Raw genomic sequence first — 112,945 nt, forward strand, 5'->3', positions numbered from 1 at the left:
TCCGGTGGAGCGCAACACGCGGTACGAGGTGATCCGCGAGTATCCGGGTCCCGACGCGGGGCTGCGCGAGACCCCGCAGGCCATGCGCGTCTGACACCACCCCGCCCCCGGGCGACCGCGCCGCCGCGGGCGGTACGTGACGCGCGGACGGCCCGCCGGGCCGCGGGGCGGGTGAGTACCCTCGTACGTATGGACCAGCTGGACGAGAGCCCGTCGTACTGCCCCGCCCCGGCGGCCCCGGCCGGGCGGGTGGCGGGGCCGCCGTACGCGGACTGCCTGGAGTGCGGCAAGCCCACCGAGTACGGGGTCGCGACCCCGGGCGTGGTGCTGTGCCCGGTGTGCGAGTGGCAGGACGCGCAGCGCACGGCCTGCTCTGGCTGAGCCGCCGCGCTCACTTGCCGATCAGCTCGGAGACCTTCACGAACCGGTAGCCGCGCCTGCGCAGCTCGGGGACGATCTTCTGGATCGCCTCCTCGGTGACCGGGGCGGCGCTGCGCGTGCAGTGCATGACCACCACGGAGCCGGGCTTCACCCCGGCGAGCACCTGCTCGGCCACCGCGTCCGGGTCCTTCGCGAACGCGTCCCCGCTGACCACGTCCCACTGGACGGCCGTGACCTTCGCCGGGGACAGCGCCCGCAGCGCCTGGTCGTCGTAGCAGCCGCCGGGGAAGCGGAAGTAGGGGACGGTGTTCACCGCGCCCGCCTTCCGGAAGGCGGCGAAGGCCCGGTCCACGTCGGCCCGGGCGGCCTCGCCGTCGAGGGCGGGCAGTCCGTAGCAGGGGGACTTGAAGGCGTGGTGGCTGTAGGAGTGGTTCGCGATCTCGAAGTTCGGGTCGGTGCCGATGGACTTCGCCTGGTCCGGGTACTCCTCGGCCCAGCGGCCCGTCATGAAGATCGTCGAGGGCACCTTGAGCGCCCGCAGGGTCGCGATCAGCTGCGGGTTGTCGAACTGCTCCCCGGCCGCGGCGCGCGGCCCCTGATCGGACGTCATGTCGGCGTCGAAGGTCAGCGCCACGGTCTTGTCGCCGGTCTGCTTCGCCCGTTCGAAGACCGGGGTCAGGCCGTTGGGGCCGGGCGCCATCGTCGGGGCCTTGCCCGGTGCGCCCGGCAGCGGGCTGACCGGGGCGTTCGGCTCCGGAGCGGCGCCGGGGGAACCGGGGGAGGCCGGGGCGGAAGCGGAGGGAGCGGTCCCGGGGGAGTCACCCAGCCGGGCCTCACGGCCGCCCTCCGAAGTGCCGTTGCCGCCCCCGCATCCGGCGAGGGCGGTACCGAGGGCGGCACTGAGAGCGGCCACGGCCGCTACTTTGCGCACAGAGATGGTCACGTACGCAAAATATATGACTATGTGGAAAGAAGACGGATGCGGCACTCCTCCACGTCGAAGTCCGCCTTCGGATACTGCGGCGCGAGGGCTTCCAGGTGCTCCAGCAGCAGCTGGGCGATGGCCCAGTTGCGGTACCACTTGCGGTCCGCGGGGACGACGTACCAGGGTGCGGCCTCGGTGGAGCAGCGTTCCAGCGCCAGTTCGTACGCGTGCCGGTACTCGGGCCACAGGGTGCGTTCCTCGATGTCGCCCGCGTCGAACTTCCAGTGCTTGTCGGGGTTGTCGAGCCGTTCCAGCAGCCGCTTGCGCTGTTCCTCGTAGCTGATGTGGAGGAAGACCTTCACCACGGTCGCGCCGTCGTCCGCGAGGGCCTGCTCGAACCGGTTGATCTGGGCGTACCGGCGGCCCAGCTGACTGCGCGGCACCAGCTCGCGGACCCGGGCGATCAGGACGTCCTCGTAGTGCGAACGGTCGAAGATGCCGATCTCGCCCGGCAGGGGGAGCGCCTGCTCCACGCGCCAGAGGAAGGGGTGGCTCCGTTCCTCGGGGGTGGGCTCCTTGAAGGCCCTGATCCGGCATCCGGAAGGGTTGAACATGCCGATCACGTGCTTGAGCGTGCCGCCCTTGCCGCTGGTGTCCATGCCCTGGAGGACGAGCAGGAGGCGGCGGCGGTCGCCGGCCGTGCTCGCCGCGTAGAGCCGTTCCTGGAGGGAGGCGAGCCGCTGCCCCGTCGGGACGGCCGCCGCGAGGGCGGCCGCCTTGTCGCGGGGGCCCGAGGGGAGGGCGCGGGGGTCGAAGCGGCGGAGGTCGAGGCGCCGGCCCGCCGGGACGCGCAGCACCTCCCGCAGCCCGGCGGGCTCGGGCCGTTTCCCGCTCTGCTTCCTCGCCATCGCTGTCCACCCCAATCCCGTCGGTTCGTTCGATCCTGCAGGAGATCGAACGGGGCCGCGACGTGACGGGGGCCGGTACGCGGGGCACCGGCGGGGGTCAGTGCCAGGGGCCGGTCACCGCGAAGGTGGTCCCCGGGGCGTAGGCGTTGACGTACATCGTCCGCCCGTCGGGCGAGAAGGTGACACCGGCGAACTCCCCCCACTCCGGGGCCCCCGGCCGCCCGATGTCCTCGGCGTTGCGGGCCATCGCGTAGACCTCGCCGCCCGGCGTCACCCCGAAGACGTACTGCGCGCCCCCGCCGTCCTCACAGACCATCAGCCCGCCGTCCGGCGCCAGGCAGATGTTGTCGGGGGAGTCCCCGGGCAGCTGGACGCCGGCGGCCGGGCCGAAGCGCACGTCCAGCCGGAGCCTGGCGCGGCGCGGGTCGTAGGACCACACCTGCCCGTGGTGGTCGGCGGCCGCGCCCTCGCTGCTGCGGGCGTAGCTGGAGACGAAGTGCACGCGGCCCTCGCCCCAGTAGCAGCCCTCCAGCTTCTGGGCGTGGGTGATCCCGCCCGGCCCGAAGTCCTGGAGCCGGATCGGGGTCCCGGCCGCCGAGGGGTCCGGTACGGGCACCCACTCGGCCGGGAACTCGGCCCCCGGCTCGTCCACCGCCGCCAGGTCCGCCACCCCGGGCACGCGCAGGGCCTCCAGGGCGCCGCCCGCCCGCAGCGAGCCCGGCCCGCCGAGCGGGCGCCGCGGCAGGAACCGGTAGAACAGCCCGAAGGGCTCGACGAAGGCGTCCTCGGTCTCGTAGACGACCCCGCTGTACGGGTCGACGGCGACGGCCTCGTGCGCGAAGCGGCCCAGGGCGGTGAGCGGGACGGCGCCGGAGCGGTGCGGATGCGCGGGGTGCACCTCGAAGACGTAGCCGTGGTCCAGCGCGTAGCCGGAGGTACCCGCGCGGTCCTCGGTCTCCTCGCAGCTCAGCCAGGTGTTCCAGGGGGTCCGGCCGCCCGCGCAGTTGACGGCGGTGCCGGCGAGGGCGACGCGCTCGCCGGTGACGCGGCCGTCCGGGCCGAGGTCGAGGACCGTGCAGCCGCCGAGGGCCTCGGGGTCGTACGTCAGTCCCGCGACGGCGGGGACGCGCAGCGCGGCGGTGGTGCGGTTCTCGTGGTTGCGGACCAGGCGCACCCTGCCTCCGCCGGCGCCGAAGGCGGCCATGCCGTCGCAGTTGGCCGGGACGGTTCCCTCGCCGGAGCGGAGCCGGTCGCCCGCCCGCGAGAGCACCCGGTAGGAGAACCCGGCCGGCAGATCGAGCAGCCCGCGCGGATCGGGAAGGAGCGGCCCGTACCCCCGGGTCGGCCGGGCGGCACCGGCGCTGCCGGCGAAGAGGGCGCCGAGCGCCCCGCTGAAGGAGATCGCACCGGCGGCGAGCAGGCTGCGTCGGGTCACGGGCACCGGCCCGTGGTACCACGCCGGGCCGCCCGCGACGGGCGTCACACGCCGGAGGGTCGCACCGCCGGCCCCTGCCGGGGTTCGGGACAGCGGCCTGCCGGCCGCTCCGGGGCGCCGCCCCGGACCCCGCTCCTCAAACGCCGGAGGGGCTGGGTTCGGTGCGGCGTTCGAGGCGCGGCGTCACGGGGCGGCGCCCCGGATCCCTGGGCGCAGCGGGAGGGTCAGACGAGCTTGGCGTCCAGGGTGATCGTCGTGCCGGTGAGGGCCTGGCTGACCGGGCAGTTCGCCTTGGCGTCCTCGGCCGCGGCGACGAAGGCGTCGCTGTCCAGGCCGGGCACCTCGCCCTCGGTGGTGAGGTGGATGCCGGTGATGCCCTTGCCGGGTACGAAGGTCACGGCGGCCGAGGTGGTCAGCTTGGCCGGCGGGTTGCCCGCCTTCGCCAGGACGTTCGAGAAGGCCATGTTGAAGCAGCTGGAGTGCGCCGCGGCGATGAGCTCTTCCGGGCTGGTCCGCCCGTTCGCCGCCTCGTCGGTCCGCGCGGGCCAGGAGACGGGGTAACTGCCGAGCCCGGACGAGTCGAGGGTGACGACGCCCTTGCCCTCGAGCAGATCGCCTTCCCAGACGGCGTGTGCGTTGCGTGTGGCAGCCATGGTGGATCCCTTCGCAGAAGTGGATACGGCCGGGCGCCAGCAGGAGCCCGGCCGTGCCAAACCTACTGGGAGACCAGGGGCTTCGCGTCCCGTGCCAGGGCGGTGAGCCGCGATATGGCTCGGAAGTACTTCTTCCGGTAGCCGCCGTTCAGCATCTCGTCGCTGAACAGCTTGTCGAAGGGCACTCCGGAGGCCAGTACCGGGATCTCGCGGTCGTACAGTCGGTCGGCCAGCACCACCAGCCGCAGCGCCGTGGACTGGTCCGGCACCGGGCCGACGTCGGTCAGGCAGACCGCCGCTATCCCGTCGGTCAGCGCGCCGTAGCGGCTCGGGTGCACCCGGGCCAGGTGCTCCAGCAGGCCGGGGAAGTCGTCCAGGCTCGCGCCCTCGGTCGCGTACGCGGCCTTGGCCACCTGCTCGTCGGAGAAGGGGGCCGGCGCCTCGGGCAGGCCGCGGTGGCGGTAGTCCTGGCCGTCGATCCGCAGCGGCCGGAACTGCGCCGAGAGCCCCTGGATCTCGCGCAGGAAGTCGGCGGCGGCGAAGCGGCCCTCGCCGAGCTTGCCGGGCAGCGTGTTGGAGGTGGCGGCCAGCGCCACGCCCTGCTCCACGAGGCGGCTGAGCAGGCTGGAGACCAGCACGGTGTCGCCCGGGTCGTCCAGCTCGAACTCGTCGATGCACAGCAGCCGGTGCCCGCCGAGGGTCTGCACGGTCTGCTGGAAGCCCAGCGCGCCGACCAGGTTGGTCAGCTCGACGAAGGTGCCGAAGGCCTTGAGCGCGGGCTCGGCCGGCGTGGCGTGCCACAGGGAGGCGAGCAGGTGGGTCTTGCCGACGCCGTAGCCGCCGTCGAGGTAGACCCCGCGGGGGCCGGAGGGCGCGGTGTTCTTCGGGGCCCTGGCGAACCAGCGGCGCTTGCCGGCGCCGCTCGCGTGCGCCCCGCCGAGCCCGGCGGCGAAACCGCTCAGCACGGTGACGGCCTCGGCCTGGCTCGGCTGGGTCGGGTCCGGGTCGTACGTGTCGAAGCGCACCGAGTCGAAGCGCGGCGGCGGCACCATCTCTGCCACCAGCCGTTCGGCGGGCACACGCGGCTCGCGGGCGCACAGGGCCTGGGGGCCCGCGTCGGCTATCGGGGGCCGGCCGGGGGCGGCACCGGGGGCGGAGAGTGATGTTGACACAGCTCTTAACTCTACGGGGCGTGGCACACTGCACCGATGCGACGCCTGTTCCCTGTGACCGATCAGACATCAGCAGCCCAGGCCGACCGGGAGTGGTCGCTGGACGAGCTGGCCGAGGCCTACGCCTATCCCGTGCTGGACGACGGCGCCTCCTGGCTGCGGGCGAACATGGTCTCCACCCTGGACGGCGCGGCCCAGCACGACGGCCGCTCGCAGCCGATCTCCGGCGAGACGGACATGCGGATCTTCGGCACCCTGCGGGCGCTGGCCGATGTGGTCGTCGTCGGCGCGGAAACGGTTCGCCAGGAGGGCTACCGCCCGGCCCGCGCCCGCGAGGCCTTCGCGGCCCGCCGCGCGGCCGCCGGACAGGGTCCCGCCCCCGCCGTCGCGGTGGTCACCGCGAGCCTGGACCTGGACTTCACGCTGCCCCTGTTCACCTCCCCCCTGGTGCCCACCCTGGTGGTCACCGGCGCCACCGCGCCCTCCGACCGGGTGGCCGAGGCGCTCAAGGCCGGCGCCGAGGTCGTGGTGGCGGGCGACGGCGCGGCCGTGGACCCGGCCCGCGCGGTACGGGAGCTGGCCGGGCGGGGGCTGCGCCGCCAGCTCACCGAGGGCGGACCACGGCTGCTGGGCCAGTTCGTGGCCGCCGACGCGCTGGACGAGCTGTGCCTGACGCTGTCGCCGATGCTCACGGCAGGTGACGCCCAGCGGATCGCCGGCGGGCCCTCCGTCGCCGTTCCGCACCGGCTGAGGCCCGCCTGCGTACTGGAAGAGGCCGGGTTCCTCTTCACGAGCTACCGTCGGATCTGACAAGGGGCGGAATTTCTCGTTCCGCTTAGCTTCCGCTGGGCACATATACCTGCGCAGGCCCCGTGCGACAGCGGGGCAGGATGGTTTCCGCAGGGGTCGGCCAGCCGGCCTCGGCCCATGAAGGAGAGGGCGTCCGTGTTCACGAGCGTTTTGATGATCGAGCAGCCGCTGACCCCGGTGGACGTGGACTTCGTCACCACCCTGCACGGGGACGACGCGGTCTCCTTCATCGTCCTCATGCAACCCCGGGGCGACCAGGACCGCCTGCTGCGCGCCATCGACGACGTCGCGCTCGGCGAGCTCCCCGAGGCGATCCGCGAGGGCGACGAACCCGAGGGCGAAGCCGCCCGCGGCCCCGCGGAGCACGCGCTCGCGCACTCCCTGGAGGCCCTGCGCAAGAAGGGCGCCACGGCCGTCGGGCAGATCGTCGAGGACCACCCCCTCGACAAACTGAAGGCGGTGGTCGACGAGACCGGGGCCGACGAAGTGATCGTCCTGACCGCCCCGCACTTCGTGGAGGAGTTCTTCCACCGGGACTGGGCCTCCCGCGCCCGCCACAAGGTAGGGGTTCCGGTGCTCAAGCTCTTCGCCCACAACGAATAGGCTTGGGCCGTCAGAGCTCGAAAGCGCACAAGCACAGCACTCGATCCTGGAGCGACCTGAATGAAGCCCGGCCTGCCGACCGCCATGGAACGGCCCCACTTCATCGGCATCGGCGGCGCCGGCATGTCCGGCATCGCGAAGATCCTCGCCCAGCGCGGCGCGCAGGTGGCCGGCAGCGACACCCGCGGTGACTCCGAGACCGCCCAGGCGCTGCGCGCCCACGGCGCCACGGTCCACGGCGGGCACGCCGCCGGCAACCTCGCCCCCGACACCACCTGCGTGGTCGTCTCCAGCGCCATCCGCGCCGACAACCCGGAGCTGGCCCGCGCGGCCGAGCTGGGCATCCCCGTCGTGCACCGCTCCGACGCCCTCGCCCGCCTGATGGACGGCCTGCGCCCCATCGCCGTCGCCGGTACGCACGGCAAGACCACCACCACCTCGATGCTGGCGGTCTCCCTCTCGGCGCTGGGCCTGGACCCCTCGTACGCCATCGGCGGCGACCTGGACGCCCCCGGCTCCAACGCCCACCACGGCGAGGGCGACATCTTCGTGGCCGAGGCGGACGAGAGCGACCGCACCTTCCACAAGTACGCCCCGCAGGTCGCGATCATCCTCAACGCGGAACTCGACCACCACGCGAACTACGCGTCGATCGAGGAGATCTACGAGTCCTTCGAGACCTTCGTCTCCAAGGTCGTGCCCGGCGGCACCCTCGTCGTCGCCCACGGCCAGGCCGGCGCGGCCGAGATCGCCGCCCGGGTCAGCGGCAACCCCGGCCTCCAGATCGTCACGTACGGCGAGGAGGACACCGCCGACGTCCAGATCGTCAAGATCGTCCCGCGCGGCCTGACCAGCGAGGTCACCGTCGTCCTGGGCGGCCGGATGCTCACCTTCACCGTCTCCGTGCCCGGCCGCCACTACGCGCACAACGCGGTGGCCGCCCTCGCCGCCGGTGTCGCCCTCGGCATCCCGGCGCACAACCTGGCCTCCGCCCTCGGCAAGTACACCGGCGTCAAGCGCCGCCTCCAGCTCAAGGGCGAGGCGGCCGGCGTCCAGGTCATCGACTCCTACGCGCACCACCCCACCGAGATGACCGCCGACCTGGAGGCCATCCGCGGCGCCGCCGGGGACTCCCGCATCCTGGTCGTCTTCCAGCCGCACCTCTTCTCCCGCACCCAGGAACTGGGCAAGGAGATGGGCCAGGCCCTGGCCCTCGCCGACGCCTCCGTGGTCCTGGACATCTACCCGGCCCGCGAGGACCCGATCCCCGGGATCACCAGCGAGCTGATCATCGCCGCCGCCCGGGCGGCGGGCGCCGACGTCACCGCCGAGCACTCCAAGGAGGCCGTCGCCGACGTCGTCGCGGGAATGGCCAAGCCGGGTGATCTCGTTCTCACCATGGGCGCGGGCGACGTCACGGACCTCGGTCCGGCCATCCTCGCCCGCCTGGCGAACTAGGGAGCGGAAGAGCGATGTCGTACGAGGTCGAGAAGACGGACGAGCAGTGGCAGGCGGAACTGACACCGTCCGAGTACCAGGTGCTGCGGCTCGCGGGCACCGAGCCGGCCTTCCGGGGTGAGTACACCGACACCAAGACGGAGGGCGTCTACTCCTGCCGCGGCTGCGGGGCCGAGCTGTTCCGCTCGTCGGAGAAGTTCGAGTCGCACTGCGGCTGGCCGTCCTTCTTCGACCCGAAGGACACCGAGGCCGTCGAGCTGATCGCCGACACCTCGCACGGCATGGTCCGCACCGAGGTCCGCTGCGCGAAGTGCGGCTCCCATCTGGGGCACGTCTTCGAGGGCGAGGGTTACCCCACGCCGACCGACCAGCGGTACTGCATCAACTCGATCTCCCTGCGGCTGACCCCGGCCTCCGACGAGGGCTGACCTCGCGCGCTCCCTGGCGGGCCCTCTTCGACCTCGTGCCGGTCGGGAGGGCCCGTCCTGGTGTCCGGAACGTCGCGGTTGGGTTCCGATCGGGTCTCCCACCCGCGGTGATCCGCCGCCATTAGCATGCTTTGGCCGCAGAAGACACCTGTCCGTTTCCCCGGGATGGCTGGTTATGATCGGCACCCTCAGATACCGCCGCAGTCGGACCGGTTGAACCCGGTCCGTCCGCCCTGCTGCCCCCGCCGCCCCCGTACCCGAGGTCCGATGTCTCCCATAGAACCCGAAGGCGTACCAGGGCAGTCGAAGCCCCGTCGGCGGCGCACCGTGCGCCTGCGCACCATGCTCATCTGGCTGGCCGTGCTCCCCACCGCCGCGATGGGCGCCCAAGTGGCGGTGACCGCCGAGCGGTTGCTGGCCCAGTCGGAGCACCTGCGGGCCGATGTCGCGGCCTCCGAGCGGATCGGCGCCCCGCTGTACACGCTCATGGTCGGCATGCAGGCCGAGCGGACGATGACCGCCGCCCTGTGGGCGGGCGCCGCCGGGGCCGAGGAGGAGCTGCGGGGCCGGCGCGAGGCCACGGACAAGGGCGTGGCCACCTTCCGTGGGCTGGCGGCCGGTTCGGACGCGTTCGCCGAAGTGAACCGGCGACTCGACGGCCTGGCCGCGTACCGCCAGCGCGCGGACGCCCGTACCGGCGGCGCCGACAGCACGCTCGCCTACTACACCGGGGTGATCGACGCGGTCATTCAGACGTACCAGCAGGAATTCAGCCACGCGGAGGACGCCGAACTCGTCCAGGAGAGCCGGCCCGTGGTGTCGATGCTCTCCGCCGGCGAGATGGTGGCGCGCGAGGACACGATCCTGGCCCTGGCCGGGCCGTCCAGGCAACTGAGCGCGGCCGGCTTCGAGCAGTTCACCGATGCCGTGGGAGCCCAGCGGTACCTGCACGAGACATGGATCGTGCCGCATCTGTCCGAGCGGGACCGGCGGTTCTACGAGCGGATCGTCGCCTCCCCGGACTGGCAGGCGAAGGTCCGTATCGAGAACGCGGTCGTCTCCGAGCACACGGACGTCGATTCCGGCGTCAAGCTGCCCGCCGACGTCGCCGGCTGGCGGTCCGCGCACGCGAACTTCTCGGTGCAGATGGCCACGCTCAACGTCGACCGGGCGCGCCAGGTGCTCACGCGCGGCGAGGCCAAGGCCGCAGAGCTGGAGACCGAGGTCGCCTGGCTCATCGGGGGAAGCGGCGGCGGGCTGCTGGCCGTCGTGGTCGTGGTCGTGTTCACCACGCGGTCGGTGCTCCGCCGCCTGCACGACCTGCACGAACGCACGGTGACCGTCGCCGAGGAAACCCTCCCCGACGTCGTCGCCCGGCTCCAGCGCGGGCAGACCGTCGACGCCGAAGTGCTGCCGGCGGTGCGCGGCGACCGTGACGAGGTCGGACGCATCAGCGATGCCTTCGCCCGGGCCGTCGCCGTATCCGTCGACGGGCACCGGCAGCTCGCGGCCGAGCGCCACGGCTTCGGTCTGTTCGCCACGGGCATCGCCTCGCGCACCGGAAACCTGGTCAGCCGCCAGCTGAGCCTCACCGAGGACCTCCAGGACACCTTCGGCCACGACGAAGCGCTGCTCGCCCAGTTGATGCGTGCCGACCAGTTGACGGTGGGCATGCGGCGCCAGATCGAGAATCTCCTCATCCTGGCGGGCGGCGAGGTCCCCGACCCGCACACCGAGCCCATGCGCATCGCCGACCTGCTCCGCGAAGCCGCCGCGGAGGTCGAGGACTTCCGGCGCATCGAGCGGCAGGCGATGGACGAGACCAGCGTGGAACCCCGTGCGATCAGCCAGATCAGCCACCTGCTCGCGGAGCTGCTGGACAACGCCACCCGGTTCTCCCCGCCGCGGTCGAAGGTGGTCATCCGCGCCGAACTGGTGGCGGACGGGCTGTCGGTCGAGATCGAGGACCGCGGGCCGCGCGTCACCCCCGAGCGGTACGAGGAGATGAACGAGCGCCTGCACTCGGCCCCGCCGTACTCCGTCCTGGCGGAGAACGCGCACCGGCTGGGACTCTTCGTCGTCGGCCACCTCGCCGACCAGCTCGGGGCGAGCGTCATCCTGCGCCGCTCGGTGTACGGGGGGACCGCCGCCGTGGTGATCCTCCCCGGGGACCTGCTGGTGGCGACCGAAGGGGAAGCACCGCGCGGGATCGAGCCCGCACCCGCGGCCCTGGAGCTGCCCGCCGCCGTCCCGGCGCCGCGCCCTTCCGTGGAACGGGGGCCCGAGCCGGCCCGGCACACGGCCGCCGGGCTGCCGAGCCGCCCCGCGAAGCTGCTGGCGCGTGCGCCTGGAGCGGCGTCCGCGCCCGGGCCCGAGCCCGAGGTCCGGCCGGCCCTGGCGGCCGCCCCCACCCGGCCGGCGCTGCCCGAGCGCGTCCCGCAGACCCACATCGCCGAACAGCTACGTGCGCCCCGTGCCCCGGAACCAGCCCTCCGGCCGGACACGGAGACACCTGAAGAGGTGGCCGACGCCTGGGCGGACTACGAACACGGGACCCAGACAGTGGAAGAAGAGCTCCGACGGGATCGGCCATGACTACCTCATCGAACACAGCGGCATTCAACGAAGCCATCTACAGCGTCCTGGACAACAACCTGAACCGGATCGCCGGCATCCAGGGAGCGGTGTTGCTGTCCAACGACGGCATCAAGCTCAGCGCCTACCTGCTGGACGAGCCCCAGGCCGAGCGCATGGCGGCCGCGGCCTCCGGCATCGCGGCCACGATGAAGGCGATATCCCGGGAGATCGACGGCGGCCGGGTCATCCGCCAGCTCGTCGAGATGGACGACCGCTACCTCTGCGTCGTCGGGTGCGGGGAGGGCAGCACGCTCATCGTGGTGACCTCCCGCAAGGCCCGCCTCGGGGAGCTGGGCGGCGAGGCCGTACGGACCGCCCAGGCCCTCGGCGAGTGGCTGGGCACCCCGGAGCGCGGCCAGGTGCCGACCGAGTAATGCCGCAGGACGAGCCACAGCCCGCGCCGAGCCGCCGCCGTACCCGGCTGTACGCCCTGACCGACGGACGTACGGCCGCTCCGCACACCGTCCTCACCATGGACACCACGATCACGGCGGCGGTTCCCGAGGACGCCCAGGGCGGCCTGCCCACCGAGTGGCGGGCCATCCTCGCCATGTGCGCGCCCCCGGGCGGCCGGGCTGTCGCCGAGATAGCGGCGCGGATGCACATCCGCCTCACCCCGATGACGCTGCTCCTGGGCGAACTCGCGGACCGCGGGCTGATCCACCACCGGTCGCCCCTGGAAGGGGCCGAGACCACCAATGTCCACCTGCTCATGAGAATCAGGGACAACCTTGCCCGGATATGACATTCCCGCCCCGCGGGAAGCGCCCGTCAAGATCCTCATCGCCGGGGGATTCGGAGTCGGCAAGACGACCCTGGTCGAGTCGATCTCCGAGATCGAGCCCCTGCGGACGGAGGAGCGGCTGACGGCCGCCGGTGTCGGCGTCGACGACCTCGACGGCATCGAGTCCAAGACGGTGACCACCGTGGCGATGGACTTCGGCCGCCTCACCCTCACCGACGCCGGAGTCGTCCTCTACCTGTTCGGCACGCCGGGCCAGGAGCGCTTCTGGTTCATGTGGGACGACCTGCTCAACGGGGCGCTCGGGGCGATCGTGCTGGTCGACACGCGACGCCTGGACCGCAGCTTCCCCGCGGTCGACTTCTTCGAGAGCCGCGGACTGCCCTTCGTGGTCGGCGCGAACTGCTTCCACGGCGAGCAGCCCTACACCGCCGAGGAGATCGGGGCGGCGCTGCACCTGCGCGATCCGAACACCCCCGTCCTCATGCTGGACGCCCGCTCCCGCCAGGACGTCCGCGCCTGCCTGCTCTCGCTCCTGGACCGGCTCATCGCCGGCGCGGGAGCCGTGGCGGCGGTCTGACGCGCCCGCTCCGGTCGCCTCAGGCCACCGAAGCCAGGTAGTCCTCCAGGGTGCGGCGCGGGGTCCAGCCCTGGGAGCGGGACCGGGTCAGGTCCAGGACCACCGGGTGCGCCAGCTGGTCCACCGCGTAGCGGCTCAGGGCCGGTTCGGTGCCCGTGAGGCGGGCCAGGGTCTCGGCCGCGCGGGCGGCCGTGGCGGCCAGCGGCAGCGGCAGGTGCCGGACGCGGGCCCGGACCCCGTGGGCGAGCAGGACCCGTCCGACGGCCGCGTCGCGGCCGTACGGCTCGGCGTCGGCCACGTTGTACGCGCCCGGAGGCCAGCCCGCCGCCGCGAGACAGGCGTCGGCGAGGTTCTCCACCGCCGTCAGGCTGAGCCGGACGTCCGGCCCGGGCAGCGCCAGCGTCCCGGCCCGGACCCGGGAGAGCAGCCGGGGCAGGAGCTGGGTGTCGCCCGGCCCGTAGACCGCGCGCGGCCGCAGCACCACCGCGCCCCCGGCCAGCGCCAGGGCCTCGCCCTCGGCCTTGGTCCGCCCGTAGGCGTTGAGGTGGCCGGCGCGGGGGTGGTCCTCGCCGACCAGGCTCCGGTCCAGGCGCGGGTCGTAGACGCTCGCGCTGCTCACCCAGACCACCGGCCGGCCGGCCGCCGCCCAGAGCAGCCGTCGTGTGCCGTCGACGTTGACCGCGCGCATCCCCGCCCCGGCCGCCGAGCCGGGCGCCGGGTCGCCGACCGCCGCCGCGCAGTGCACGACGAGGTCCACTCCCGAGAGGTCCGGTTCCCCGTGCGCCGCGTCCCAGAAGCGGTGTTCCCCCACCGGGCCCGGCCTGCGGCCCACGCACACCACCTGCGCCCCGCGCGCGGCGGCCGTCCGGGCCACCTGGCCTCCGCAGAAGCCACTGGCCCCGGTGACCGCGACGCGCGTACGGGCGCTCACGACCCCGCCCTCACCGTCAGCGAACGCCAGCCCGGCAGCGCGGCCGCGCGGTCCACCCGCGCCCGCGTCACGACCGGCCGGTACGGGGCCAGCGCCGCCAGGACGTCGGCCAGCTGTACGCGGGCCAGCCGGGCCCCGGGACAGCTGTGCGGTCCGGCGCCGAACACCAGGTGGGCGAGGTCCGGGCCGGCGGGCGCCCGGGCGTCCGGGTCCCGGCGGTGCGCCTGGGCCGCGTGCCGGGCCACCAGCAGCAGCCGGTCTCCGCCCCGCACCGGGCAGCCGCCGACGGTCCCGTCCCCGGCGGCCACCCGGGGCAGCAGCGGCGAGGCCGCGGTGACCCGCAGCAGCTCGTCGGCCAGCGCCGGCCGCAGTGCCTCGTCGGCGGCCTGGTCCCACAGGCCCGCGTCGGCGCACCAGGCCACGGCCCGGGGCAGCGCGGCGACCGTGGTGTTGACGGCGGCCACCGCCACCATCGCGGCCAGGCCTTCCTCAGCGAAGCCGGAGCCCGGGCCGGAGCCGGAGCCGGAGCCCGTGTCCGAGCCGGGGCTGTGGCCAGGGCGCGGGCCGGGGACCGAACCCCTGTCGGTGCCCAGGAGCAGGCGCAGGCGGTCCGCCGCCCGGGACGCGGCGGCCTCGGCGCCTGGGCGGCGCGGGCCCGGCAGGTGGCTGCGTACGGAGGCGGCCGCGGCCTCGGCGGCGGCTTCCGCCACGGCCCGCGGGTCGGCGTGCGAGCCCAGCAGGGCGCACACCACCGACCCGGACAGCTCCCGGGCCAGCTCGACCAGGTCCACCTCGCCGCCTTGTGCCAGCGGCGCGAGGCCTCGTACGAGCAACGGCCGCCACACCGTGCGTAGTTCCTCCACCCCGGCCGCGCCGAGCCCGGCCGCGAGCCCGCGCCGATCCGCCCGGTGGGCCCCGCCCTCCTGGTCGAACAGCACGCCGCCGGCGCCGCCCGGCAGGGCGGCTCGCGCGGCGGCGCCCGTCGTCCCGGCCGCCGTACGGTCGAGCGGCAGCCGGGTCAGCGCCTCCCGGTAGGCCTCCGCCCCGTGCACCAGCAGGGTGCCGCCGAGCCGGCGGACGGGCCGGCCGCGCGTCGCGGCGAGCAGTCCGAACAGCACGGGATGGCTGCCCAGGTAGACCCGGCGGTCGCGCCGCCGGGCCCGGGCGTGGGACGTGTGGCTCATCGGGTACGTACCTTCGTGAGGATCGGGACTACGGGAACCGGACGCGGATGGGGCCGCCCGGGCTGGCCTGCCGGGCGGGCCGGGAGCGTTCCGGGGCGGGGTCAGGCCGTCGGGCCGAGGCGTTGTGCCGCCAGGGCGGAGGTGGCCGCCCGGTCCGGCTTGCGCGAGCGCCCCGTCAGGGGGATGCGGGCGAAGAGGAGGGCGTCGGGGCGTGCCGCGCCCATCCGGTGGAGCGGGCCCGACAGGGCGCTGCGCAGGGCGGGTTCGTCCACACCGCGATCCGGCTGTACGACGGCCACCAGCCGTTCGTCGCCCTCGCCCGCCGGAACCCCGACGAGCAGGGCCAGCTCCACGCCCGGTACGTGCAGGGCGGGTTCGTACAGGCCCGGGTAGATGTTCTCGGCCCGGCGCAGCACCATGTCCTTGCAGCGGCCCTCCAGGACGATCCGCCCCGCCGGGTCCAGCCGCGCCCGGTCACCCGTACGCACCCACGGGTCGGGTTCCTCCCCGAGGTAGCGGTGGCGGGCCGCCTCCCCGGCGAGCAGGAGCTCGCCGTCCGCGCCGGGCTTGGCGACGACGCCCGGCAGCGGGGCGCCGACCAGGTCCCCGGGGCCCTCGAAGGCGGCCTTCTCACGGGCTTCGACGGCGGCCGCCGGGAACAGCTCGGTGAGCGCGTAGACCCCCCAGGCCTGGTCCGCGCCGGCCTCCCGGACCCGTTCCAGCAGCGCGGCGCTTGCGGGGGCGGAGCCCGTCCACACCCGGCCGTGGAAGCGGGCGCCCGCGCCGAGAGCGTCCCGCAGCTGGGGCGGGGTCAGGTAGGTGTCCTGCGGGCGCAGCCGGTGCAGCTGCCGGGCCAGCACCCGGGGGGTGCGGGCCGGGAGGGCGACCGGGGCGCCGCCGGTGAGCGCGGGGACCAGGACGAAGAAGGTGCCGCCGAGCACCGGTCGGCCCGGCTGCGCGTCGAAGAGGGCGGCGACGGTGGCCATCCCGGCGGCCAGGCCGGCCCGGCTGTGGACCACGGCGCGCGGCCGGGAGGTGGTCCCGGAGGTGAAGACGATCACCGCGTCCCCGGCCCCGTCGTCGTCCCTGTGTACGGGAACCCCCGCCCGGGACGCCGCCAGGTCCAGCGCCGGCGCACAGCCCGGCAGCCGCGGCCCGACGGTGGCCACCGGTCCCAGCTCGGCCAGGTCCGGCAGGGCGAGCCGGGCCCGCCGGGCCAGCGGCCGGGCCCAGCCCGCCACCGCCTGGGCGGTGGCGTCGGCGAGGACCAGCGAGGGCCGGGCCAGGGCGAGGCGGGCGCGCAGGACGTCGGGCCCCGCGCCGGGGTCGAGCACGGCCCCGCGCAGCCCGAGCCGCCACAGGGCGAGCAGTACGGCCAGCGCCCGCGGGCCCGGGCGTACGGCGACGCCGACGGTGTCCCCGGCGCGCAGTCCGCGCGCGTGCAGGGCGGCGGCGAACGCGTCGCCCAGCTCGGCGAGTTCGCCGCGGGTGGCGCGGACCCGGGGTGCGCCGCTGCGGGCGGCGGTGAGGACGGCGGGCCGCTCGGGGCGGCTGCGCAGCGCGTGGTCGAGGCGGTCGAGCATCAGCGGGGGTCCGTTCCGTGGCGGCCGCTGCCCTGGTCCAGGTACCAGCGGGCGGTGCCCGCGATGCCGTAGGCCCGCAGGCGCCGCGTCGAGTTCTCCACGACCATCTCCCGGCAGTGCGTGATGCGGTCGGTGTGGCGGCGTACGGCGTTGAGGAAGAGCCGGTCGGTGGGGGAGGGCCGCCGGGGCATGCCGCCGACGGCCAGGTACAGCTCGGCGGTGATGGCCATGTTGTTCCCGGCGTGCATGCGGTACGGGGCCCGGTAGCCGTTGCGCCGGGCGTGTTCGGGCCGCAGCCGTCCGAAGAGCGCGGCGAGGGCCACGAGGACGCCGAACCCGGCCCGGCCGAGGGGGCCGTGCTCGTCGCGCCGGGCGGTGATCCGTCCGCAGATCAGCCCCGGACTGCGGGTGAGGGCGGTCCGGGCGGCGCGGGTCCAGCCCGGCCGGGGCAGGCAGTCGGCGTCGGTGCGGGCGAGCAGGGCGGCGCCCCGGTCGATGGCGTACCGGAAGCCGGTGTCCACGGCGGACCCCACGCCCTTCTGCGGCTCCTCGATCACCTCGACGGGGAAGGGCGCCCACGCCGCGAACGCGCGGGCGATCGCGCCGGTGGCGTCCCGCGAGGCGTTGTCGACGACCAGCAGCGTGAAGTCCCGGTCCCGCTGCGCGGCGAGCGCCCGCAGGGTGTCGGCCAGCCGGGCCTCCTCCTCGTGCGCGGGGACGACCACCCACAGGCCGGTGCTCATGACTTCTCCCAGACCATGGTCATGATGCTGATCCCGCCGCCGAGGCCCACGAACAGCACCCGCTCGCCCGGGGCCAGCTCCCCGTACACCCGGTCCAGCTGCACCCCGATGCTCGCGCTCGCGATGTTGCCGAGCTCGGGCACGGTCACCACCAGCTTCCCGGCGGGCACCCCGGTCAGCTCCGCGAACCGCTCCAGGTACGGCACGGTCACCTGGTGCACCAGCACCTTGGCGAAGCCGTCCCAGTCCATGCCCGTGCGGTGCAGCGTCCGCTCGATGACGGCGGTGCCCACCTTCTCGAAGACGCCCCGCAGCTCGTGTCCGTCGCCGCGGAAGTAGGTGTACGCGTCCCCGCGCGGGTGCCGGGACCCGCCGCCGGGGATGCCGCCGACCTCCCAGTGCTCCGAGTGGGTCTCGGTGTCCACGTGGAGGATGCCGCCACGCTGCACGGCCTCCACGACGACGGCCGCCCCCGCGTCCCCGAAGGTGTAGCCCGCGAAGCCGCGCCGGAACTCCGCGAAGTCGGCGGGGTCCTTGCACACGGCCCGGCTCGGGGTCTCCCCGGTGACCACCAGGGCCCGCCGGGCCCGCCCGGCCAGGACCATGGACCGGGCGAGGTCGATCCCGTTGACGAAGCTGTTGCAGGCGTTGGTGACGTCCAGGGCGTGGGCCCGCGAGCCCAGCTCCTCCTGCACGATGTGCGCGGTGGCGGGTTCGACCATGTCCCGGGAGGCGGAGGCGAAGACCAGCAGGTCGATGTCGAGCGGGTCCAGTCCGGCGGAGTCCAGGGCCCGGCGGGCGGCGCCCACGGCGAGCGTGGAGGCGTACACCCCCTCGTCGGCGACCCGGCGGGAGACGATCCCGGTGGCCTGTTTCAGCAGGGTCGGGGGCAGGGTCAGGCCACTGCGCCGGGCCACCTCCAGCTGGAGGTTCTCCGAGGACAGGACCTGCTCGGGCAGCAGGCTGCCGACGGCGGTTATCCCGGCGCGCGGCGGCGGGGCAGATGGCTGAAAGAGCATGTCCACACGATGACAAGCCGGGCCCGCCCGGTCCTGAGTACGGATGCTCATATCGCGGTGCGGCCCGGTTGAGTACGCGGGACGGGAACCGGTCATCGTGCAAAGAGTGTGCTGCCGGGGCCTGTTGTGCGCAGGGCGTTGCCCTTACCCTCCCTCCAGCCGGCGCCGACGGCAGGTCCGCGCGGCTCCGGAGGGCTTTCGTTCGCCAGGTGTACGGCGCGGTGTCACGAACTGATCCCCGTCCGGTACCCCGGGACCGCTGTCCTTGGGGCGCCCCCGACTCCCCCCATCACTCCCAGAGGTCGTCACCCATGACAGAGCTGAACCGTCGCAGGTTCCTCCAGATCGCCGGAGGCACCGCGGCCGTCGCGATGCTGAACGAGAGCATCGCGCGGGCCGCGGCCATCCCGGCGCAGGGCAGCACCGGAACGATCCAGGACATCGAGCACGTCGTCGTCCTGATGCAGGAGAACCGTTCCTTCGACCACTACTTCGGGGCGATGAAGGGCGTACGCGGCTTCGGCGACCCCCGCCCCGTGCTCCAGGACAACGGCAAGTCCGTCTTCCACCAGTCCAACGGGACGAAGGACATCCTGCCCTTCAACCCGCAGGTGGAAGACCTCGGGATGCAGTTCCTCACGGGTCTGAACCACGACTGGGCCGGCGGACAGCAGGCCTACAACAAGGGCAAGTACGACAAATGGGTGCCGGCCAAGACGGCCACGACCATGTCGTACATGACGCGGAACGACATCCCGTTCCACTACGCCCTCGCCGACGCCTTCACCGTCTGCGACGCCTACCACTGCTCCTTCATCGGAGCCACCGACCCCAACCGCTACTACCTGTGGAGCGGTTACACGGGCAACGACGGCACCGGCGGCGGCCCCGTCCTCGGCAACCAGGAGCTGGGGTACGGCTGGAAGACCTACCCCGAGCGGCTGGAGTCCGCCGGCGTCTCGTGGAAGGTCTACCAGGACATCGGCGACGGCCTGAACGCGGCCGGCCACTGGGGCTGGATCGACGACGCCTTCCGCGGCAACTACGGCGACAACTCGCTGCTGTACTTCAACACCTACCGCAACGCCCAGCCCGGCAGCGCCCTGTACGAGAAGGCGCGCACGGGCACGAACGTCAAGGCGGGCGACGGGTACTTCGACCGGCTGCGCGCGGACGTGGTGAACGGCACCCTCCCGCAGGTCTCCTGGATCGCCGCCCCCGAGGCCTTCAGCGAGCACTCGAACTGGCCGACGAACTTCGGCGCCTGGTACATCTCGCAGGTCCTGGACGCGCTCACCGCGAACCCGGCCGTGTGGGCGAAGACCGCCCTGTTCATCACCTACGACGAGAACGACGGCTTCTTCGACCACGTGGTCCCGCCGTACCCGCCGGCCTCCTCGGCCTGGGGCCTGTCCACGGCCGACGTCACGGGCGACCTGTACGCGGGCGGCGGCGGGTACGCGGCCGGACCGTACGGGCTCGGGCCGCGCGTGCCGATGATCGTGGTCTCCCCCTGGAGCAAGGGCGGTTACGTCTGCTCCGAGACCTTCGACCACACCTCCGTGATCCGCTTCCTGGAGAAGCGCTTCGGGGTGCAGGAGCCCAACATCTCGCCGTGGCGCCGCGCCGTGTGCGGGGACCTGACCTCGGCCTTCGACTTCACCCGGGCGGACGCGGCGCCCGCCGCGCTCCCCTCCACGGCCGGCTACGTCCCGCCGGACAAGGACCGCCACCCGTCCTACTACCCGACCGTGCCGGCCACGGGCACCCTCCCGAAGCAGGAGGCCGGCTCCAAGCCGACCCGCGCCCTGGGCTACAGCCCGTACGTGGACGGCAAGGCCGCCGTGTCCACCGGCAAGTTCACCCTGACCTTCGCCAGCGGCCCCACCCTCGGCGCCCATTTCCACAGCACCTCCGGCAACCGGACGGACGGCCCCTGGCCCTACACCGTCGAGGCGGGCAAGACCCTCTCGGACACCTGGAGCACCAGCGCCTCCACCGGCAACCAGATCAACCTGACGGTCTGGGGCCCGAACGGCTTCCTGCGCACTTGGAAGGGCCCGGCGAAGAAGGCCGGCCCCGAGGTCACGGCCCGCCACGTGGCGGCCACCGGCAACCTGACCCTGAGCATGTCCAACTCCGGCACGGCCGCGGTGAACCTGACGGTGACCAACGCCTACGGCGGCGCGCCCCAGACCTTCAAGGTCAACCCCGGCGCCACGGTGACCCACACGGTCGACCTCCGCACGACGGCCCGCTGGTACGACGTCAAGGTCGTCTCCGACGCCGACACCACCTTCCTGCGCCGCTTCGCAGGCCACGTGGAGACGGGCGCGCCGGGCGTCTCCGACCCGGCGATCAAGACCGTCTGACGCTCCCGAACGGGCGAATCCGCCCGCTCCCGCCGCTCGCGAGGTCAATGCTTGCGTTGACCTCGCGGGCTTGGCTCCCATGGGCGAGCCGGGCAGGGCGTACGGCGTCGGGGCGCAAGAAAAGGCCCCTGGGGGTACGAGGAAGAACCTCGTACCCCCAGGGGACCGGCAGGGTGAGTGACGGGACTTGAACCCGCGGCCACCTGGACCACAACCAGGTGCTCTACCAACTGAGCTACACCCACCACGACGGGCGGCGGACCGCCCGTTCGATGTGCAAGCACAGCATAGCCGATCAGCGGGGTGCTCCCGCGACGCGTTATCCGGCGGACCGGCTCCCGGCCAGGGTGGCGGCGAGCCGGGCGGTGACCCCGTCAGCACGGCGGGCGGCGTGGGCGACGGCGGCCGCGGCGAGCGCCCGGATCACCGGATGCGGCCTGGTCCCGTCCCCGGACAGCTCCGGCTGGAACAGGGTGGCGAGGAAGAAGGGGTGTCCGGGCAGCTCCACGACCCGCACCTGCCCGTCCTCGTCGTGCCCCGACAGCCGCAGCCCGTGGGCGGTGAGCGCCGGCAGGTGCCGGGGCGCGGGCCCGTAGTCGCAGTGGTAGTGCTCCACCGAGCGTTCCGCGCCGAGCGCGGCCTCGGCCAGCGAACCGGCCTCGGCCCGTACGAGGCCCGAGTGCCCCACCAGCGAACAGGCGAGCGGCGCGATCAGCGGGTCCTCGGCCCCGGGGTCCTGCTCGGCGTGCGCGGCCCCCGCCAGCCCGCAGACGGTACGGGCGTACTCCAGCAGGGCGTGCTGGAAGCCGCCGCAGGTCCCGAGGAAGGGGATGGCCTCCTCGCGGGCCGTGCGGATCGCCGCCAGCGCCCCGGCCTCACTGGCGTACGGGCTCCCGGGCAGCACCCACACGGCGTCGAAGCGGGCCAGGGCCCCGGAGGCGGCCTCGGCCTCGGCGTCGCCGGTGGGGATCCAGTACGCGTCGAGGACGAGTCCGTCGCGCGCGGCCAGGGCTTCGAGGAGGAGCGGGACCCGGGTGTGGGAGGTCACGTGCGGGGAGCGGTCGCCGACGAGGGCGACCCGTGCGATCGGTGCGGTGGTCGGGGAGATCGGTGCGGTGGTCATGCTGATCATCCTGCGACCGGATCCCACTTCAGCGCCAACGATTGTTCCTGCATGATCGATAAGCAATGCTGATGGGCATGGATCCGCACCTGCTCCGCACCTTCGTCGCCGTCGCCCGCCTGGGCTCCTTCTCCGGGGCGGCCCGGGAGCTCGGCTACACCCAGTCCGCCGTCTCGCAGCACGTCGCCGCCCTGGAAGGGGACCTGCGCGCCGAGCTGCTCACCCGCCGGCCGGTGGCCCCGACCCCCGCCGGGGTGCGGCTCCTCGAACACGCCGGGCCGTTGCTGCTGCGGCTCGACGCCGCCCGCGCCGACGTGCTGCGGCTGGCCGCCGCGCCGCCCGGGCGGGTCACGCTCGCCGTGTCCCCCCTCGCCCTCGGGCCCCGGCTGCCGGCCGCCCTGCCCGCCACCGGCGTCACCCTGCGGGTGCTGCCGCCCGCCGAGGTGCCCGCCGCCGTCGCCACCGGAGGCTGCGACCTCGGCCTGGTCGACGGCCTGGCCGCGCCCAGCGACCCGCTGCGGCTGCCCGACGTGGCCCCGCTGACCGTGACCGGCGTGGGCGAGGAGGAGCTGGCCGTGCTGCTCCCCGCCGGGCACCCCTTCGCCGGGCGGGCCGCGCTCCGGCTGGCGGACCTCGCCGACGCGCGCTGGCTCGACGCCCCCGGCGTGGGCCTGCCCGTCGGCGCCGCCGGGATCACCGCCCGCCCGGCGTCCCGTACCGCCGTGCGCTACGAGGGCACCGACCTGCACGGCCTCTGCGCGCTGGCCCTCGCCGGACACGGCCTCGTCCTGCTGCCGCACCGCGTGGCCGGGGCCGCGGCGGCCGCCGGGGGCGGGGCCGCCGTAGCGCTGTCCGCGCCGCGCCTGGTGCACCGTACGGAACTGCTCTCGCCCGGCGCCCCGACCGGCGCGGCCGCTGCCCTTGCCGCACGGCTCACGGCAGGATCCCCGTATGACCACTGACCCCGCCCCCTTCACCGCGGCCGACTACGCCGCCCGGATGGCCGCCGCCGCACAGAGCGCCGCCGACGCGGGACTGGCCGGCCTGCTGATCGCCCCCGGGCCCGACCTCGCCCACCTCACCGGCTACCGCGTCACCGCCGAGACCGAGCGGCTGACCCTGCTCGTACTCGCCGCCGGGCAGGACCCCGTGCTCGTCGTGCCCGCGCTGGAGGCCCCCGACGCCGCCAAGGCCCCGGGCGCCGCCGCGCTGACCCTGCGGGACTGGGCCGACGGCAAGAACCCGTACGCCGTGGCCTCGCCCCTGCTGGACGTCGCAGGGCGCTTCGGGGTGAGCGACAACACCTGGGCCCTCCACCTCCTCGGCCTCCAGCGGGAGTTGCCCACCACCTCGTACGTACCCCTCACCGACGCCCTGCCCATGCTGCGCGCCGTCAAGGACGAGCGGGAACTGCAACGCCTCGCGGCGGCCGGCGAGGCCGCCGACGCCGCCTACGCGCAGGTCCTCCACCTGCCCTTCGCCGGACGCCGGGAGAGCGACGTCGCCGCCGATCTGGCCGCCCTGCTGCGCGTGCACGGCCATTCCCAGGTCGACTTCACGGTCGTCGGCTCCGGCCCCAACGGCGCGAACCCGCACCACGAGGCCGCCGACCGGGTCATCCGGCAGGGCGACATGGTGGTGCTCGACTTCGGCGGGCTGCGGGACGGCTACGGCTCCGACATCTCCCGCACCGTGCACGTCGGGGAGCCGACAGCCGAGGAGCAGCGCGTCCACGACATCGTCCGCCAGGCCCAGCAGGCGGCCACCGAGGCCGTCCGGCCGGGCATCGCCTGCCAGGAGGTGGACCGGGTGGCCCGCGCGGTCATCACCGAGTTCGGCTACGGGGACCGCTTCATCCACCGCACCGGCCACGGCATCGGCGTCACCACCCACGAGCCGCCGTACATGGTCGAGGGCGAGGAGCAGCCCCTGGTCCCCGGCATGTGCTTCTCCGTGGAACCGGGGGTCTACCTGCCGGGCCGGTTCGGCGTCCGGATCGAGGACATCGTGACCGTGACCGAGGACGGGGTGCGCCGCCTCAACAACGCCCCGCGCGAGATGGCGATCGTCGAATAGCGCCCTGAGCCGGGGCCCGGACGGAGGCGGAGCGGATTTCCGCCCCGGCCCGGCCGGCGAGACCCCCCTACGGGCCCAGGACCACCGCGGACTCGCCCGGTACGTGGATCCGGCCGTCCGGGCCCGGGTGGTGGACGGGCTCCCAGGAGGCCAGGACCCGCACGCCGTTGCGGCCCAGCGCGATCGTCGCCGGATCCGGGGAGAGGTTCACCACCACCCGTACGTCGCCCCGGCGGAAGGTCAGCCAGCGCCGCTCCTCGTCGTGGGCGACCCGGACCGCCGCGAGGTCCGGGTCGCGCAGGTCCGGCTGCGAGCGGCGGAGCGCGACGAGGGTGCGGTACCAGGCCAGCAGGCGCGCGTGCCCGGGCCGCTCGGGCTCGGCCCAGTCCAGGCAGGAGCGGTCCCGGGTGGCGGGGTCCTGCGGGTCGGGGATCTCCTCGGCCTTCCAGCCGTGCGCCGCGAACTCCCGCCGCCGGCCGGTCCGTACCGCCTCGGCGAGTTCCGGGTCCGGGTGGTCGGTGAAGTACTGCCACGGGGTGCCCGCGCCCCACTCCTCGCCCATGAACAGCATCGGTACGAACGGGCCGGTCAGCGCCACGGTCGCGGCGCACGCCAGCAGGCCGGGGGAGAGGGAGGCCGCGAGCCGGTCGCCCAGGGCCCGGTTGCCGATCTGGTCATGGGTCTGGGTGTAGCCGAGGAAGCGGTGGGCCCGGGTCCGGCGGCGGTCCAGGGGGCGCCCGTGGGTGCGGCCCCGGAACGAGGACCAGGTCCCGTCGTGGAAGAAGGCCCGGGTCAGGGTCTTGGCGAGGGCGCCCAGCGGGGCTTCGGCGAAGTCCGCGTAGTACGCCTGGGATTCACCGGTCAGCGCGCAGTGCAGGGCGTGGTGGAAGTCGTCGTTCCACTGGGCGTGCAGGCCGAGGCCCCCCTCGGCGCGCGGGGTGGTGGTGCGCGGGTCGCACTGGTCCGACTCGGCGATCAGGAACAGCGGCCGGCCGGTCTCCGCCGCCAGCTCGTCCACGGCCGCGGCGAGTTCCTCCACGAAGGTCAGCGCCCGCCCGTCGACCAGCGCGTGCACGGCGTCGAGGCGCAGCCCGTCGATCCGGTAGTCGCGCAGCCAGGCCAGCGCGCTGCCGAGGAAGTAGGCGCGGACCTCGTCGGAGCCGGGCGCGTCCAGGTTCACCGCCGCCCCCCACGGGGTGTGGTGGGTCTCGGTGAAGTACGGGCCGAAGGCGGGGAGGTGGTTGCCGGAGGGGCCGAGGTGGTTGTGGACCACGTCGAGCACCACCCCGAGCCCCGCGGCGTGCGCGGCCTCCACGAAGCGGGCGAGGCCGGCCGGGCCGCCGTACGGCTCGTGGACGGCCCAGGGCGCGACCCCGTCGTACCCCCACCCGTGCCGGCCGGGGAAGGGGCAGACCGGCATCAGCTCCACGTGCGTGACGCCCAGCTCGGACAGGTGCCCGAGGCGGGCGGCCGCGGCGTCGAAGGTGCCCTCGGGGGTGAAGGTGCCGATGTGCAGCTCGTACAGGACCGCGTCCTGGAGCGGGGTGCGCGGCCCCGGGGCGGCCGGCTCCGGGACGAGGGCCGCGAAGTCGACCACGGCCGACAGCCCGTCGGGCCCGGTCGGCAGGCGGCGCCCGCGCGGGTCGGGCCGGACGACGGTCCCCGCGCTCGACTCGCCGTCCAGCAGGAACCCGTAGCGGCTCCCGTCGGCGGCCGGGGCCTCGACGAACCACCAGCCGTCCCGGTCCGGATCGCGCGCCATGTCGTACGTCGCGTCGTCCAGTCGCATGGCGACATGACCTGTCAGCGGTGCCCACACCTCGAACTGCACGGACGGTCCCCTCGTCTCCGGCGGTGTCCAGCATGCGTATCGTGCCCATCATTCAGGGCTCCGCGGGGGAGTTCTGGACACTCCGGCCCTGACGGGCCGACAATCACCCTGTGACGTCCAGTTTCGAATTTGCCTCCTATCCCGCGCCGCGGCTCTCCGACGCGGAGCGCGAGCAGGCGTTGGGTCAGCTCCGGGAGGGCGCAGCCCTGGGCAGGCTGTCGCACGACACGTTCCTGCGCCGGATGGAACTCGCCCTGGTCGCCCGGCGGTCCGAGGACCTCGCGGTCCTCACCGCCGACCTCCAGGGCGGGGAGCGTGACGCGACCCCCTGGACCCGTCGGCTGTTCGGCTGGGTCGGCCGGGCGTCCGCCGTCACGGTCGGTGTACGGCGCGCCTGGGCCGCCGAAAGACTGCCCAAGCTGCTCCTTCCGCACCCGAGCACGGGGACCCTGCGGATCGGCCGCGATCCCGGCAACGGGCTGCGGCTCACCCATGAAACGGTCTCCCGGATGCATGCGGAGCTCCGGCTGCGGGACGGGGTGTGGGTGCTCAAGGACCTGGGCTCCACCAACGGGACCACGGTCAACGGGCGACGGGTGACGGGCTCGGCCGTGGTCCGGGACGGGGACCAGATCAGCTTCGGGAAGATCAACTTCCGGCTTTCGGCGACCTGACGGACGCGGGGCCGCCGGGCGGCCACCGCCGCCAGGGAGGGCGGCCCCCTCGGATGCCCCGGGGTGCCCCTGGTGCCGGGCGGTCCCCCGGAGGAAGGGTCCGGGCAGGGCCGCGCAAGATGGTGCTCATGGAACACACGCCTGTCGTGCGCCGCGCGCGCCCCGAGGACCTGCCCCGGCTCGTCGAACTCATCCACGAGCACGTCGCGTACGAGAAGTCCGCCCCCCGGCCGCCGGACCTCGCCGAGCGGCTCGGCCCGCGGCTGTTCGCCGAGGGGGCCCCGCTGTGGGTGCTGCTCGCCGGGACCCCGGACGGGGCGGTGGCCGGATACGCCGCCTGCTCCACCGAGTTCGCCTTCTGGGACGCCCGCCACTACCTCCACATGGACTGCCTCTACCTCGCCGAGGACGCGCGCGGCCACGGCCTCGGCGCCGCCCTGATGGACGGCGTATGGGACCTCGCCCGGGAGCTCGGCCTCGACGAGGTCCAGTGGCAGACCCCCGACTGGAACGAGGGCGCGATCCGCTTCTACGAGCGCCTGGGCGCCACCGGCAGCCCCAAGCGCCGTTACGGTCTGCCCGTGGACCCGGCCGCGTCCTGAACGGCCGGCGGGGCCGCGGCCCGCGGTCCTGCCGGGGCCGGTCCGGGCGGCCGGGGCCCGCGGCCGGGTTCGGGATCCACCAGGCGCGCGTACGCGGCCAGTACCGTCCGGGACTGGTGTTCCACCTGGGTGGCCACCGGCACCCAGCGGGCCTGGAACCGGGCCGTGAACCCCTCGCACCAGCCGGTCACGAGCCGGTCGAGCGTGGGCGCCGCCGGATGGCCCCGCGTACGCAGCACCCGCAGCAGCATCGCGGCGGCGCGCAGCGACAGGCGGCGCCCGAAGGCGTCGATACCGGCGATGTACGCGGCCGTGGCCTCCGCGGGCGCTCCGCGGCCGCTCCACTCCAGGGCGATCCGGGGGATCAGCGCGAGCGTCCAGTCCACCGCGCGCAGCAGGGGCGCCGCGTCGGGGTCCCGGTGCGGCGGCGGCTCGGAGCCGCGGATCAGCTCCCGCACCCCGGCAACCAGCGCGGCGTCCTCGGTGAGCCGCCCGGCCAGCACGCGCAGGGCGCCGCGCGGGTCGGGGTGCGGGGCCGGATCGTCCACCAGGTCGGAGGCCCACATGGGGACCTCGACGATGGCGGTGGTGCCGGCGTACCGGTGGGCGTGGTACCAGGTGCTCAGCCGGGTGTCCTCCGGGTGGAAGGCTCCGGCGGCCTCGCTCCCGGGTTCGGGGATCACGTAGATCCCGGGCCCGGGGGAGGGCCAGCCGGCCGCGTCCGAGGCACCGGTCTCCACCGGGATGCGCAGCTCCGCGGCCGACTTCGCGAAGGGCTCGGCGAGGCCGGGTATGTCCCGCGTGAGCTGCACCCAGGACCCGCCGAGGTCCGTCGCGTGCAGGGACACCTGGAGGACGGGCCGCAGCTCGTCGATGAGGGCGGTCAGGGCGAGGGTCTCTGGCGGCAGCCGGTCCGGGGGCAGTAAAGACGGCGCCCACTCGGGCTGTTCGGGCCCGGGGGGCCGGAAGAAGTTGCGGTGGTAGTCGAGCAGCGAGTACGGGCGGGGCGTGCGGTGCAGGGCCGCGCCGTCCGGGTCGGCGCAGAGCAGGAAGTGCCAGCCGCAGCCGGCGCGCGGCGCCGGGTCACGGATGAGGCGGCGGGCCAGGGACAGGGCGGTGGCCCCGCCGACGGGCTCGTTCGCGTGGGCCCCGGCGACGACCAGGACATTGCGCCCGGCCCCTTGTCCTTGCACCTGGCCGGGCACCTGGCCCAGCGCCTGCACTTGCCCCGGCGGGCCGCCGGGCAGGCCGTTGACCGCGGCGTCGGCGGCGGCGACGGACAGCACCCAGAGCGGCTGCCCGGCCCGGGAGGTCCCGGCCTGCCGCAGCCGGACCAGGCCGGGGTGTTCGTCCGCCAGGGCGCGGGCGGCCAGGGCGAGTTCATGCGGGGTGGGATAGCACATGTCGCGGAGGAGAGTCACAAGGGATGCCATGCCCGCCGCGCACACCGCCTACTGCTCCGCGGGCTCCGCAGTTCCCCCGGCCGACGTGGAATCCCCTGGCCAAAGCCTCGCCCGGCCTGATCGGCAGGCCACAGCACTAGCGTTGGTGCAGGCCCCGCCCCGACAGGCTGAGGAAGGCCTCGCCGACCGCCTCCGACAGGGTCGGGTGGGCGTGTACGTGCCGGGCCACGTCCGCCGGTTCGGCCTCCCAGCCCACGATCAGCTGGCTCTCGGCGATCATCTCCGACACGTGCGGCCCGACCAGGTGCACCCCGAGCACCCGCCCGCCGCGCTCCGCGACCACCTTCACCGTGCCGCCCTGACCGTGCACCATCCCCTTGGCGACGGCGGTCAGCGGCATCGAGTTCACCACCACGTCGTACGCCGCCTCCCGGGCCTGCGCCTCCGTCAGCCCGACGGCGGCGGTCTGCGGCGACGAGTAGGTCACCCGCGGCACCGCCGCGTAGTCCACCGGCGGGCTCGCCACCCCGGCCAGGGTCTCGGCGACGAGCAGCCCTTCGGCGAAGGAGGCGTGCGCGAGTCCGAGCGAGGGCGGCGGCAGGAGATCGCCCACCACGTGGATCCCCGGTACGGCGCTCTCCAGCCGGGCCCAGTCGGCCGGCGCCACGAACCCGCGCCCGTCGGTGGCCAGCCCGGCGGCCGCGAGGTCCAGCCCGTCGGTGACCGGGACCCGCCCGACCGCCACGAGCAGCCGCTCCGCCGTGAGCTCCCGCAGCTCCCCGCGGGACGTGCGCACGGTGGCCCGTACGAGCCCGTCCGTGACCTCGGCCCCTTCCAGCCGCGCCCCCGTCCGCACGTCGATCCCGCGCTTCTTCAGGCCCCGCGCCAGGTGCCGCGACACGTCCGCGTCCTCCAGCGGCACCAGCCGGTCCGCCGCCTCGACCAGCGTCACCTCGGCGCCCATCGACCGGTGGAAGGAGGCGTACTCCACCCCGATCGCCCCGCCGCCGAGCACCAGCACCGAGGCCGGCAGGCCGGGTGCGAACAGGGCGTCGTCGCTGGTCACCACCGTGTGCCCGTCGGGCTCCAGGCCGGGCAGCGTACGCGGCCGGGACCCGGTGGCCAGCACGATCCCGCGGGTGGCGGTGAACTCCCGTCCGTCCTCGGTCCGTACGCTCCGCGGGCCCGTCAGCCGGGCGCCGCTGCGCACCACGCGCACCCCGGCGTGCTCCAAGTGGCCTTCCACACCACGGTGGTTGCGCGAGACGATGTCGTCGCGGGTGGCGGTCAGGGCGGACCAGTCCACGGACTCCACGCTCGCCCGCACCCCCCAGCGCTCGCGCGCCTCGGCCATCCCGTCGACGAGTTCGGCCGCGTGCAGCATGGCCTTGCTGGGGATGCACCCGCGGTGCAGGCAGGTGCCGCCGACCTTGTCGCGTTCCGCGAGGACCACGGTCAGGCCGAGGGCCGCGGCGCGCAGGGCGGTGCCGTAGCCGCCCGTCCCGCCGCCGATCACGATCACGTCCACGGTGCTGCCGCTGCCGTTGCCGCCGGCGTTGTAGCTGTCGCTGTTCATGTGCCCAGCCTGCGCGGCGCGTTGCCGTGGATCCAAGGCAATGATCTTTTCGTGGCCATGCACGCTCTTTATGCTTCCTGGTCATGAGCCTGCGCCAGATGGAGTACTTCCTCACCGTCGTGGAGGAGTCCTCCTTCACCCGGGCCGCCGAGGCCCTGCACGTGACCCAGCCCGCCCTCTCCCACCAGGTCAAGGCCCTGGAACGGTCCGTGGGCGGCCAGTTGCTGGAACGGATGCCGCGCGGGGTCCGGCTCACCCCGATGGGCCGCGCCTTCCTGCCGCACGCTCAGCTCGCCGTCCGCAGCGCCCGCCAGGCCGAGCGGGCGGCCCGCGCCGCCGCCGGGGCGGTCGGCGGGGAACTGCACGTCGCCACCGTCCACGCCCTCGCCGTGGGCATGCTCCCGGCCGTGGCCGCCCGCTGGCGGAAGCGGCATCCGGGCGTGGCGCTGGTCCTGCGCGAGTACGGGTCCACCGAGGCCTTGGAGGAACAGCTGGAGCGGGGCGTGGCCGACCTCGCGGTGGGACCGGAGCCCAAGGAGTGGACGGGTCCGGTGGTCCCGGCCGGGCGGGAGGAGCTCGTGCTGGTCGTGCCCTTCGACGACCCGCTGGCCGGCCGGGGGGCGGTGCGGCTCGCCGAGCTCGCGGACCGCGACTGGATCCGCTGCGCGATGGAACCGGTGGTCCAGGGGCAGCCGTTCATCGACTGGGCGTGCGGCACGGCCGGTTTCACCCCGCGCACGGTGCTGCGTACGGAGCACACCTCGACGGCCGTACGGATGGCGGCCGCCGGGGTCGGGATCGTCGTCGCCCCGGCCCACATGGTCCGGGGTGCGGTCGGCGAGGACTGTGCGCTGCTCTCCCTCGACCCCCCGTGGCACCGGTCCCTGGCGGTGTTCTCCAGGGTCGCGCTGACCGGTGCGGCGGCGGCCTTCGCGGGGCTATTCGTCGCGGAGTAGGACGCTGACGGGCAGGGCGTCGAGCAGTCCGGCCAGCGGCACCTCGCCCTCGTACGAGGTCCCGTCCGGCCCGGGTGCCCCGTGTGGCGCGAACGCCCGGTGCGGCCCGGGTGCCCCGCCCGGCCCGGGCGCGCCGCCAGCCACCGGCAGCGGCCTCCACCGCCCGGGCGGCAGCGGCAGGACGGTGTCCCGCCAGCCCCCCGCCCCGGCCAGCCGGTGCGAGAGCCGGGTGGCCACCGCGACCAGCCCCGGCGGGCGGGCGAAGGCCAGGCAGTGCTCCGCGGCCGGGCCCCGGGCGGGCAGGGGGGCGTAGCCGGTGAACAGCCCGGGCCGGTCCCGGCGCAGCCGCAGCAGGGCGGCGGTCAGGGCCAGCTTCTCCTCGGCCGGGTCCCGGGGCGCGGCCCCCGCGTCCAGCCGGGCCAGCGCCCGGCGCGGGAACTCGGCCGGGCGGCGGTTGTCCGGGTCGACCAGGGCCCGGTACTCCGTCTCGGCGCCCTGGTACACCTCGGGGACCCCGGGCATCGCCAGGTGCAGCAGGGCCATGCCGAGGAGATTGGCGCGGGCCGCCTCCGCGAGTTCGGGCGGCAGGTCGAGGGGGCGCGGGGCGTATCCGGCGACGGTCGCCTCGTAGGCCTCGTCGGGTTCGGTCCAGCTGGTGCGCAGGGCCGCCTCGCGGACCGCCTTGAGCAGGGCCCCGGCCAGCCGGGGCGCGGCCTGCGGGACCTCGCCGAGGCCCAGCGCGGTCTGCCGGGCCACCCAGGCGAGCTGGGGATCCGGGCCGGCGGCGGCGTCCATGAGGTGCGGGGCCTGCGACAGCACCGCGATCCGGGCCCGGACGTCCGCGCTGCGCTTGGTGTCGTGCGTCGAGAGCACCGTCCCGGAGCCGGGCCAGTCCCGTTCGAGCGCGGCGCAGTAGGCGTGGAAATCCTGCGCGGGTACGGCCGGACTGCCGGGGTCCCCGCCGACCTCGGTGGCCGACAGGAGGGGCGCGTACCGGTAGAAGGCCCGGTCCTCCAGGGACTTGGCGCGCAGGGCCGCCGAGGTCTGGGCGAAGCGGGCGGCGAAGGAGGGGTCCCGCAGCAGCAGTTCCCGTACGCCCGCCACCGCGGCCGCTCCGGCCGCCTCGGCCGCCCGTTCCACGGCCTGTGGCGCGGGTTCGGGGTCGCCGGGGTAGGGCCGGTAGACGGGATAGCAGACCAGCAACTCGGTGACGGCTGCCTTGAGTTCGGGTCCGGCCAGCCGCTCCAGTGCGGCCAGCTCGGCGGCCAGGTCGCCGGTCAGCACCTCGCGCGCGCACGCCGCAGCCGTCGCCTCCCACTGCGGGATCCCGGTCTTCTCCGTGTAGCGCAGCGCCAGTTCGGCGGCGCCGTGCGGGTCGGTGAACACCCCGTCCACCCGGTGCAGCGCGTCGTACCCGGTGGTGCCGGCCACCGGCCAGGCGGGCGGCAGCCGTTCGTGCCGGGCCAGGATCTTCTCCACCACCACCCAGCAGCCCCGGCCCGCCGCGGCGCGCAGCCGCCGCAGGTACTCCTCCGGATCGGCCAGACCGTCCACGTGGTCGATCCGCAGCCCCTCCACGACCCCGTCGCGGACCAGTTCCAGCACCTTCGCGTGGGTGGCCGTGAACACCTCCGGGTCCTCCACCCGCACTCCGATCAGATCCGAAATGGTGAAGAAGCGCCGGTAGTTGAGGTCGGTGCGGGCCTCGCGCCACCAGGCCGGCCGGTACCACTGCGCGGCCAGCAGCTCGGGCAGCGCCAGCCCGCCGGTCCCCTCCCGCAGCGGGAACTCCTGCTCCCCGTACCGCAGGACCTCCCCGTCGGCCTCCAGTGCGCAGGACTCCGCCGGGCCGGCGAGCACCGGCAGCAGCAGCTGCCCGCCGCCCGCCTCCCAGTCGATGTCGAACCACCGGGCGTACGGGGAGTCCGGCCCGTGCCGCAGCACCTCCCACAGGGGCCGGTTCAGCCGCAGCGGCGTCGGTACCGCCATGTGGTTGGGCACGATGTCGAGCACGAGCCCGAGCCCGTGCTCCCGGGCGAGGCGGGCGAGCTCCCGCAGGCCCGCCTCGCCGCCGAGCTCGGCCCTCACCCGGGAGTGGTCGGTGACGTCGTACCCGTGGGCCGAGCCGGGCACCGCCTCCAGTACGGGGGAGAGGTGCAGGTGTGACACGCCGAGGGAGGCCAGGTACGGTACGGCCGCCCCGGCCGCCGCGAAGGAGAACTCGGGACCGAGCTGGAGGCGGTAGGTCGACGCCGGAGTGACGGGTGTCGGAACATCGGTTTCCGGTTGCATGCGTGACAGCGGCTGGCTCATGAGAACGTACGTACCCAGCCTGCCGGATTCCGTGCCATTACCCAATGCATCCGGGTGACTGCACCGGGTTAAGGTGCCTCAAGTGGTTGGAACCGTCAACACCTATCGAAGAGTCATCGCCCTGACCGGGCCCCTACTCCCCCTCGTCTCGTTCTTCGCCCGACTGCCCGTCGCGATGTCCCAGTTCGGGAGCGTCCTGCTCGTCGCCCAGACCAGCGGCTCCCTCGCCACCGCCGGCATGGTCGGCGGAACCCTCTCGGCCGGCCAGGTGGTCTTCGGACCCGTCCTGGGCCGGCTCGCCGACCGCCACGGACAGCGGCCCGTCGTCCTCACCGCCGCCGCGGTCAACGCCGTCGCCACCGCCGCCCTCGTCACGGGGGCCCTCGCGGGCCTCGAAACCCTCCCGCTCGCCGCGACCGCCGCCGCCACCGGCGCCTCCGTGCCGCTGATCGGACCCCTCGCCCGGACCCGTTCCGTGGCCCTGGCGCACCGCGCCGGGTCCGACGAGAGCGTGGTCGGCGCCGTCCACTCGCTCGAAGGCACCCTGGACGAGGTCTCGTTCGTCCTCGGACCCGCCCTCGTCGGACTCGCCGCGCTCGTCGCGCACCCGGCCGTCGCCCTCGGCGCCGCGGCCGCCCTCGTCGCCGTCTTCGCCAGCGCCTACGCGCTGCACCCGACCGCGGCCGTCACGGCCGGGTCCCCGGCGCGGCCGCGCGGCAGGCGGGCGCGGGGCGGGCAGGGCCGCACCCGCCGGCCCGCGGTGGTCCACGCCGTCCGTGGCTCGCTCGCCCTCCAGGGCGCCATGTTCGGCGCCTGCCAGGCCGGGATCGCCGCCCTCACCGCCCAGTTGGGGGTCCCCGGCCAGGCCGGGATCGTGTACGCCGCCATGGGCGTGGTCAGCGCCGCCGTCGGCCTGGCCCTCGGAGCGCTGCCCGCACGCTTCGGCCTGCGCCTGCGCTGGCGGGTGGCCACCGCGGCCGCGCTGGTGCTTTCCGTGCCGCTGCTGTTCACCGAGACCCTGTGGCCGCTGTACGCGGTCGTCACCGTCCTCGGGGCGGCCTACGCCCCGCACCTGATCACCGCCTTCGCCCTCACCGAGCGGGCCGTGGAACCGGCCCGGCTCGCCGAGTCGATGGCCTTCGCCGCCAGCTCCCTGGTCGCCGGGCAGGCCCTCGCCCTCGCCGTCTCGGGCCGCCTCGCCGAGCGGTACGGACCCGCCGGGGCCTTCGCCGTGGCCGTCGGCGCCGCCGCACTGTGCCTGGCCCTCGCCCTCGCCACCCGGGTGCCCGCCGACCGTACGCACGGCACGGCCCTCGCCCCGGCGCCGCCGAAGGCCTCCCCGGCGGCGGGCGGGAGCACCGCCTACGCCGGGCGCTGAAGCACCACCAGACACCGCCCCGTCAGCGCCACCCGGTCCCCGGCCGCGTACTGCGGCCCGGTGCCGGGTGGCAGTACGTCCGCCCGTGCCGTGTCCACGACCAGGCGCCACTCGGCCCCGTGCCCGGCCGGAACCGTGAAGTCCTGGGGATCGGCGCCCGCGTTGAACATCAGCAGGAACGAATCGTCGGTGATCCGCTCCCCACGGGTGCCCGGCTCCGAGATGGCCTCCCCGTTGAGGAACACCGTCAGCGCCCGCGCGTGCTGCGCCTGCCAGTCGCGGGCCCGCATCTCCTCGCCGTGCGGGGTGAACCAGGCGATGTCCGAGAGCTCGTCGTGCGTGCCCTCCACCGGCCGGCCGTGGAAGAACCGGCGCCGCCGGAAGACCGGGTGGTCGCGCCGCAGCCACACCATCTGCCGGGTGAACTCCAGGAGCGAGGGCGCCGGTTTGCCCGGCTCGGGCCAGCGTACCCACGACAGTTCGTTGTCCTGGCAGTACGCGTTGTTGTTGCCGCCCTGGGTGCGGGCGAACTCGTCGCCGTGGCTGAGCATCGGCACCCCCTGCGACAGCATCAGCGTGGCGATGAAGTTGCGCATCTGGCGGGCCCGCAGCTCCAGGATCTCCGGATCCTCCGTCGGCCCCTCGGCCCCGCAGTTCCAGGACCGGTTGTGGCTCTCGCCGTCCCGATTGCCCTCCCGGTTGGCCTCGTTGTGCTTCTCGTCGTACGAGACGAGGTCGTGGAGGGTGAAACCGTCGTGGCAGGTGGTGAAGTTGATGGACGCCAGCGGGCGCCGCCCGTCGTCCTGGTACAGGTCCGAGGAGCCGGTGAGCCGCCCCGCGAACTCCGCGAGCGTGCGCGGCTGCCCGCGCCACAAGTCCCGTACGGTGTCCCGGTACTTGCCGTTCCACTCGGTCCACAGCGGCGGGAAGTTGCCCACCTGGTAGCCGCCCTCGCCCAGGTCCCAGGGCTCGGCGATCAGCTTCACCTGGCTGACCACCGGATCCTGCTGCACCAGGTCGAAGAACGAGGACAGCCGGTCCACCTCGTGGAACTGGCGGGCCAGCGTCGCCGCCAGATCGAAGCGGAAGCCGTCCACGTGCATCTCGGTGACCCAGTAGCGCAGCGAGTCCATGATCAGCTGGAGCACGTGGGGGGAGCGCATGAGGAGCGAGTTCCCGGTGCCGGTCGTGTCGGTGTAGTGCCGCATGTTGTCCGACAGCCGGTAGTACGAGGCGTTGTCCAGCCCGCGGAAGGACAGCGTCGGCCCCAGGTGGTTGCCCTCGGCCGTGTGGTTGTAGACCACGTCCAGGATCACCTCGATGCCCGCCTCGTGCAGCGCCCGGACCGCGGACTTGAACTCCAGCACCTGCTGGCCCCGGTCGCCCGAGGCGTAGCCGTTGTGCGGGGCGAAGAAGCCGATGGTGTTGTAGCCCCAGTAGTTGCTCAGGCCGTCGTTGACGAGCCGGTGGTCGTTGACGAACTGGTGCACCGGCATCAGCTCCAGCGCCGTCACCCCGAGCTTGACGAGGTGCCCGATGACCGCCGGGTGCGCGAGCGCCCCGTACGTGCCGCGCAGCTCCTCCGGGAGGTCCGGATGGCGCATGGTCAGACCCTTGACGTGCGCCTCGTAGAGCACGGTGTGGTGGTACTCGTGGCGCGGCGGCCGGTCATTGGCCCAGTCGAAGTACGGGTTGACCACGACCGAGCTCATCGTGTGCGGGGCCGAGTCCAGGTCGTTGCGCGAGTCGGGACGGCCGAAGTGGTAGCCGTACACCGCCTCGCTCCAGTCGACGCGGCCGCTGACGGCCCGCGCGTACGGGTCCAGCAGCAGCTTCGCCGCGTTGCACCGCATGCCGCGCTCGGGCTCGTAGGGGCCGTGGACGCGGAATCCGTAGCGCTGGCCCGGCATGATGCCGGGCAGGTAGGCGTGCCGGACGAAGGCGTCCGTCTCCCGCAGCTCGACGGCCGTCTCCGAGCCGTCGTCGTGAAGGAGGCACAGCTCGATGCGTCGGGCGGCCTCGGAGTAGACCGCGAAATTGGTGCCCGCGCCGTCGTAAGTGGCGCCGAGCGGATACGCCTGCCCCGGCCAGACCTGCATAGACAACGACTCTTCCCTCGGTGTCGGAGGATGTCCCGGCTGATCCGGCGTGGACCACGTCCCTGCCAGATCTTCCCCGAAAGAGGGGCCGCACGCGTGGACTTGCAATGCTCCTGCCGGGTGACCCGGAGAGCTGATATGCGGGTCAGTGGACTGTGTGGGCATCGGATAATGGGTCAACGGACAGCCGGTGTACGGGCCATCGGGCTGCACCGGGACGCGCGCGCGGAGTACCCTTCCGTGATCACTGGAGACGGGCGTCCAGACGCAGAAGGCGGTGCACGGGTGAGCTCGGGAGGTCTGGAGCTGCCCCCTGGTGACAGCGGTCACGAGGGCGGCCCGGCGGACGCCCCAGGAGGTGTCTCCGGGGGAGTTCCTGCCGGAGCGGTCTCCCTGGCGGGCGGGCCGGCGACGGCCGGAGGCGCCGCGGGCGCACGGACCGGGGTGGAACTGGACTGGGGTGCGGACGCCTGGAGCGAGGTCCGGACCCGGGCACAGCGGGCCGGACGGGCGTACATCTGGCTCAATCTCATCGAACAGCGGCTACGGGCGGTGGTCGGAGCCGTGCTGCGCCCGGTCTACGAGCCGGTGCACGGCGGGGGCGACTGGGTGGTCGCCGCCGCGGGTCCCGCCGGGCAGGAGTGGGTGCAGCGGGCCGTGGCCGTGCGCGAGGTCAGCCGGCGCAAGGGCTACCTGCTCGATTCCGCCGACGACAACGTGCTGAGCTTCCTGACGCTTCCGCAGCTGCGGGAGCTGATGGTCCAGCACTGGCCCTGCTTCGAGCCGTACTTCGACGACCGGCGGGAGATCGAGCAGGCCCTCGACGAGCTGGAGGTCACCCGCAACGTCGTCTCCCGCAACCGGGCGCTGTCGCGCGCCGTGCTGGAGCAGGCCGAGCGGGCCTCGGCACGGCTGCTGGAGGTGCTGGGCGGAGGCGCGGGCAGCCCGTCGGCGGACCGGCTGCCCATCGACGCCGTCGAGGACCTGGTGGGCGACCGGTACGCGGACGTCATCTCGGTCCACCCGGACCGGGTGCGGCTCCAGCGGCAGCTCCCGGCGGAGGACCTCTTCGGGGGCGCGCGGCGCCTCGACGCCATCGGCATAGGCCTGAACCTGCTGGTCCAGAACTTCTCGGGGCGAAGACTCGTCCGGCTCTCGGAGGCCGGCTGCCGGGTGCGGCTGCTGTTCCTGAACCCGGCGAGCAGTGCGGTGAAGCGGCGCGAGCGGGAGCTGGGGCTGCGCAAGGGCGAGCTGAGCCGATCGGTGGAGATGAACATCCTGCACGTGCGGCGGGTGCGCGCGGGCCTGCGGGACCCCTCGCGCTTCGACATCCACGTCTTCGACGAGACCCCGCGCTTCACCGCGTATCTGGTGGAGGGGGAGTCCTCGGGCATCGCGGTGGTGCAGTCGTACCTGCGCCGGGCGCGGGGCATGGAGGCGCCGGTGCTGGTCCTGCGGGGCGGGGGCCGCGGCGTGCCGAAGGACGCGGACCACGGGCTGTTCACGACCTACCGCGAGGAGTTCGAGTCGGTGTGGGAGGACTCGCGGCCGGTGTCGTGACCCGGTGATCCGGTCACCTGATCTGATCCGGTCACCTGATCCGGCGCCTGATCCGGCACGCCGGCGCGTCCTCCGAGGGGGCGTCGTCCGGCTTGTCAGTGCCCCGTGTCAGGCTGAAAGCCGTTGACCGAACGGGTACGGGGGGATGGGCGCGGCATGGGGGACTGGCACGGCGGTGTGCTGATCGGGTTCGACCTGGAGACGACCGGCACGGAGCCGGGGGAGTCGCGGATCGTGACGGCGGCGGTGGTGGAGGTGTGCGCGGGCGAGGTGCGCGAGCGGCGCGGCTGGCTCGCGGATCCGGGGATACCGATCCCCGAGGGGGCCTCGGCGATCCACGGGATCAGCACGGAGCGGGCGGTCGCCGAGGGCCGCCCGGTGCGGGAGGTCGCGGACGAGGTCGCGCGGGCACTGGTCGCCCACTGGCGGCGCGGCGCCGTGGTCGTCGCCTACAACGCGGCCTTCGACCTGACCCTGCTGACGGCGGAACTGGCCCGGCACGGGCTGCCGTCGCTGGCCGACCGGCTGGGCGGGGCGCAGACCGGGCCGGTGGTCGACCCGCTGACCATCGACCGGGCCGTGGACCGCTACCGGCGCGGCAAGCGGACGCTGGAGGCGGTGTGCGGGGTGTACGGGGTCACCCTCGACGACGCGCACGACGCGGGGGCGGACGCGCTGGCCGCGGTCCAGGTGGCCCGCGCGATAGCCGCCCGGCATCCGCAGGTGGCCGCGCTCGCCCCGGCCGACCTGCACGCCCGGCAGGGCGACTGGCACGCACGCTGGGCCCGGGACTTCCAGTCCTACCTGCGCCGCCAGGGCACCCCGGACGCGGTGATCGACACGGCCTGGCCGCTGCGCGCACTCGTCCCGGCCTGAGCCGCGCAGGCCGCGGTGCGGGTCAGGCTTCCCACTCGTCGCTGTACTCGATGTGGATCTCCCGCGCCCGGAGGTCGCCGGAGCGCAGCCGCGTGCAGTAGTGCCCGTGGCGCGAACCGTCGCGGACGTGCCCGGGGCCGTGCTCGGCGACGTCCCGGAAGAGACCGGCCGTCTGCCGGAACACCTTCGCGCTGCCCGTCAGGAACAGGGTCTCGGCGTGGACGTGCTGGTGGAAGAGGTCGCGGTTCCCCGCGTGGTGCGGGGCCTCGTGGCCGCTCTCCGGGTCCGGGGCGGGCAGGGTGACGCTCCGGGGCCGGCCCGGGCCGAGCCGTCCGCGCAGCTCCTTCCAGCGTGAGGGCGCGAAGCGCAGCGAGTGGTGCAGCAGGACGAGGTCGAGCTCGCGCGGGCCCGCCGCGACGCCTCGGGCGCGGCGCAGCGGCAGATGGACCAAGGAGCGCGGTGACGATGCGGCCAGGGTCCAGAGGCCGGCCATGAGTCGTGCGCTGTCCTGGTCGGCGTAGGCGTTCAGGTACCAGGTGTCCTCGACCAGCACGGCACGCTCCGGGGGCCGCGCCGGGCGGATCACCTTGAACTCCTGCGGGCCGAGCCGGGCCTGATGGACGAGGAGGGGCAGTTTCATCATGTATTCGTAGCCGTGGGTCAGAACGGATGCCAGCGCGTTTCCCGGTCGCCGGTGCGGAGGGAGGCGACTCGGCGGCGGAATTCGGCCAGGGCCTTCGGGTTGGCCGGGGCGTGCTGGGAGACCCAGGCGCAGCTGGCCGTCTCGCGGGCGCCGCGCAGGACCGCGCAGCCCTCCCAGTCGCGGACGTCCCAGCCGTACGCGGTCACGAAGGCGTCGTAGTCCCCGGCGGGCAGGCCGTACCGGTCGCGGGAGAGGGCCATCACCACCAGGTCGTGCTCGCGCAGATCGGCCGATACGGTCTCCAGGTCGACCAGGACCGGGCCGTCCGGGCCCACGTGGACGTTGCGCGGCAGCGCGTCGCCGTGAACGGCCCCCGGCGGCAGATGCGGGGTCAGGGCGGCCACCTCGCCGGCGTAGGCGTCGCGGCGGGCCCGCAGGTACGCCGCGTCCGCCGGGTCGACGGCATCCCCGGCCAGCCGCAGCCAGCGCTCGACCCCGCCCAGCAGGTCCCGCGGCGGCAGCGTGAACGGCGGCGCGGGCAGCGCGTGGAGCAGGCGGAGCAGCTCCGCCAGATCGGCGGGGCCCGCCGGACGGACCGCGTCCGGGAGACGGTGCCACAGGGTCACCGGGTGCCCGCCGACCAGCCGCGGCGCCGTCTCGGCCGCCCGGACCGCCGGGACGCCGGACTCCGCGAGCCAGGCCGCCACCCCGAGCTCCCGGGCCGCCCGGGTCAGCAGTGACGTCTCCCGGCCCACCTTCACCACCAGTTCGCCGACAGCGAACACGGCGTTCTCACCGAATGCGAGGAGCTCCGGCTCCCGTCCCGCCCCCGTGCCGAGGCCCGCCGCCGTCAGTACGTCCCTGGCCTGCGCCTCGTCCATGCCGTTCGTCTCGTCCTTCGCCGGATCGTCGTGAATCCGCCAAGTCTCGCACCCCGCTGTCCGGCGCCTTGACGCGCCATCAGGGGCTGGCCACGATGGCCGAGGAGGATCCCGGACGGTCCACCCGGAAGGCGGGTACATGTGACCTCGGCCATCACCTCCCCGGCGGGCCGCCGGGCCGGCCACGGGGCCTGGTTCCTGGTCCTGCCCGCGCTCCTGCCGATCCTGGTGCTCAGCGTCGGACCGCTGCTCTACGGCATCGCCCTCGCCTTCACCGACTCCCAGTCCGGCCGGACCTCCCCCACCCAGTGGGTGGGGCTCCTCAACTTCCAGGACCTCCTCCACGACCGGCTCTTCTGGGAGTCCTTCCGGATCGGCCTGCTGTGGGCGGTCGGGGTCACCGTCCCGCAGTTCCTGCTGGCCCTCGGCCTCGCCCTGCTGCTCAACCAGAAGCTCCGCTTCCGGTGGCTGGCCCGATCGCTCGCGATCATCCCCTGGGCCATGCCCGAGGTGGTCGTCGCCGTCATGTGGCGGCTCGTCTACCACCCCGACGCGGGGGTTCTCAACGAAACCCTGTCCGGCCTCGGCCTCGCCGGGGACACCGACTGGCTGAGCGGCCTGGCCACCGCCCTGCCCGCCGTGATCGTGGTCGGCATCTGGGCGGGCATGCCGCAGACCACGGTCGCCCTGCTCGCGGGACTGCAGAACACCCCGCACGAGCTCCACGAGGCGGCCGCGATCGACGGGGCCGGGGCCTGGCGCCGGTTCCTGACCGTGACCTGGCCCGCGCTCAAGCCGGTGGCGCTGTCCATCACCGCATTGAACTTCATCTGGAACTTCAACTCCTTCGCCCTGGTCTACGTGCTGACCAACGGCGGGCCCGGCGGCCGGACGCGGCTGCCGATGCTCTTCGCGTACGAGGAGGCGTTCCGGTACGGCCAGTTCGGGTACGCCGCCGCCATGGGCTGTGTGATGGTCGCGGTGATCTCGATCCTGCTCGCCGTGCACCTGGCCGGACGGCTCCGGGGAGGGGACACCTGATGGGCTCGCCCCGCAGTCGCAGTCGCAGTCGCAGTCGCAGCAGCAGCCGCAGCAGCCGGAGCCGGAGCCGGGCCGGGGTCCGCGTCCGCGCCGCGCAGTACGCCGCGCTCGGCGCCTACCTGGTCTTCCTCGCCTTCCCCTTCCTGTGGCTGCTCTCCACCGCCTTCAAGCCCCCGCGCGAACTCGGCAGCCTGCACCCCACCTGGATCCCGCAGGACCCGACCCTCGGCAACTTCCGCCAGGCCTTCGCCGAACAGCCGCTGCTGCACGCCGCGTTCAACAGCCTCACCGCAGCCCTGTGCGCCGCCGTCATCGCGGTCGTCCTCGCCACCCCGATGGCCTTCGTCCTCGCCCGCCGCCGCGGGACGCTGTCCACCGCCGTCACCGGCTGGGTGGTGGTCAGCCAGGCCTTCCCCTTCGTGCTGGTGATCATCCCGCTGTTCCTGCTGCTCAAGAACCTGCACCTGGTCAACTCGGTGCCCGGCCTGGTCCTCGTCTACGTCGTCTGGTCGCTCCCGTTCGCGCTGTGGATGCTGACCGGGTACGTCCGGGCCGTGCCCCCGGAGCTGGAGGAGGCGGCGGCGATGGACGGGGCCGGCCGGCTGCGCACCCTCGTCTCGGTGGTCGCGCCCCTGCTGGCGCCGGGGATCGTGGCCACCGCGCTCTTCGCCTTCGTCACCGCCTGGAACGAGTTCTTCTTCGCCCTGGTCCTCCTCAAGACCCCGGAGCAGCAGACCTTGCCGGTCGTCCTGACCCACTTCGTGGGCGCGGAAGGAGCCGCCGACCTCGGCCCGCTCGCCGCCGCCGCGTTCCTCGCGACCCTGCCGTCCCTGGTGATCTTCTCGGTCATCCAGAAGCGGATCACCGGCGGCATGCTGACCGGGGCGGTGAAGAGCTGATGGGGACCCGCCGGCGGTGGGCCCGCACGCGCTGCGCCGCCGCGCTCGCCCTGCTGGCCGGACTGCTCGGCGGCTGCTCCGCACCGGGCGGCGGCTCCGCACGGGACGGCGGCTCCGACGGCGTGGTCCGGCTGCGCTTCCAGTCGCTCGCCTGGCAGAAGGAGTCCGTCGACGCCAACAAGGCCCTGGTCGCCGAGTGGAACGCCGCCCACCCCGGCATCCAGGTCCAGTACGTCCAGGGCTCCTGGAGCAGCGTCCACGACCAACTGCTGACCTCCTTCGAGGGCGGCGAGGCCCCCGACGTCATCCACGACGCCTCCGACGACCTCGCCGACTTCGCGTACGGCGGCTTCCTCGCCGATCTGCGGCCGCTGCTCTCCGACCGGCTCAAGGCCGACATCCCGGCCCGCAGCTGGGAGACCACCACCTTCGGCGCGGACGGCGGGGTGTACGGCGTCCCCTTCCTCCAGGAACCCCGGGTGCTGATGGCCAACACCGCGCTGCTGCGCGACTCCGGGGTCCGCGTCCCCACGCCCGAAGCCCCCTGGAGCTGGGCGGAGTTCCGCACCGCGGCCGAGCGGCTCACCGCCGACGGCCGGTACGGGGTGGCCTGGCCGCTCAAGGACCCCGTCTCGGCGACCCTCAACCTCGGCCTGTCCGCGGGCGGCCGGCTCTTCCACCGCGAGGCCGACGGCAAGGCCGTCGTCCGCTGGGAGGAGGGCGACTCCGTCGTCCCCGCCACCATCCGGGCCCAGATCCACACCGACCACAGTGCCGCCCGGACCACGCTCGGGATGGGCGGCTCCGACACACTGCCCGGCTTCTTCGGCGGCCGGTACGCGATGGTGCCGCTCGGGTTCTCGTACCGCCAGCAGATCGTCCAGCAGGCCCCGCCCGGTTTCGACTGGCAGGTACTCCCGCCGCCGGCCGGGGCGGACGGCCTGGCCGGGCCGCACGGACCGTTGCAGGGGGTGAGCCCGCAAACCCTGTCGATCGCGGGGGACAGCCCGTACAAGAAGGAGGCGGCGGCCTTCATCGACTTCCTGCTGCGGCCTCCCAACATGGTCCGCCTCGCCCTCGGGGACTGGATGCTGCCGACGGGGACCGAGGCCCTGGCCGATCCCGCCCTGCGTACCCCCGAACACGGCTGGGCCACGGGCGCCGCGCTCGCGCAGGGGCTGCGCCCGGCGCCCGCGCAGTCGGTGCGCGGCTATCCGGAATGGAAGGACAAGGTGGCGACCCCCGCTCTCCAGGAGTTCTACAGCGGTGCGATCGACCTCGGTGAACTGGAGAAACGCCTGGTCAGAGACGGGAACCGGGTGCTTGACCGGTACCAGCGCTGAGGCCGGCCGCTCCTACTTGGTTGCACGAGACGTATCGTCTCGTTATGGTTCGGGCATGACCTCAGCCAAGCCCGCACACATCGCCATGTTCTCCATCGCCGCCCACGGGCACGTGAACCCGAGCATCGAAGTGATCCGGGAGCTCGTCGCCCGCGGCCACCGGGTGAGCTACGCCATCCCCGCCGCCTTCGCCGAGAAGATCGCGGAGACCGGCGCCACCCCGGTGATCTACACCTCCACCCTGCCCACCGACGACGAGCCGGAGGCCTGGGGCACCGAGCTGATCGACAACCTGGAGCCCTTCCTCGACGACGCCATACAGGTCCTCCCACAGCTCGCCGCTGCCTTCGAGGGAGACGAGCCGGAACTCGTCCTCCACGACATCACGTCCTACCCGGCCCCCGTCCTCGCGCATCGCTGGGGGGTCCCCGCCGTGTCCCTCTCCCCGAACCTGGTCGCCTGGGAGGGGTACGAGGAGGAGGTGGCCGAGCCGATGTTCGCCGGGCTGAAGACCTCCGAGCGCGGGCAGGCGTACTACGCCCGGTTCACCGCCTGGCTCGTCGAGAACGGCCTCGACGGGCAGATCGAACGCCTCCAGAGCCGCCCGCGCCGCAGCCTCGTCCTGATCCCCAGGGCACTCCAGCCGAACGCCGACCGCGTCGACACCTCCGTGCACACCTTCGTCGGCGCCTGCCAGGGCGAGCGCGCCGAGCAGGGCGGCTGGCAGCGGCCCGCGGCCGCGGTGGGCAAGCGGGTCCTCCTGGTCTCGCTCGGCTCCGCCTTCACCAAACAGCCCGCCTTCTACCGGGCCTGCATGGACGCCTTCGCGGACCTCCCGGACTGGCATGTCGTGCTCCAGATCGGCAAGTTCACCGACGAGGCCGAACTCGGCGAGATCCCCGCCAACGTCGAGGTCCACCGCTGGGTCCCCCAGCTGGACATCCTGCGCCAGGCCGACGCCTTCATCACGCACGCGGGCGCCGGCGGCAGCCAGGAGGGCCTCGCCACCGGCACCCCGATGGTCGCCGTCCCCCAGGCCGTGGACCAGTTCGGCAACGCCGACATGCTGGTCTCGCTCGGCGTGGCCCGGCACGTCCCGATGGACCGGGCCGACGCCGCCACCCTCCGCGAGGCCGTCCTCGCCCTGGTGGACGACCCGGAGGTCGCCGCCCGCGCGCAGGCCGTCCGCGCCCAGATGGCCACCGAGGGAGGCACCCGCCAGGCCGCCGACCTGATCGAGGCCGAACTGTCGTAGGGCGGCTCTAGGGTGCCCCCATGACTAAGAAGGCCATGGCGAACAAGGTCAGGACGAAGAAGTACGCGGCGCTGCTGCGCGGGATCAACGTCGGCGGGAGCAAGAAGGTCCCCATGGCGGAGCTGCGCGCGGTCCTGGAGGGGCTCGGCCACGGCGACGTGCGGACGTACCTCCAGAGCGGCAACGCCGTCTTCAGCAGTGCGAACGAGGATCCGGCGGCGCTCGCCCGGGAGCTGGAGGCGGCCATCGAGGCCCACTTCGGCTTCCGGGTGGCCTGCCTGGTGGTGGACGGGGAGTACCTGCGTGCCGTCGCGCGGGCCTGCCCCTTCCCGGCCGCCGAACTGGAGGGCAAGCAGCTCCACGCCACCTTCTTCTCCGAACAGCCCGGCGCGGAGCGCTTCGCCGCCGTCGAGGCGGCCGCGTACCTCCCGGAGGAGTACCGGATCGGCGACCGCGTCCTCTACCTCTACGCTCCGGACGGCCTGGGCCGCTCCAAGCTGGCCGAGGTCCTCGCCAGGCCCGCCGTCGTCAAGGGCATCGACGCGACGAGCCGGAACTGGAACACCGTCGCCAAGCTCGTCGAGCTGACGCAGGACTGACCGCGACGGGCCGGGCCGAAACCCGCCCGGCCCGGCCCGGCCCGGCCCGGCCCCGCCCCGCGCCGCCCGGGCCGGGCCGGGCCGGGCGGGAGGGATTCGGCTCCGCTCCACCGCTGCTCCGGTCCGGTGTGCGTGGATGGTCCGCGGTGATCGCAGCGCGGGCCGCCGGCCCGCCCGGACAGTGAAGAGAACCCCCATGACGGACAACGGCAACGTGCCCGCCCTCGCCGCCACGGCCGCCGGCAGCTGGGAGATGGTCTCCAGCGAGAACTTCGACGCCTACCTCCAGGCCGTCGGGGTGGGTGCGCCCGCACGGGCCGCCGCGAACACGGCCGCCCCCGTCCAGACCTTCTCGTACGTGGACGGGCTCTGGACCCTGGAGACCGTCACCGGCATGCGGAACACGGTGGACGAGTTCCGGCTGGACGAGGAGTTCGACCTGGCGACGCCCGACGGGCGCAAGGCGACGTCGGTCGTCACCGCCGAGGGCAACCGGCTCACCGAGGTACGGAGCATCGGCGGGGGCACGGCCACGATCGTGCGGGAGTTCACCGGCGAGGCCCTGGTGGTGACCTACTCGGCGCGGGGCGTCTCGGCCGTCCGCGTGTTCAAGAGGGCCGCCTAGTGCTGTGACCGGCGGCGCGCCGGTCCTTGGGCCGGGCGCGGTGGTCGCGCCAGGCGGCCAGGGCCTCGGTGCGGGCGCCGTCCGGGTGGCGGGCGTGCCAGTCGCGCAGGAACCGGTTGAACTCGAACTGGGCGCCGACCTCCTGGGGTTCGGCGGCCCGCTGCCGGGTGGCGTGCCAGTGGGAGACGGCCTCCGCGAGGGTGCGTCCCGCGCCCTGCGCGACGTAGTCCCGCATGAAGGCGTCGAAGTGGAAGGCGGGGCCGATCTCCCGGGTGAAGTGCTCCCGGAGCACCTGGCTGCACCGCTGGCCCTCCGGGATCACGGTGTCCCCGTGGACCGGGGCCGCCAGCTGCCTGCCGCCGCGCCGGGCGGTGCGGACCGGCCGCGGCTCGGGGCGCCCGTCGAGCACGGCGGCGAGCCGGTCCGTGAGCGCGGCCTTCCCGCCCGCGGTGGAGAGGCCGAGCTGCCGGGCGAGCGCGGTCAGTTCGGCCAGCGTCCAGTACCAGCGCGTCAGCTCGGTCCCGGTCAGCGCGGGGGTCAGGGCGGGGCGTGAGACGTCGGGACCGCCTTCGTTCGTACGCATGTTCCCATCCTAGGCCGCAGCCGCCCGGCTGCCCGCCCGCCCCGGGTCAGACCAGTGCGTCCAGCAGGGCCAGTTCGGCAGGGGTGAGGTGGACGGTGGCCGCGTCCAGGTTCTCCGCCAGGTGTACGGGTGAACCCGTACCCGGCGTCGGGCACAGCACCGGCGAGTGGTGCAGCAGCCACGCCAGGGCGACCTGGCCCGGCCCCGCGCCGTGCGCGGCGGCCACCGCGGTGACCGCCGCCGCGCTCTCGCGGGTCAGGGCCCCGCTGCCCAGGGGGTAGTACGGAAGGAAGGCGATCCCGTGCGCCTCGCACAGCTCCAGTACCTCCGCCGAGCTCCGGTCCAGCAGGTTGTACGGGTTCTGCACCGAGGCGACCGGCACCGACTCCCGTGCCAGCCGCAGCTGTCCGGCGGTGACCGTGTCCAGGCCGATGTGCCGGATCTTGCCCTCCGCCCGCAACTCGGCCAGTGCGCCCAGCTGTTCCGCCATCGGCACCGACGGGTCGAAGCGGTGCAGCTGGTAGAGGCCGATCCGCTCCACCCGCAGTCTGCGCAGGCTGGCCTCGCACATCGCCCGCAACTGCTCCGGGCGGCCCGCGAGATGCCACTGGTCGGGCCCGGTGCGCACCACCCCGCCCTTGGTGGCGACGACCAGCTCCTCCCCGTACGGGTGGAGGGCGTCGGCGATCAGCTCCTCGGCCAGTTCGGGCCCGTAGTTGTCGGCGGTGTCGATGAGGGTGACCCCCCGCTCCACCGCCGTGCGCAGCAGCTCCCGGGCCTCGGCCCGGCCGCCGCGCGGACCCCAGTAGCCGGGGCCGACCAGGCCTCCCGTACCGAGTCCGAGCCGCCGTACGGGAAGGTCCCCACCGAGGGTGAAGCTCGTGTGCACCATGCCCCGACGGTAGCGCAGGGCCCGGGATGTGCCAGGCTCGTGGCCATGCGGTACATCATCATCGGCGCGGGCGCGGTAGGCGCCACCATCGGCGGACGGCTCGCGGAGACGGGCGGCGAGGTAGTCCTCGTCGCGCGCGGCGCGCACGCGGAAGCCCTGCGGGCGGACGGACTCCGCCTCACCACGGCCGCCGGCCCCCGGGTGCACCGGCTGCCCGTGGTCTCCGGACCGGCCGAACTGGGCGAGCTGCGCCCCGACGACGTGCTGCTCCTCGCGGTGAAGACCCAGGACGCGGTCGCCGCGCTCGACGCGTGGGGCGACGCGGAGGTCGCGGGCGGCGGCACGGCGGCGCAGCGGCTGCCGCTGCTGTGCGCGCAGAACGGCGTGGAGAGCGAGCGGCTGGCGCTGCGCCGCTTCGCGCGGGTGTACGGGGTGTGCGTGTGGCTGCCCGCCACCTTCCTGGAGCCGGGCGTGGTCTCGGCCCTGTGTGCACCCCTGACCGGCATCCTGCACCTGGGCCCGGCGGCCGGCGGCGCCGACGACCGGGCCCGGCGGATCGCGGCCGACCTGGAGAAGGCCGGCTTCGAGGCGCCCGTGGTCGAGGACGTGATGCGGTGGAAGTACGCGAAGCTGCTGGGGAACCTCGGCAACGCCGTCCAGGCGACGACCGGCCCCGAGCCGGACCCGGCGAAGGCGGCGCTGGTGCTGCGGGCCGTCCGCGAGGCGAAGGCCGCCTTCGCCGCCGCGGGCATCGCCTACGCCTCCGAGGCCGAGCAGGCCGCGGCGCGCGACGGCAAGGTGGACCAGCCGCCGGGCGTCCGTGGCGGCTCCTCGTGGCAGAGCCTGGCCCGGGGTACGGGGTCGGTGGAGGCGGACTACCTCAACGGGGAGATCTGCCTGCTGGGCCGTCTGCACGGGGTGCCGACCCCGGTCAACGACGTGCTGCGCCACGCGGCGAACATCTTCGCGCGCGAGTCCCTCCCGCCGGGCGCGATGTCCGTCGAGGACCTGACGGCCCTCGCCGACGAGGCCGCGGCCCGCGCCGGACAGGGCCTAGAGGTTACGTGACGCGGTCGGCGGGTTTCGTGACGCCTGTACCGTCCGCCGCGGCGCCGCCGTCACCCGGCCCGGCCCCCTGCTCCTTCAGCCGGGCCCGGTAGGCGCGCGAGCGGCAGCGGGGCGAGCAGTAGCGGGGCGGGCGCCCACCGGCCCGGCTCGGCCCCGCGGCGGGCACGGCCACCGCCCCGCCGCACCCGGGACACCCCGGGCCGACCGCGAGCCCACCGGCGGCGGGCGCGGCCTGCGCGGGCGCGGCCTGCGCGGGCAGGGGCGCGGACGCGGCGGCGTCGGCCCGGGCGGGGCGGTCCGGGTGGTCGGTCAGGCCCTGGCGCTCGGCGATGACCCCGGCCTGGAAGCGGCTGTGCGCGCCGAGCCCCTCCAGCAGCTCGGAGACGTGACGGCGGCAGGTGCGCAGGGAGATGCCCAGGCGGCGCGCGATGGATTCGTCCTTGAGCCCCTTGGTGAGCAGCACGAGGATGCTCTGCTTCATCGTCTTGGACACGTCGTGCGCGGCCTGCGGCCCCGTCGCGAACGGAGCGGCGTTCTCCCAGTCCCGCTCGAAGACTTCCAGTAAATAGGCCAGCAGGTCCGGCTCCCGGATCAGCAGCGCACCGCCCGACCTGGCCGGTAACAGGGCCAGCGACCCGTCCACCACGATCATCTGCGGCAGCACCTCAGGCAGCGTCCGGATCTCGGCGCCCGCCCCGATGAGCTGCTCCGCGTGCAGCCGCGTGGGCTGGTCGAACCGCGTCGCGTGCTGGTACAGGCTCCGCATCCGGATGCCGCGCCCGAGCACCGCCAGGTCGCGCGGCAGCGCCTCCCGCAGCGCCGCGGGCGGGAACGAGCCGCCGTGCTTGGAGACCAGCACCTCGCTGCGGCAGGAGTCGATCACCTCCGACAGCAGCGAGCGGACCGCCAGCTTGTCCGGCAGGTGGTCGATGGTCCCCTGGGGGAAGACGTGCTGGCGGGCCTGGAGGTAGACCGGCATCAGCGCAGCCAGCCCGTCGCGCTGCAGCTGGATGCCCCGGCGCTGTTCCCGCAGTGCCTCCTCCTGCGCGCGCAGGGCGGTGTCGCGGTCCGACAGCAGCTGCGCGGTGGCGGCCTGGGGGCTCACCGGCTGCCAGCCGGCCGGCTTCCCCGCCCCGCCGTCGGCGGGGAGTTCCGTGAGGAGGCAGGAGTCGGTGAGTGACCGTACGGCCGCCAGACAGGCCCGCGGGCTCACTCCGGTCTCGGCCGCGGCCTGCGCGAGGGTCGCCGGGGTGAGGCGTTCGTGGACGACCGTCCACCGGTAGAGCAGGACCGCCGCGCTGTCGAGGCCGGGCACTTGGGCCGCCGTGCCGGGTCCGCTGTCCGTCTCCATCGCATGCCTCCTAAACGTGCCTGGCAGGATCATGATCCCTCTTCGGGGATGCATGTGCCATCCACCCACTGGGAGGGTGGTGACCACGGCAGGGACGGCTCCCCGACCAGGAGCACCGCCCGCTGTGGCCGAACTATCGCCGAAACGAGGGGAATTGACGCCATGCGCGCAATCGTGGTGCGGACACTGTTCGCGGTCGTACTGAGCGCGGGGATCGTGTGGGGCGGCGCCGCCGCGGCCACCGCCGATGTGCACGGGACGACGGCCACCGACCCGTCCGGCGGCGGGCACGGCAACAAGCAGTGCCTCGTGACGACGGCTTGGGGCGACTCCTGGTGCCCCGGCAAGCCGCTCGACTGAGCCGCCCGGGAGACCGGGCGCGGGGGCAGCGGACTCCATCCGCTGTCGGTTGGGTGGTTGTGGGCCCGACCCGGTCGCCAGAGGCGCGTCGAAGGACGCGTCCGGCTCCCCGTGCGCCGCCGTGCACGGTGCACGGCTCCGACAATCAACGGAAAGGTGTTCCCCGTGCGCTTCGCCATGCCCCGAACCACCCCCCGCAGACTGGCCGCCGGCCTCTGCGCCGCCGCCGCCCTCGTGGCCGTCTCCTCCGGCGCCGCGAGCGCCGAGGAGTACCGGATCTACGGCGGCTCGTACGCGAGCTACGCCCAGTGCAACCAGGCCGGTTCGCTCACCGTCGGACTGGGTCTGTACAGCCGCTACGAGTGCAACCCCAACGACAGCTCCAGCCGCTACCTCCTCTGGTACGTCGACTGACGGACGGCCCGCCTCCGGCCCCGCCCGACCGCCCGCCCCACCCACCGACACCCACTCACACGAAGGAAGCTTTGGCGTGCACATGTCCAGAATCATCCGTGCCCGGTGGTCCGCCTCCGCCGCCCTCCTGGCAGCTCTGGCCGGCGGCGCGACCGCGCTCGCCCCTGCCGCACAGGCCGCCCCCGCCCCGGACGGCGCCTCGGTCCAGTCCGCCGAACGCAGCACATCCGTCATCTTCGCCAACAGCACGGGCCGCCAGCTGCTGCGCACCGGCTCCGGCCTGGACCACGGGTGCTGGTCGCGGGACAGCCTGCCGCCGGACGCCATCGCCAAGACCGTCTCCGGGTCCTGGAGCAGCGAGTCCTGCGGGTTCGCCACCGGCACCGAGGGCCACGTGTCCTACAACATCGCCGGTACGGCCAAGGACGTGACCATCCGCTGGAACAACCCCTACGTGGGCAGCAACTCCTACAGCTGCGACGCCCCCGAGGGCTACGAGTGCAGCCGCTCGGGCGGCGGCGGGAACAACGCCACCGTCAACTTCACCCTGAGGGCGAAGTCCACCGCCCGGGCCGCGGCCCTCTCAGAGGCCGGAGCCCTCGCGGTCAACCCCGCGCGCAGCGTCCGCGTCACGGTGGTGAACCAGTCCGGCGCCCTGCTGGCCCGGACCGGTGCGGGCCTGGACCACGGCATCTGGAGCGGCGACAGCCTGCCCCCGTCGGTCCTGAACAACGGCGCGGTGGCGCGCTGGCGGAGCGAGTCCGACGGCTTCGCCACCGGGACGGAGGGCTCGGCCGAGTACCAGATGTCCGGTGGCGGCAAGGTCGTCTTCCACTGGAACAACCCCTTTGCCGGCAGCAACTCCTACGACTGCCAGGTGCCCGCGGGCCACTCCTGCGCCCAGGCCGGCGGCGGCGGCAGGAACGCCGACGTCGTCTTCACGGTCAGCTGACCGACCGACCCCGCCCCACCCCCGCACGTCACCGGCATCCACCAGAATGAGGAACACCCCGATGCACAAGCCCCTCGTCGCGGCACTCATGTGCCTGCCCCTGCTGGCCGTGGCCGCTCCCGCCGCCCAGGCCGCCGATTCCCGGCCCGAGGCAGCCTCCGTCTCCGCCCTCCAGGTCCCCGTCCGCACGGTCAGCTGGGACCTGACCTCGACCAATTCCAACACCCTGCGCGCCCGCTACTCGGACTTCATCAGGTCGCTGCGCAACACCGGCACCATGGTGGGCGGCTCCGGTTCGGACGCCGTGTGGGAGACCAGCCGCGGCAATGAGGTCATCGCGGTCAACGTCACCTACGGCTGGACGGAAAACAGTCAGAACGTCAGGCGGACGGTCACGCTCTACCTCACCGCCAACAACCTCTACCTGCGCGGTTTCTCCACCGGCAACGCCGGCAACGTCGTCCAGTTCAGCCAGGTCGGGGAGGAGGAACCTTACGACCTCGGCCACGCGCTCGGCCGCAACGCCATCGTCCTGCCCTACAGCGGGCGCTACGGGGGCAACCACAGCCTGGAGCACGGCCAGACCCAGAGCAGGCAGCTGTGGCTCACTCCGAACGGGGTGTGGGGCGACATGAACGTCCTGTGGACGTTCGCCCGCGACGGGGGCAACGCGAACGACATCCGCGACGACCTGGTCGCCGCGATCGCCCTGACCTCCGAGTCGGCCCGCTTCCGCAACATCGAGGGCACGGTGCGCCAGGCCCTCGGGGGCGGTGCCTCCCTGACCGCCCAGCAAGCCGCCGAGCAGAACGACTGGGGGCGGGGCTCCCGGTGGATCTACCAGGAGCGCAACGGCTCTCGCCCGTCGCCGACCGACATCGGCGGCGCCACCGTGACCACCTACGCCGAGGCGACGCGCTACATCGCCATGCTGCGCAGCGACCAGAGGTAGCGGCGGGCAGCGCACCGCCCCGTACGGGTCCCGTACGGGGCGGTGTCGGGCCGTGAGGGCCGGGCCGTTCCTTCGGATGGCGCGGGCCCTGTCGGGGCGGACCGCCCGGACAGGGCCGGGGCGGGGCTACTTCGGGGTGACCCAGACCTGGCCCTTGCCGGTGTTCGCCGTGTAGAGCTGGACCGGGGTGCTGTTGGCGTTCACGCCGCCCGCCACGTCGAGGACCTTGCCCGACGCGACGTGCACGATCTGCCCCTTGGCGTTGAGGGACCAGCGCTGCGCCGCCGTGCCGTTGCAGTCGTGGAGGCTGATCTTGTTGCCGTTCGTGGTGGCGTTGCGCGCGTTGTCCAGGCACTTGCCGAGGGCGCGGTACGTGCCGTCCTTGCCCAGGATCCACGACTGCGCGGCCGAGCCGTTGCAGGTGTAGAGCTGGATCTGCGTGCCGTTGGCCGCCTTTCCGCCCCTGGCGTCCAGGCATTTGCCGCCGAGTCCGCCGACCCTGCCCTGCGGGGACAGGGTGGCGCCCGCGCCCGCGGCCAGCCTGCGCAGGCCCTGCACGTCGAACTGCTGCACGTAGGTCCCGGCGCGCGCGTCCTGGTACGCGTACGCGGGCGAGCACATGACGGGGAACTGGCCCGAGTCGGTCCCCTTGACGCAGTCGCTCTTGGTCATGCTGCGGTTGGCGTGCGCCAGCCCCAGGGTGTGCCCGAGCTCGTGGCTGATGTGGTTGCGCATGTACGTCTCGCCCATGGCGGCGGTCGGCTTGCCGGCCGGGGTGAAGAACTCGCTGTCGATGTAGGCGTGCCCGCTGGTGACGGTCTCGGGCAAGGTGGAGTTGGTGAACCCGCAGCTCAGGTTCGCGTTTCCCGAGCCGTCGTGGACCACCTTCCAGCCCGAGTTGCCCATGCTGCCCTCCCCGGCGGGCGGCAGGCACGGCCGGTGCAGGACACCGATGACCACCTCGCCCCTGGGGCGCTGGTACTCCCAGCCGACCGGCTTGGTGTCGACGGTGACCGGCAGGTTCGTGATGCGCTGGAGGTCCGCGGCCGAGGCCTTCACGTAAGGGGCCAGCCAGTCGGCGGACTTCTGGTCGTAGAACTTGATCGTGTAGCCGGTCGGCAGCCATTTGGTGGCGCTGACCAGCTTCCACCCTTCGCCCTGGGGCGGTGCGGGGGCGGGGGCGGGGGTGGCCGCGGCCGCGGCCGCCCTCGACGCGGGACCCGCCGTGGTGGGGCCGAGCGACATGACCCCGTTCTCGAAGCCGGTGTGGTCGCTGCCGTAGAGGGCGGAGTCCTCGTGGTGGGCGTCGGGTGCCTCCCCGGGCAGCGGCGCCGACACCTCTTGCTCGCTCGCGGCCTTCGGCCCGGTGTCCTCGGTGCCGAAGGCGGTGGGGGAGAGCTGGAGTCCTCCCACGATCGCGGCCACGGCTGCCGCCGCGACGACGGATATCCGGCGTTTGCCTGTGAATCCCAAGTGCCTGTTGCCCTTTCATCATGGATCGACTCCCTGCCCCCGGACCACGTCCGGGGCGGCGGGAATCGAACAGATGATAGGTCAGGACGGCGAAGAGCCCCCGCGGGCCGCCCAGTTGACGGCCCGCGGGGGCTCAGCGCACAGATGCTCTACGCGGTCAGGGCCGGCAGCCTCGCCGGCGCGGCAGCGGCCGCGTCGTAGCGGCGCAGCAGCAGCGTGGCCAGTTCCGGGGCCGCGCCCAGCACGTCCGCGAGGACGTCCGCACCCGCGGCTTCGGCGCCGGCCGCGATGCGGTCCGGGAGGCGGCCGGGGGCGATGACGTACGGGGCCACCGCCACCCGTTCGAAGCCCTCGGCGCGCAGGGCCCGTACGGCGTCCTCGGTACGGGGCAGGGCAGCGGAGGCGAACGCAGGCCGCACGGCGCACCAACCGGTGTGCCGCCACTCCCGCGCGGTTTCAGCGATCACTGCGATCGCCTCCGGGTCGGTGGATCCGGCGGACGCGAGCACCACCGCGGTGGTGGAGCGGTCCGCCGGGGTGAGGCCGGCTTCGGTGAGCCGGCGTTCGAGGGCGCCGAGCAGGAGCGGGGACGGCCCGAGCACGTCAGCCACCCGCACCGACAGCCCCGGCAGGCGCGAGGTCGACTCGGCCAGTGCGGCCGGGATGTCGGACTTCGCGTGGAAGGCGCGCGTCAGCAGCAGCGGCAGCGCGACGACCTCCCGTACGCCCGACAGGTAGAGGGCCGACAGGGCTTGTCCCACCGACGGGGTGTTGAAGTCCAGGAAGGCCGTCTCCACCCGCAGCCCGGGCCGCAGCGCCCGTGCCCGCCGGGTGAGGGCGTGCACGGTCGCCGCGTGCCGCGGGTCGCGGCTGCCGTGGGCGATGACCAGCAGGGCAGGTGTGCTGAACACGGGACTCAGCTCTTCGCCAGCAGGCCGCGGCTGCGCAGCACCCACCGCTCGACCGGGCTGAAGATCAGCAGGTCGATGGCGATGCCGACGACCAGGATCAGGATGATCGCGAGGAACACGCCCGGCAGGTCGATGTTGTTGCGGCCGTTCTCCAACAGCTGGCCCAGGCCCAGACCGAGGTCGGGGGAGCTGGCGATGATCTCGGCGGCCATCAGGGAGCGCCAGGAGAAGGCCCAGCCCTGCTTCAGGCCGGCCAGGTAGCCGGGCAGCGCTGCCGGCATGACGATGTGCCGGGCGCCGCGCAGGCCGGTGGCGCCCAGGGTGCGGCCGGCCCGCAGGAACAGCGGCGGGATCTGGTCGATGCCGGAGACGAGGCCGTTGGCGATGGACGGGACCGCGCCGAGCAGGATGACGGTGTACATCATGGCGTCGTTGAGGCCGAACCAGAGCACGGCCGGGGGCACCCAGGCGACCGAGGGAAGGGACTGAAGGCCCTGGAGGATCGGGCCGATCGCGGCGCGGACGAACTTGACCCGGGCGACCAGCAGGCCGAGCGGGGTGCCGATGGCCAGGGCCAGCAGGAAGCCGAGCATGCCGCGGGACACGCTGGTCCAGATGACCTCCAGCAGGGTGCCCTTGAGCCACATGTCGGACAGGCTGTCCCACACGGCGGACAGGGCGGGCAGCTTGGTCTCGTCGGTGACCTTCGCCATGACGAGGAGCTGCCAGACCAGCAGCACCAGGCCGACGGCCAGGAGCGGGGGCAGGACCTTCTTGAGGAGGACCTCGCGGACCGGGGTGCGGTGGGTCTCGACCGCGTCGAGGGCGTCCAGACCGGCTTCCAGACCGGCGAGGTCGTCCGCGCCGGCCTTGGTCCCCTTCTTGTACTGGGGATCGATGTCAGTGCTGGCCATGGCGGCGGATCTCCCCACGCAGTTGTTCAGTGATCTCGAGGGACAGTTCCGCGACGTCCGCGTCCTCGATGCGGCGCGGCTGCGGGATGTCCACGGTCCATTCCTTCGCGATCCGGCCGGGCCGGGAGGAGAGCAGGACCACGCGCTGGGCGAGGCGCACGGCCTCGCGCACGTTGTGGGTGACGAAGAGGACCGACAGGCCGGTCTCCGCCCAGATGCGGGTGAGTTCGCCGTGCAGCACGTCGCGGGTGATGGCGTCGAGCGCGGCGAACGGCTCGTCCATCAGCAGCAGCCGGCTGTCCTGGGCGAGGGCCCGGGCCAGGGCCACGCGCTGGCGCATGCCGCCCGACAGTTCGTGGACGCGCTTGCCGTACGCGCCGCCGAGCCGGACCAGCTCCAGCAGCCGCTCGGCCTCCGGCTTGCGGTCGGCCTTGGCCACCCCGCGCAGCCGCAGGGCGAGTTCGATGTTCTTGCCCGCGGTCAGCCACGGGAAGAGGGCGTGCTCCTGGAACATGAGCGCCGGACGGCCGCCGGGGGTCTCGATGGACCCCACGGACGGCTTGTCCAGACCCGCGACCAGGTTCAGCAGCGTGGACTTGCCACACCCCGAGGCCCCCAGGATGGTGACGAACTCTCCGGGAGCGACATCGAGGCTGATGTCGTCCAGGACGAGCTGCGATCCGGCCGGGCCGGAGAAGGACTTCGAGACGTGCTCGATGCGCGCGGCGTGCGTGTGCTGCTCCGCTACGGTGCCCTCGGCAGCCTTGGCAAGCGTGGTGGCCATGGTCGTCACCTCCTGGGGTTGCTGGAGTACGGGATTACTTGGCGCCGAGACCGGCGTCGGAGACCTCGGGCTTGCCCGCGGCCTTCAGGACCTTGTTCAGGAGCGTCAGGTCGTAGATGCCGGACAGGTCGGGCTGCTCGATGAGCTTGGCCTTGACCGCCCAGTCGGCCTGCGTCTTCAGCGTCGACGCCAGCGGGTCGTCGGTGCTCGCGATGCTGGGCCACGCCGGGTCGAGCACCTTGGCGTCGAGCGGCTTGCCGCTCTCCGCCTCCAGCTTGGCGTTGGCCGAGGCCTTCGCCTCGTCCGGGTTGGCGTTGATCCACTCGTTGGTCTTCACGGTGCCCTTGAGCACGGCCTCGACCACGTCCGGGTGCTCCTTGAGGAACTTCTGCGACACGATGATGTTCGTGATCACGAACTTCTTGTCGGGCCACAGGGCGGTCTCGTCGAGGAGGACGGAGCCGCCGTCGGAGACGAGCTTGGAGGCCGTGGGCTCCGGCACCCAGGCACCGTCGATCGAGCCCTGCTTGAAGGCATCCGGGGCGACCTTGTTGTCCGTGCGGACGACGGAGACGTCACCCTTGCCGGACTCCGGGTCGACCGTCCAGCCCTTCTCGGAGATCCAGTTGAGGAACGCGACGTCCTGCGTGTTCCCCTTCTGCGGGGTGGCGATCTTCTTGCCCTTGAGGTCGTCCAGGGTCTTGATCTTGTCCGGGTTCACGACGAGCTTCACGCCGCCGGAGGCGGAACCGGAGATGATCCGCAGGTTGGAGCCCTTGGACTTCACGTAGCCGTTGATGGCCGGCGAGGGGCCGATGAAGCCGATGTCGAGAGAGCCGCCGTTGAGCGCCTCGATCTCGGAGGGGCCGGCGTTGAAGGCCTGCGGCTTGATCCTGGTGCCGTTCAGTTCCTTCTCGATCAGGCCTTCCTGGAGGCCGACGAGCGCCGTGGCGTGGGTCAGGTTCGGGAAGTACCCGATGCGGACCTCGGAGGCGGAGAGCTTCTCGCCCGTGCCGGCCACGTTGGCGGCCTTGTCCTTGGGCTCGTCCTTCTTGGCCTCGGAGCCGTAGCCGCAGGAGGCGAGCGCACCGATCAGGAGCGGCAGGGCGGCAGCGGCGGCGATGCCGCGGCGCAGGCCGGTCTTACGGGAAAGTGCAGTGCGGGTGGTACCGGTGGCAGGCACGGGAGGACTTCCTCTCGGAGCGCCGTGCGATCACGACGCGGGTCTTCGTCTGTGGAGCAGGGCCGGGTGGAGCTCGTGGGGGGTGTGGGTGCGACTGCGGGATGCCGACGGCGATTCGGTCATCGCGCACATCGCGCCACCCCTCCCTGGCCGCTGCCGAGGCGGCCGCTGCCTACGCGGCCGCCTTCCTTGGCGAAGGTGGAGTAGATGTCGGAGAGCATGGGTTAGAAGTCCCACCCTTCTTCATCCGCCTGGACGGTGGTCTCGGCCTTGGAGGCGAAGGACTCGCCCGCCATGCCCGCCGCCAGGGTGGTGCCGTCGGCCGGGTCGATCAGCAGGAAGGACCCGGTGCGGCGCGAGTCGGCGTACGCGTCGAGCGCGAGCGGCTCGGCGGTACGGACGACCACGCGGCCGATGTCGTTGGCCACGAGCTGCCCGGGGTTCGGGTGCTGGGACAGGTCGTCCAGGGTCAGCCGCGAGGGGATCTCCTTGACGATCGCCTTGACCGTGCGCGTCGTGTGCTTGATCAGCACGCGGGCACCGACGGCCAGGGGCTGGTCCGCCACGTGGCAGACCGTCGCCTCGACGTCCTGCGTGGTGGCCGGGGCGCTCACGGACGGAGCGATCAGGTCGCCGCGCGAGATGTCGATGTCGTCCGCGAGCCGCAGCGTCACCGACTGGGGGGCCCAGGCGATGTCGACGCTCTCGCCGAGCGCGTCGATGCCCACGATCGTGCTGGTACGGCCCGAGGGCAGCACCGTCACGGCCTCGCCGACGCGCAGCACGCCGGAGGCGATCTGGCCCGCGTAGCCGCGGTAGTCGGGGTGCTCGGCGGACTGCGGGCGGATCACGTACTGCACCGGGAAGCGCGCCGGGCAGGCCGTCAGGTCGTGGCTGACCGGGACGGTCTCCAGGTGCTCCAGGACCGTCGGGCCGCCGTACCAGTCCATGTTCGCGGACGGCTCGACCACGTTGTCCCCGGCCAGGGCCGAGATCGGGATCGCGGTGATCTCCGGGACGCCCAGGTCCGAGGCGTACGCGGTGAACTCCTGGGCGATCGCCGCGAAGACCGGCTCCGCGTAGCCCACCAGGTCCATCTTGTTGACGGCCAGGACCACGTGCGGGACCCGCAGCAGGGCCGCGACGGCCGCGTGCCGGCGGGTCTGCTCGATCACGCCGTTGCGGGCGTCGACCAGGACCACGGCCAGGTCGGCGGTGGAGGCGCCGGTGACCATGTTGCGGGTGTACTGCACGTGCCCCGGGGTGTCCGCGAGGATGAACCGGCGGCGCGCGGTGGCGAAGTAGCGGTACGCGACGTCGATGGTGATGCCCTGCTCCCGCTCGGCCCGCAGGCCGTCGGTCAGCAGCGCGAGGTCGGGGGCGTCCTGGCCGCGCTGGGCGGAGACGGCCTCGACGGCCTCCATCTGGTCGGTCAGGACCGACTTCGAGTCGTGCAGCAGCCGGCCCACCAGGGTGGACTTGCCGTCGTCGACGGAACCGGCGGTCGCGAAGCGCAGCAGCGTGGTCGCCGACAGGTCGGCGAACTGCTCGGTGGTGCTGGTCATTTCTAGAAGTACCCTTCGCGCTTGCGGTCTTCCATCGCGGCCTCGGACATCTTGTCGTCGGCGCGGGTCGCGCCCCGCTCGGTGAGCCGGGAGACGGCGATCTCGGCGATCACGGCGTCCAGCGTGGCGGCATCGGAGTCGACGGCGCCGGTGCAGGACATGTCACCGACGGTGCGGTAGCGGATGAGACGCGTCTCGGGCGTCTCGCCCTCCTTCGGGCCGCCCCACTCGCCGGCCGTCAGCCACATGCCGTTGCGCTGGAAGACCTCCCGCTCGTGGGCGAAGTAGATCTCCGGCAGCTCGATGCCCTCGCGGGCGATGTACTGCCACACGTCCAGCTCGGTCCAGTTGGAGAGCGGGAAGACGCGCACGTGCTCACCGGGCGCGTGGCGGCCGTTGTAGAGCTGCCACAGCTCGGGGCGCTGGCGGCGCGGGTCCCACTGGGAGAACTCGTCGCGGAGGCTGAACACCCGCTCCTTGGCGCGGGCCTTCTCCTCGTCGCGGCGGCCGCCGCCGAAGACGGCGTCGAACTTGAGCTGCTGGATCGCCTCGGTCAGCGGGACGGTCTGCAGCGGGTTGCGGGTGCCGTCCGGACGCTCGCGCAGCTTGCCCGCGTCGATGTAGTCCTGGACGGACGCCACGTGCAGGCGCAGCCCGTGCTCCTCGACCGTGCGGTCGCGGTACTCCAGCACCTCGGGGAAGTTGTGCCCCGTGTCGACGTGCAGCAGCGTGAAGGGCACCGGCGCCGGCGCGAACGCCTTCAGCGCCAGGTGCAGCATGACGATGGAGTCCTTGCCGCCGGAGAAAAGGATCACCGGCTTCTCGAACTCGCCCGCCACCTCGCGGAAGATGTGCACGGCCTCCGACTCGAGGGCGTCGAGGTGCGACAGCGCGTAGGGCGCATCCGTCTCGTCGTGGACGTGTGCGACGGTGGTCGTCATGCCAGACCCCTCTCGGTGAGCAGCGCGTGCAGGGCCGAGGCCGACTCCTGCACGGACTGCGTGTGCGACTCGATACGGAGGTCCGGGGACTCCGGTGCCTCGTACGGGTCGTCGACCCCGGTCAGACCGGAGATCTCGCCCGCCGCCTGCTTGGCGTACAGACCCTTCACGTCCCGCTCGGAGCAGACCTCGACCGGGGTGGCCACGTGGACCTCCAGGTACGAGGTGCCCTCGGCGGCGTGCCGCTTGCGGACGGCCTCCCGGCTGTCCGCGAACGGCGCGATCACCGGTACGAGTGCCTTGACGCCGTTGCTCGCGAGGAGCTCGGCGACGAAGCCGATCCGCTGGACGTTGGTGTGCCGGTCCTCGCGGGAGAAGCCCAGGCCTGCGGAGAGGAACTCGCGGATCTCGTCGCCGTCGAGGACCTCCACCCGGTGGCCCTCGGTGCGCAGCCGCTCGGCCAGCGCGTAGGCGATGGTGGTCTTGCCCGCGCTCGGCAGCCCGGTCAGCCACACGGTGGCGCCCTGGTCGCTCACGCTCATCTGCTTCTTCTCCGTCGGTTCCGTGGTGTTCGTCATCAGCCGTGCGCTCGTCATCAGCCGTGCAGTCCGCACTCGGTCTTGCCCCGTCCGGCCCAGCGGCCGGCCCGGGCGTCCTCGCCCTCCGCGACCCGGCGGGTGCAGGGGGCGCAGCCGACGGAGGTGTAACCGTCCATCAGCAGGGGGTTGGTGAGTACGCCGTGCTCGGCGACGTAGGCGTCCACGTCGTCCTGGGTCCAGCGGGCGATCGGCGAGACCTTGACCTTCTGCCGCTTCTCGTCCCAGCCGACGACCGGGGTGTTAGCCCGGGTCGGGGACTCGTCGCGGCGCAGGCCCGTCGCCCACGCCTCGTACGCGGTCAGGCCCTCTTCCAGCGGCTTGACCTTGCGCAGCGCGCAGCACAGGTCGGGGTCCCGGTCGTGCAGCTTCGGCCCGTACTGGGCGTCCTGCTCGGCGACGCTCTGGCGCGGGGTGAGCGTGATGACCTTGACGTCCATCACGGCCTCGACCGCGTCACGGGTGCCGATGGTCTCCTCGAAGTGGTAGCCCGTGTCGAGGAAGACCACGTCCACGCCGGGGCGGACCCGGGAGGCCAGGTGGGCGACGACCGCGTCCTCCATGGAGGAGGTCACGGCGAACTTCTCGCCGAAGGTGTCGGCCGCCCAGCGCAGGATCTCCAGCGCGGAGGCGTCCTCCAGGTCCCGGCCCGCCTGCTCGGCCAGTTCCTTCAGGTTCCTCGTCCCGGTTTCCTGAACCGTCGTCATATCTCTTCCCCTCCAGCTGCGTCGGACCGAACACCCCGGGACAGCAGCCCGAGGTACTTCAGCTGGAAGGCCCGGTTGCACGCCCGGCATTCCCAGGCGCCGTGACCGGTCTCGTTCGGAAACAGGTCCTCGTCGCCGCAGTACGGGCAGTAGAACGGTGCGGCGCGCTCGCTCACGACAGGCTCTTCTCGTCCGCGCGGGCGACCCACGCCGCGAACCGCTCGCCGTCCTCGCGCTGCTCCTCGTACTGCTTGACGACCCGCTCGACGTAGTCGGGCAGGCCCTCCGAGGTGACCTTGAGGCCGCGGACCTTGCGGCCGAAGCCGGCCTCCAGGCCGAGGGCGCCGCCCAGGTGGACCTGGTAGCCCTCCACCTGGTTGCCGTCGTCGTCCAGGACCAGCTGGCCCTTGAGACCGATGTCCGCCACCTGGATGCGGGCGCAGGCGTTCGGGCAGCCGTTGATGTTGATGGTCAGCGGCTCGGCGAAGTCCGGCAGGCGGCGCTCCAGCTCGTCGATCAGCGAGGCGCCGCGCGCCTTCGTCTCGACGATGGCCAGCTTGCAGAACTCGATGCCGGTGCAGGCCATCGTGCCGCGGCGGAACGGGGACGGCTTGACCCGCAGGTCCAGCGCCTCCAGGGCCGCGACCACCGAGTCGACCTGGTCGGCCTCGATGTCGAGCACGATCATCTTCTGCTCGGCGGTGGTGCGCAGCCGGCCGGAGCCGTGCTGCTCGGCCACGTCCGCGATCTTGGTGAGGGTGGCGCCGTCGACGCGGCCGACGCGCGGCGCGAAGCCGACGTAGAAGCGGCCGTCCTGCTGCTGGTGGACGCCCACGTGGTCGCGCCACTGGCCGGAGGGCTGCTCGGGCGCGGGGCCGTCGGTCAGCTTCCGCTTCAGGTACTCGTCCTCCAGGACCTGGCGGAACTTGGCCGGGCCCCAGTCGGCGACGAGGAACTTCAGCCGGGCTCGGGTGCGCAGGCGGCGGTAGCCGTAGTCGCGGAAGATCGAGATGACGCCCTCGTAGACGTCCGGGACCTCGTCCAGCGAGACCCAGGTGCCCAGGCGCACGCCCAGCTTGGGGTTGGTGGAGAGGCCGCCGCCGACCCAGACGTCGAAGCCGGGGCCGTGCTCGGGGTGGGTCACGCCGACGAAGGCGATGTCGTTGATCTCGTGCGCCACGTCGAGCAGCGGCGAGCCGGAGACCGCCGACTTGAACTTGCGCGGCAGGTTGGAGAAGTCCGGGTTGCCCACGATGCGGCGGTAGATCTCGTCGATGGCGGGGGTGCCGTCGATGATCTCGTCCTGGGCGATGCCGGCGACCGGCGAGCCGAGGATGACGCGGGGCGTGTCACCGCAGGCCTCGGTGGTGGACAGGCCGACGGCCTCCAGGCGGCGCCAGATCTCCGGGACGTCCTCGATCCGGATCCAGTGGTACTGCACGTTCTGGCGGTCGGTGAGGTCGGCGGTGCCGCGCGCGAACTCCTGGGAGATCTCGCCGATGACGCGCAGCTGCTCGGTGGTCAGCCGGCCGCCGTCGATGCGCACGCGCAGCATGAAGTACTTGTCGTCCAGCTCCTCCGGCTCCAGGATCGCGGTCTTGCCGCCGTCGATCCCGGGCTTGCGCTGGGTGTAGAGGCCCCACCAGCGCATGCGGCCGCGCAGGTCGTTGGGGTCGATCGAGTCGAAACCCGTCTTGGAGTAGATCGTCTCAATGCGTGTCCGCACGTTGAGACCGTCGTCGTCCTTCTTGAACTGCTCGTTGCCGTTGAGGGGCGTGTGGTGTCCGACGGCCCACTGGCCCTCACCGCGGTGACGGCCGCTCTTGCGGCGCGCGGCGGCTGCGGGGGCGGCAGCGGGCGTTTCGGGGGTGGCGGCCATGACGGTACGTCCTTCTTCAACGGCTCAAGGCAGGGCAGGGGGAGCGGCGGCGTGACCCCTGGTACTGCGGTGACCTGCGACGCTGCAGGCGGGTGCGGCTGAGTGCCGCCGTCGTGCCGGTGGGCGTGGCGGTACTCGGCCTCAGGGGGCTTGAGGGGTGTCTACGGCTGTGGCTGGTTCCGTCAGCAGGCCGGACACATGGCGCTGGACATGCGGCCGAGGTCGACGTGCCGCCGACTCACCAAGGCAATTCCAGCTCCATTCATGGCGGAAGCGTGTCATGTGCCGATTGGAGGAGTCCACTACTGTCCACAATACGGACGAAGTCGTCCCGGATCCTGGGACGCCGTGACGGGGGTCACGCGTTTTGCGCCGCCTCGCGGCTTCCGTCCCCGCGCCTCGGACAGTCCAGCCCCTCCGGCGTTTGAGGAGCGGGGTCCGGGGCGGAGCCCCGGGTCCCGGCGGAGCCGGGCTCGCGCAGCCGAGCCTGGGGGCAGACCCGGCCCGGCTCCGGCAGGGATCGGCGGACCGACCCCGGAGGGGAGCCGGCGGACCGACCCCGGAGGGGCTACGCGCCGGGCCAGGGGCCGGGCGTCGGGGCCTCCTCCATGGGTTCCGTCTCCGTCTTGAAGAGCTTGAAGCCGCGCCGCAGGTAGTTGTCCATCGCCGTCGGGCCGTCCAGGCTGCACGTGTGGAGCCAGACGCGGCGCGTCGGCTCCCGGTCCGGCCAGCGCGACGCGAGGTCCCACGCCCGGGCGATGCCCACCGACAGCAGGTGCCCGCCGATGCGGCGGCCCCGGAAGTCCGGGAGGAGGCCGAAGTAGATGATCTCCACCACACCGTCGTCCTGCGGGTCGAACTCCACGTACCCCGCCGGGGTGCCGCGGTCGTAGGCGACCCAGGTCTCCACGCCCGGCCGGTCCAGCTGCTCCACCCACTGCGCGCGGGTCAGCGACAGCCGGTCCGTCCAGTGGATGTCCCCGCCCACGGAGGCGTAGAGGAAGCGGCTGAACTCCGGGGACGGGACCTCGGCGCGGGCGATCGTGATCTCCGGACCCGGGACGGCCGCCGGGACGAGGTCCGACGCGGAGGTCATTTCCAGGGACCAGGTGGTGAGGGTGATGGTGCTCATGCACGTCAGGGAACCATGCCGGACCCCCGGTGGCCCAGGCGGGCCCTGATCACCGCGGGAGCCGTGGAGTGCGGGAGCAGCGCGGCGGGATCCTGCGGGCGGATCAGCTCCACCTCGACCTCCGCGGCGAAGCGGTACGGCCGATGGGTCAGGACGCCCGCCAGGTGGCGCCGTACGCGGGACATCTCCGCGCGGACCGTCACCGTGCGGGTCGGGTCGCCGAACAGCTCCGCCGAGAGCTCCGCCGCCGAGCGCCCCCGCGGGCTCTCCGCGAGCAGGAACAACAGCTCCGCGTGGCGCGGGCTCAGCTCCTGCGACCAGCTCCCGGCGGCCCCGTAGACCGTCGCCGACCAGGCGCCCGCCCGGCTGAGGTCCAGGACGACCCGGGTCACCGCGGCGTCCGTACGGTCCTCCGCGATCCGCAGCAGCCAGCCGCCGGGCAGCGGCTCCACCACGCAGTCCCCGAGCTGCGGCACCCACACCCGGCCCGGCCCGAACGCCTTCGGCAGCGGCACGCGGTCCGTCGGGGCCAGCCCCGTCACCGCCGCCGTCCAGCCGTGCGGGTCCACCGCCAGGGCCCGGCCCGGCAGCCGGGCCAGCAGCGGGGAGGCCACCGCCCGCAGCCGCTCCAGCGACTCCAGGTGGCGGACCCGCAGCTCCCGCTCCGCGAGCCGGGCCACCGAGCTCACCCAGGCCAGCGTCGCCGGATGCATGGTGGCCAGCGGCCCGCTGACGTCGACCACGCCCAGCAGCCGCCCGTCCCGGGGGTCGCGTACGGGCGCCCCCGCGCAGGTCCAGTCGTGGTGGCTGGAGACGAAGTGCTCCGCCGAGAACACCTGCACCGGCCGCCGGGCCACCAGGGCCGTGCCCACGCCGTTCGTGCCGACCACGGCCTCGTCCCAGTCGGCGCCCACCGAGAAGCCGAGCCGGTCCGCCTTGCGCAGGATGGAACGGTGGCCCTCCCGCCACAGCAGCCGGCCCTCCGCGTCGGCGACGACCATGATGTGCAGGGCCTCGTCCAGGGCCGGCAGCAGCCCCTCCCGCAGCACCGGCAGGATCTCCCGCAGCGGTGACACGTGCCGCCGTTCCTCGGTCTCCGCCGCCGACAGCATGCGCGAGCGGGCGTCGCGGTCCGGGTGCACCCCGCCGGCCAGCATCCGGCGCCAGGACTCGGCGATCTCCGGGCGCGGCGCGGCCGGCGGCCGGTCCCCGGCCAGCGCGGCCGCCCGCACCCCCTTCAGCAGACGTGCGGCATCCCGTGCGTCCATGGCCGAGATGCGCGCCACATCGACCATGCTGCCTGCGGTGTCGGCCACCGGAACCTCCCCGTGCGGAACAGGACGTACGACCGCGGCCGCCCGCACGGTCCCGGGAGCGCCGTGTCCCCGGCGCCCCCGGCGGGCAGCCGCCGACTCAAAGGTTGCAACGGTATGCAACTCTCGCCAAGTCCCGGTCGCCCGACCGAAACTGTCCGGACGCCGCCCAGCGGCGTGACAGCTCCTCCTCGGGGCTTCTCGGACCAGGGGTGGTGCCGAGTCGGCGCGGCGCCACCCCTGATCCAGGTCAACGGGCCCGGATCCCGGCCCGGAGCGGTTTGGGGACCGCTCGGGAAGCACCCGGACAGTGCTCAGGGGGCGTCGTCCGGGCCCGTGATCCGCGCCCGTTCCACGATCGCGCCCAGGCCCAGGCTGTGCGGCAGCGTGCCGAAGGCCGCGCCCCAGTCGCCCCCCAGCCGCGAGGCGCAGAAGGCGTCCGCCACCTCGGACGGGGCCCACCGCACCAGCAGCGACCCCTGGAGCACCAGCGTCATGCGCTCCACCACGCGGCGGGCCCGGGCCTCGATGCCCTCCAGGTCGGCGAGCTCCGTCAGCAGGTTCTTGATGGCCGAATCCAGCCGGTGGTCGGCACCCCGGGCCTGGCCGACCTCTTCCAGGAAGGCGCCCAGCGCCTGCGGCTCGCGCTGCAGGGCGCGCAGTACGTCCAGCGCCTGTACATTGCCCGAGCCCTCCCAGATCGAGTTCAGCGGGGATTCGCGCAGCAGTCTCGGCATCCCCGACTCCTCTACGTAGCCGTTGCCGCCCAGACATTCCAGGGCCTCGGCGACCATCGGCGTACAGCGCTTGGTCACCCAGTACTTGGCGGCGGGCACGGCGAGGCGCAGGAAGGCCTTCTCCTGCTCGGTGCCCGCGTCCTGGGCCGCCGCCAGCCGCAGGGCCAGGGTGGTGGCGGCCTCCGACTCCAGGGCCAGGTCGGAGAGCACGTTGCGCATCAGCGGCTGGTCTATGAGCACCGCTCCGAAAGCAGAGCGGTGCTCCGCGTGGTGGACGGCCTGCGTCAGCGCCTGCCGCATCAGCGCGGCCGATCCGATGACGCAGTCCACCCGGGTCGCGGCGACCATCTCGATGATGGTCCGCACCCCGCGGCCCTCCTCGCCCACCCGCCGCGCCCAGGTCCCGTCGAACTCCACCTCGCTCGACGCGTTCGACCGGTTGCCCAGCTTGTCCTTCAGCCGCTGGATCGCGAAGACGTTGCGCGTACCGTCCGGCAGCACCCGCGGCACCAGGAAGCAGGTCAGCCCGCCCGGAGCCTGTGCCAGCACCAGGAACCCGTCGGACATCGGCGCCGAGCAGAACCACTTGTGCCCGGTCAGCAGGTACTCGCCGGACGCGTCCAGCGGCACCGCGGCCGTCGTGTTCGCCCGTACGTCGCTGCCGCCCTGCTTCTCCGTCATCCCCATGCCGAAGAGCGCGCCGGCCTTCTGCCCGGCCGGCCGCAGCCCCTCCTCGTACACGTGCGAGGTCAGCCGCGGCTCCCACTCGGCGGCAAGCGCCGGATCGGTCCGCAGCGCCGGCACGGCGGCGTGCGTCATCGAGACGGGGCAGCCGTGCCCCGCCTCGACCTGCGACCACACGAAGAACCCGGCGGCCCGGCGCAGATGCCCGGCCGGACGGCCCCAGGCGTCGGTGAGCCCGCTCGTCACGGCGTGCCCGAGCAGCCGGTGCCAGGCCGGGTGGAACTCCACCTCGTCGATCCGGTTGCCGTACCGGTCGTGCGTCCGCAACTTGGGCGGACACTCGTTCGCCTGAGTACCCCATTCCTGGGCCTGCGCGGAGCCCGCGGACAGCCCGAGGCCGGTCAGTTCCTCCCTTACCTGGGCGAGGAGTTCCGGCTCCGCCTGGGCGAGATGCCGCTCCACGCCCTCGCTGAGGGCCCGGTCTCCGCCGTAGACGTCGTGGCCCACGAGCGGCGGGGGCTGATTGGTGACTGTGTGGGTGGTGGCTGCCATGCGGATACCGTAAGGACGTGCAGCCAGCAAAAGAAACACCCGAGTGGATCCCAGGGCGGCTCCATCGGGCCCGCGCCCTCTACCGCAACGTATCGAAGCGCAAGATGGCCTGGCTGCTGCTGAAAGACACCGTCAACTCGTGCATCGAGTACCGCATCCTCGGACTCGCGGCCGAGGCGGCCTTCTTCACGCTGCTCTCGATGCCGCCGCTCTTCCTCGGCCTGCTCGGCCTGCTGGGCTACGTGGACAACTGGACCGACACCACCACCGTGGCCAGCATCGAGGAGAACATCCTGGGAGCCGTCGGCACGGTGCTCTCCGACCGGGGCGTCAACGACATCGCCAAGCCCCTGCTCGACGACGTGACCAGCCGCGGCCGCCCCGACCTGATCTCCCTCGGCTTCGCCTTCGCCCTGTGGTCGGGGTCCCGGGCGGTCAACGTCTTCATCGACACCATCACCGTCATGTACGGGCTCGACGGGCACCGCGGAATCGTCAAGACCCGGCTGCTGGCCTTCCTCCTGTACGTGATCGCGCTGCTGATCGGCGCGATCGTGCTGCCGCTGATGGTGGTGGGACCGGACGCGGTGGTACGGCTCGTGCCCTGGGGCACGGAAGTCATCGCGGTGCTGTACTGGCCGACCGTGACCCTGCTGTCCATCGTCTTCCTCACGACGCTGTACCACGTGTCCGTACCCGTGCGCTCGCCGTGGATCGAGGACGTGCCGGGCGCGCTGGTGGCCCTCGCGATGTGGGTGTTCGGCTCGTTCCTGCTGCGGATCTACCTGACCAACACCGTGGAAGGGCCGACGATCTACGGATCCCTCGCCGCCCCGGTGGCGGTCCTGCTGTGGATCGGCATCTCGGCCTTCGCGGTCCTCGTCGGCGCGGCCGTCAACGCCGCCATCGACCGGGTCTGGCCCTCCGTGGCCACGGCCGCGGCGCGCGAGGCCAACGAACGGGCCCGCGAGGCGGAGGCCGCGCAGCTGATCGCGCGGGCCGCCGCCTGGCGGGCGATGGCGGAGGGCGAGTCGGAGGACGACGAGGACGAGGGCATGCCCTCGGAGTTCCCGGAGCGCTGGTCCAAATTCCTGCCGCCGGAGGACTACTCGTCGCGGCTGCGCAAGCACTGAACCCCGCCACCGGGCCGGGGACGCGGATCAGCCCTTGGACCAGACTACGAGCCCCCCGCCCACGGCCGGGGCGGCGTCGCTGCCGAGGTCCTCGACGCGGGCCATGGCCACGGAGCCCTGGTCGGTGACGGAGCACAGGGCCGCGCCGCGCACCAGGCCCCGCTCCTGCGCTGTCTTGCCCCCCATCCGTACGGCGCCGAAGCCCGTCCCGGCGGCCGACCGGCAGTTCTCGAAGGTCTGGGGCTGATCCGCGCGCAGCACGCCCACCTGGCGGCCGACGGCCGACCGCAGTTCCGTGGACGAGGGAGTGATGCCGGACATGCCGCAGCCCTGGGAGTGGGGCCGGTACTCCAGCTCCGTGCGGGCGGTCAGCTCCGCGGGCACCTCGGCGCTGGTCGACCTCAGTGCGGCGGTCGTGGACACCCCGGCGTCGAGGTCGACGAGCAGGGTCCCTCCGCAGAGGGGAGGAGCGACGCCCCAGCGGCCCTGCCGCACCTGGTAGCCGGCCGGAGCCGACAGGTCCGGGGCGGCCGGCGGGCTCGCCGAGACGGAGGAGGGGCCGGGCAAGGGGGTGACCGGGCCGACGGACGGGGTCGCGGACCCCGGGGGCCCCGACGCCGGGGCGGCCGACGGCGCCGATGCAGACGCGGGCGCCGGCGCACCCGTGGCGGGCGGCGACGGGTCCTTCTTCCCCGTCGTCGCGAACACGGTGGCTGCCGTGCCCAGCACCGGGACGACGATCCCGATCACCCACCAGGCCCAGCGCGGCGGGTGCCCGGCCGGGACCGCTCCCGCCCCGGCCACCGGGTGCGGCGGCTCGTCGGGCCTGGGCGGCACACCCTCAGGATCGGGCTGCCCGACTGTCCCGGTCACGTCTCAACTCCCCCTGGAACCAATGGTCGTGGCGACCCTACCCGCGGTTCCGTGAGGATTCCAACGATCTTCGAAGCGGGCAGGAGCCGGCCCGGCCGGCGCGACACGGCCTAGCCTGGAGGGGTGTACGAGGAAAGGCGTTCGTCAGCCGTGCCCGGAGCCGTGCTGTGGCGCGCCGGGGGCGGCGGCGGGGTCGTGCTGCCCGACGGGTGCATGGACCTGATGTGGGCCGGGGAGCGGCTGCTGGTGGCCGGGCCCGACACCGGGCCGCATCCCGCCGGGGAGGTCCCGGGCGGCACCTTCAGCGGCATCCGGCTCGCGCCCGGCGCCGCGCCCGCGCTGCTCGGCGTACCGGCCCACCTGCTGCGGGACCGGCGGGTCGAACTGGCCGACCTCTGGCCGGCCCGGGAGGTACGCCGCCTCGCCGGGCGGGTCGCGGGGTACGGGGACCCGTGCGCCGGACTGGAGGAGCTCGCCGCCCGCCGCGCCGCCGAAGCCGGTCCGCCGGACCCGCTGGCCGCCGAGGTCGTGGCCCGGCTCCGCGCCGGGGACGCCGTGGCCGGGATCGCCGCGGCGGTGGGCCTGGGGGAGCGCCAGCTGCGCCGGCGCTCGCTCGACGCCTTCGGGTACGGGGCCCGGACCCTCGGCCGGATCCTCCGGCTGCGCCGCGCCCTCGCGCTGGCCCGGTCCGGGATGCCGTACGCCGAGGTGGCCGCCGTGGCCGGGTACGCCGACCAGGCGCACCTGGCCCGCGAGGTCCGCGCGCTGGCCGGGACCACGCTCGGAACCTACGCGGCGGCCTCCGCCGGGGCGAACAGCGAGACCTCGCAGCCGTCCGGGTCGAGGAGCACGGCGTAGCGCTGGCCCCAGAAGGCGTCCCAGGGCTTCAGGTGCCCGGGGTACCCGGCGTCGGTCAGCTCGGCGTACAGGGCGTCCACCTCGGCGGGGGAGTCGCACAGGAAGGCCAGCCCGAGGCGGCCGGCGCCGCCGGTGGGCGGGGTGAAGGACGGGTCGAAGGAGCGGATGGTCTCCTCCGTGTCCCAGGCGACCCGCAGTCCGCCGGGCAGGGTGGCCTCGACGTGCGGCTGGTCGTCGGACCCGGCGGGGACGTCCAGCCCGAGGCGGCGGTAGAAGGCGAGGGAGGCGGCCATGTCGGAGACGACCAGGCCGATCACATCGAGTCGGGGAGTCATGGGAGCAGGCTAGGCAGCCCCGGACGCGGGCGTCTTGAACGAAACGGACATGGCCCGGCCGGTCCGCCGGACCCGGTCGGTCGCGCCGGTCGCACCGTCCGGAGACGGCCCGGAGACGGTCCGGGGCCGTCGCCGTCCGCAGTGGCCGGTGCACGGGGATTGACGGACCGTCAGGGTCGGGCGCAAGTTATATCGGGTAGCCGACATAACTTCCGGGAGCCGTCCATGACCTCGCCGAACCGCCGGTCGCATCCCCTCGGTTCGCATGCCCGCGGTTCGCAGCCGGAGCCGGAGCCGGAGCCGGAGCCGGAGCCGGAGCCGGAGCCGGAGCCGGAGCCGGAGCCGCAGCCGCAGGCGGAGCCGGATGCCGCGCCCCCGCCCGGCCGACAGGAGCGGCGCAAGTCGGAGACCCGTACCCGGCTCATCGACGCGGCCGCCGAGCTCTTCGCCCGCAAGGGCTTCCACGCCGTCTCGGCGGAGGCGGTGGCCGACGCCGCCGGCCGCACCACCGGCGCGCTCTACAGCCACTTCGGCGGCAAGGAGGGCCTGCTGCTGGCGCTCCTCGAAGTGTGGAAGGAGCGCACCGCCGAGGAGCTCGCCGCCGAGATCGCCGGCAGCGCGGACCCCGCCGTGCACTTCTCCGCGATGTGGAAAAGCCTCACCCGCCCTCGCCCCGACCGCGGGGACTCCTGGCTGCTGCTGGAGGCGGAGCTGTGGCTGTACGCCGCCCGCGGGCCGCTCGTCGGCGGCCTGCTGGCCCAGCGCTACGCCGAGATCCGGGCCCAGCTCGGCGAGGGCCTCGCCGACTGGGGCGAGGCCACCGGCACACCCCTCACCCGCCCGCCGGAGGAGACCGGGGCCCTGGTCCTGGGCGTCCTGCTCGGCCTGGCCATGCAGCACCGCCTCGATCCGCAGGGCATTCCCGACGCCCTCGTCGTGGAAGCGCTCGGCGCGCTCCTGAGCCCTCCTTGACCCCCCTGCCCCTTGACCCCCTTGGCTCCCCTTGCACCTCTCCTGAAGACCTCCCGGACCCGTCCGGACCTGCTGAACCCGCTGAAGGGAAGTGGACCGTGACCCCCACCGGTGAAGTGGACCTGCTGGAGGACACCTGGGCCCGCGGGGTCCCGCACGAGCAGTTCACCCGGCTGCGTCGCGAGGACCCGGTCCACTGGCACGAGGTGCCGGGCGGCCACCAGGGCTTCTACGCCGTCACGCGGCACGCCGACGTCAAGGCGGTCAGCCGCGACCCCGAGCTCTGGTCCACGGAGCTCGGCTCCTTCATGGTGCGCGACCAGAGCCCCGAATCCCTGGAGACCCTCAGGCTGGTCCTGCTCGGCATGGACGCCCCGCGCCACTCCCGCTACCGCGCCCTGGTCAGCGCGGGTTTCACCCCCAGGGTGGTGCGCCGGCTGGCCGCCCGCATCGGTGAGCGGGCGACGGCCCTGGTGGACACGGCCGTCGTCCCGGGCCGGGACATGGACTTCGTCTCCGAGGTGGCGGCCTGGCTGCCCATCCAGACGATCTGCGAGATGGTCGGCGTACCGCAGGGCGACGAGCGGCTGGTCTTCGACTGGAGCAACCGGATGGCCGGCGGCCAGGACCCGGAGCTCTCGGCGGGCCGGCACGACAGTGACCTGGCCGCCGCCGAGATCTATGCCTACTGCGACGCGCTGGCGGCCGAGCGGCGGGCCCGCCCCCGGGAGGACATCCTCTCCACCCTGGTCCACGCGGAGGTGGACGGGGACCGGCTCACCCCGCACGAGATCAACATGTTCTTCGTGCTGCTGTGCGTCGCGGGCAACGAGACCACCCGCAACCTGCTGTCCGCCACCGTGCTCGCGCTCGCCGAGCACCCCGCCGCCCGCGCCGAACTGGCGGCGGCCCCGCACGACGAGGCGCTGTGGACCTCGGCCACCGAGGAGTTCCTGCGCTGGGGCGGCTCGATCCACAACTTCCGGCGCACCGCGACGCGCGACACCGTCCTGCGCGGCCGCCCGATCGCCGCGGGCCAGAAGGTCGTCACCTTCTACACGTCCGCCAACCGCGACGAGGAGGTCTTCGCCGACCCCTTCACCTTCGACATCCGCCGCGCCCCGAACGACCACCTCGCCTTCGGCGGCGGCGGCCCGCACTTCTGCCTGGGCGCGGGCCTGGCCCGTACGCAGATCAAGGCGCTGATCCGCGAACTGCTGCGCCGCCACCCCGGCTTCGGCGTCACCGGCCAAGTCCGCAGGCTGCGCTCGGACTTCATCAACGGGATCAAGTACCTGCCCGTCCGCTTCGATCCGACCGTCCGGCACTGACGGGTGACGACCCGGGAGCGCCGGCCCCGGAAAAAGAACTGGCGTCCGCGGGAAGAGGCTTGTTACGGTGGATCCGTTCCCGCCGACCGGTGCGGAACCATCAGCATGTGCATGACCCGGAGGTGAGTTCATTGATGACTGTCGTCGCGCAGGGCGCTGCCCGCAATCAGAAGGCCATCGATGTCATTTCCGTGGTCTCCGGCTGACCTCATACTTCTCCGCGTGCCGCTGAGCCGGCGCGCGTACGGCCGGGGCCACCCTGTGAAGGGTTCCCCTTGTCTTTCTCCGCTTTCCCGCAGGCCTCCCTCTCCCACGCCCTCGCCCCCTTCGGCTGGGACGGCGCCTGGGCGGCCGAGTTCACCCCGTACGCCGAGCAGGGCCTCCTGCCCGGCCGGGTCGTACGCGTCGACCGCGGCCAGTGCGACCTCATGACCGCGGACGGCATCGTCCGCGCCGACACCGCCTTCGTCACCCCGCACGACCCGCTCCGGGTCATCTGCACCGGTGACTGGGCCGCCGTCGAGGCGGCCGGCAGCCCCCGGTACGTCAAGGCGTACCTGCCGCGCCGGACCGCCTTCGTACGGTCCACCTCCTCGCAGCGGTCCGAGGGCCAGATCCTCGCCGCCAACGTCGACCACGCGATCATCGCCGTCTCCCTCGCCGTGGAACTGGACCTGGGCCGCATCGAGCGGTTCCTGGCCCTGGCCTGGGAGTCGGGGGCGCAGCCGCTGGTCGTCCTCACCAAGGCGGACCTGGTCCCGGACCCGGCGACGCTCGCCCACCTCGTCCAGGACGTGGAGAGCACCGCGCCGGGGGTCCAGGTACTCACCGTCTCCTCCCTCACCGGCGAGGGCACGGACGTCCTCGCCGCCGTCGTCGGGGACGGCACCAGCGTGCTGCTCGGCATCTCCGGCGCGGGCAAGTCCACGCTGGCCAACGCGCTGCTCGGCGCCGAGGTCATGGAGGTCCAGGAGGCCCGCGAGGTCGACGGCAAGGGCCGCCACACCACGACCACGCGCAACCTGCTCGCCCTGCCGGGCGGCGGCGTACTGATCGACACGCCCGGGCTGCGCGGCGTGGGCCTCTGGGACGCCGAGATCGGCGTGGGCCAGGTCTTCTCGGAGATCGAGGAGTACGCGACGCAGTGCCGCTTCCACGACTGCGCGCACGTCGCGGAGCCGGGGTGCGCGGTGCTGGCCGCCGTGGACTCGGGCGAGCTGGCGGAACGCCGCCTGGAGAGCTACCGCAAGCTGCTCCGGGAGAACCAGCGCATCGTCGCGAAGACGGACGCGCGCCTCCGCTCGGAGATCCGCCGTGACTGGCGGCTGAAGTCGGCCGAGGGACGGGCCAACTACGCGGCGAAGCGCACCGGCCGGGCGTGACCCCTGCGGGGAGCCCGCCCGTGCCCCCGCGGGTACGTGGGCCCCGCCGGGCCGGGCTCCGCCGTCCTCCCGGGCGCGGCCCTGCCCGCCCCGTCCGGCCTCGCCGACGGGGCGGGCCGGCCGTTCCTCCCCGGCCTGGCAGGGGCGGCGGCCCGCGCGGGCTACGCGTCGAGGCCCCACGCGTGGATCCGCTCCGGGTGGATGCGGATCACCTCCGGGGCGAAGTGCGGACCCAGCGCGTGCGGGCCGGTCTCCAGAGTGGCGTAGCCGCGGATCTCGATGCCCCGGACCCGCCACGGGCGGGTGCTCACCAGGTCGTCCACCACCAGGGACAGCCGCGGGTTGCCCTGGAGGTTGCGCCACTTCTTCGTACCGCCCATGGCCATCCCGCCCACCAGGACCGTCCCGTCCTCCTGCGGGAAGAAGCCCACCGGATTCGCCTGCGGCTGCCCGGCCGCGTCCACGGTCGCCAGCCGTCCCAGGCGCTGGGACCGCAGGTACGCCGACTCCGCCTCGCTGAAACCCTCGAACTCCCTCATGCCGCAAAGCCTCGCAGCCGCCGCGCGCCCCCGCATCGGGCGCCGGACCTAGGCCGAAAGGTCCCGGGCGGCAGGAACCCGGGCCGCAGGAACCCGGGCCGTGAGGGCCCCCGCCGTACCCGCCCTCACGCCGGCAGGTTCAGCTGCCAGGAGACGCCGAAGCGGTCGTTCACCCAGCCGAACTTGGGGCTGAACCCGTACGAGCCCAGTGGCATCAGCTCCGTGCCCTGTTCGGCGAGGGCCCCGTAGAGGCGGTCCAGCTCGTCCTCGCTCTCGCACTGGACGAACAGCGACACCGCCGGGGTGAAGCCGAACTCGTGCTTGACGTGGCTGTCGATGCACATGAACCGCTGCCCGGCGAGCGCGAACGTGGCGTGCAGGACGGTGCCCTCCGGGCCCGGGCCGTCGGCGCCGTAGCGGCTGATGTCGACGACCTCGGAGTCCTCGAACAGCGAGGTGTAGAAGGTCATGGCCTCCTCCGCCCGGCCCTCGAACATCAGGAACGTGGTGATCTTCTGCGGCATCGAGGCCATGGTGGTGCCCTCCGGGTGCTGGGTGTGCCCTTCCGGCCGAGGCTAGGGCACCCCTCCGACACCTACACCCCCGCCGCCACCGCGCCCGCCCACGCGCCCACCACCAGCAGGCACGCGAACAGCTCCACCAGCACGCTCGTCCCCACCTCCCGCATCACCGCCCGCACCGAGGCCCAGGCCTCGCCGTGGGTGCCCAGCCGGAGCCGTTCGCACAGGTAGATGCCCCCCACGAAGCCGGGGACCGCCCCCAGTACCGGGATCAGTACGAAGCCCAGCAGCGCCCCGGCCCCCGCGTACGCCGCCATCCGGGAGGTGGCCCCCACCGCCCGCAGCCGCCGGGGCGGCAGCTGCCACTTCACGACCTGGACCACCAGCAGCAGGGCCGTCGCCGAGACCAGCAGGGACCACGCCAGGGCCGACCGTTCGTGCAGCGCCCACCACAGCAGCCCCGCCCACACCAGCCAGGTGCCCGGCACACCCGGGACCAGCACCCCCAGCACCCCGAGCAGCAGCACCAGCCCTACGAGCAGCAGCTGAGCCCCTTCCATCTGCTCAGCCTGACCGACCAGGGCCTATCGGGCCACCCAGCCCCTCTCGTACGCGTGCCAGCCCAGCTGGAGCCGCGTCGTGACCCCGGACAGTTCCATCAGGCCCTTCACCCGCCGCTGCACCGTCCGCAGGCCCAGCTCCAGGTGCTTGGCCACGCTCGCGTCGGTCATGCCCGCCAGGAGCAGCGAAAGGATCTCCAGGTCCGTGGCGTCGGGGCTGCCCCCCGACTCCTCCGCCGAACCGGTCGAGCCCAGCCGCAGCGGCAGCGACTCCCGCCACACCGCCTCGAACAGGCCCATCAGGGACTCCAGCAGCCCCGAGGCGTGCACCACCAGCGCCGCCGGCTCCGCGCCGCGCGCCGTCAGCGGGACCATGGCGAGGGTCCGGTCCGCGATCACCAGCTTCGTGGGGACCTGCCCCGTCACCCGGACCCGTTCGCCGCGCGCCAGCGCCGTCGACGCCTCGCGGATCCCGCTCGGCAGGGTCAGCACCTCGCGCTCGATCACCACCCGGTACTCGACGCCCCGTACGGAGGCCCGTTCCTCGGCCTCGTTCTCGGTGCCCGTCACCACCTGCGGCCGGCCGGTGACCAGCGCGCACACCTCCTCCACGGCGCCCAGCTGGAGCTGGTGGAAGCGGTGCGCCACCGCACTCGCGCCCTGCACCACCTCCACCAGGTCGTGCACCGCGGGCTCGGCCGCCTCCGCCCGGTACTCCTGGGCCAGCAGCGCCGCCGCCAGCTCCGCCTGCTCCAGCTCGTGCCGCTGCTGGGTGAGCAGGGCGCCGAGGGCGACTCCCGGCGGGGCCGCCACCCACCGCCCCGGCCGGGCCGAGGACTGCGCGGCGAGCCCCTGCCGCTCCAGGTGCCGCAGCGCCCGTTCGGTCTGCTGCACCGGCAGGGCCAGGCGGTGGGCGAGGTCCGGCACTTCCGCCGCCCCCAGCGCCACCAGCGCGCGGTAAGCGGACTCCTGGCCCTCGTCCAGGCCTATCGCACTCAGCAACCCGTCCACCCCGCTCTCGGTACTCCCGCACACCGCCGCCTGGCGGGAAGCGGCCACGGCGCAAACCCGCCGCGGACATCATCGCCGCACCACCCGCCGCTCTGCCAAGGTCATGCCACCGCAGCACCAACATCCGCTGGCCAGAAGCCATTTACGCGGCGGCTTTGCCGCGCAATGCAGTGGTTGGCCGGAATTCACCTGGGGAGAGCGATGCGCCCGATATCGCGTACGGCGCTGGGAGCGGCCACCGCGGCCGTCCTGGCCGCCACCGCCGTGGGTCCGTCCACGGCACAGCCGAGCGACGGAGGGCCGGCCGGCAGACCCCTCGTCGGGAGCGAGGAGGCCGCGAAGCAGCCCACGGCCCCCGTCACCGTCACCCTCGTCACCGGCGACCGGATCCTGGTCTCCACCGACGCGGCCGGCCGCACCGCCGCCACCGCCATGCCGCGCGAGGACGGCTCGCAGCCGCTCGTGCAGACCCGCCGGTCCGGCAAGGACCTGTACGTCTACCCCGAGGGCGCGGTCAAGGCGCTCGCCGCGGGCAAGGTCGACGAGGAGCTCTTCAACGTCACCGGCCTCGTCCGGCAGGGCTACGACGACGCGCACGCCAAGAAGCTCCCGCTGATCGCGGTCTACGACGGCTCCGTGGACGTGGCGCGCAGCGCCCCGCCCGCGCCGCGCGGAGCCGAGCGCTCCCTCGTCCTGGACTCCATCGGCGCGCTCGCGCTCGCCGCCGACAAGCAGCAGGCCGCCGCCTTCTGGGCCGACGTCACCGGTACGGACGCCCGCGCGCGCTCCGTGTCCGGCGGGCTGAAGAAGCTGTGGCTGGACGGCAAGGTCCAGGCGAACCTGGAGCGCTCCACGCAGCAGGTGGGCGCGAACGCCGCCTGGGCCGCCGGATACGACGGCAAGGGCACCAAGGTCGCCGTCCTGGACACCGGCACCGACCTGGAGCACCCCGACCTCAAGGGGCGCGTCGCGGCATCGAAGAACTTCACCGACTCCGACACCGACGCGGACCGCCAGGGCCACGGCACCCACACCATCTCCACCGTCGGCGGCTCCGGAGCCGAGAGCGGCGGAGCCAAGAAGGGCGTCGCCCCCGGCGCCGAGCTGCTCAGCGGCAAGGTCCTCGACGACGGGGGCTACGGCCTCGACTCGTGGATCATCGCCGGTATGGAGTGGGCCGTCGAGAACAAGGCCGACGTGGTCTCCATGAGCCTCGGCGATCCCTCCCAGACCGCCTGCGACGACCCGCTCGCCGCCGCCGCCGAACGCCTCTCGCAGCAGGGTCCGCTGTTCGTGATCGCCGCCGGGAACTCCGGCCCCGGCAACAACACCGTCTCCTCGCCCGGTTGCGCGGCCAGTGCGCTGACCGTGGGCGCCGTCGACCGCGACGACACCACGGCGAACTTCTCCAGCCGCGGCCCGGCCGGACTCCAGCACACCCTCAAGCCCGAGATCGCGGCCCCCGGCGTCGGGATCTCGGCCGCCGCGGCGGGCGGCCGCGGGGCGTACGCCTACCAGTCGATGTCCGGCACCTCCATGGCCACCCCGCACGTCGCGGGCGCCGCCGCGATCGTCAAGCAGCGCCACCCCGACTGGACCTCCCAGCAGATCAAGGCCGCCCTGGTGGGCTCCGCGAACACCCGGGTCCCCGGGGACGTACGGGAGACCGGCGGCGGCCGCCTCGACGTGAAGGCCGCCCTCGACACCACCGTCACGAGCGCCGCCGCCGTCCAGGGCGGTACGTACAACTGGCCGCAGGACCGCAGCGACCGCACCAGCGTCGAGGTCCCGTACACCAACACCGGCAAGAGCCCGGTCACCCTGGACCTCGCCGTCGAGACGGTCACCGGCAACGACGGCTCGGCCGTCCGCAGCCAGGTCGCCCGCCTCGACCGGCGCACGGTGACCGTCCCGGCCGGCGCCACCGTCAAGGTGCCCCTCGCCCTCGACCCGGCCGCGAAGCTGGAGCGCTCCCAGTACGGGGACGTCACCGGCCGCGTCGTCGCCACGGCGAAGGGGGTGCGCGTCTCCACCCCCTTCTCGCTCTACGTGGAGCCGCAGACGGTGACCCTGCGCGTCAAGCTCGTCGACCGTTCGGGCAAGCCCGCCGCCGGACCCTCCTCGCTGGACGTCATCGGCACCGACGACGCCACCGGCGAGCGCCGCTTCAACGACGGCTCCGTGGACCAGGTCTACCGGGTCCGCCCGGGCGCGTACTTCCTCTCCGCCTTCGTCGGCACCCCCGACTCCGGTGAGGGCGCCGAACTGACCGACTCCCTCACCTACCTCGGCCGCCCCCAGGTCGAGGTGAAGAAGGACACCACCGTCGTACTGGACGCCCGCAAGGCCGGGCGCCTGGCCGTCGAGGCCGACCGGCCCGTCGAGGCCCGCAACACCACCCTCGGCTTCGCCCGCAGCTGGGACGACACCTGGCTGCACGCCGGCACCGCCATGGGCGGCCGGACCATCCGCGGCTACTACGCCTCCGTCGAAGGCCGCGCCGAGGACGGGGACTTCGAGTTCGCCAGCTACTGGCGGGCGGCCGCGCCGCTCGTCACCGAGCTGAAGGCCGTCGGCGGTCCGGTCCTGCACCCGATCACCGCGTCCACCGGCAGCGACAACCTCGACGGAAACGGCACCGCGCCGCTCGTCGACGCGGGCACCGGTACCCCCGAAGAGCTCGCCGCGGCCGGCGCCAAGGACGCGATCGTCCTGGTCAAGGTCACGGACGGGGCGCTGTACGAGGTCGCGCAGCACGCCAAGGAGGCCGGCGCCAAGGCGGTCCTCGCCCACCGCGAGGCCCCCGGCCGCTGGGTCGGCTTCACCGGCTACGCGGGCGGCGCGCTGCCCGCGATGTCCATCGAGGCCGCCGAGGGCAAGGCGCTGCTGGCCCGGCTGGCGGCGGGCAAGGTCACGCTGTCCTGGAAGGCCACCGCGAAGAGCCCGTACGTCTACTCCCTCGTCTTCCCCGAGACGGGAGAGGTCGAGGGCGGCCACACCTACCGGGTGCGCGACCGCGACCTCGGCCAGGTCGACTCCACCTACAACTCCATGGGCGTGGCAGCCGACTTCATCGACCTCGCCGGGGCCTACCGGCCGATCGGCAGCGCGGTGTACTTCGGCGGCATCGAGACCGTCGCGACGCCGGGCAAGCGCACCGAGTTCTACACCCCCGGGGACACGGCCTGGGACCAGGTGCTGTCCAGCAGCTTCCCCTGGGGCGAGTTCATGGTCGGCGAGCAGCACGCCTACACCAAGGGACAGAAGACCACGGCGAGTTGGTACGACGGGGTGACCGGCCCGGTCGCGCCGCGCGACCTCTCCGGCAAGGAGACCCTGGCCGCCGAACGGCAGGGCAACCTGATCGGCTTCGCCGCCGCCATGTGGGGCGACAGCCGCCACGCGGCCCAGCCCGGCTCCTTCGGTGACATCGGCAACCTCCAGCTCAAGCGGAACGGCGAGGTCGTCGGCGACAGCTGGTACCCGTTCGGGGTCTTCGAGATCCCGGCCGAGGAGGGCCGGTACGAACTGACCCAGGCCATCGAGAAGATCGGCCCGCCCTCGCGGGTCTGGCAGCGGTCCACCTCCGTCCGGACGACCTGGGGCTTCACCTCGAAGCTCGACGCGTCGGCGTACTCGCAGGGGCTGCCGATCCTCTTCCCGCGGTACGCGGCCCCGCTGGACGGGATGAAGACGGTCGCGGCGGCGGACGGCCAGACCATCGGCCTGAGCGTCACCGGACACGCGGGCTACGCGCCCGGCGCGCTGAAGTCGGCGAAGCTGTCGTACTCCTACGACGGTGAGAACTGGACGGCGGCGACGGTCAGCGAGCGCGGCGGCGCCTGGACCGCGACCGTGAACCACTCCGGAGCCTCCGGCAAGCCGGTGTCGCTGAAGGTCGAACTGACCGACGCGAACGGCGCCTCGGTCACCCAGACGGTCGCGCGGGCGTACGACGTCCGCTAGTCCGTACGGGTAGAGGGGGAGGGGTCCACCGGGCGGCGGCCCGGTGGACCCTTTTCGTGTGTTCCGCGTTTTCCGCCCCTGCCGGAGGCCGACAATGAGGGCATGAGTCAGCAGGGCGCGGACGACTGGTGGCAGAAGCTCTACGAGGACCCTGACGCGGGACCGGAACCGGATCCGGGGGACACCCTGGACAACCGGTTCCGTTCGGCGTCGGTCCTGGTGACGGACCCGGCGCCGGAGCCGGGCCCGGATCCGGCGCGAGCTCCGGAGGCGGCGCGGGGCCCGGATCCCGGGCGGGGCCCGGAGCCGGGACGAGGCCAGGCCCCGGAGCCGGTACGAGGCCCGGATCCGGCGCGGGGTCCGGCCCCGGTGCCGGGGATGCGGCCGGAGGCCGATCCGGCACCGCGCGGCGCGGGGCTGTACGGCGCAGGGCCGCATGGCGCGGAGTCGGACGGTCCGGGACTGCCCGGCGCGGGGCCGCATGGCGCGGGGCCGGACGGCGCGGGACTGCCCGGCGCGGGGCCGCACGGTCCGGGGCCGCATGGCGCAGGCCCGGACGGTCCGGGGCCGCACGGCGCGGGGCCGCACGGTCCGGCGGGAGCGCGTCCCGGACCGCCGGAGGCCCCGCGTTCCCCCGACGGCCTCCTCCCGGGCCCCCGCCGCTCCTCACCGTCGCCGGCCGTGTCGCCGCCGTCCCCAGCAGTGCCGCCACCGGCACCGCCACCGGCCGTGCCGCCCCCGCCCCCGGCGGCATTCCCGCCCGCGGCCCCGCCGGTCGCCCCACCGCCCCCACCACCCGCAGCGGAGGCGGCGCCCCCGCCCCCGCCTCGGCTTCCGGCCGGGCCGCAGTTCCCGCCGGCTCCGGCCCCGATGGCGCCCCCGCCGCCCCAGCGGGCGGCCGTGCCTCCGCAGGCCGCGGTGTCGCCTCCGTCGCCCCCGGCCCCGCCCCCGGCTGCAGCCCCGCCCGGCGGCCCGCACCGGGACGTGGACGCGCCGCCTCCGTCGCCCCCGGCCGGGGCGCCGCGGGATCCGCGGGCGGGCGGGGCGACCGGGTACGCGCTCGGGGGTGTGGCCGTACCGCCGATGCCGCCGCCGGAACCGCCCGCTTGGCGTTGGGAGGTGCCGCCGGAGGCCCGGCCCGAGGCGGCGCCGGAACCGCCGCCCGCGGCCGCGCCCCCACCCCCGCCCACAGCCCCGGCCCCCGCCGCCGGCCGGCCCGAGGTGCACCACCTCGGTGACCGGGCCCCGACCTACGCGCCCGAACCCGGCGCGCTCCCGTCCGCCGACCCGGCCGCGGTGGAAGCCCTCACCCCCGACACCGTCCTGGAGGGGGCCCGCTACGGCACCTACACCCTGCGCGCCGCCTCCCTGCGCGGGGACTCCGCCCGCTTCCGGGGCGAGGCCCGCCGGGACTTCCTGCTCACCGCCCGCTTCGGCGGCGGCGACGAGGCCCTGGTCCTCGTCGTCCTGGCCGGCGGCGACCGGGCCGCGCCCGGGGCCGCCGAGGCCGCCGCCGAGCTGGGCCGCAGCGTCGCGGCGGCCGTCGGGCGCAGCCAGGAGCGGCTGGCCGACGACATCAGGGCCGGGCGCCGCGACGCCCTGCGCTCCGGGCTCCAGCGGCTCACCGACCGGGGCTACGGGCGGCTGCGGGCCCGCGCCGCCGAGCTGGGGCTGGCGGAGGACGCGTACACAGCGGGACTGCGCGGGCTGCTGCTCCCGGTGGACCCGCAGTGCCGGACCCGGGTGTGCTTCGGCTCCGGCGCGGGCGGGCTGTTCCGGCTGCGGTCCGGCGCGTGGCAGGACCTCGAACCGGTCGAGGAGACCTCCCCCGAGTCGGCCGAGCCGGCCGAGCGGGGCTTCCGCTTCCGCGCCTCGGTGGCTCGGCCCGGGGACACCCTGCTGCTGTGCTCCGGCGGCCTGGCCGAGCCGATGCGGGAGGAGGCGAGCCTGCCGGCCGAACTCGCGGTGCGCTGGTCCGAGCCCGAGCCCCCGGGCCTCGCGGCCTTCCTCGCGGACACCCAGCTCCGCCTCAAGGGGTACGCGGACGACCGTACGGCCGCCGCGGTCTGGGAGGCGTAACCGGCGCATACGTGGCTGGATGGGAGGCACACGCAACGGAGAACCGGACGCGACCGGACCGGACACCGGGAAGGGTGCACCCCTCATGGCCAAGCAGAACGTGGCGGAGCAGTTCGTCGACATCCTCGTACGCGCGGGCGTCCGCCGGATGTACGGAGTCGTCGGCGACAGCCTCAACCCCGTGGTGGACGCGATCCGCCGGACGGGTGACATCGAGTGGATCCAGGTCCGCCACGAGGAGACGGCGGCCTTCGCGGCCGGCGCCGAGGCCCAGATCACCGGCCGCCTCGCCGCCTGCGCGGGCTCCTGCGGTCCGGGGAACCTGCACCTGATCAACGGGCTGTACGACGCCCACCGTTCGATGGCACCGGTCCTCGCGCTCGCCTCCCACATCCCCTCCTCGGAGATCGGCCTCGGCTACTTCCAGGAGACCCACCCCGACCGGCTGTTCGCCGAGTGCAGCCACTACAGCGAGCTCATCTCCAACCCCCGGCAGATGCCCCGCGTGCTCCAGACCGCCATCCAGCACGCCGTCGGACGCAGCGGCGTCGGCGTGGTCGCCCTGCCGGGGGACATCGCCGCCGAGCCCGCGCCGGAGAAGACGGTGGAGCACGCACTCGTCACCACCCGCCCCTCGGTGCGTCCCGGCGACGGTGAGATCGAGAAGCTGGTCCGCCTCGTCGACGAGGCGGACAAGGTCACCCTCTTCTGCGGCAGCGGCACCGCGGGGGCGCACGCCGAGGTGATGGAGTTCGCCGGCCGGGTCAAGGCACCGGTCGGGCACGCCCTGCGCGGCAAGGAATGGATCCAGTACGACAATCCGTACGACGTCGGCATGAGCGGCCTGCTCGGCTACGGCGCCGCCTACGAGGCCACCCACGAGTGCGATCTCCTCATCCTCCTCGGCACTGACTTCCCCTACAACGCCTTCCTGCCCGACGACGTGAAGATCGTCCAGGTGGACATCCGGCCCGAACACCTCGGACGGCGCTCGCAGTTGGACCTCGCCGTCTGGGGAGACGCGCGGGAGACCCTGCGCGCCCTCAACGCCCGGGTGAAGGTCAAGCCGGACCGGCGCTTCCTGGACCGGATGCTGAAGAAGCACGCGGACGCGCTGGAGGGAGTGGTGAAGGCGTACACGCGCAAGGTCGAGAAGCACACGCCCATCCACCCCGAGTACGTGGCCTCGGTGCTCGACGAACTCGCCGACGAGGATGCCGTGTTCACCGTGGACACGGGCATGTGCAATGTGTGGGCGGCGCGCTATCTTTCCCCGAACGGCAAGCGGCGCATCATCGGCTCCTTCAGTCACGGCTCGATGGCCAACGCCCTCCCGCAGGCCATCGGCGCACAGTTCACCGACCGCGGCCGTCAAGTGGTGTCGATGTCGGGTGACGGCGGTTTCTCGATGCTGATGGGAGATTTCCTCACCCTGGTGCAGTACGACCTGCCCGTCAAAGTGGTCCTCTTCAACAACTCCTCACTCGGAATGGTCGAGTTGGAGATGCTGGTTTCCGGCCTGCCCTCGTACGGGACGGCGAACAAGAACCCCGACTTCGCCGCCATCGCCCGCGCGGCGGGCGCGTACGGGGTCCGCGTGGAGAAGCCCAAGCAGCTCAGCGGGGCATTGAAGGACGCGTTCCGGCACAAGGGACCCGCTCTCGTGGACGTGGTGACCGACCCCAACGCCCTGTCCATTCCGCCGAGGATCAGCGCCGAAATGGTGACCGGATTCGCACTTTCCGCCAGCAAGATCGTGCTGGACGGGGGAGTGGGCCGGATGGTTCAGATGGCTCGATCCAACCTGCGCAACGTGCCGCGCCCCTGAGCCCGAAGGAGTGCAGACCGGCTCGGGGGGCATGCATCCCGTAGAGCTGTTCGAGAGTGACGACACGGGGGAGGGGCATCGCCGTGCGGGTGGGGGCGAAGACCGGGAAGCAGTGGAAGAGAGGCAGGCCCGTACCGCGGGAACCGTCCACCGGTGAGGACGGGGGTCCGGCGGACCCGCTGCGGATCACCCGGAGCGTGTGCCGGGCGGATCTCAAAGCGGTGGGCGAAGTCCGCAGAGCATTACGGGAGTTGATGCGTCGCCGGTGCGATACAGGCGCCGCCGACGTGGCGGAGCTGTTGATCACCGAACTCGTCACCAACGCCCTCGTGCACACCGACCGGGGTGCGGAGGTGTCCGCGAGCCTCGCCGCCACCCGGCTGCGGGTGGAGGTCCGGGACTACGCCGCCTGCCGGCCCCGGCCGTACGTACCGACCGCCGACGACGGTACGCACGGCCGGGGACTGATGCTGGTGCAGACGCTCGCCGATGCCTGGGGCGTGGACTCGCTGCCCCCGGGAAGCGGGAAAGTGGTGTGGTTCGAACTGGACGGAGGGCCCGCCTGAGGGGCGGGCCCGGGCGGAGTCAGCCGAACTGCTGCTCCAGGTCCTTCAGTTTGCGCTCCAGGGAGTCGAGTCGGGGAATGGTCTGGGTGTCGTCCTCGGCGGTGAGGTCCACCGTCCGGGGGCCGGTCACGGTCAGGTCAGCGGATTCGGTTCCGCTGACGGCCTGGAGCGAGGGCAGGCGGCGCAGGGGTGGCAGCACTCCCGGTTCCGCTATGGCCGGCTCCGCGCCGACCGGCGCGGAGCCCGTTCCGGGGGCCAGCCCCGGCATGTCGACCTGGCGGGCGCGTGCACGTCCGAACGCCCGGTTCTGCCGGCCCAGCGCCCGGATGTGCGCGCGGTCCAGGCGGTGCTGTTCCCGCCTGCGGTGCCGGTCCTGCTCCTTCTCCTTCTTGTCCTCGCGCACCTCGTCCACGGCCTCGTCGAGGGTGCGTACGCCCTCCAGCAGCATGAGTGACCACGCGCCGAAGGTCTCCCGGGGTGCCCGCAGCCAGCGGACCATCCGGATCTGCGGCAACGGCCGCGGGATCAGGCCCTGTTCGCGCAGCGCCGCCCTGCGGGTCTGCTTGAGGGCGCGGTCGAAGAGGACGGCCGCGGAGAGCGACATCCCGGCGAAGAACTGCGGGGCGCCGTCGTGGCCGAGCCCCCGGGGGGCGTGCACCCAGTTGAACCAGGCGGCCGCTCCCGCGAACAGCCAGACCAGCATGCGCGAGCCGAGGGCCGCGTCGCCGTGGCTGGCCTCGCGGACGGCGAGCACCGAGCAGAACATCGCGGCGCCGTCGAGGCCGAAGGGGACCAGGTACTCCCAGCCCCCGGAGAGGCTCAGGTTCTGCCGGCCGAAGCCGACCAGCCCGTGGAAGGAGAGGGCGGCGGCGACCGCCGCGCAGCAGAAGAGCAGCACGTACGAGGCGGTTCCGTAGACGGCCTCCTTGCGCCGCCGCCGTTCCTCGCTGCGCTCCCAGCTGTCCTCGGCCGCGGCCTTCTCGCTCTCGCGCTTGCCTCGGGCCAGTACCGCAACTGCCGCAAGCACGCCCAGGATCAGCAGGCTGCCGGGCAGCAGCCAGTCCAGCGATATGTCGGTCAGTCTCATGCGGATGTCCCTTGCCTCGCGTATGCGGCTTTCCGGGCGCCATAGTGGCGCAGCCGGTCCGCCGTACACGCGGGTTTCGGGTCAAGTGGACGCCAACGGGGGGCGGGTCCCGCCGGATAGGGTGTTGTGGATCGAACTGGCGCCCGTACGGGTCGAGTTGAGTTCGATTACGGTCACCCCTGCGGGTGGGTTCAGGCGGCGGCGGCCGCGGTCAGCCGGGCGACGCGTTCCGCGTCGCAGGTCCGGGGGCAGGTGTCACAGGCGTCGTCCGGGCGGATCGTGTAGAAGAAGCAGCAGCTTGCCCGGTCCCGGGTGGGCAGCTCGCCGCCGTCGGGGCCCGTGAGCGTACGGAACCCCGCGCCGCCGGTGTACGGGGCCGTCGAGCCCGGCAGCAGCGCCGCCAGCTCGGCCATGACCCGCTGCTCCTCGCCGAGCAGCTGCCCGAGGTACCAGAGGCCCTCGACCACGTCGTCGGTCACCATGCCCCACAGGGCCCGCCGGCCGCGCCGCATCCGCGGGCCGAAGCCTTCCAGCAGCGGTTCGAGGTGCTGGGCCACCGCGACCCGCACCTCGGCGCGCAGCGCCTCCTCGTCCGGCACGACCCGCGCCCCGGGGAGGGCGGCCGCGGGGTCGTCCGGCAGGCAGGCGAACTCCTCGACGCGCACGGACATCCGGCCGAGGGTCCGGTGGTAGGCCACCTGGGTGACGGAGAGCCGGGGGACCCTCCGCAGCAGCACCCAGGGGGCCGTGATCAGCAGGCAGGCCGGCCACGCGTACCGGTGCAGGCCGAAGCTCGCGATCACGTCGGGGCGGGCCTGGGCCCCGTAGTCCCTCAATACCTGGGCGTTGTCCCAGGCGAGGAAGGCGTCGAGGGCGGGCCCGCCTCCGGCGAGCTCGTCCGCGCCGGCCCACCCCACACCGCGAGGGGCCGGTTCGTGCGCGGCTCGCTCGATGACCCGCAGTCCGTCGTAGACCTCGGCCAGGCGGGCGTACGCCTCCGCCACCGGAGAGCCGGCCGGGGCGGAAGGGGCGTCCAGGGCAGGGGGTACGACAGTGACGGCCATGAAGGGACCACCGAATCGTGCGATCGTTAACAGGTTAGCCTTACCTTACCCGATCTCGGCAAGGCCGTATCCTCGGGGCAGCCCGCGACCCGTAGGAGAACCGAGTGCACGACACGGCCCGAGCCCAGGTGCCGGAACAAAGGCGCAAGGTGTTGCGCCATTCGGTGCGCGGGCAGATCCTCGACGCCCTGCGCGCGGCCCTGCTCGAAGGCGAGCTGGCCCCCGGGGAGATCTACTCGGGCCCCGGGCTGGGCGAGCGGTTCGGGGTCTCCGCGACCCCCGTGCGCGAGGCGATGCAGCAGCTCGCCCTGGAAGGGGCGGTGGAGTGCCTGCCCAACCGCGGCTTCCGGGTCCTGTCCCGCACCCCGCGCGACGCGGCCGAGCTGGCCGAGGTACGGGCCCTGCTGGAGGTCCCGGTCATGCTGCGGCTGGCCGGCTCCGTGCCCGCGGCGACCTGGGAGGCGCTGCGTCCCGTGGCCGCCGCGACGGCCGAGGCGGCGCAGGCGGGGGACCTGGCGGGCTACCTGGACGCCGACCGGGCCTTCCACCGCGCGGTGCTCGCGCCGGCCGGCAACGCGCAGCTGGTCCAGGTGGCGGAGGGGCTCCACCGGCGGGCGCAGTGGCCCCTGCCGGGCGCTCCGCGGGTGCGGCGGGGGGATCTCGTCGCCGATGCGGCGGAGCATGTGGCGCTGCTGGATGCGCTGGTCGCGCGTGACCTCGCGGCGGTCGAGGCCGTGGTCCGCGGACACTTCGCGGGCTCCAGGCCCTGACGCTGCGCCCGCGCCTGCGGCCCGGCTCCTGGGGCTCCACCCCGGACCCCGCGCCTCAAACGCAGGCGGGGCTGGAATCGGGCTGAGCCCCGTCCTGCCTGCGGGTCGGCTGCTGGGGCTCCGCCCCGGACCCCGCGCCTCAATCGCCGGCGAGGCTGGATTTGGCGGGGCCGGGTCGGGGAAGTTCAGCCCCGCCGGCGATTAAGGCGATTGGTGGCGGGGGCTACGCCGCAGGCGACGGGGCGGGCGAGGGGGCCGGTTGGAGCTGGTCCGCCAGCCAGGTGGGGATGCCGCCCAGGAGGTGGAACAGGCGGCGGGCCTCCGCGCGCAGGCGGGTGGCTTCCGGTTCCGGTTCGGCCTCGGCCAGGGCGGCCAGCGCGGGGGCCGTGCCGACCAGGAAGCCGAGCTCCTCGCGGATCCGCAGGGATTCCACGAAGCCCTTGCGGGCCTCGGCCACCTCACCGTCCCGCAGGGCCAGCGCCGCCAGGTGCCGCCAGGTGAACGACAGCAGCAGGGTGTCCCCGTGGGCCAGCGCCCCCGTATGGGCCCGGCGGTACGCCGGCCGCGCCGACTGCGGGTCGTCCGCCAGGTGCTCGGCGACCAGGCCCCGGCGGAAGTCCAGCAGCGGCCGGGTCCGGGAGCCGGGGGACAGCAGGGCCGCCGCCCGGCCCAGGGCCGAGCGGGCCTCGTCCGCCCGGTCGCGTACGCCGAGCACGGTGGCGGCGTAGGCCAGCTGGCCCCGCTCGCAGGCCGCCGCTCCGCGGTCGTCGTCGTCCTGTGCCACCGCCTCCGCGATCCGCAGCGCGTCCTCCGCCTCGGACCAGCCCTGTCCGGTGAACAGGCACCGCTCGACCAGCAGCGCGGTCCGCTGCACGGCCGCTCCGGCGTTTCCGGGCTTGCCGACGTGTGGCGTCAGCAGCGCCGCGGCGTCGGTCCAACAGCCGCGCGAACGCAACCGCCATATCGCCCGCTGGAGGGGGTCTTCGCCCCCGGTAGATCCGGCACCGGACATGGCGGTGTCCGCCACATTGCCCTCCCCAAAGCAATCAAGCCGCACATCATTGGGCCCTGGGGCGAAATGAGAGCACGGATCGGCGGCTCCGGCCAAGGGGTCGGGTGAACCTTTTCACAAAGTCCGGACGGATCATCAGCCGCCCCCGGGCCGGGCCGCACGGCCGCGGGGCGGATCTCCTCAGCTCATCCGCAGTGCGAGGAAGAAGTCGAGCTTGTCCTCCAGCCGGGACAGGTCCCGGGACGTCAACTGCTCGATTCGCCCGACCCGGTACCGCAGCGTGTTGACGTGCAGGTGCAGCCGGGTCGCGCAGCGGGTCCACGAGCCGTCGCAGTCCAGGAAGGCCTCCAGGGTCGGGATGAGCTCCGCCCGGTGGCGCCGGTCGTAGTCCCGCAGGGGGTCCAGCAGCCGGGCCGTGAAGGCGCGGCGCACGTCGTCCGGCACGAACGGCAGCAGCAGCACGTGCGAGGCCAGCTCGTGGTGGCCGGCGGCGCAGACCCGGCCCGGGCGGGCCGCGGCGACCCGGCGGGCGTGCCGGGCCTCCTCCAGGGCCCCGCGCAGCCCCTCGGCGGAGTGCACGGCCGCGCTGACGCCCAGGGTGAGCCGGCCGTCGTCGGCCAGGCCTGCCGCCAGGGGGTCCCGTACGGATGCGAGGAGCACGTCGGCGTGCAGGGCCGAATCCGGGCCCTTGTCCTCCCCGCCCTCCCCGGCCAGCGCGGGCAGCGGCACGAGGGCGATGGCCTCATCACCCGCGTGGGCGACCGCGATCCGGTCCGAGGGCTCGGGCCCCGACACGGACGGGTCGACGAGGATCTCCTCCAGCAGCGACTGGGCCACCGGGCCGCCGGGGATGTCCCCGTTGTCCCAGTCCACCCGGGCCACGACGACCTGCCAGTGCGGTGCGGCGCCCAGCCCGGGCAGCAGCACCGGGGCGGCCACCCGCAGGCGGGCGGCGATCTCGGCGGGCGGTGCACCCGTCTGGACCAGTTCGAGGACCTCCTGGGCCAGGCGGCGGCGCACCGTGCGGGCCGCGTCGCGCCGGTCGCGCTCCACGGCGATGAGCTGGGTGACGCCCTGGAGCAGGTCCAGGCGCTCGGCCGGCCAGTCGCCCGCGTCCGCCTCGACGGCCAGCAGCCAGTCCGACAGCACGGTCTCGCGTACGTCCCGGGCGACCGTGCCGGCGGCGCCCCGGCCGTGTCCTCTGATCGGGAACAGGGAGTAGGTAATACCCTGGATGGAGATCCGGTGGGGCCCTCTGCGGCCCGTCCGGACCGCCGCGAGGTGCTCGCTCGCCAGGGCTGCGCACACGCCCGGCGCCAGCGGCTCGCCCGCCCCGGCGATCTGCCGGCCCGTGGGGGACAGCACCCAGGCCCGGAGATCGAGGTCGGTGGTGAGCAGATCCAGCACCACGTCGGGGCCGCCGCCGGCCGGACCCGAGGTCATCAGGCGGCGGTGGCGGTCCACGACGGCCGCGAGATCGCCTGCCCGCTCACCGGACACCTGGCGCACCACGTACTCGGTGATCGTGGCGAATGCAACGTCTTCGTTCACGGCGAACAGCGGCAGCCGGTTGCGCACACAGGCCGATACCAGATCGTCCGGGATGGCTCCCAGCTCCGCCTCGCCCGCCGCCAGCCCCGCGACGCCCGCGCTCGCGAGGATTCGTACGAACGGCTCGGAGTCGGCCGAATTTCTACGCCAGGCCAGGCCAGTGAGGACGAGTTCGCCCCCGGAGAGGTACCGGCTGGGATCGCGCAGGTCGGTCGTCATGACCCCGCGGACCGTCCGGTCGAGTTCTTCCTCGCCGCCGAGCAGCCGCAGCCCCAGCGCCTCGGTTTCCAGCAGTGCGCGCAGCCGCATGATGTCGCCGCCGATCTGTCTCGAATGTTGCCGTTGGAAATCGGGCAGGTCGTCGCATCCTGCCTTTCATACGAATCTACAAGACGAGGGAGGCCGCCAGCCAACTCCTTCATGGTTTCGGTGACTGCACCCGGGGGACGCGCGGCTTGTGTACTGACTCCACACCGCGTTAACAGCACGTGAACGACCAGTCGAGGGCCCCTAGGCCTCCTGGCTTGAAGTGAACGACACGATGAAGAAGAAGAGAGCCGCTCATGGACTTCCTTCGCCCCGCCAGCTGGGAGGAGGCGCTCGCCGCTAAGGCCGAGTTCCCCACAGCTGTGCCGATTGCGGGTGGCACCGACGTGATGGTCGAGATCAACTTCGACCACCGCCGGCCGGAGTACCTCCTGGACCTGAACCGCATCGGTCTGCTGCGGGAGTGGGAGGTCGGCGAGGACGTGGTCCGTCTGGGCGCCTCCGTCCCGTACACGCAGATCATGGAGAACCTCCGGACGGAGCTGCCGGGTCTCGCGCTCGCCTCGCACACGGTCGCGTCCCCGCAGATCCGCAACCGCGGCGGTGTCGGCGGCAACCTCGGTTGCGCCTCGCCGGCCGGCGACTCCCACCCCGCGCTGCTCGCAGCGGGTGCCGAGGTCGAGGTGGAGTCCGTACGCGGCTCGCGCCTGATCCCGATCGACGAGTTCTACACCGGCGTCAAGCGCAACGCGCTGGCCGCCGACGAGCTCATCAAGACCGTCCACATCAAGAAGGCGGACGGCCCCCAGCAGTACTCCAAGGTCGGCTCCCGCAACGCGATGGTCATCGCGGTCTGCGCGTTCGGTCTGGCGCTGCACCCGGAGACCCGCACCGTCCGTACCGGAATCGGTTCGGCCGCGCCGACCCCGATCCGGGCGAAGGCCGCGGAGGAGTTCCTGAACGCCGCGCTCGAAGAGGGCGGCTTCTGGGAGTCCGGCAAGGTCATCACCCCGTCGATCGCCAAGCAGTTCGGTGACCTCGCCTCCGGCGCGGCCAACCCGATCGACGATGTCCGCGGCACGGCGAAGTACCGCCGTCACGCGGTCGGCATCATGGCTCGCCGCCAGCTGGTCTGGACGTGGGAGCAGTACCGCGGTACCGGCAACGGCCGCTCGCTTGAAGGGGCTGCGTAACCATGCGCGTCAATTTCACTGTCAACGGTCGTCAGCAGGAAGCCGACGACGTGTGGGAGGGCGAGTCCCTTCTCTACGTCCTGCGTGAGCGTCTGGGCCTGCCGGGTTCGAAGAACGCCTGCGAGCAGGGCGAGTGCGGTTCCTGCACCGTCCGTCTCGACGGCGTGCCGGTCTGCTCCTGTCTCGTGGCCGCCGGCCAGGTCGAGGGCCGCGACGTCGTGACCGTCGAGGGCCTGGCGGAGTTCGCCAAGCAGCGCGAGGAGCACGGCCACGGCGGTGCCTGCGGCACCGGCGGCGGCTGCGGCAGCAAGGGCGTGTCCCTGGACGCGGCCAAGCAGTGGCAGGCCAAGCCGGGCGACTCGCAGACCGGCGAGGGCGTCGAGCTCTCCAACATCCAGCAGGCGTTCATCGACGCCGGCGCCGTCCAGTGCGGTTTCTGCACCCCGGGCCTCCTGGTCCAGGCCGACGCGCTGCTCGAGGAGAACTCCTCCCCGTCCGACCAGGACATCCGTGAGGCCCTGTCCGGCAACCTGTGCCGCTGCACGGGCTACGAGAAGATCCTCGACGCGGTCCGCCTCGCGGCCGCCCGTCAGGCAGAGGCGGTCTGACCATGGCTCAGAACACGCGCACGGTGCCCGCAGGCGCGCCGACGAACGTCAGCCAGAAGCACAACAAGGGCGGCATCGGCGAGTCCACGCTGCGCCCGGACGGCACCCTCAAGGTCACCGGTGAGTTCGCGTACTCCTCGGACATGTGGCACGAGGACATGCTGTGGGGCCAGACCCTGCGCAGCACCGTCGCCCACGCCGAGATCGTCTCCATCGACATCTCCGAGGCGCTCGCCATGCCCGGCGTCTACTCGGTGCTGACGTACGACGACCTGCCGGCCGAGATGAAGAACTACGGCCTGGAGATCCAGGACACCCCGGTCCTCGCCAACGGCCGGGTGCGCCACCACGGTGAGCCGGTCGCCCTCGTGGCCGCCGACCACCCGGAGACCGCCCGCCGCGCGGCCGCCAAGATCAAGATCGATTACCGTGAGCTGCCGCTCGTCACGGACGAGGCCTCGGCCCTCGCCGCCGACGCGCCGCTGATCCACGAGGGCCGCGACGACCACCACATCGGTCACGTCCCGCACCCGAACATCGTCCACCGCCAGCCGATCATCCGCGGAAACGTGGAAGAGGCCCGCAAGCGCGCCGACGTCATCGTCGAGGGCGAGTACACCTTCGGCATGCAGGACCAGGCCTTCCTCGGCCCGGAGTCCGGTCTGGCCGTACCGAGCGAGGACGGTGGTGTCGACCTCTACGTCGCCACCCAGTGGCTGCACTCGGACCTCAAGCAGATCGCCCCCGTCCTCGGTCTCCCCGAGGAGAAGGTGCGCATGACGCTCTCCGGCGTCGGCGGTGCCTTCGGTGGTCGCGAGGACATCTCGATGCAGATCCACGCCTGCCTGCTGGCCCTGGCCACGAACAAGCCGGTCAAGATCGTTTACAACCGGTTCGAGTCCTTCTTCGGTCACGTGCACCGCCACCCGGCGAAGCTCTACTACGAGCACGGCGCCACCAAGGACGGCAAGCTCACGCACATGAAGTGCAAGATCGTCCTGGACGGCGGCGCGTACGCGTCCGCTTCCCCGGCGGTCGTGGGCAACGCCTCCTCGCTCTCGGTGGGCCCGTACGTCCTCGAGGACGTGGACATCGAGGCGATCGCGCTCTACACGAACAACCCGCCCTGTGGCGCGATGCGCGGCTTCGGCGCCGTCCAGGCCTGCTTCGCGTACGAGGCCCAGATGGACAAGCTCGCGGCGAAGCTGGGCATGGACCCGGTCGAGTTCCGCCAGCTGAACGCCATGGAGATGGGCACGATCATGCCCACCGGCCAGGTCGTGGACTCCCCGGCGCCGGTCGCCGAGCTGCTGCGCCGGGTCAAGTCCCGCCCGCTGCCGCCGGAGCGCCAGTGGGAGAGCGCCGGCGAGGGTGCGGACGTCCGCGCGCTGCCCGGCGGTCTCTCGAACACCACCCACGGCGAGGGCGTCGTGCGCGGCGTCGGCTACGCGGTCGGCATCAAGAACGTCGGCTTCTCCGAGGGCTTCGACGACTACTCGACCGCCCGCGTGCGCCTCGAGGTCATCAACGGCGAGCCCGTCGCGATGGTCCACACGGCCATGGCGGAGGTCGGCCAGGGCGGTGTCACCGTCCACGCACAGATCGCCCGTACGGAGCTGGGTGTCACGCAGGTGACCATCCACCCGGCCGACACCCAGGTCGGCTCCGCCGGTTCCACGTCCGCCTCCCGGCAGACGTACATGACCGGTGGCGCGGTGAAGAACACCTGTGAGGCCGTCCGCGAGGCCGTCCTGGAGATCGGGCGCCGCAAGAACGGCTCCTACCACCCCGCGTGGGCCACCGCCGAGCTGCTGCTCGAAGGCGGCAAGGTCGTCACCGACGGCGGCGAGGTCCTCGCGGACCTGGCCGACATCCTCGAGGGCGAGGACGCGATCGACCTGGAGCTGGAGTACCGGCACCGGCCGACCGTCCCGTTCGACCTGGTCACCGGCCAGGGCGACGGCCACGTCCAGTACACCTTCGCCGCGCACCGCGCGGTCGTGGAGGTGGACACCGAGCTCGGCCTGGTCAAGGTCGTCGAGCTGGCGACCGCCCAGGACGTCGGCAAGGCCCTGAACATGCTGTCCGTGGTCGGCCAGATCCAGGGTGGTACCACCCAGGGCCTCGGCGTCGCGATCATGGAAGAGATCATCGTGGACCCGAAGACCGCGAAGGTGCGCAACCCCTCCTTCACGGACTACCTGATCCCGACCATCCTGGACACCCCGACCATCCCGGTCGACGTCCTGGAGCTCGCCGACCCGAACGCGCCCTACGGCCTTCGCGGTATGGGCGAGGCCCCGACCCTCTCGTCGACCCCGGCCGTCCTCGCGGCGATCCGGCAGGCGACGGGTCTGGAGCTCAACAAGACGCCGATCCGTCCGGAAGCCCTCACCGGGACCCTCTAGGACGGCGTGGTCCGGGGGCCGCGAGGCCCCCGGACCCCCTCAGACCCTCCGGGTGGTGCGACATGGGAACGTCACACTTCACTGCGCACCGCCCGGAGTACATACGAAGCACCGCACCGCTCGCGGTCCCTTCACCCGGCAGTACCCCTGCAGAACCCCCCGCCATGAGTACCAGCGGTAACCCCCGCAGTACCCGCAGTACACGCAGTGCACATTTCGCGTCGCCTCGGGCCGTCACCCCGGGTCGTGCAGCCAAACGCACCATCCCAAATCCCGCAGTCTCCAATCCCCACGCGGGTGCCCCTTTGAACCTTGGGAGTTAGGCACCATGACCCAGTCGTCTGTGGAGCCCAAGACCACCGCGGAAGAGGCCGGCGACGGCTCTCGTAACCCCGCCGGGCGTTCTTGGCTCGACCGGTACTTTCACATCACCCATAGAGGATCCAACGTCGGCAACGAGGTTCGTGGCGGTATCACGACCTTCATGGCCATGGCGTACATCCTCCTGCTCAACCCGCTGATCCTCTCCGGCAAGGACGTCGCCGGAAACACCATGGCCCCCGCGGCCCTGATCACCGCCACGGCCTTCGCCGCGGCCCTGACCACGCTCCTGATGGGCTTCGTCGGCAAGGTGCCCCTCGCCCTCGCCGCCGGCCTCTCGGTCTCGGGTGTGCTGGCCTCGCAGGTCGCCCCCCAGATGACCTGGCCGCAGGCCATGGGCATGTGCGTGATGTACGGCGTCGTGATCTGTCTCCTGGTCGTCACCGGCCTCCGAGAGATGATCATGAACGCGATCCCCCTCGCGCTCAAGCACGCCATCACCATGGGCATCGGTCTGTTCGTGGCCCTCATCGGCCTCGTGAAGGCCGGCTTCGTGGGCAAGGGTCCGGAGTTCGGTCCCCCCGTGCAGCTCGGCGCCGTCGGTGAGCTGGCCGGCTGGCCCGTCCTGCTCTTCTGCATCACCCTGCTCGGCATCTTCATGCTCCAGGCCCGCAAGGTCCCCGGCGCGATCCTGATCGGCATCATCGGCGGCACCGTCGTCGCGGCCATCCTGAACGCCATCGTGGACATCGACCCCAAGGCGTGGAAGAACGGCCCGCCGGAGCTCTCCGGCTCCGCAGTCTCGATGCCGGACTTCTCGCTCTTCGGTGACGTCTCCTTCGGCGGCTGGGGCGACGTCAGCGCCATGACGATCGGCATGATCGTCTTCACCCTCGTCCTGGCCGGCTTCTTCGACGCGATGGCCACCATCATCGGCGTCGGCACCGAGGCCAAGCTCGCCGACGACAAGGGCCGCATGCCGGGCCTGTCCAAGGCCCTGTTCATCGACGGCGCCGGTGGCGCCATCGGTGGTGTCGCGGGCGGCTCCGGCCAGACCGTGTTCGTCGAGTCCGCCACCGGCGTCGGTGAGGGTGCCCGCACAGGTCTCGCCTCCGTCGTCACCGGCCTGTTCTTCGCCGCCTGCCTCTTCTTCACCCCCATCACCCAGGTGGTGCCGGGCGAGGTCGCCTCCGCGGCCCTGGTCGTCATCGGCGCGATGATGATGCAGAACGCCCGCCACGTGGACTGGTCCGACAGCGCGACCTCGATCCCGGTCTTCCTGACCGTCGTGATCATGCCGTTCACCTACCAGATCACCGCTGGTGTGGCCGCCGGTGTCATCTCCTACGTGGCCATCAAGGTCGCGCAGGGCAAGGCCCGCGAGATCGGTGCCTTCATGTGGGCCCTGACCGCCATCTTCGTGGTCTTCTTCGCCCTCAACCCGATCGAGGGCTGGCTCGGGGTCCACTGACCCGGCCGGACCTGATCCGCACGAAACACCGCACCTCCACGTATCCGATACTGGAATCCGAACCTCTCCGAGGAGGCCCCCATGCTGGACATCGCCGAAGAACTGAACCGGTGGGTCGAGCAGGGACGTGACTTCGCCGTCGCCACGGTCGTGGCGGTCGGCGGGAGCGCACCCCGGCAGCCCGGAGCGGCCCTCGCCGTGGACAGCGAGGGCACGGCCATCGGTTCGGTTTCCGGTGGATGCGTGGAGGGCGCGGTGTACGAGCTGTGCCAGCAGGCGCTGGAGGACGGCGAGACCGTCCAGGAGCGCTTCGGCTACAGCGACGACGATGCCTTCGCCGTGGGCCTGACCTGCGGCGGCATCATCGACATCCTCGTCACCCCGGTCCCCGTGGGCTCTCCCGCACGGGAGGTGCTCGCGGCGGGCCTCGCCGCGGCGGCGCGCGGCGAGGCCGCGGCCGTGGCCCGGATCGCCGAGGGGCCGGCCGAGCTCATGGGCCGCGCCGTACTCGTCCGTACCGAAGGCGGCCACCAGGGCGGTTTCGGCGGACACCCCGAGCTGGACCGCACCATCGCCGAAGAGGCCCGCGCCATGCTCGACGCCGGCCGGACCGGCGTGCTGGAGGTCGGCGCCGACGGAAGGCTCTGCGGAGAGCCGCTCAAGGTCCTGGTCGAATCCAGCGTCCCGCCGCCGCGGATGATCGTCTTCGGCGCCATCGACTTCGCGTCCGCCCTCGTGCGGATCGGCAAGTTCCTCGGCTACCGGGTGACGCTGTGCGACGCCCGGCCCGTCTTCGCGACGAAGAACCGTTTCCCCGAGGCGGACGAGATCATCGTCGACTGGCCGCACCGCTACCTGGAGGCGCAGTCCTCGGCGGGCGCGGTGGACGGCCGGACCGTCCTGTGCGTGCTCACCCACGACGCCAAGTTCGACGTCCCCCTCCTCGAACTGGCCCTCAGGCTTCCCGTCGCCTACGTGGGGGCCATGGGCTCCCGGCGCACCCACGAGGACCGCAACAAGCGGCTGCGCGAGGTCGGCGTGAGCGAGCTGGAACTGGCCCGGCTGCGCTCCCCGATCGGCCTGGACCTCGGCGCCCGCTCCCCGGAGGAGACCGCGCTGTCCATCGCCGCCGAGATCGTGGCCAACCGGCGCGGCGGCACCGGCGCGGCCCTCACGGGCGCGCACATACCGATCCACCCCGACGTCTCGAACACCGTGATCAGCAGGATCGGCTCGGTCGCTTGAAGAGCGGAAACCGCTGACGGCGGTACGTGAACCGGAAGGGCGCCACCCCATGGGGGTTGCGCCCTTCCGGCGTTCCGCCTATTTTACCGGCCGGTAACAGGAGGATCCCTCTCCATCCCTTCCCCACACCGGAGTTGAACGGATGTCACGTACCCTCCGCACCCTCGGCGCGCTGGCCGCGGCCACCCTGCTCACCGCCGCCGGGCCGGCCGCTGCCGCCCCCGGTGACGACGACGCCCTGCGCGAGGTGCTGTTCGTAGGGAACAACTGGGAGGGGACCGCCGACGTCCTCGCCTCGACCGGCGACCTCGCCCGGATCGGCCGGATCGACGTCATCCCCGACAAGGCCGAGCGCCTGTGGGAGATCCACCTCAATCCGGTCAAGCTCGCCTACTTCCTGGGCATCCGGGAGACCGCCGGCGAGGGCCACGACCAGTTCGTGGACGACATGTACACCACCCCGGACGGCTCCGCGGTCGTCGTCTCCCGCCCCAGCTTCGCCGACGTCGTATCGATCGACGTCGCCTCGGGGCGAATCAACTGGCGCTTCCCCGTGGCCGGTTACCGCTCCGACCACATGGCGGTCTCCCCGGACGGCACCCGGGTCGCGGTCTCGGCCTCCACGGCCAACACCGTGCACGTCCTGGACATCGCCGACGGACGCCAGCTCGGCTCCTTCAAGACCGGGGACAAGCCCCACGAGAACACCTTCACCCGTGACGGCAAGTACCTGTGGAACAGCTCGATCGGCGAGGTGAACACCGCCCTCGACGCACCCTGGCTCGACTGGACGAAGGGCGACCGGAAGATCACCGTGGTCGACGCGCAGACCTTCCGTACCGTCCGGGTGATCGACATGCGGGAGCGGCTGGACGCCTTCGGCCGCCCGGACCTGTCCGACTCGGTGCGGCCGGTGTCCTTCAGCCCCGACGAGTCCAAGCTCTACTTCCAGGTGTCGTTCTTCAACGGCTTCCTGGAGTACGACGTCGCCACCGACCGGATATCCCGCCTCAAGACCCTCCCCGCGAACCCGGCCACCAGCACCGACCGCACCACCTGGGTCAACGACTCCCGCCACCACGGCATGTCCATGAGCCCGGATGGGACCAAGCTCTGCGTGGCGGGCACCATGGACGACTACGCCACCGTCGTGGACCGCGCCACGCTCGCGGAGGGGCCGCTGGTGCCCGCCTCCAAGCCGTACTGGGCGACCGTGAGCGGCGACGGGACGGCCTGCGTGATCTCCGAGAGCGGAGCCGACCGCGTCACGGCCATCGACTTCGCCACGGGCACGGCCCGGGTGTCGGTGCCGGTCGGCGACCACCCGCAGCGCGTCCGGCTCGGCCACGTCCCGGCGGCCTGGCCGGCCGACTAGGTCCTGTGCGGGAACTTCGCGGCAGCGGTCCGGACGGGGACCGCTGCCGCGGGCGCGGGGCGGGCGCGGGGCGGGCGCGGGGCGGACGCGGGGCGGGGCGGACGCGGGGCGAGGGCGGGCGGACGTCAGAGGCCGCGGCCCGCGTAGGCGATCCTCGCCGCGGCCATGCCGAACTCCGAGGACCAGCCCGCCAGGGCCGGCCCGGCGGGCAGCCGGTGCAGGTCTTCCTCGCGGTAACGACGGCACTTCTGGTGCCAGTTGAGGATCCCGGCCAGCCAGTCCTGGAGTTCCCGCACATAGGCGTCGAGCCCGGCGCGGGCCTCCCGGTCCAGCTTCCAGTCGTCGTAGAGCACCGGCAGCTGGGTGGCCACGATGTGCTCGAACTCCTCGGTGCGCTGGGTCATCAGGGCATGGCAGATGCGCAGCGCCTCGGGGTAGCCGATGTCGAAGAAGTTCCGGGTGACGAGCACGTGGTTGTGCACCTCGCCCTCGACCTCGATCTCCTTCTGGTACGAGAAGATGTCGTTGATCAGGCAGGCGGTGTCCATCGCCGCGTTCTCCAGGGAGCGGATCACCCCCGAGGCGTAGATCTCCTCCGGAATGCCCCGGCCCGACAGGCCCAGCCGGCACAGGTACATGGTGAGTTCGCTGCCGAAGGTGTGCCGGCGCATCTCCGCGTAGTCCACCGGGTCCGGGATCCGGTTGGCGATCGAGTTGTCCACCTCCCACACCCAGCTCTCCAGCATGGTGACCAGACAGGTGCGGAACTCCTCCCGGTGCTCGGGGGCCATGGCCGTGGTGGTCCGCACCCACAGGTCGGCGAGCGCCCGCTCCATCGCGGTGAGCGGCTCCGGCTGGTCGGCGTGGTCCACCGGGATCATGGTGATCAGCCGGGCGGTGGCCGCCTTGGCCGCGGGCAGGTTCCTCGGCTGCGCGAACGCCACCGGGTAGTAGTCGTCCCCGTACGTGCCCCAGGTCAGCCAGCAGGCGTTGAGGGCCAGCTGCTCCGCGGTGGCGTCCGGGTCGATCCCGGCCGAGCAGAGCGCGAAGTCGAAGCCCCGCAGCCGCTGTTCGTCCCAGATCGCGGAGGCCGGGTCGCCGGGCTGGGGGTCCACCAGGCCCATCCGGCGGGCCCAGGCGACGGACTCCTCCAGGGCGTGCCGGTGGTGCGGGCTGAGGGACAGCGGGAACGGCATGTAGACGTCGGGGATCACCGACGGGCCGGTCTTCTCGAACGGCACGTGGGTGAAGGAGCGGCGGCGCATCTCGATCGCGCGGGAGGCGAACACCGAGCGCAGGTCCAGGGCCGCGCTGCCCAGCCCGGAAGGCAGGAACGGCAGGGTGAGCGCGGCCGTGGACCGGGCCTCCTTGTTCATGTAGCGGCTGGAGACCATGTGCCACTCGTGTCCGCCGGACTGCCAGTCCTGGAGCCCCTTGGCGTAGGCGAGGACCGCGGCCGCCTCGGCCGGGTCCAGCCCGTGGTCGGCGATCAGCTGCGGGATCTCGGTGAGCGCGGTGTGCTCGAACTGCTGGAGCCGGGAGGTCAGCAGGTCGTTGGAGGCGTCGGCGGCCTCCTGGGTGGAGCAGTCGAGGAAGGTCTCCAGGACCAGGACGGCGTTGGAGAGCTCACCCTCGTCCGCGACCTCGCGCTCGTAGGAGAAGATGTCGTTCCTGATGTGCACGGCGTCGGAGAAGGCGTCGCGCAGCACGCCCAGCGGGCGGGAGCGCGCGATCCGGGCCGGGACCTCGGCGGAGACGTACTCGATCAGGCCGGCCGACCAGGGGGCGCCGCCCACCTTCCGCCGCATCTCGATGTACTCGAGCGGGTTCGCCACGCGCCCGATGTGGATGTTGGCGAGCTCCCACATGGACTCGTTGAGCAGGTTCTTCGTGCTCTCGGAGAACCGTTCCCTCCAGTCCATGGACATGGCCGGTACGGTCCGCTCCCACAGGTCGGCGAGACCGGCCTCCACCGGGTTGGTGGCCTCCGGGAAGCCGTCGGCGAGGTCCATCGGCATGAAGGCGGCGAGCCTTTCGAGGTAGTCGCGGGCGCCTTCGCGGTCCTGGGAGCGCTTGTACATCTCCAGGAAGTGGTCGTCGAAGAAGAACACCCACACGTACCAGTCGGTGACGAGGGACAACGCCTCGCTGTCGCAGTCGGGGTGGGTGTAGGAGCAGAGCAGCGCGTAGTCGTGCGAGTCGAGGTCCCTCTCCTCCCAGACACCGGAACCCTCCAGCATCCCGAGGGCCCGCGCCCACTGCTTGGTGTGGACCCGGGCGTCCTCCAGGTGGGGGTTCAGTCGCGCCGGATAGGGCACGTAGAAATCCGGCAGTTGAAACGGCTGCGTCACGGCTGGGTGAGCCTTTCGTCCATGGGCGCGGGAGCCGGTGGCCCGGCCCCCGCACGAGATCAGCAGTGCCCCTACCCCTGGTGCCATTGGGATAAGGGGGAGTTCACTGCTTCAGGTGACGGAAGGGCTGTTCCGCGGCGTGACGTTCCGCCGGGGGATAGGAGGGGCCGGCGAACGCCGGGCGGACCGGGCCGCCCGGGCGCTCGGTCAGCCGCCGGTTCAGTCCGTCTCGCCCTCGAGGTTGCCCTCCGTGTCCAGGTAGACCTGGCGCAGGGCTTCGAGGATCTGCGGGTCCGGCTTCTCCCACATGCCGCGGGACTCGGCCTCCAGGAGGCGCTCCGCGATGCCGTGCAGGGCCCAGGGGTTGGCCTCCTCCAGGAAGGCGCGGTTCTCCGGGTCCAGGACGTACGTCTCGGTGAGCTTGTCGTACATCCAGTCCGCGACCACGCCCGTCGTGGCGTCGTAGCCGAAGAGGTAGTCCACCGTGGCCGCGAGCTCGAAGGCGCCCTTGTAGCCGTGGCGGCGCATGGCCTCGATCCACTTGGGGTTGACGACGCGGGCGCGGAAGACGCGCGAGGTCTCCTCGACCAGGGTGCGGGTCTTGACCGTCTCCGGGCGGGTGGAGTCGCCGATGTACGCCTCCGGGGCCGTGCCGCGCAGGGCGCGGACCGTGGCCACCATGCCGCCGTGGTACTGGAAGTAGTCGTCCGAGTCGGCGATGTCGTGCTCGCGGGTGTCCGTGTTCTTCGCGGCGACCGTGATGCGCTTGTAGGCCGTCTCCATCTCGTCCCGGGCGGGGCGGCCGTCGAGACCGCGGCCGTACGCGTACCCGCCCCACACCGTGTAGACCTCCGCGAGGTCCGCGTCCGTACGCCAGTCCCGGGAGTCGATCAGCTGGAGGATGCCCGCCCCGTACGTACCCGGGCGCGAGCCGAAGATACGGGTCGTCGCGCGCCGCTCGTCACCGTGCTCGGCCAGGTCCGCCTGGGCGTGGGCCCGGACGAAGTTCTGTCCGGCGGGCTCCTCCAGGGAGGCCGCGAGGCGCACCGCGTCGTCCAGCAGGCCGATCACGTGCGGGAACGCGTCGCGGAAGAAGCCCGAGATGCGCAGGGTGACGTCGATGCGCGGACGGCCCAGCTCCTCCAGCGGGATCGGCTCCAGGCCGGTCACGCGGCGCGAGGCCTCGTCCCAGACGGGCCGGACGCCCAGCAGCGACAGGGCCTCCGCCACGTCGTCGCCGGAGGTGCGCATCGCGCTGGTGCCCCACAGGGACAGGCCGACGGAGGCGGGCCACTCGCCGTTGTCCGTGCGGTAGCGGGTGAGGAGGGACTCGGCGAGGGCCTGTCCGGTCTCCCACGCGAGGCGGGACGGGACGGCCTTCGGGTCCACCGAGTAGAAGTTGCGGCCCGTGGGGAGCACGTTGACGAGGCCGCGCAGCGGCGAGCCGGAGGGGCCCGCCGGGACGAACCGGCCGTCCAGGGCGGAGACCACGTGGGCGATCTCGTCCACCGTGCCGGCCAGCCGCGGGACCACCTCGCGGGCCGCGAAGGACAGCACGTCCGCGACCGGGGCCGGGTGGCCCGCCGCGACCGAAGCCACCGCGTCCAGGGACCAGTTCGCGTCCTCCATCGCCTGGACCAGCGCCCGGGCCGCCTCCTCGACGGCGTCCGCCGAGGTACGGGTGGCCGCGGACTCGTCCAGGCCCAGCGCCTCGCGCAGGCCGGGCAGGGCCGTCGTACCGCCCCAGATCTGACGGGCGCGCAGGATGGCGAGCACCAGGTTGACGCGGGCCGGGCCGGTCGGGGCGCCGCCCAGGACGTGCAGACCGTCGCGGATCTGGGCGTCCTTGACCTCGCACAGCCAGCCGTCGACGTGCAGCAGGAAGTCGTCGAAGCCCTCGTCGTCCGGGCGCTCCTCCAGCCCCAGGTCGTGGTCCAGCTTCGCGGCCTGGATCAGGGTCCAGATCTGCGCGCGGATGGCGGGCAGCTTCGCCGGGTCCATGGCGGAGATCTGGGCGTACTCGTCCAGGTGCTGCTCCAGGCGGGCGATGTCGCCGTACGACTCGGCCCGGGCCATGGGGGGCACGAGGTGGTCGACCAGGGTGGCGTGCACGCGGCGCTTGGCCTGGGTGCCCTCGCCCGGGTCGTTGACCAGGAAGGGGTAGATGAGGGGCAGGTCACCGAGGGCGGCGTCCGGGGCGCAGGACGCGGAGAGCCCCGCGTTCTTGCCGGGCAGCCACTCCAGGTTCCCGTGCTTGCCCAGGTGGATCATCGCGTCGGCGCCGAAGCCGCCGTCCTGCGCGCGCGCCTGGATCCAGCGGTACGCGGCCAGGTAGTGGTGCGAGGGCGGCAGGTCCGGGTCGTGGTAGATCGCGATCGGGTTCTCGCCGAAGCCGCGCGGCGGCTGGATCAGGATCAGCAGGTTCCCGCGGCGCAGGGCCGCCAGGACGATGTCGCCCTCCGGGTTGGCCGAGTGGTCCACGAACATGGAACCGGGGGCCTCGCCCCAGTGCGTCTCGACGCTCTCGCGCAGATCGGCCGGGAGCTGGGCGAACCAGCGCCGGTAGTCGGCGGCCGGGATCCGGACCGGGTTGCGGGCCAGCTGCTCCTCGGTGAGCCACTCCTGGTCGTGGCCGCCGGCCTCGATCAGGGCGCGGATCAGCTCGTCGCCGTCACCGGAGACGAGGCCCGGGATGTCCTCGACGGGGCCGAAGTCGTAGCCGCCGGCGATCAGCGTGCGCAGCAGCTCCACGGCGCTGGCCGGGGTGTCGAGCCCGACCGCGTTGCCGATGCGGGAATGCTTCGTCGGGTACGCGGACAGGACCAGCGCGACCTTCTTGTCGCGGCGGTCGATGTGGCGCAGGCGCGCGTGGCGTACGGCGATCCCCGCGACCCGGGCGGCCCGCTCGGGGTCGGCCACGTACGCGGGCAGGCCGTCCTCGTCGAGCTCCTTGAAGGAGAACGGGACGGTGATCAGGCGGCCGTCGAACTCGGGCACGGCCACCTGGGTGGCGGCGTCGAGGGGGGACAGCCCCTCGTCGTTCTCCTCCCAGTTGCTGCGCGAGCCCGTCAGGCACAGCGCCTGGAGGATCGGCACGCCGAGCGAGGCGAGCGCGCCGGCGTCCCAGGACTCGTCGTCCCCGCCCGCCGAAGCGGTGGCGGGCTTGGTGCCGCCGGCCGCGAGCACGGTGGTGACGACCGCGTCGACGCCCTCCAGCTCCGTCAGCAGCTCCGGCTCGGGGGTGCGCAGGGAGGACACGTAGAGGGGGAGCGCCTGCGCGTCATGCGCCTCGATGGCCTCGCACAGGGTGTGCACGAAGGCGGTGTTGCCGCTCATCTGGTGGGCGCGGTAGTAGAGCACGGCGACCCGGGGGCCGGTGGTGTGCCGCGGGGTGCGCTCCAGGGGGCCCCAGGTGGGGGAGGCGGCGGGCGGCTCGAAGCCGTGGCCGGTGAGCAGGACGGTGTCCGAGAGGAACCGGGCCAGCTGCTCCAGGTTGGCGGGGCCGCCGTGCGCGAGGTAGCCGTGGGCCTCGGCCGCGATGCCGATCGGGACCGTGGAGGCCTCCATCAGCTGGGCGTCCGGAGCCTGTTCGCCGGTCAGGACCACGACCGGGCGGGTCTGGCCGGGGGCCAGGAGCAGGTCGAGGCCGTCCTGCCAGGCGCGCAGGCCGCCGAGGAGGCGTACGACGACCAGGCCGACTCCGTCGAGGAGGCCGGGGAGGTCGTCCAGGGGAAGGCGGGAGGGGTTCGCGAACCGGTACGGCACGGGGCCGTCCGCCGTGTTCGCGGCGCGGGCGCTGAGCAGATCGGTGTCGGACGTCGACAGCAGCAGGATCATGCGGCGGCAGGCCTTCCTCGGGGTTTCCGCGCCCCGGGCAGTGAGGACAGCGGGAGTTCCTGACTCACCCGGCGGATCGCTCCGCGAGGTTCACAGTGGCGGGACCGCGCCGGAATCGCACCGGGCTTCCTCCCATGTCGCCGTCCTCGGCGATGACGGGCCGAATGGCCCGTCGGGAGGTCATCTTAGGTGGCGTTTTCCCAGGCCGGCTGTACGGGGGCGCTGCGCCGGCTCGGGCGGTTGTGTGGTGGGGCGGCGCGTGCGGTCGCGCTGCGCTGGCTTGGGCGGTTTTGCCGTCTGGTGCGGTGCTTTGGCGTGGCGCTTTGCTGGCTTGGGCGTCTGCGTTTGGGTGCGGCGCCGTTGCCGGGGTTCTGCGGTCGCGCTGCGCTGGCTGGGCGGATTGGGGGCTTGGGTGCGGCGCCGTTGCCGGGGCTCTGCGGTCGCGCTGCGCTGGCTGGGCGGATTGGGGGCTTGGGTGCGGCGCCGTTGCCGGGGCTCTGCGGTCGCGCTGCGCTGGCTGGGCGGATTCGGGGCTTGGGTGCGGCGCCGTTGCCCGGGGCTCTGCCCCGGACCCTGCGCCTCAAACGCCGGCGGGGCTGGAATGGCCGGGGCTTCGGCCCAGTCAGGGGGCGGGGCTGGAATGGTCCGGGGCCGGAATGGTCCGGGGCTTCGGCCCGGTCAGGGGGTGGGGTGGGAATCGTGGGTATGCTCGCGGCCATGTCCAAGCCGCCCTCCGCCGTATCGCGGGACGAACCCGTCATACGGGACCGGGGTGACGCCTGTCCGGGCGCGCTGCGCCTGCACGCGGCCGACGACGGGTTCCTCGCGCGGGTCCGGATCCCCGGCGGGCTGCTCGCCGCCCGGCAGGCCGCCGCCCTCGGGCTCGCCGCCGACCGGTTCGGCGACGGGCACCTGGAGCTCACCTCGCGCGGCAACGTGCAATTGCGCGGCCTCCGCGAGGGGTGCGGCGCCGGGCTGGCCGAGCTGCTGGACTCCGTCGGGCTGCTGCCCGCGCCCTCGCACGAGCGGATCCGGAACATCGTCGCCAGCCCGCTGGCGGACCCCGCCCCGGTACGCGCCCTGGACCGGGAGCTGTGCGCCGACCCCGAGGCTGCGGCGCTCTCCGGCCGGTTCCTGTTCGCCGTGGACGACGGGCGCGGGGACGTGGCCGCCCTCGGCCCCGATGTGACCCTCCTCGCGCAGCCGGGCGGGCGGGTGCTGATCCGGCTCGGCGCGTCGCCGGACGCCGCCGAGGTGGCCGCCGCCGATGCCGCGCGGGCCGCGCTGGAGGCCGCCCACCACTTCCTCGACGCCGCGGCCGCCGCCGGCACCCGGGCCTGGCGGATCGCCGAACTGCCCGCCGAACACGCTCTGGACGGCCAGGAGTTCACCGCCCGCCTGGCCCGCCGGGGCATCCCCGCCCGGTACGTCCCCGACGCGCCCCGCCCGTACGCGGACCCGCCCGCGCCCGGGGCGCACGGGGACGCGCTCTGCGTCCTGGTCCCGCTCGGCCGGCTCAGCACCGAGCAGTGGCGGGAGCTGCCCGGCGAGCTGCGGATCACGCCGTGGCGCAGCATCCTCGTCACCGCCCCGGCCGGCGCCCGCCCCGCCGGGCTCGTCACCGCGCCGGGCAGTGCCTGGGAGTCCGTCACCGCCTGTACGGGCCGGCCCGGCTGCGCCAAGTCCCTCGCCGACGTACGCGCCGACGCGCGGGCCGTCGCCGAGCGGGCGCGGGGGCCGCTGCCCGTCCACTGGTCCGGCTGCGAACGCCGCTGCGGGCACCCCCGCGGTACGGCCTGGGTGGACCTGGTGGCCACGCCCGACGGGTACCGGCTCGGCGCGGACCCGGTGGCACCCCACGAACTCGCCGCGGCCCTCGCCGCCGCGCGCAACCAACCCCGAGTGTCCGAAGCCGCAGTGAAGAAATGAGCGAGTACACCGTGTTCGAGTACGAGAAGGACGGCGCCGCGATCTACCGCCAGTCCTTTGCCACGATCCGCGCCGAGGCGGACCTTTCGAGGCTGCCCGCCTCGGTCGCCCAGGTCGCGGTGCGCATGATTCACGCCTGTGGCATGACCGACCTCCCGAAGGACCTGGGGTACACCCCGGAGGTGGTGCTGCGGGCCCGCGCGGCCCTGGAGGCCGGCGCGCCGATCCTGTGCGACGTGCAGATGGTCGCGAGCGGGGTCACCCGTAAGCGGCTGCCCGCGGACAACGACGTGATCTGCACCCTCTCCGACCCGGCCGTGCCGGAACTCGCCGCGAAGATGGGCACCACCCGCAGCGCCGCCGCGCTCGAAGTCTGGCGTGACCGGGGCCTGTTGGAGGGCTCCGTGATCGCCGTCGGCAACGCGCCCACCGCGCTCTTCCGGCTGCTGGAGATGATCGAGGAGGGCGCCCCGCGCCCGGCCGCCGTCATCGGCGTACCCGTCGGCTTCATCGGCGCCGCCGAGTCCAAGGACGCCCTCGCCGCGCACCCCTCCGGCCTCGACCACCTGATCGTGCGGGGCCGGCGCGGCGGCAGCGCCATCGCGGCCGCCGCCGTCAACGCCATCGCGAGCGTGGCCGAATGAGCGACACCGTCAAGGGGCGCCTGTACGGGGTCGGCCTCGGGCCCGGCGACCCGAACCTGATGACCCTGCGCGCCGTCCAGGTGATCGGCGAGGCCGATGTCGTCGCCTACCACAGCGCCCGCCACGGCCGTTCCATCGCCCGCTCGATCGCGGCGGGCCACCTGCGCGCGGACCACATCGAGGAGCCGCTGGTCTACCCGGTCACCACCGAGACCACCGACCACCCCGGCGGCTACCAGGGCGCGATGGAGGAGTTCTACGAGTCCGCCGCGGCCCGCCTGGCCGCGCACCTGGACGCCGGCCGGACCGTGGCCGTCCTCGCGGAGGGCGACCCGCTCTTCTACAGCTCGTACATGCACATGCACAAGCGGCTCGCGGACCGGTACGAGACCGAGGTCATCCCCGGTGTCACCTCCGTCAGCGCCGCCGCGGCCCGGCTCGGCACCCCGCTCGTGGAGGGCGAGGAGGTGCTGACCATCCTCCCCGGCACCCTGCCCGAGGAGGAGCTCGCCGCCCGTCTCGCCGCCACCGACTCGGCGGTCGTGATGAAGCTCGGCCGCACCTTCCCCGCCGTGCGCGGTGCGATGGCCAGCAGTGGCCGGCTCGCCGAGGCCCGCTACGTCGAGCGCGCCACCATGGCGGGCGAGCGGACCGGGCTGCTCGGCGACACCGACCCGCAGAGCGTGCCGTACTTCGCCGTCGCGGTCGTCCCCAGCCGCATCGGCAACCCGGGCCAGGTGCCGTCCGGCCCCGGCGAGGTCGTGGTCGTCGGCACCGGTCCGGCGGGGCCGCTGTGGCTCACCCCGCAGACCCGGCGGGCGCTCGCCGACGCCGAGGTGCTCGTCGGCTACACGACGTACCTGGACCGGGTCCCCGTGAAGCCGGGCCAGATCCGGCACGGCTCCGACAACAAGGTGGAGTCGGAGCGGGCCGAGTTCGCCCTCGACCTCGCCCGGCGCGGCAAGCGGGTGGCCGTGGTCTCCGGTGGCGACCCCGGGGTCTTCGCCATGGCCACGGCGGTCCTGGAAGTCGCGGGGCAGGCGGAGTACAAGGACGTGCCCGTACGGGTCCTGCCGGGGGTGACGGCCGCCAACGCGGCGGCCGCCGCGGCGGGCGCCCCCCTCGGCCACGACTACGCCACCATCTCGCTGTCCGACCGGCTCAAGCCGTGGGAGGTCATCGCGGAGCGGCTGCGCGCGGCCGCCGCCGCCGACCTGGTGCTCGCCCTCTACAACCCCGGCTCGCGCAGCCGTACCTGGCAGGTGGCCCAGGCCCGTGAGCTGCTGCTGGAGCTGCGCGCGCCCGAGACCCCGGTGGTCGTCGCCCGCGACGTGGGCGGCCCGGAGCAGTCGGTGCGGATCGTCACCCTCGCCGGGCTGGAGCCGTCCGAGGTGGACATGCGCACGATCCTGCTGGTCGGCTCCTCGCAGACCCAGGTCACCGAGCGGGCCGACGGGTCCAGGCTCACCTGGACGCCGCGCCGCTACCCGTGACCGGGTGAGGCGGAGCGGTACGCGGGGAAGGCCCGGTGCGAGGACCGCACCGGGCCTTACCCGTCCGGTGGCGCCTCAGCCGGATCCGGGCGCACCGGCCCCCGCAGCCGCGGCACGGGCCAGGCGGAACAGCACGTTGGGACGCAGCGGTCCTTCGGGCGCGCCGGGGTCGTCGAAGTCGCCGGCCGGGTCCCGGCTCATCCCGATCCGCCGCATCACCGCCTGGGAGCGGAGATTGCCGGCCGTCGTCACGGCGAGGACCTCGGGAAGCCCGAGCGCGTCGAAGCCGTGCTCCAGGACCGCCCGTGCCGCCTCGGTGGCGTAGCCCTGTCCCCAGGCCGCCCGGGCGAGCCTCCAGCCGATCTCCACCCCGGTGAACGGCATGCCGTCGTCCACGTCGTCCATGCCCGCGAAGCCGATGAACTCACCCGTCGCCCGGACCTCGACGGCCCACCAGCCGTACCCCCGCCGGTCGAACGCGGCCCGGAACCGCACCATGGAGGCCTCGCTCTGCTCACGGGTGAGCAGGTCGCCCAGGTGCTGCCGCACCTCGGGATCGGCGTTCATCGCCGCCCAGGGTTCGAGGTCGGCATCGCGCCATGGACGCAGGACGAGACGGTCGGTGTGCAGTTCGGTCATGCCGCCCACCCAACGTGAACCCTCCCCATGGGGCAATGCCTTTTCCCGAGGGCAGAACCGGCGAACCTTCCCGGTCACAGCGCTAGCTGCCCGTGCCGAGCCAGTCCAGGACGACCTCGACCGAGTCGGTCTCCGGTACGCCCGCGGGTACCGCCGGGCGGCGCACCACGAGGACCGGGATGCGGGCCTCGCGGGCGGCCGCCAGTTTCGGGGCGGTGGCCGAGCCGCCGCTGTCCTTGGTGACGAGCACGTCGATCCGGTGGCGGGCGAGCAGCTCCCGCTCGTCGGCCAGGGCGAACGGGCCCCGGGCCAGCAGCACTTCCAGGCGCGGCGGCACGGGACCCTCCGGCGGGTCCACCGACCGCACCAGGAACCAGGTGTCGGTCAGGTGCGCGAAGGTGTGCAGGCCCATCCGCCCGGTGGTCAGGAAGGCCCGGCCGCCGAGCCCGGGCAGCGCCGCGGCCGCCTCTTCGAGGGACCCGGCGAACCGCCAGTCGTCGCCGGGGCCCGGGGTCCAGCCGGGGCGGCGCAGCGCCAGCGTGGGGACGCCGGTGAGAGCCTCGGCCTCGGCGGCGTTGAAGCTGATCCGCTCCGCGAAGGGGTGGGTGGCGTCGACCACGTGCGTGACCCCGGACCCGACGATCCAGCCCGCGAGTCCGGCGACGCCGCCGAAGCCGCCGACGCGGGTGCCGCCCGGCGGGAGGAGGGGTGCGGCGACCCGCCCCGCGAGCGAGGTCGTCACCTGGCACGAGGGATGGTGCTCCAGCGCCTCCGCGAGGCGGCGGGCCTCCGTGGTGCCGCCGAGGATCAGGACGTGCCGGGCCGGCCCGCGGCCGGGGCTCCGCTCAGCAGGCATGCCGGTCGCGCTCGGGGGAGTACAGGTGGCTGTCGCGGAACTGCTCGGCCCCCAAGGTGCGGCCGACCAGGATGACGGCCGTGCGGACCAGGCCCGCGGCCTTCACCTGGGCGGCGATGTCGGCCAGGGTGCCGCGCAGGACCAGCTCGTCGGGGCGGCTGGCCATCGCCACCACCGCCACCGGGCACTCGGCCCCGTAGTGCGGCAGCAGCTCGTCCACGACCCGGTCCACGTAGCGGGTGGCCAGGTGCAGCACCAGCAGCGCGCCGCTGCGGCCCAGGGTGGCCAGGTCCTCGCCGGGCGGCATCGGGGTGGCCTGCTGGGCGATCCGGGTCAGGATCACCGTCTGGCCGACCGTCGGCACCGTCAGCTCCCGCTTCAGCGCGGCGGCGGCCGCGGCGAAGGCAGGCACGCCGGGGACGACCTCGTAGGGGATGCCGGCCGCGTCGAGCCGGCGCATCTGCTCCGCGACCGCGCTGAAGATCGACGGGTCGCCGGAGTGCAGCCGGGCGACGTCCTGGCCCGCCGCGTGGGCCCGTACGCACTCGGCGACGATCTCGTCCAGGTTCAGCTGCGAGGTGTCGACCAGACGCGCGTCCGGCGGGCACTC

The 112,945-nt window shown here is 73.4% G+C and carries 99 protein-coding genes, 1 tRNA gene and 1 riboswitch (1 of these 101 cut by a window edge); of the genes, 48 read left to right on the forward strand and 52 right to left on the reverse strand.

Annotated elements, in window-relative coordinates; all coding sequences use genetic code 11:
* Positions 1-189: 189 nt before the first annotated feature.
* Positions 190-381 carry a hypothetical protein gene (locus tag AB0D94_RS18880; RefSeq protein ID WP_266940337.1) on the forward strand — a complete coding sequence of 64 codons (192 nt, stop codon included), beginning with the start codon at positions 190-192 and terminating at the stop codon, positions 379-381.
* A 10-nt stretch (positions 382-391) separates the two neighbouring features.
* On the opposite strand, the gene AB0D94_RS18885 is transcribed toward AB0D94_RS18880, so the two are convergent.
* The 5 genes from AB0D94_RS18885 to zapE form a co-directional block, all read right to left on the reverse strand.
* Complete coding sequence (locus AB0D94_RS18885) at positions 392-1,324, reverse strand: polysaccharide deacetylase family protein (protein WP_362052759.1); 933 nt, start codon at positions 1,322-1,324, stop codon at positions 392-394.
* A 17-nt stretch (positions 1,325-1,341) separates the two neighbouring features.
* Positions 1,342-2,214 (reverse strand): PPK2 family polyphosphate kinase, encoded by an 873-nt coding sequence (locus AB0D94_RS18890; RefSeq protein ID WP_362052762.1) that lies wholly within the window; start codon positions 2,212-2,214, stop codon positions 1,342-1,344.
* A 97-nt stretch (positions 2,215-2,311) separates the two neighbouring features.
* Positions 2,312-3,655 (reverse strand): alkaline phosphatase PhoX, encoded by a 1,344-nt coding sequence (locus AB0D94_RS18895; protein WP_362052765.1) that lies wholly within the window; start codon positions 3,653-3,655, stop codon positions 2,312-2,314.
* Positions 3,656-3,873: 218 nt separating this feature from the next.
* Positions 3,874-4,302, reverse strand: coding sequence for an OsmC family protein (locus tag AB0D94_RS18900; protein WP_362052768.1), 429 nt, complete (start codon positions 4,300-4,302; stop codon positions 3,874-3,876).
* 62 nt (positions 4,303-4,364) lie between these two features.
* A complete protein-coding gene (gene zapE, locus AB0D94_RS18905) occupies positions 4,365-5,474 on the reverse strand; it encodes a cell division protein ZapE (RefSeq protein ID WP_362052771.1) in 1,110 nt (369 codons plus the stop codon).
* A 36-nt stretch (positions 5,475-5,510) separates the two neighbouring features.
* Between zapE and AB0D94_RS18910 the strand changes: the two genes are divergently transcribed.
* The 8 genes from AB0D94_RS18910 (at position 5,511) to AB0D94_RS18945 (ending at position 12,732) form a co-directional block, all read left to right on the forward strand.
* Positions 5,511-6,284: a pyrimidine reductase family protein gene (locus AB0D94_RS18910; RefSeq protein WP_362052774.1), complete on the forward strand. Its 774-nt coding sequence runs from the start codon at positions 5,511-5,513 to the stop codon at positions 6,282-6,284.
* Between the two features lie 135 nt (positions 6,285-6,419).
* The gene (locus AB0D94_RS18915) at positions 6,420-6,887 is read left to right on the forward strand and encodes an indole-3-glycerol phosphate synthase (RefSeq protein ID WP_362052777.1); all 468 of its coding nucleotides are present in this window, start codon (positions 6,420-6,422) and stop codon (positions 6,885-6,887) included.
* 60 nt (positions 6,888-6,947) lie between these two features.
* Positions 6,948-8,345 carry a UDP-N-acetylmuramate--L-alanine ligase gene (gene murC / locus AB0D94_RS18920; RefSeq protein ID WP_362052780.1) on the forward strand — a complete coding sequence of 466 codons (1,398 nt, stop codon included), beginning with the start codon at positions 6,948-6,950 and terminating at the stop codon, positions 8,343-8,345.
* A gap of 14 nt (positions 8,346-8,359) precedes the next feature.
* Positions 8,360-8,773, forward strand: coding sequence for a peptide-methionine (R)-S-oxide reductase MsrB (gene msrB, locus AB0D94_RS18925; protein ID WP_362052783.1), 414 nt, complete (start codon positions 8,360-8,362; stop codon positions 8,771-8,773).
* A gap of 267 nt (positions 8,774-9,040) precedes the next feature.
* Positions 9,041-11,368: a nitrate- and nitrite sensing domain-containing protein gene (locus tag AB0D94_RS18930; protein WP_362052786.1), complete on the forward strand. Its 2,328-nt coding sequence runs from the start codon at positions 9,041-9,043 to the stop codon at positions 11,366-11,368.
* Positions 11,365-11,784 carry a roadblock/LC7 domain-containing protein gene (locus tag AB0D94_RS18935; RefSeq protein WP_362052789.1) on the forward strand — a complete coding sequence of 140 codons (420 nt, stop codon included), beginning with the start codon at positions 11,365-11,367 and terminating at the stop codon, positions 11,782-11,784. Before AB0D94_RS18930 ends, AB0D94_RS18935 begins: the two co-directional genes overlap by 4 nt.
* Entirely contained in the window at positions 11,784-12,155 is a 372-nt protein-coding gene (locus AB0D94_RS18940) for a DUF742 domain-containing protein (protein ID WP_362052792.1), read from the forward strand. The genes AB0D94_RS18935 and AB0D94_RS18940 overlap by 1 nt, the downstream gene beginning before the upstream one ends.
* Entirely contained in the window at positions 12,142-12,732 is a 591-nt protein-coding gene (locus tag AB0D94_RS18945) for an ATP/GTP-binding protein (RefSeq protein WP_362052795.1), read from the forward strand. Before AB0D94_RS18940 ends, AB0D94_RS18945 begins: the two co-directional genes overlap by 14 nt.
* 19 nt (positions 12,733-12,751) lie before the next feature.
* On the opposite strand, the gene AB0D94_RS18950 is transcribed toward AB0D94_RS18945, so the two are convergent.
* From AB0D94_RS18950 to AB0D94_RS18970, 5 genes are all read right to left on the reverse strand, one after another.
* Positions 12,752-13,663 (reverse strand): NAD(P)-dependent oxidoreductase, encoded by a 912-nt coding sequence (locus tag AB0D94_RS18950; protein ID WP_362052798.1) that lies wholly within the window; start codon positions 13,661-13,663, stop codon positions 12,752-12,754.
* Positions 13,660-14,847 carry a cytochrome P450 gene (locus AB0D94_RS18955; protein ID WP_362052801.1) on the reverse strand — a complete coding sequence of 396 codons (1,188 nt, stop codon included), beginning with the start codon at positions 14,845-14,847 and terminating at the stop codon, positions 13,660-13,662. The genes AB0D94_RS18950 and AB0D94_RS18955 overlap by 4 nt, the downstream gene beginning before the upstream one ends.
* Positions 14,848-14,948: 101 nt before the next feature.
* Positions 14,949-16,430 (reverse strand): class I adenylate-forming enzyme family protein, encoded by a 1,482-nt coding sequence (locus AB0D94_RS18960; protein WP_362052804.1) that lies wholly within the window; start codon positions 16,428-16,430, stop codon positions 14,949-14,951.
* A complete protein-coding gene (locus AB0D94_RS18965) occupies positions 16,430-17,173 on the reverse strand; it encodes a glycosyltransferase family 2 protein (protein WP_362052807.1) in 744 nt (247 codons plus the stop codon). The genes AB0D94_RS18960 and AB0D94_RS18965 overlap by 1 nt, the downstream gene beginning before the upstream one ends.
* On the reverse strand, positions 17,170-18,192 hold the full coding sequence (locus tag AB0D94_RS18970) for a ketoacyl-ACP synthase III (RefSeq protein ID WP_362052810.1): 1,023 nt from the start codon (positions 18,190-18,192) through the stop codon (positions 17,170-17,172). The genes AB0D94_RS18965 and AB0D94_RS18970 overlap by 4 nt, the downstream gene beginning before the upstream one ends.
* 311 nt (positions 18,193-18,503) lie before the next feature.
* Here AB0D94_RS18970 and AB0D94_RS18975 point away from each other — a divergent pair, with 311 nt between their 5' ends.
* Positions 18,504-20,564, forward strand: a complete 2,061-nt coding sequence (locus tag AB0D94_RS18975; protein ID WP_362052813.1) for a phosphocholine-specific phospholipase C — start codon at positions 18,504-18,506, stop codon at positions 20,562-20,564.
* A gap of 172 nt (positions 20,565-20,736) precedes the next feature.
* Here AB0D94_RS18975 and AB0D94_RS18980 read toward each other — a convergent pair.
* Positions 20,737-20,809 (reverse strand) — tRNA-His (locus AB0D94_RS18980).
* A gap of 74 nt (positions 20,810-20,883) precedes the next feature.
* Complete coding sequence (locus AB0D94_RS18985) at positions 20,884-21,687, reverse strand: hypothetical protein (RefSeq protein WP_362052816.1); 804 nt, start codon at positions 21,685-21,687, stop codon at positions 20,884-20,886.
* A gap of 77 nt (positions 21,688-21,764) precedes the next feature.
* On the opposite strand from AB0D94_RS18985, the gene AB0D94_RS18990 reads away from it, so the two are divergent.
* Entirely contained in the window at positions 21,765-22,649 is an 885-nt protein-coding gene (locus tag AB0D94_RS18990; RefSeq protein WP_362052819.1) for a LysR family transcriptional regulator, read from the forward strand.
* Entirely contained in the window at positions 22,639-23,763 is a 1,125-nt protein-coding gene (locus AB0D94_RS18995) for an aminopeptidase P family protein (RefSeq protein ID WP_362052822.1), read from the forward strand. Before AB0D94_RS18990 ends, AB0D94_RS18995 begins: the two co-directional genes overlap by 11 nt.
* 67 nt (positions 23,764-23,830) lie before the next feature.
* Here the strand turns inward: AB0D94_RS18995 and treZ are convergent, their stop codons facing one another.
* Positions 23,831-25,594 (reverse strand): malto-oligosyltrehalose trehalohydrolase, encoded by a 1,764-nt coding sequence (gene treZ, locus AB0D94_RS19000; RefSeq protein WP_362052825.1) that lies wholly within the window; start codon positions 25,592-25,594, stop codon positions 23,831-23,833.
* Positions 25,595-25,704: 110 nt separating this feature from the next.
* On the opposite strand from treZ, the gene AB0D94_RS19005 reads away from it, so the two are divergent.
* Both AB0D94_RS19005 and AB0D94_RS19010 read left to right on the forward strand, forming a co-directional pair.
* Positions 25,705-26,268 carry a DUF1707 and FHA domain-containing protein gene (locus tag AB0D94_RS19005; protein ID WP_362052828.1) on the forward strand — a complete coding sequence of 188 codons (564 nt, stop codon included), beginning with the start codon at positions 25,705-25,707 and terminating at the stop codon, positions 26,266-26,268.
* Between the two features lie 128 nt (positions 26,269-26,396).
* Positions 26,397-26,870 carry a GNAT family N-acetyltransferase gene (locus AB0D94_RS19010; RefSeq protein ID WP_362052831.1) on the forward strand — a complete coding sequence of 158 codons (474 nt, stop codon included), beginning with the start codon at positions 26,397-26,399 and terminating at the stop codon, positions 26,868-26,870.
* Here the strand turns inward: AB0D94_RS19010 and AB0D94_RS19015 are convergent.
* Positions 26,837-28,273: a M14 family zinc carboxypeptidase gene (locus AB0D94_RS19015; RefSeq protein WP_362052834.1), complete on the reverse strand. Its 1,437-nt coding sequence runs from the start codon at positions 28,271-28,273 to the stop codon at positions 26,837-26,839. The two genes, AB0D94_RS19010 and AB0D94_RS19015, sit on opposite strands and share 34 nt — an antisense overlap.
* 136 nt (positions 28,274-28,409) lie before the next feature.
* The gene (gene lpdA / locus AB0D94_RS19020; RefSeq protein WP_362052837.1) at positions 28,410-29,849 is read right to left on the reverse strand and encodes a dihydrolipoyl dehydrogenase; all 1,440 of its coding nucleotides are present in this window, start codon (positions 29,847-29,849) and stop codon (positions 28,410-28,412) included.
* 83 nt (positions 29,850-29,932) lie between these two features.
* Between lpdA and AB0D94_RS19025 the strand changes: the two genes are divergently transcribed.
* Positions 29,933-30,805: a LysR family transcriptional regulator gene (locus tag AB0D94_RS19025; RefSeq protein WP_362052840.1), complete on the forward strand. Its 873-nt coding sequence runs from the start codon at positions 29,933-29,935 to the stop codon at positions 30,803-30,805.
* Here AB0D94_RS19025 and treY read toward each other — a convergent pair.
* Complete coding sequence (treY, locus tag AB0D94_RS19030) at positions 30,788-33,097, reverse strand: malto-oligosyltrehalose synthase (protein WP_362052843.1); 2,310 nt, start codon at positions 33,095-33,097, stop codon at positions 30,788-30,790. The genes AB0D94_RS19025 and treY overlap by 18 nt on opposite strands.
* A gap of 103 nt (positions 33,098-33,200) precedes the next feature.
* On the opposite strand from treY, the gene AB0D94_RS19035 reads away from it, so the two are divergent.
* Complete coding sequence (locus AB0D94_RS19035) at positions 33,201-34,496, forward strand: MFS transporter (RefSeq protein ID WP_362052846.1); 1,296 nt, start codon at positions 33,201-33,203, stop codon at positions 34,494-34,496.
* Here the strand turns inward: AB0D94_RS19035 and glgX are convergent.
* The gene (gene glgX / locus AB0D94_RS19040; protein WP_362053034.1) at positions 34,481-36,595 is read right to left on the reverse strand and encodes a glycogen debranching protein GlgX; all 2,115 of its coding nucleotides are present in this window, start codon (positions 36,593-36,595) and stop codon (positions 34,481-34,483) included. The two genes, AB0D94_RS19035 and glgX, sit on opposite strands and share 16 nt — an antisense overlap.
* Before the next feature lie 285 nt (positions 36,596-36,880).
* On the opposite strand from glgX, the gene AB0D94_RS19045 reads away from it, so the two are divergent.
* Both AB0D94_RS19045 and AB0D94_RS19050 read left to right on the forward strand, forming a co-directional pair.
* Positions 36,881-38,155: an SAV2148 family HEPN domain-containing protein gene (locus AB0D94_RS19045; protein ID WP_266940310.1), complete on the forward strand. Its 1,275-nt coding sequence runs from the start codon at positions 36,881-36,883 to the stop codon at positions 38,153-38,155.
* 156 nt (positions 38,156-38,311) lie between these two features.
* The gene (locus tag AB0D94_RS19050; RefSeq protein WP_362052849.1) at positions 38,312-39,031 is read left to right on the forward strand and encodes a 3'-5' exonuclease; all 720 of its coding nucleotides are present in this window, start codon (positions 38,312-38,314) and stop codon (positions 39,029-39,031) included.
* Positions 39,032-39,053: 22 nt separating this feature from the next.
* Here the strand turns inward: AB0D94_RS19050 and AB0D94_RS19055 are convergent, their stop codons facing one another.
* Positions 39,054-39,671 carry a hypothetical protein gene (locus tag AB0D94_RS19055; RefSeq protein ID WP_362052852.1) on the reverse strand — a complete coding sequence of 206 codons (618 nt, stop codon included), beginning with the start codon at positions 39,669-39,671 and terminating at the stop codon, positions 39,054-39,056.
* Positions 39,672-39,691: 20 nt separating this feature from the next.
* Positions 39,692-40,555, reverse strand: a complete 864-nt coding sequence (locus tag AB0D94_RS19060; RefSeq protein ID WP_362052855.1) for an aminoglycoside phosphotransferase family protein — start codon at positions 40,553-40,555, stop codon at positions 39,692-39,694.
* Between the two features lie 141 nt (positions 40,556-40,696).
* On the opposite strand from AB0D94_RS19060, the gene AB0D94_RS19065 reads away from it, so the two are divergent.
* The 6 genes from AB0D94_RS19065 (at position 40,697) to AB0D94_RS19090 (ending at position 46,317) form a co-directional block, all read left to right on the forward strand.
* Positions 40,697-41,596 (forward strand): sugar ABC transporter permease, encoded by a 900-nt coding sequence (locus AB0D94_RS19065; RefSeq protein ID WP_362052858.1) that lies wholly within the window; start codon positions 40,697-40,699, stop codon positions 41,594-41,596.
* Positions 41,596-42,495 carry a carbohydrate ABC transporter permease gene (locus AB0D94_RS19070; RefSeq protein WP_362052861.1) on the forward strand — a complete coding sequence of 300 codons (900 nt, stop codon included), beginning with the start codon at positions 41,596-41,598 and terminating at the stop codon, positions 42,493-42,495. The genes AB0D94_RS19065 and AB0D94_RS19070 overlap by 1 nt, the downstream gene beginning before the upstream one ends.
* Complete coding sequence (locus tag AB0D94_RS19075; RefSeq protein ID WP_362052864.1) at positions 42,495-43,838, forward strand: sugar ABC transporter substrate-binding protein; 1,344 nt, start codon at positions 42,495-42,497, stop codon at positions 43,836-43,838. The genes AB0D94_RS19070 and AB0D94_RS19075 overlap by 1 nt, the downstream gene beginning before the upstream one ends.
* A 55-nt stretch (positions 43,839-43,893) precedes the next feature.
* On the forward strand, positions 43,894-45,093 hold the full coding sequence (gene mgt, locus AB0D94_RS19080; protein WP_362052866.1) for a macrolide-inactivating glycosyltransferase: 1,200 nt from the start codon (positions 43,894-43,896) through the stop codon (positions 45,091-45,093).
* A 20-nt stretch (positions 45,094-45,113) separates the two neighbouring features.
* Entirely contained in the window at positions 45,114-45,692 is a 579-nt protein-coding gene (locus AB0D94_RS19085; protein WP_362052869.1) for a DUF1697 domain-containing protein, read from the forward strand.
* A 196-nt stretch (positions 45,693-45,888) separates the two neighbouring features.
* Positions 45,889-46,317: a lipocalin/fatty-acid binding family protein gene (locus tag AB0D94_RS19090; RefSeq protein WP_362052872.1), complete on the forward strand. Its 429-nt coding sequence runs from the start codon at positions 45,889-45,891 to the stop codon at positions 46,315-46,317.
* Here AB0D94_RS19090 and AB0D94_RS19095 read toward each other — a convergent pair.
* Together AB0D94_RS19095 and AB0D94_RS19100 are read right to left on the reverse strand one after the other, a co-directional pair.
* Complete coding sequence (locus AB0D94_RS19095) at positions 46,301-46,900, reverse strand: DUF6434 domain-containing protein (RefSeq protein WP_362052875.1); 600 nt, start codon at positions 46,898-46,900, stop codon at positions 46,301-46,303. The genes AB0D94_RS19090 and AB0D94_RS19095 overlap by 17 nt on opposite strands.
* A gap of 46 nt (positions 46,901-46,946) precedes the next feature.
* On the reverse strand, positions 46,947-47,792 hold the full coding sequence (locus AB0D94_RS19100; protein WP_362052878.1) for an aldo/keto reductase: 846 nt from the start codon (positions 47,790-47,792) through the stop codon (positions 46,947-46,949).
* A gap of 45 nt (positions 47,793-47,837) precedes the next feature.
* On the opposite strand from AB0D94_RS19100, the gene AB0D94_RS19105 reads away from it, so the two are divergent.
* Positions 47,838-48,860 (forward strand): 2-dehydropantoate 2-reductase N-terminal domain-containing protein, encoded by a 1,023-nt coding sequence (locus tag AB0D94_RS19105; protein ID WP_362052881.1) that lies wholly within the window; start codon positions 47,838-47,840, stop codon positions 48,858-48,860.
* Here AB0D94_RS19105 and AB0D94_RS19110 read toward each other — a convergent pair.
* Positions 48,853-50,211: a LuxR C-terminal-related transcriptional regulator gene (locus AB0D94_RS19110; RefSeq protein WP_362052884.1), complete on the reverse strand. Its 1,359-nt coding sequence runs from the start codon at positions 50,209-50,211 to the stop codon at positions 48,853-48,855. The two genes, AB0D94_RS19105 and AB0D94_RS19110, sit on opposite strands and share 8 nt — an antisense overlap.
* A gap of 162 nt (positions 50,212-50,373) precedes the next feature.
* On the opposite strand from AB0D94_RS19110, the gene AB0D94_RS19115 reads away from it, so the two are divergent.
* The 4 genes from AB0D94_RS19115 (at position 50,374) to AB0D94_RS19130 (ending at position 52,889) form a co-directional block, all read left to right on the forward strand.
* A complete protein-coding gene (locus AB0D94_RS19115) occupies positions 50,374-50,571 on the forward strand; it encodes a hypothetical protein (protein ID WP_362052887.1) in 198 nt (65 codons plus the stop codon).
* 165 nt (positions 50,572-50,736) lie between these two features.
* On the forward strand, positions 50,737-50,985 hold the full coding sequence (locus AB0D94_RS19120) for a hypothetical protein (protein WP_362052890.1): 249 nt from the start codon (positions 50,737-50,739) through the stop codon (positions 50,983-50,985).
* A gap of 82 nt (positions 50,986-51,067) precedes the next feature.
* On the forward strand, positions 51,068-51,937 hold the full coding sequence (locus tag AB0D94_RS19125) for a Crystal protein ET79 (protein WP_362052893.1): 870 nt from the start codon (positions 51,068-51,070) through the stop codon (positions 51,935-51,937).
* A gap of 61 nt (positions 51,938-51,998) precedes the next feature.
* Positions 51,999-52,889 (forward strand): ribosome-inactivating family protein, encoded by an 891-nt coding sequence (locus AB0D94_RS19130; protein ID WP_362052896.1) that lies wholly within the window; start codon positions 51,999-52,001, stop codon positions 52,887-52,889.
* Positions 52,890-53,015: 126 nt separating this feature from the next.
* Here the strand turns inward: AB0D94_RS19130 and AB0D94_RS19135 are convergent, their stop codons facing one another.
* The 15 genes from AB0D94_RS19135 to AB0D94_RS19205 form a co-directional block, all read right to left on the reverse strand.
* On the reverse strand, positions 53,016-54,362 hold the full coding sequence (locus AB0D94_RS19135) for a ricin-type beta-trefoil lectin domain protein (RefSeq protein WP_362052899.1): 1,347 nt from the start codon (positions 54,360-54,362) through the stop codon (positions 53,016-53,018).
* 149 nt (positions 54,363-54,511) lie between these two features.
* Positions 54,512-55,273 (reverse strand): sirohydrochlorin chelatase, encoded by a 762-nt coding sequence (locus tag AB0D94_RS19140; protein ID WP_362052902.1) that lies wholly within the window; start codon positions 55,271-55,273, stop codon positions 54,512-54,514.
* A 5-nt stretch (positions 55,274-55,278) separates the two neighbouring features.
* A complete protein-coding gene (locus AB0D94_RS19145) occupies positions 55,279-56,187 on the reverse strand; it encodes an ABC transporter permease (RefSeq protein ID WP_362052905.1) in 909 nt (302 codons plus the stop codon).
* Positions 56,174-56,971: an ABC transporter ATP-binding protein gene (locus AB0D94_RS19150; RefSeq protein ID WP_362052908.1), complete on the reverse strand. Its 798-nt coding sequence runs from the start codon at positions 56,969-56,971 to the stop codon at positions 56,174-56,176. The genes AB0D94_RS19145 and AB0D94_RS19150 overlap by 14 nt, the downstream gene beginning before the upstream one ends.
* Positions 56,972-57,005: 34 nt before the next feature.
* Complete coding sequence (locus tag AB0D94_RS19155; protein ID WP_362052911.1) at positions 57,006-58,154, reverse strand: aliphatic sulfonate ABC transporter substrate-binding protein; 1,149 nt, start codon at positions 58,152-58,154, stop codon at positions 57,006-57,008.
* 224 nt (positions 58,155-58,378) lie between these two features.
* Positions 58,379-59,719: a GTP-binding protein gene (locus tag AB0D94_RS19160; protein WP_362052914.1), complete on the reverse strand. Its 1,341-nt coding sequence runs from the start codon at positions 59,717-59,719 to the stop codon at positions 58,379-58,381.
* A gap of 2 nt (positions 59,720-59,721) precedes the next feature.
* Positions 59,722-60,660: a sulfate adenylyltransferase subunit CysD gene (cysD, locus tag AB0D94_RS19165; protein ID WP_362052917.1), complete on the reverse strand. Its 939-nt coding sequence runs from the start codon at positions 60,658-60,660 to the stop codon at positions 59,722-59,724.
* Positions 60,657-61,202, reverse strand: a complete 546-nt coding sequence (cysC, locus tag AB0D94_RS19170; protein ID WP_362053037.1) for an adenylyl-sulfate kinase — start codon at positions 61,200-61,202, stop codon at positions 60,657-60,659. The genes cysD and cysC overlap by 4 nt, the downstream gene beginning before the upstream one ends.
* Before the next feature lie 53 nt (positions 61,203-61,255).
* A complete protein-coding gene (locus AB0D94_RS19175) occupies positions 61,256-61,963 on the reverse strand; it encodes a phosphoadenylyl-sulfate reductase (RefSeq protein WP_362052920.1) in 708 nt (235 codons plus the stop codon).
* The gene (locus AB0D94_RS19180; RefSeq protein WP_362052923.1) at positions 61,960-62,139 is read right to left on the reverse strand and encodes a hypothetical protein; all 180 of its coding nucleotides are present in this window, start codon (positions 62,137-62,139) and stop codon (positions 61,960-61,962) included. Before AB0D94_RS19180 ends, AB0D94_RS19175 begins: the two co-directional genes overlap by 4 nt.
* On the reverse strand, positions 62,136-63,842 hold the full coding sequence (locus AB0D94_RS19185) for a nitrite/sulfite reductase (protein WP_362052926.1): 1,707 nt from the start codon (positions 63,840-63,842) through the stop codon (positions 62,136-62,138). Before AB0D94_RS19185 ends, AB0D94_RS19180 begins: the two co-directional genes overlap by 4 nt.
* 182 nt (positions 63,843-64,024) lie before the next feature.
* Positions 64,025-64,108: a putative leader peptide gene (locus AB0D94_RS19190; protein ID WP_323181889.1), complete on the reverse strand. Its 84-nt coding sequence runs from the start codon at positions 64,106-64,108 to the stop codon at positions 64,025-64,027.
* A 302-nt stretch (positions 64,109-64,410) separates the two neighbouring features.
* Positions 64,411-64,974 (reverse strand): GNAT family N-acetyltransferase, encoded by a 564-nt coding sequence (locus tag AB0D94_RS19195; protein ID WP_362052929.1) that lies wholly within the window; start codon positions 64,972-64,974, stop codon positions 64,411-64,413.
* 5 nt (positions 64,975-64,979) lie between these two features.
* A complete protein-coding gene (locus AB0D94_RS19200) occupies positions 64,980-66,269 on the reverse strand; it encodes a GAF domain-containing protein (RefSeq protein WP_362053041.1) in 1,290 nt (429 codons plus the stop codon).
* A 332-nt stretch (positions 66,270-66,601) separates the two neighbouring features.
* Positions 66,602-68,260 (reverse strand): acyl-CoA dehydrogenase family protein, encoded by a 1,659-nt coding sequence (locus AB0D94_RS19205; RefSeq protein ID WP_362052932.1) that lies wholly within the window; start codon positions 68,258-68,260, stop codon positions 66,602-66,604.
* Positions 68,261-68,277: 17 nt separating this feature from the next.
* On the opposite strand from AB0D94_RS19205, the gene AB0D94_RS19210 reads away from it, so the two are divergent.
* The gene (locus tag AB0D94_RS19210; RefSeq protein WP_362052935.1) at positions 68,278-69,393 is read left to right on the forward strand and encodes a YihY/virulence factor BrkB family protein; all 1,116 of its coding nucleotides are present in this window, start codon (positions 68,278-68,280) and stop codon (positions 69,391-69,393) included.
* Positions 69,394-69,420: 27 nt separating this feature from the next.
* On the opposite strand, the gene AB0D94_RS19215 is transcribed toward AB0D94_RS19210, so the two are convergent.
* Positions 69,421-70,266, reverse strand: a complete 846-nt coding sequence (locus tag AB0D94_RS19215) for a hypothetical protein (protein WP_362052938.1) — start codon at positions 70,264-70,266, stop codon at positions 69,421-69,423.
* A gap of 123 nt (positions 70,267-70,389) precedes the next feature.
* On the opposite strand from AB0D94_RS19215, the gene AB0D94_RS19220 reads away from it, so the two are divergent.
* On the forward strand, positions 70,390-71,124 hold the full coding sequence (locus tag AB0D94_RS19220) for a helix-turn-helix domain-containing protein (protein ID WP_362052941.1): 735 nt from the start codon (positions 70,390-70,392) through the stop codon (positions 71,122-71,124).
* Here the strand turns inward: AB0D94_RS19220 and AB0D94_RS19225 are convergent.
* Entirely contained in the window at positions 71,055-71,459 is a 405-nt protein-coding gene (locus AB0D94_RS19225) for a VOC family protein (protein ID WP_362052944.1), read from the reverse strand. The two genes, AB0D94_RS19220 and AB0D94_RS19225, sit on opposite strands and share 70 nt — an antisense overlap.
* A gap of 225 nt (positions 71,460-71,684) precedes the next feature.
* Here AB0D94_RS19225 and AB0D94_RS19230 point away from each other — a divergent pair, with 225 nt between their 5' ends.
* From AB0D94_RS19230 to rsgA, 3 genes are all read left to right on the forward strand, one after another.
* A complete protein-coding gene (locus tag AB0D94_RS19230) occupies positions 71,685-72,431 on the forward strand; it encodes a TetR/AcrR family transcriptional regulator (RefSeq protein ID WP_362052947.1) in 747 nt (248 codons plus the stop codon).
* Between the two features lie 98 nt (positions 72,432-72,529).
* Positions 72,530-73,762, forward strand: coding sequence for a cytochrome P450 (locus tag AB0D94_RS19235; RefSeq protein ID WP_362052950.1), 1,233 nt, complete (start codon positions 72,530-72,532; stop codon positions 73,760-73,762).
* Positions 73,763-74,037: 275 nt separating this feature from the next.
* Positions 74,038-75,144, forward strand: coding sequence for a ribosome small subunit-dependent GTPase A (gene rsgA / locus AB0D94_RS19240; RefSeq protein WP_362052953.1), 1,107 nt, complete (start codon positions 74,038-74,040; stop codon positions 75,142-75,144).
* Positions 75,145-75,305: 161 nt separating this feature from the next.
* On the opposite strand, the gene AB0D94_RS19245 is transcribed toward rsgA, so the two are convergent.
* The 4 genes from AB0D94_RS19245 to AB0D94_RS19260 form a co-directional block, all read right to left on the reverse strand.
* Complete coding sequence (locus AB0D94_RS19245) at positions 75,306-75,683, reverse strand: PPOX class F420-dependent oxidoreductase (protein WP_362052956.1); 378 nt, start codon at positions 75,681-75,683, stop codon at positions 75,306-75,308.
* A gap of 125 nt (positions 75,684-75,808) precedes the next feature.
* Positions 75,809-76,207 carry a VOC family protein gene (locus tag AB0D94_RS19250; protein ID WP_362052958.1) on the reverse strand — a complete coding sequence of 133 codons (399 nt, stop codon included), beginning with the start codon at positions 76,205-76,207 and terminating at the stop codon, positions 75,809-75,811.
* Positions 76,208-76,278: 71 nt separating this feature from the next.
* Positions 76,279-76,764 (reverse strand): DUF456 domain-containing protein, encoded by a 486-nt coding sequence (locus AB0D94_RS19255; RefSeq protein ID WP_362052961.1) that lies wholly within the window; start codon positions 76,762-76,764, stop codon positions 76,279-76,281.
* Positions 76,765-76,788: 24 nt separating this feature from the next.
* Positions 76,789-77,766, reverse strand: coding sequence for a helix-turn-helix domain-containing protein (locus AB0D94_RS19260; RefSeq protein WP_362053044.1), 978 nt, complete (start codon positions 77,764-77,766; stop codon positions 76,789-76,791).
* 210 nt (positions 77,767-77,976) lie between these two features.
* Between AB0D94_RS19260 and AB0D94_RS19265 the strand changes: the two genes are divergently transcribed.
* From AB0D94_RS19265 to AB0D94_RS19280, 4 genes are all read left to right on the forward strand, one after another.
* On the forward strand, positions 77,977-81,741 hold the full coding sequence (locus tag AB0D94_RS19265; RefSeq protein ID WP_362052963.1) for a S8 family serine peptidase: 3,765 nt from the start codon (positions 77,977-77,979) through the stop codon (positions 81,739-81,741).
* Positions 81,742-82,809: 1,068 nt separating this feature from the next.
* A complete protein-coding gene (locus AB0D94_RS19270; RefSeq protein ID WP_362052966.1) occupies positions 82,810-83,820 on the forward strand; it encodes a protein phosphatase 2C domain-containing protein in 1,011 nt (336 codons plus the stop codon).
* Between the two features lie 85 nt (positions 83,821-83,905).
* Positions 83,906-85,648 (forward strand): pyruvate dehydrogenase, encoded by a 1,743-nt coding sequence (locus AB0D94_RS19275; protein ID WP_362052969.1) that lies wholly within the window; start codon positions 83,906-83,908, stop codon positions 85,646-85,648.
* 179 nt (positions 85,649-85,827) lie between these two features.
* Entirely contained in the window at positions 85,828-86,214 is a 387-nt protein-coding gene (locus tag AB0D94_RS19280; protein ID WP_362053047.1) for an ATP-binding protein, read from the forward strand.
* Between the two features lie 19 nt (positions 86,215-86,233).
* Here the strand turns inward: AB0D94_RS19280 and AB0D94_RS19285 are convergent, their stop codons facing one another.
* Together AB0D94_RS19285 and AB0D94_RS19290 are read right to left on the reverse strand one after the other, a co-directional pair.
* Entirely contained in the window at positions 86,234-87,301 is a 1,068-nt protein-coding gene (locus AB0D94_RS19285; protein ID WP_362052972.1) for a DUF2637 domain-containing protein, read from the reverse strand.
* Between the two features lie 191 nt (positions 87,302-87,492).
* Entirely contained in the window at positions 87,493-88,365 is an 873-nt protein-coding gene (locus AB0D94_RS19290; RefSeq protein WP_362052975.1) for a (2Fe-2S)-binding protein, read from the reverse strand.
* 104 nt (positions 88,366-88,469) lie between these two features.
* Here AB0D94_RS19290 and AB0D94_RS19295 point away from each other — a divergent pair, with 104 nt between their 5' ends.
* Entirely contained in the window at positions 88,470-89,135 is a 666-nt protein-coding gene (locus AB0D94_RS19295) for a GntR family transcriptional regulator (protein WP_362052978.1), read from the forward strand.
* A gap of 223 nt (positions 89,136-89,358) precedes the next feature.
* Here the strand turns inward: AB0D94_RS19295 and AB0D94_RS19300 are convergent, their stop codons facing one another.
* Entirely contained in the window at positions 89,359-90,162 is an 804-nt protein-coding gene (locus AB0D94_RS19300; protein ID WP_362052981.1) for a hypothetical protein, read from the reverse strand.
* 165 nt (positions 90,163-90,327) lie between these two features.
* The gene (locus AB0D94_RS19305) at positions 90,328-92,007 is read right to left on the reverse strand and encodes a PucR family transcriptional regulator ligand-binding domain-containing protein (protein WP_362052984.1); all 1,680 of its coding nucleotides are present in this window, start codon (positions 92,005-92,007) and stop codon (positions 90,328-90,330) included.
* Positions 92,008-92,261: 254 nt separating this feature from the next.
* Here AB0D94_RS19305 and AB0D94_RS19310 point away from each other — a divergent pair, with 254 nt between their 5' ends.
* The 6 genes from AB0D94_RS19310 to AB0D94_RS19335 all read left to right on the forward strand — a co-directional run bounded on the left by AB0D94_RS19310 (position 92,262) and on the right by AB0D94_RS19335 (position 100,586).
* Complete coding sequence (locus tag AB0D94_RS19310) at positions 92,262-93,158, forward strand: xanthine dehydrogenase family protein subunit M (RefSeq protein ID WP_031151493.1); 897 nt, start codon at positions 92,262-92,264, stop codon at positions 93,156-93,158.
* A 2-nt stretch (positions 93,159-93,160) separates the two neighbouring features.
* On the forward strand, positions 93,161-93,766 hold the full coding sequence (locus AB0D94_RS19315) for a (2Fe-2S)-binding protein (protein WP_257553638.1): 606 nt from the start codon (positions 93,161-93,163) through the stop codon (positions 93,764-93,766).
* Between the two features lie 2 nt (positions 93,767-93,768).
* A complete protein-coding gene (gene pucD, locus AB0D94_RS19320) occupies positions 93,769-96,174 on the forward strand; it encodes a xanthine dehydrogenase subunit D (protein ID WP_362052989.1) in 2,406 nt (801 codons plus the stop codon).
* Positions 96,175-96,502: 328 nt separating this feature from the next.
* Positions 96,503-97,966 carry an NCS2 family permease gene (locus AB0D94_RS19325; RefSeq protein ID WP_362052992.1) on the forward strand — a complete coding sequence of 488 codons (1,464 nt, stop codon included), beginning with the start codon at positions 96,503-96,505 and terminating at the stop codon, positions 97,964-97,966.
* An 81-nt stretch (positions 97,967-98,047) separates the two neighbouring features.
* Positions 98,048-99,211: an XdhC/CoxI family protein gene (locus tag AB0D94_RS19330; protein ID WP_362052995.1), complete on the forward strand. Its 1,164-nt coding sequence runs from the start codon at positions 98,048-98,050 to the stop codon at positions 99,209-99,211.
* 142 nt (positions 99,212-99,353) lie between these two features.
* Positions 99,354-100,586 (forward strand): YncE family protein, encoded by a 1,233-nt coding sequence (locus tag AB0D94_RS19335; RefSeq protein ID WP_362052998.1) that lies wholly within the window; start codon positions 99,354-99,356, stop codon positions 100,584-100,586.
* Positions 100,587-100,711: 125 nt separating this feature from the next.
* On the opposite strand, the gene AB0D94_RS19340 is transcribed toward AB0D94_RS19335, so the two are convergent.
* Both AB0D94_RS19340 and cobN read right to left on the reverse strand, forming a co-directional pair.
* The gene (locus AB0D94_RS19340) at positions 100,712-102,937 is read right to left on the reverse strand and encodes a germacradienol/geosmin synthase (RefSeq protein WP_362053001.1); all 2,226 of its coding nucleotides are present in this window, start codon (positions 102,935-102,937) and stop codon (positions 100,712-100,714) included.
* A gap of 219 nt (positions 102,938-103,156) precedes the next feature.
* Positions 103,157-106,774 carry a cobaltochelatase subunit CobN gene (gene cobN, locus AB0D94_RS19345; RefSeq protein WP_362053004.1) on the reverse strand — a complete coding sequence of 1,206 codons (3,618 nt, stop codon included), beginning with the start codon at positions 106,772-106,774 and terminating at the stop codon, positions 103,157-103,159.
* A 32-nt stretch (positions 106,775-106,806) separates the two neighbouring features.
* A riboswitch (cobalamin riboswitch) is annotated at positions 106,807-106,964 on the reverse strand.
* 527 nt (positions 106,965-107,491) lie between these two features.
* Here cobN and AB0D94_RS19350 point away from each other — a divergent pair.
* From AB0D94_RS19350 to AB0D94_RS19360, 3 genes are read left to right on the forward strand one after another with little or no spacing between them, the layout of a single operon-like run.
* On the forward strand, positions 107,492-108,703 hold the full coding sequence (locus tag AB0D94_RS19350; protein WP_362053007.1) for a cobalamin biosynthesis protein CobG: 1,212 nt from the start codon (positions 107,492-107,494) through the stop codon (positions 108,701-108,703).
* Positions 108,700-109,347, forward strand: coding sequence for a precorrin-8X methylmutase (locus AB0D94_RS19355; protein ID WP_362053010.1), 648 nt, complete (start codon positions 108,700-108,702; stop codon positions 109,345-109,347). The genes AB0D94_RS19350 and AB0D94_RS19355 overlap by 4 nt, the downstream gene beginning before the upstream one ends.
* On the forward strand, positions 109,344-110,840 hold the full coding sequence (locus tag AB0D94_RS19360; RefSeq protein WP_362053013.1) for a precorrin-2 C(20)-methyltransferase: 1,497 nt from the start codon (positions 109,344-109,346) through the stop codon (positions 110,838-110,840). The genes AB0D94_RS19355 and AB0D94_RS19360 overlap by 4 nt, the downstream gene beginning before the upstream one ends.
* A 75-nt stretch (positions 110,841-110,915) precedes the next feature.
* On the opposite strand, the gene AB0D94_RS19365 is transcribed toward AB0D94_RS19360, so the two are convergent.
* From AB0D94_RS19365 to cobM, 3 genes are all read right to left on the reverse strand, one after another.
* The gene (locus AB0D94_RS19365; protein ID WP_362053016.1) at positions 110,916-111,479 is read right to left on the reverse strand and encodes a GNAT family N-acetyltransferase; all 564 of its coding nucleotides are present in this window, start codon (positions 111,477-111,479) and stop codon (positions 110,916-110,918) included.
* An 82-nt stretch (positions 111,480-111,561) separates the two neighbouring features.
* Positions 111,562-112,335 (reverse strand): cobalt-precorrin-6A reductase, encoded by a 774-nt coding sequence (locus AB0D94_RS19370; protein WP_362053019.1) that lies wholly within the window; start codon positions 112,333-112,335, stop codon positions 111,562-111,564.
* Positions 112,325-112,945, reverse strand: the 3' portion of a protein-coding gene (gene cobM / locus AB0D94_RS19375) for a precorrin-4 C(11)-methyltransferase (protein WP_362053022.1). It continues 129 nt past the right edge of the window; the window shows 621 of its 750 coding nt (coding positions 130-750); the start codon falls outside the window, past its right edge — the gene reads right to left on this strand; it ends in the stop codon at positions 112,325-112,327. The genes AB0D94_RS19370 and cobM overlap by 11 nt, the downstream gene beginning before the upstream one ends.

The sequence above is a fragment of the Streptomyces sp. NPDC048255 genome (assembly GCF_040652415.1).
Lineage (GTDB): Bacteria > Actinomycetota > Actinomycetes > Streptomycetales > Streptomycetaceae > Streptomyces.

Bases quoted from the DNA above. Each gene is read 5' to 3' on its own strand.
- AB0D94_RS18880 (WP_266940337.1), top strand. From the start codon at position 190: ATGGACCAGCTGGACGAGAGCCCGTCGTACTGCCCCGCCCCGGCGGCC.
- AB0D94_RS18890 (WP_362052762.1), bottom strand. From the start codon at position 2,214: ATGGCGAGGAAGCAGAGCGGGAAACGGCCCGAGCCCGCCGGGCTGCGG.
- AB0D94_RS18900 (WP_362052768.1), bottom strand. From the start codon at position 4,302: ATGGCTGCCACACGCAACGCACACGCCGTCTGGGAAGGCGATCTGCTC.
- AB0D94_RS18910 (WP_362052774.1), top strand. From the start codon at position 5,511: ATGCGACGCCTGTTCCCTGTGACCGATCAGACATCAGCAGCCCAGGCC.
- murC (WP_362052780.1), top strand. From the start codon at position 6,948: ATGAAGCCCGGCCTGCCGACCGCCATGGAACGGCCCCACTTCATCGGC.
- msrB (WP_362052783.1), top strand. From the start codon at position 8,360: ATGTCGTACGAGGTCGAGAAGACGGACGAGCAGTGGCAGGCGGAACTG.
- AB0D94_RS18930 (WP_362052786.1), top strand. From the start codon at position 9,041: ATGTCTCCCATAGAACCCGAAGGCGTACCAGGGCAGTCGAAGCCCCGT.
- AB0D94_RS18935 (WP_362052789.1), top strand. From the start codon at position 11,365: ATGACTACCTCATCGAACACAGCGGCATTCAACGAAGCCATCTACAGC.
- AB0D94_RS18940 (WP_362052792.1), top strand. From the start codon at position 11,784: ATGCCGCAGGACGAGCCACAGCCCGCGCCGAGCCGCCGCCGTACCCGG.
- AB0D94_RS18955 (WP_362052801.1), bottom strand. From the start codon at position 14,847: ATGAGCCACACGTCCCACGCCCGGGCCCGGCGGCGCGACCGCCGGGTC.
- AB0D94_RS18960 (WP_362052804.1), bottom strand. From the start codon at position 16,430: ATGCTCGACCGCCTCGACCACGCGCTGCGCAGCCGCCCCGAGCGGCCC.
- AB0D94_RS18965 (WP_362052807.1), bottom strand. From the start codon at position 17,173: ATGAGCACCGGCCTGTGGGTGGTCGTCCCCGCGCACGAGGAGGAGGCC.
- AB0D94_RS18970 (WP_362052810.1), bottom strand. From the start codon at position 18,192: ATGCTCTTTCAGCCATCTGCCCCGCCGCCGCGCGCCGGGATAACCGCC.
- AB0D94_RS18975 (WP_362052813.1), top strand. From the start codon at position 18,504: ATGACAGAGCTGAACCGTCGCAGGTTCCTCCAGATCGCCGGAGGCACC.
- AB0D94_RS18985 (WP_362052816.1), bottom strand. From the start codon at position 21,687: ATGACCACCGCACCGATCTCCCCGACCACCGCACCGATCGCACGGGTC.
- AB0D94_RS18990 (WP_362052819.1), top strand. From the start codon at position 21,765: ATGGATCCGCACCTGCTCCGCACCTTCGTCGCCGTCGCCCGCCTGGGC.
- AB0D94_RS18995 (WP_362052822.1), top strand. From the start codon at position 22,639: ATGACCACTGACCCCGCCCCCTTCACCGCGGCCGACTACGCCGCCCGG.
- AB0D94_RS19010 (WP_362052831.1), top strand. From the start codon at position 26,397: ATGGAACACACGCCTGTCGTGCGCCGCGCGCGCCCCGAGGACCTGCCC.
- AB0D94_RS19015 (WP_362052834.1), bottom strand. From the start codon at position 28,273: ATGTGCTATCCCACCCCGCATGAACTCGCCCTGGCCGCCCGCGCCCTG.
- lpdA (WP_362052837.1), bottom strand. From the start codon at position 29,849: ATGAACAGCGACAGCTACAACGCCGGCGGCAACGGCAGCGGCAGCACC.
- AB0D94_RS19025 (WP_362052840.1), top strand. From the start codon at position 29,933: ATGAGCCTGCGCCAGATGGAGTACTTCCTCACCGTCGTGGAGGAGTCC.
- treY (WP_362052843.1), bottom strand. From the start codon at position 33,097: ATGCAACCGGAAACCGATGTTCCGACACCCGTCACTCCGGCGTCGACC.
- glgX (WP_362053034.1), bottom strand. From the start codon at position 36,595: ATGCAGGTCTGGCCGGGGCAGGCGTATCCGCTCGGCGCCACTTACGAC.
- AB0D94_RS19050 (WP_362052849.1), top strand. From the start codon at position 38,312: ATGGGGGACTGGCACGGCGGTGTGCTGATCGGGTTCGACCTGGAGACG.
- AB0D94_RS19055 (WP_362052852.1), bottom strand. From the start codon at position 39,671: ATGAAACTGCCCCTCCTCGTCCATCAGGCCCGGCTCGGCCCGCAGGAG.
- AB0D94_RS19060 (WP_362052855.1), bottom strand. From the start codon at position 40,555: ATGGACGAGGCGCAGGCCAGGGACGTACTGACGGCGGCGGGCCTCGGC.
- AB0D94_RS19070 (WP_362052861.1), top strand. From the start codon at position 41,596: ATGGGCTCGCCCCGCAGTCGCAGTCGCAGTCGCAGTCGCAGCAGCAGC.
- AB0D94_RS19075 (WP_362052864.1), top strand. From the start codon at position 42,495: ATGGGGACCCGCCGGCGGTGGGCCCGCACGCGCTGCGCCGCCGCGCTC.
- mgt (WP_362052866.1), top strand. From the start codon at position 43,894: ATGACCTCAGCCAAGCCCGCACACATCGCCATGTTCTCCATCGCCGCC.
- AB0D94_RS19085 (WP_362052869.1), top strand. From the start codon at position 45,114: ATGACTAAGAAGGCCATGGCGAACAAGGTCAGGACGAAGAAGTACGCG.
- AB0D94_RS19090 (WP_362052872.1), top strand. From the start codon at position 45,889: ATGACGGACAACGGCAACGTGCCCGCCCTCGCCGCCACGGCCGCCGGC.
- AB0D94_RS19095 (WP_362052875.1), bottom strand. From the start codon at position 46,900: ATGCGTACGAACGAAGGCGGTCCCGACGTCTCACGCCCCGCCCTGACC.
- AB0D94_RS19100 (WP_362052878.1), bottom strand. From the start codon at position 47,792: ATGGTGCACACGAGCTTCACCCTCGGTGGGGACCTTCCCGTACGGCGG.
- AB0D94_RS19105 (WP_362052881.1), top strand. From the start codon at position 47,838: ATGCGGTACATCATCATCGGCGCGGGCGCGGTAGGCGCCACCATCGGC.
- AB0D94_RS19110 (WP_362052884.1), bottom strand. From the start codon at position 50,211: ATGGAGACGGACAGCGGACCCGGCACGGCGGCCCAAGTGCCCGGCCTC.
- AB0D94_RS19115 (WP_362052887.1), top strand. From the start codon at position 50,374: ATGCGCGCAATCGTGGTGCGGACACTGTTCGCGGTCGTACTGAGCGCG.
- AB0D94_RS19125 (WP_362052893.1), top strand. From the start codon at position 51,068: ATGTCCAGAATCATCCGTGCCCGGTGGTCCGCCTCCGCCGCCCTCCTG.
- AB0D94_RS19130 (WP_362052896.1), top strand. From the start codon at position 51,999: ATGCACAAGCCCCTCGTCGCGGCACTCATGTGCCTGCCCCTGCTGGCC.
- AB0D94_RS19145 (WP_362052905.1), bottom strand. From the start codon at position 56,187: ATGGCCAGCACTGACATCGATCCCCAGTACAAGAAGGGGACCAAGGCC.
- AB0D94_RS19150 (WP_362052908.1), bottom strand. From the start codon at position 56,971: ATGGCCACCACGCTTGCCAAGGCTGCCGAGGGCACCGTAGCGGAGCAG.
- AB0D94_RS19160 (WP_362052914.1), bottom strand. From the start codon at position 59,719: ATGACCAGCACCACCGAGCAGTTCGCCGACCTGTCGGCGACCACGCTG.
- cysD (WP_362052917.1), bottom strand. From the start codon at position 60,660: ATGACGACCACCGTCGCACACGTCCACGACGAGACGGATGCGCCCTAC.
- cysC (WP_362053037.1), bottom strand. From the start codon at position 61,202: ATGAGCGTGAGCGACCAGGGCGCCACCGTGTGGCTGACCGGGCTGCCG.
- AB0D94_RS19175 (WP_362052920.1), bottom strand. From the start codon at position 61,963: ATGACGACGGTTCAGGAAACCGGGACGAGGAACCTGAAGGAACTGGCC.
- AB0D94_RS19185 (WP_362052926.1), bottom strand. From the start codon at position 63,842: ATGGCCGCCACCCCCGAAACGCCCGCTGCCGCCCCCGCAGCCGCCGCG.
- AB0D94_RS19190 (WP_323181889.1), bottom strand. From the start codon at position 64,108: ATGAATGGAGCTGGAATTGCCTTGGTGAGTCGGCGGCACGTCGACCTC.
- AB0D94_RS19195 (WP_362052929.1), bottom strand. From the start codon at position 64,974: ATGAGCACCATCACCCTCACCACCTGGTCCCTGGAAATGACCTCCGCG.
- AB0D94_RS19200 (WP_362053041.1), bottom strand. From the start codon at position 66,269: ATGGTCGATGTGGCGCGCATCTCGGCCATGGACGCACGGGATGCCGCA.
- AB0D94_RS19205 (WP_362052932.1), bottom strand. From the start codon at position 68,260: ATGGCAGCCACCACCCACACAGTCACCAATCAGCCCCCGCCGCTCGTG.
- AB0D94_RS19225 (WP_362052944.1), bottom strand. From the start codon at position 71,459: ATGACTCCCCGACTCGATGTGATCGGCCTGGTCGTCTCCGACATGGCC.
- AB0D94_RS19230 (WP_362052947.1), top strand. From the start codon at position 71,685: ATGACCTCGCCGAACCGCCGGTCGCATCCCCTCGGTTCGCATGCCCGC.
- AB0D94_RS19245 (WP_362052956.1), bottom strand. From the start codon at position 75,683: ATGAGGGAGTTCGAGGGTTTCAGCGAGGCGGAGTCGGCGTACCTGCGG.
- AB0D94_RS19250 (WP_362052958.1), bottom strand. From the start codon at position 76,207: ATGCCGCAGAAGATCACCACGTTCCTGATGTTCGAGGGCCGGGCGGAG.
- AB0D94_RS19255 (WP_362052961.1), bottom strand. From the start codon at position 76,764: ATGGAAGGGGCTCAGCTGCTGCTCGTAGGGCTGGTGCTGCTGCTCGGG.
- AB0D94_RS19265 (WP_362052963.1), top strand. From the start codon at position 77,977: ATGCGCCCGATATCGCGTACGGCGCTGGGAGCGGCCACCGCGGCCGTC.
- AB0D94_RS19275 (WP_362052969.1), top strand. From the start codon at position 83,906: ATGGCCAAGCAGAACGTGGCGGAGCAGTTCGTCGACATCCTCGTACGC.
- AB0D94_RS19285 (WP_362052972.1), bottom strand. From the start codon at position 87,301: ATGAGACTGACCGACATATCGCTGGACTGGCTGCTGCCCGGCAGCCTG.
- AB0D94_RS19290 (WP_362052975.1), bottom strand. From the start codon at position 88,365: ATGGCCGTCACTGTCGTACCCCCTGCCCTGGACGCCCCTTCCGCCCCG.
- AB0D94_RS19305 (WP_362052984.1), bottom strand. From the start codon at position 92,007: ATGCGGCTGCGCGCACTGCTGGAAACCGAGGCGCTGGGGCTGCGGCTG.
- AB0D94_RS19310 (WP_031151493.1), top strand. From the start codon at position 92,262: ATGGACTTCCTTCGCCCCGCCAGCTGGGAGGAGGCGCTCGCCGCTAAG.
- AB0D94_RS19315 (WP_257553638.1), top strand. From the start codon at position 93,161: ATGCGCGTCAATTTCACTGTCAACGGTCGTCAGCAGGAAGCCGACGAC.
- pucD (WP_362052989.1), top strand. From the start codon at position 93,769: ATGGCTCAGAACACGCGCACGGTGCCCGCAGGCGCGCCGACGAACGTC.
- AB0D94_RS19325 (WP_362052992.1), top strand. From the start codon at position 96,503: ATGACCCAGTCGTCTGTGGAGCCCAAGACCACCGCGGAAGAGGCCGGC.
- AB0D94_RS19330 (WP_362052995.1), top strand. From the start codon at position 98,048: ATGCTGGACATCGCCGAAGAACTGAACCGGTGGGTCGAGCAGGGACGT.
- AB0D94_RS19335 (WP_362052998.1), top strand. From the start codon at position 99,354: ATGTCACGTACCCTCCGCACCCTCGGCGCGCTGGCCGCGGCCACCCTG.
- cobN (WP_362053004.1), bottom strand. From the start codon at position 106,774: ATGATCCTGCTGCTGTCGACGTCCGACACCGATCTGCTCAGCGCCCGC.
- AB0D94_RS19350 (WP_362053007.1), top strand. From the start codon at position 107,492: ATGTCCAAGCCGCCCTCCGCCGTATCGCGGGACGAACCCGTCATACGG.
- AB0D94_RS19355 (WP_362053010.1), top strand. From the start codon at position 108,700: ATGAGCGAGTACACCGTGTTCGAGTACGAGAAGGACGGCGCCGCGATC.
- AB0D94_RS19360 (WP_362053013.1), top strand. From the start codon at position 109,344: ATGAGCGACACCGTCAAGGGGCGCCTGTACGGGGTCGGCCTCGGGCCC.
- AB0D94_RS19365 (WP_362053016.1), bottom strand. From the start codon at position 111,479: ATGACCGAACTGCACACCGACCGTCTCGTCCTGCGTCCATGGCGCGAT.
- AB0D94_RS19370 (WP_362053019.1), bottom strand. From the start codon at position 112,335: ATGCCTGCTGAGCGGAGCCCCGGCCGCGGGCCGGCCCGGCACGTCCTG.